At 52.9% G+C, this 115,343-nt stretch carries 104 protein-coding genes and 3 tRNA genes (1 of these 107 cut by a window edge); 32 read left to right on the forward strand and 75 right to left on the reverse strand.

Translation table 11 applies throughout. The annotated features are described in order from the left end of the window. On the reverse strand, window positions 1-666 hold the start of the coding sequence (locus tag WG31_RS08595; RefSeq protein WP_082823173.1) for a DUF445 domain-containing protein. It extends 699 nt beyond the left edge of the window; the window shows 666 of its 1,365 coding nt (coding positions 1-666); it begins with the start codon at window positions 664-666; its stop codon lies off the left edge, out of view. 104 nt (window positions 667-770) lie between these two features. Here WG31_RS08595 and WG31_RS08600 point away from each other — a divergent pair, with 104 nt between their 5' ends. Continuing rightward, the gene (locus WG31_RS08600; protein WP_063354263.1) at window positions 771-3,569 is read left to right on the forward strand and encodes a phosphoenolpyruvate carboxylase; all 2,799 of its coding nucleotides are present in this window, start codon (window positions 771-773) and stop codon (window positions 3,567-3,569) included. A 46-nt stretch (window positions 3,570-3,615) separates the two neighbouring features. Here the strand turns inward: WG31_RS08600 and WG31_RS08605 are convergent, their stop codons facing one another. The 5 genes from WG31_RS08605 to WG31_RS08625 form a co-directional block, all read right to left on the reverse strand. Continuing rightward, window positions 3,616-4,641 (reverse strand): alpha/beta fold hydrolase, encoded by a 1,026-nt coding sequence (locus tag WG31_RS08605; RefSeq protein WP_063354933.1) that lies wholly within the window; start codon window positions 4,639-4,641, stop codon window positions 3,616-3,618. Window positions 4,642-4,788: 147 nt separating this feature from the next. Further along, window positions 4,789-6,876: an elongation factor G gene (fusA, locus tag WG31_RS08610; protein ID WP_006116539.1), complete on the reverse strand. Its 2,088-nt coding sequence runs from the start codon at window positions 6,874-6,876 to the stop codon at window positions 4,789-4,791. Between the two features lie 228 nt (window positions 6,877-7,104). Continuing rightward, window positions 7,105-7,410, reverse strand: coding sequence for a 50S ribosomal protein L28 (gene rpmB / locus WG31_RS08615; RefSeq protein ID WP_003624085.1), 306 nt, complete (start codon window positions 7,408-7,410; stop codon window positions 7,105-7,107). A gap of 117 nt (window positions 7,411-7,527) precedes the next feature. Next, a complete protein-coding gene (locus tag WG31_RS08620) occupies window positions 7,528-7,821 on the reverse strand; it encodes a hypothetical protein (protein WP_035352632.1) in 294 nt (97 codons plus the stop codon). 96 nt (window positions 7,822-7,917) lie between these two features. Then, a complete protein-coding gene (locus WG31_RS08625) occupies window positions 7,918-9,669 on the reverse strand; it encodes an ABCB family ABC transporter ATP-binding protein/permease (RefSeq protein ID WP_063354935.1) in 1,752 nt (583 codons plus the stop codon). A 181-nt stretch (window positions 9,670-9,850) separates the two neighbouring features. Between WG31_RS08625 and WG31_RS08630 the strand changes: the two genes are divergently transcribed. Beyond that, the gene (locus WG31_RS08630; protein ID WP_063354934.1) at window positions 9,851-10,723 is read left to right on the forward strand and encodes an NUDIX hydrolase; all 873 of its coding nucleotides are present in this window, start codon (window positions 9,851-9,853) and stop codon (window positions 10,721-10,723) included. 4 nt (window positions 10,724-10,727) lie between these two features. Here the strand turns inward: WG31_RS08630 and WG31_RS08635 are convergent, their stop codons facing one another. The 3 genes from WG31_RS08635 to WG31_RS08645 are packed head-to-tail and all read right to left on the reverse strand — an operon-like array spanning window position 10,728 to window position 18,287. Further along, window positions 10,728-13,718, reverse strand: coding sequence for a [protein-PII] uridylyltransferase (locus tag WG31_RS08635; RefSeq protein WP_063354264.1), 2,991 nt, complete (start codon window positions 13,716-13,718; stop codon window positions 10,728-10,730). A gap of 5 nt (window positions 13,719-13,723) precedes the next feature. Beyond that, entirely contained in the window at window positions 13,724-16,372 is a 2,649-nt protein-coding gene (mutS, locus tag WG31_RS08640; protein ID WP_063354265.1) for a DNA mismatch repair protein MutS, read from the reverse strand. Between the two features lie 40 nt (window positions 16,373-16,412). Then, window positions 16,413-18,287: a tetratricopeptide repeat protein gene (locus WG31_RS08645; RefSeq protein ID WP_063354266.1), complete on the reverse strand. Its 1,875-nt coding sequence runs from the start codon at window positions 18,285-18,287 to the stop codon at window positions 16,413-16,415. Between the two features lie 84 nt (window positions 18,288-18,371). On the opposite strand from WG31_RS08645, the gene WG31_RS08650 reads away from it, so the two are divergent. The 7 genes from WG31_RS08650 (at window position 18,372) to WG31_RS08680 (ending at window position 26,591) form a co-directional block, all read left to right on the forward strand. Continuing rightward, the gene (locus WG31_RS08650) at window positions 18,372-19,877 is read left to right on the forward strand and encodes a carboxypeptidase M32 (RefSeq protein ID WP_063354267.1); all 1,506 of its coding nucleotides are present in this window, start codon (window positions 18,372-18,374) and stop codon (window positions 19,875-19,877) included. 143 nt (window positions 19,878-20,020) lie between these two features. After that, window positions 20,021-21,172, forward strand: coding sequence for an L-dopachrome tautomerase-related protein (locus WG31_RS08655; RefSeq protein WP_035352620.1), 1,152 nt, complete (start codon window positions 20,021-20,023; stop codon window positions 21,170-21,172). A gap of 67 nt (window positions 21,173-21,239) precedes the next feature. After that, the gene (gene thrC / locus WG31_RS08660) at window positions 21,240-22,640 is read left to right on the forward strand and encodes a threonine synthase (protein WP_063354268.1); all 1,401 of its coding nucleotides are present in this window, start codon (window positions 21,240-21,242) and stop codon (window positions 22,638-22,640) included. 66 nt (window positions 22,641-22,706) lie between these two features. Further along, window positions 22,707-23,972 (forward strand): M16 family metallopeptidase, encoded by a 1,266-nt coding sequence (locus WG31_RS08665; protein WP_035352617.1) that lies wholly within the window; start codon window positions 22,707-22,709, stop codon window positions 23,970-23,972. After that, the gene (locus WG31_RS08670) at window positions 23,969-25,309 is read left to right on the forward strand and encodes a TldD/PmbA family protein (protein WP_063354269.1); all 1,341 of its coding nucleotides are present in this window, start codon (window positions 23,969-23,971) and stop codon (window positions 25,307-25,309) included. The genes WG31_RS08665 and WG31_RS08670 overlap by 4 nt, the downstream gene beginning before the upstream one ends. Window positions 25,310-25,337: 28 nt before the next feature. Beyond that, window positions 25,338-26,312 (forward strand): Tim44 domain-containing protein, encoded by a 975-nt coding sequence (locus WG31_RS08675; RefSeq protein WP_063354936.1) that lies wholly within the window; start codon window positions 25,338-25,340, stop codon window positions 26,310-26,312. An 87-nt stretch (window positions 26,313-26,399) separates the two neighbouring features. Continuing rightward, window positions 26,400-26,591 carry a hypothetical protein gene (locus WG31_RS08680; RefSeq protein ID WP_063354270.1) on the forward strand — a complete coding sequence of 64 codons (192 nt, stop codon included), beginning with the start codon at window positions 26,400-26,402 and terminating at the stop codon, window positions 26,589-26,591. A gap of 55 nt (window positions 26,592-26,646) precedes the next feature. Here WG31_RS08680 and WG31_RS16180 read toward each other — a convergent pair whose 3' ends face one another. From WG31_RS16180 to WG31_RS08695, 4 genes are all read right to left on the reverse strand, one after another. Next, window positions 26,647-26,781: a hypothetical protein gene (locus tag WG31_RS16180; protein ID WP_255411703.1), complete on the reverse strand. Its 135-nt coding sequence runs from the start codon at window positions 26,779-26,781 to the stop codon at window positions 26,647-26,649. Window positions 26,782-26,786: 5 nt separating this feature from the next. Next, on the reverse strand, window positions 26,787-27,755 hold the full coding sequence (locus tag WG31_RS08685; protein ID WP_035352614.1) for a heme o synthase: 969 nt from the start codon (window positions 27,753-27,755) through the stop codon (window positions 26,787-26,789). Then, the gene (locus WG31_RS08690) at window positions 27,752-29,008 is read right to left on the reverse strand and encodes a cbb3-type cytochrome c oxidase subunit I (RefSeq protein WP_035352611.1); all 1,257 of its coding nucleotides are present in this window, start codon (window positions 29,006-29,008) and stop codon (window positions 27,752-27,754) included. The genes WG31_RS08685 and WG31_RS08690 overlap by 4 nt, the downstream gene beginning before the upstream one ends. 156 nt (window positions 29,009-29,164) lie before the next feature. Further along, entirely contained in the window at window positions 29,165-29,962 is a 798-nt protein-coding gene (locus WG31_RS08695; protein ID WP_006116522.1) for a class I SAM-dependent methyltransferase, read from the reverse strand. Between the two features lie 50 nt (window positions 29,963-30,012). On the opposite strand from WG31_RS08695, the gene WG31_RS08700 reads away from it, so the two are divergent. Then, the gene (locus tag WG31_RS08700; RefSeq protein ID WP_006116521.1) at window positions 30,013-30,195 is read left to right on the forward strand and encodes a hypothetical protein; all 183 of its coding nucleotides are present in this window, start codon (window positions 30,013-30,015) and stop codon (window positions 30,193-30,195) included. Window positions 30,196-30,198: 3 nt separating this feature from the next. Here WG31_RS08700 and gshB read toward each other — a convergent pair whose 3' ends face one another. The 4 genes from gshB to WG31_RS08720 form a co-directional block, all read right to left on the reverse strand. Continuing rightward, complete coding sequence (gshB, locus tag WG31_RS08705) at window positions 30,199-31,194, reverse strand: glutathione synthase (RefSeq protein ID WP_063354271.1); 996 nt, start codon at window positions 31,192-31,194, stop codon at window positions 30,199-30,201. 100 nt (window positions 31,195-31,294) lie between these two features. Beyond that, window positions 31,295-32,752 carry an ArnT family glycosyltransferase gene (locus tag WG31_RS08710; protein WP_063354272.1) on the reverse strand — a complete coding sequence of 486 codons (1,458 nt, stop codon included), beginning with the start codon at window positions 32,750-32,752 and terminating at the stop codon, window positions 31,295-31,297. Between the two features lie 35 nt (window positions 32,753-32,787). Then, window positions 32,788-33,909: a glycosyltransferase gene (locus tag WG31_RS08715; protein ID WP_006116519.1), complete on the reverse strand. Its 1,122-nt coding sequence runs from the start codon at window positions 33,907-33,909 to the stop codon at window positions 32,788-32,790. After that, on the reverse strand, window positions 33,906-34,421 hold the full coding sequence (locus WG31_RS08720) for an Lrp/AsnC family transcriptional regulator (protein ID WP_035352683.1): 516 nt from the start codon (window positions 34,419-34,421) through the stop codon (window positions 33,906-33,908). Before WG31_RS08720 ends, WG31_RS08715 begins: the two co-directional genes overlap by 4 nt. Window positions 34,422-34,601: 180 nt before the next feature. On the opposite strand from WG31_RS08720, the gene trxB reads away from it, so the two are divergent. The 4 genes from trxB (at window position 34,602) to WG31_RS08740 (ending at window position 37,971) form a co-directional block, all read left to right on the forward strand. Further along, window positions 34,602-35,549, forward strand: a complete 948-nt coding sequence (trxB, locus tag WG31_RS08725) for a thioredoxin-disulfide reductase (protein ID WP_063354273.1) — start codon at window positions 34,602-34,604, stop codon at window positions 35,547-35,549. A 116-nt stretch (window positions 35,550-35,665) separates the two neighbouring features. Next, window positions 35,666-36,547: a LysR family transcriptional regulator gene (locus tag WG31_RS08730; RefSeq protein WP_035352600.1), complete on the forward strand. Its 882-nt coding sequence runs from the start codon at window positions 35,666-35,668 to the stop codon at window positions 36,545-36,547. A 458-nt stretch (window positions 36,548-37,005) separates the two neighbouring features. Continuing rightward, window positions 37,006-37,509, forward strand: coding sequence for a MucR family transcriptional regulator (locus WG31_RS08735; protein WP_006116515.1), 504 nt, complete (start codon window positions 37,006-37,008; stop codon window positions 37,507-37,509). Window positions 37,510-37,656: 147 nt separating this feature from the next. Continuing rightward, window positions 37,657-37,971, forward strand: a complete 315-nt coding sequence (locus WG31_RS08740) for an integration host factor subunit beta (protein ID WP_035352595.1) — start codon at window positions 37,657-37,659, stop codon at window positions 37,969-37,971. Here the strand turns inward: WG31_RS08740 and WG31_RS08745 are convergent. Together WG31_RS08745 and murJ are read right to left on the reverse strand one after the other, a co-directional pair. Then, entirely contained in the window at window positions 37,963-39,225 is a 1,263-nt protein-coding gene (locus tag WG31_RS08745; protein ID WP_063354274.1) for a UdgX family uracil-DNA binding protein, read from the reverse strand. The two genes, WG31_RS08740 and WG31_RS08745, sit on opposite strands and share 9 nt — an antisense overlap. A gap of 28 nt (window positions 39,226-39,253) precedes the next feature. After that, a complete protein-coding gene (gene murJ / locus WG31_RS08750) occupies window positions 39,254-40,804 on the reverse strand; it encodes a murein biosynthesis integral membrane protein MurJ (protein ID WP_063354275.1) in 1,551 nt (516 codons plus the stop codon). Window positions 40,805-40,978: 174 nt separating this feature from the next. Between murJ and WG31_RS08755 the strand changes: the two genes are divergently transcribed. Further along, window positions 40,979-42,151, forward strand: coding sequence for an AI-2E family transporter (locus tag WG31_RS08755; protein ID WP_063354276.1), 1,173 nt, complete (start codon window positions 40,979-40,981; stop codon window positions 42,149-42,151). 42 nt (window positions 42,152-42,193) lie between these two features. Here WG31_RS08755 and WG31_RS08760 read toward each other — a convergent pair. From WG31_RS08760 to WG31_RS08790, 7 genes are all read right to left on the reverse strand, one after another. Further along, a tRNA-Pro gene (locus WG31_RS08760) sits at window positions 42,194-42,267 on the reverse strand. 64 nt (window positions 42,268-42,331) lie between these two features. Further along, entirely contained in the window at window positions 42,332-43,105 is a 774-nt protein-coding gene (locus WG31_RS08765; RefSeq protein WP_063354277.1) for a MerR family transcriptional regulator, read from the reverse strand. Then, entirely contained in the window at window positions 43,098-43,418 is a 321-nt protein-coding gene (locus tag WG31_RS08770) for an integration host factor subunit alpha (RefSeq protein ID WP_003623929.1), read from the reverse strand. The genes WG31_RS08765 and WG31_RS08770 overlap by 8 nt, the downstream gene beginning before the upstream one ends. 72 nt (window positions 43,419-43,490) lie before the next feature. Continuing rightward, complete coding sequence (locus WG31_RS08775; RefSeq protein WP_063354278.1) at window positions 43,491-44,471, reverse strand: beta-ketoacyl-ACP synthase III; 981 nt, start codon at window positions 44,469-44,471, stop codon at window positions 43,491-43,493. Window positions 44,472-44,535: 64 nt separating this feature from the next. Beyond that, window positions 44,536-45,642 carry a phosphate acyltransferase PlsX gene (gene plsX, locus WG31_RS08780; protein ID WP_003623933.1) on the reverse strand — a complete coding sequence of 369 codons (1,107 nt, stop codon included), beginning with the start codon at window positions 45,640-45,642 and terminating at the stop codon, window positions 44,536-44,538. An 87-nt stretch (window positions 45,643-45,729) separates the two neighbouring features. Continuing rightward, window positions 45,730-45,933, reverse strand: a complete 204-nt coding sequence (rpmF, locus tag WG31_RS08785; RefSeq protein ID WP_006116507.1) for a 50S ribosomal protein L32 — start codon at window positions 45,931-45,933, stop codon at window positions 45,730-45,732. A 165-nt stretch (window positions 45,934-46,098) separates the two neighbouring features. After that, complete coding sequence (locus WG31_RS08790) at window positions 46,099-46,653, reverse strand: DUF177 domain-containing protein (protein ID WP_035350645.1); 555 nt, start codon at window positions 46,651-46,653, stop codon at window positions 46,099-46,101. 246 nt (window positions 46,654-46,899) lie between these two features. Between WG31_RS08790 and WG31_RS08795 the strand changes: the two genes are divergently transcribed. After that, on the forward strand, window positions 46,900-47,463 hold the full coding sequence (locus WG31_RS08795; protein ID WP_019088338.1) for an outer membrane protein assembly factor BamE: 564 nt from the start codon (window positions 46,900-46,902) through the stop codon (window positions 47,461-47,463). Window positions 47,464-47,475: 12 nt separating this feature from the next. Here the strand turns inward: WG31_RS08795 and WG31_RS08800 are convergent, their stop codons facing one another. The 5 genes from WG31_RS08800 to def are packed head-to-tail and all read right to left on the reverse strand — an operon-like array spanning window position 47,476 to window position 51,307. Further along, window positions 47,476-48,858, reverse strand: coding sequence for an ATP-binding protein (locus WG31_RS08800; RefSeq protein WP_006116504.1), 1,383 nt, complete (start codon window positions 48,856-48,858; stop codon window positions 47,476-47,478). A 9-nt stretch (window positions 48,859-48,867) separates the two neighbouring features. Beyond that, window positions 48,868-49,590, reverse strand: coding sequence for a response regulator (locus tag WG31_RS08805; protein WP_003623943.1), 723 nt, complete (start codon window positions 49,588-49,590; stop codon window positions 48,868-48,870). Continuing rightward, window positions 49,580-50,101 carry a MarR family winged helix-turn-helix transcriptional regulator gene (locus WG31_RS08810; RefSeq protein ID WP_035350643.1) on the reverse strand — a complete coding sequence of 174 codons (522 nt, stop codon included), beginning with the start codon at window positions 50,099-50,101 and terminating at the stop codon, window positions 49,580-49,582. The genes WG31_RS08805 and WG31_RS08810 overlap by 11 nt, the downstream gene beginning before the upstream one ends. Window positions 50,102-50,122: 21 nt before the next feature. Then, window positions 50,123-50,779: a ubiquinone biosynthesis protein COQ9 gene (locus WG31_RS08815; protein WP_063354279.1), complete on the reverse strand. Its 657-nt coding sequence runs from the start codon at window positions 50,777-50,779 to the stop codon at window positions 50,123-50,125. A 3-nt stretch (window positions 50,780-50,782) separates the two neighbouring features. Beyond that, a complete protein-coding gene (gene def / locus WG31_RS08820) occupies window positions 50,783-51,307 on the reverse strand; it encodes a peptide deformylase (RefSeq protein ID WP_063354280.1) in 525 nt (174 codons plus the stop codon). Between the two features lie 213 nt (window positions 51,308-51,520). On the opposite strand from def, the gene rpsU reads away from it, so the two are divergent. Beyond that, entirely contained in the window at window positions 51,521-51,724 is a 204-nt protein-coding gene (gene rpsU / locus WG31_RS08825) for a 30S ribosomal protein S21 (RefSeq protein ID WP_003623949.1), read from the forward strand. Between the two features lie 151 nt (window positions 51,725-51,875). On the opposite strand, the gene leuB is transcribed toward rpsU, so the two are convergent. The 15 genes from leuB to ubiA all read right to left on the reverse strand — a co-directional run bounded on the left by leuB (window position 51,876) and on the right by ubiA (window position 66,495). Then, window positions 51,876-53,000: a 3-isopropylmalate dehydrogenase gene (leuB, locus tag WG31_RS15510; protein ID WP_006116499.1), complete on the reverse strand. Its 1,125-nt coding sequence runs from the start codon at window positions 52,998-53,000 to the stop codon at window positions 51,876-51,878. Window positions 53,001-53,015: 15 nt separating this feature from the next. After that, window positions 53,016-53,639: a 3-isopropylmalate dehydratase small subunit gene (leuD, locus tag WG31_RS15515; protein WP_006116498.1), complete on the reverse strand. Its 624-nt coding sequence runs from the start codon at window positions 53,637-53,639 to the stop codon at window positions 53,016-53,018. Next, window positions 53,639-55,042 (reverse strand): 3-isopropylmalate dehydratase large subunit, encoded by a 1,404-nt coding sequence (gene leuC / locus WG31_RS08840; RefSeq protein WP_063354281.1) that lies wholly within the window; start codon window positions 55,040-55,042, stop codon window positions 53,639-53,641. Before leuC ends, leuD begins: the two co-directional genes overlap by 1 nt. A gap of 154 nt (window positions 55,043-55,196) precedes the next feature. Continuing rightward, complete coding sequence (gene rplS, locus WG31_RS08845) at window positions 55,197-55,580, reverse strand: 50S ribosomal protein L19 (RefSeq protein ID WP_035350614.1); 384 nt, start codon at window positions 55,578-55,580, stop codon at window positions 55,197-55,199. A 14-nt stretch (window positions 55,581-55,594) separates the two neighbouring features. Next, on the reverse strand, window positions 55,595-56,347 hold the full coding sequence (trmD, locus tag WG31_RS08850; RefSeq protein WP_063354282.1) for a tRNA (guanosine(37)-N1)-methyltransferase TrmD: 753 nt from the start codon (window positions 56,345-56,347) through the stop codon (window positions 55,595-55,597). Beyond that, a complete protein-coding gene (gene rimM, locus WG31_RS08855; protein ID WP_006116495.1) occupies window positions 56,344-56,886 on the reverse strand; it encodes a ribosome maturation factor RimM in 543 nt (180 codons plus the stop codon). Before rimM ends, trmD begins: the two co-directional genes overlap by 4 nt. 14 nt (window positions 56,887-56,900) lie before the next feature. After that, window positions 56,901-57,254 (reverse strand): 30S ribosomal protein S16, encoded by a 354-nt coding sequence (rpsP, locus tag WG31_RS08860; protein WP_003623956.1) that lies wholly within the window; start codon window positions 57,252-57,254, stop codon window positions 56,901-56,903. Window positions 57,255-57,316: 62 nt separating this feature from the next. Further along, complete coding sequence (gene ffh, locus WG31_RS08865) at window positions 57,317-58,720, reverse strand: signal recognition particle protein (RefSeq protein WP_035350639.1); 1,404 nt, start codon at window positions 58,718-58,720, stop codon at window positions 57,317-57,319. Between the two features lie 116 nt (window positions 58,721-58,836). Further along, the gene (locus tag WG31_RS08870; RefSeq protein ID WP_063354283.1) at window positions 58,837-59,352 is read right to left on the reverse strand and encodes a Spy/CpxP family protein refolding chaperone; all 516 of its coding nucleotides are present in this window, start codon (window positions 59,350-59,352) and stop codon (window positions 58,837-58,839) included. A 104-nt stretch (window positions 59,353-59,456) separates the two neighbouring features. Further along, window positions 59,457-60,224, reverse strand: coding sequence for an ATP12 family chaperone protein (locus tag WG31_RS08875; protein WP_063354284.1), 768 nt, complete (start codon window positions 60,222-60,224; stop codon window positions 59,457-59,459). Beyond that, window positions 60,221-62,374 (reverse strand): AsmA family protein, encoded by a 2,154-nt coding sequence (locus WG31_RS08880; protein WP_063354285.1) that lies wholly within the window; start codon window positions 62,372-62,374, stop codon window positions 60,221-60,223. The genes WG31_RS08875 and WG31_RS08880 overlap by 4 nt, the downstream gene beginning before the upstream one ends. Window positions 62,375-62,406: 32 nt before the next feature. Next, window positions 62,407-63,393, reverse strand: coding sequence for an RluA family pseudouridine synthase (locus WG31_RS08885; protein WP_006116490.1), 987 nt, complete (start codon window positions 63,391-63,393; stop codon window positions 62,407-62,409). Between the two features lie 16 nt (window positions 63,394-63,409). Then, on the reverse strand, window positions 63,410-64,771 hold the full coding sequence (locus WG31_RS08890) for a replication-associated recombination protein A (RefSeq protein ID WP_063354286.1): 1,362 nt from the start codon (window positions 64,769-64,771) through the stop codon (window positions 63,410-63,412). 104 nt (window positions 64,772-64,875) lie between these two features. After that, entirely contained in the window at window positions 64,876-65,571 is a 696-nt protein-coding gene (locus WG31_RS08895; RefSeq protein WP_063354287.1) for a LolA family protein, read from the reverse strand. A 6-nt stretch (window positions 65,572-65,577) separates the two neighbouring features. Next, complete coding sequence (ubiA, locus tag WG31_RS08900) at window positions 65,578-66,495, reverse strand: 4-hydroxybenzoate octaprenyltransferase (protein WP_063354288.1); 918 nt, start codon at window positions 66,493-66,495, stop codon at window positions 65,578-65,580. Between the two features lie 108 nt (window positions 66,496-66,603). On the opposite strand from ubiA, the gene WG31_RS08905 reads away from it, so the two are divergent. Further along, a complete protein-coding gene (locus WG31_RS08905) occupies window positions 66,604-67,377 on the forward strand; it encodes a 16S rRNA (uracil(1498)-N(3))-methyltransferase (protein WP_063354289.1) in 774 nt (257 codons plus the stop codon). A gap of 69 nt (window positions 67,378-67,446) precedes the next feature. Continuing rightward, a complete protein-coding gene (locus WG31_RS08910; RefSeq protein WP_006116485.1) occupies window positions 67,447-68,856 on the forward strand; it encodes a glutamate--cysteine ligase in 1,410 nt (469 codons plus the stop codon). Window positions 68,857-68,891: 35 nt separating this feature from the next. On the opposite strand, the gene WG31_RS08915 is transcribed toward WG31_RS08910, so the two are convergent. The 6 genes from WG31_RS08915 to WG31_RS08935 all read right to left on the reverse strand — a co-directional run bounded on the left by WG31_RS08915 (window position 68,892) and on the right by WG31_RS08935 (window position 74,664). After that, the gene (locus WG31_RS08915) at window positions 68,892-70,283 is read right to left on the reverse strand and encodes an MFS transporter (RefSeq protein ID WP_063354290.1); all 1,392 of its coding nucleotides are present in this window, start codon (window positions 70,281-70,283) and stop codon (window positions 68,892-68,894) included. A gap of 30 nt (window positions 70,284-70,313) precedes the next feature. Further along, window positions 70,314-70,490, reverse strand: coding sequence for a hypothetical protein (locus WG31_RS15520; protein WP_157884514.1), 177 nt, complete (start codon window positions 70,488-70,490; stop codon window positions 70,314-70,316). Between the two features lie 92 nt (window positions 70,491-70,582). Next, entirely contained in the window at window positions 70,583-72,001 is a 1,419-nt protein-coding gene (gene der / locus WG31_RS08920) for a ribosome biogenesis GTPase Der (RefSeq protein ID WP_063354937.1), read from the reverse strand. Window positions 72,002-72,014: 13 nt separating this feature from the next. After that, window positions 72,015-73,412 carry a PQQ-binding-like beta-propeller repeat protein gene (locus WG31_RS08925; RefSeq protein WP_063354291.1) on the reverse strand — a complete coding sequence of 466 codons (1,398 nt, stop codon included), beginning with the start codon at window positions 73,410-73,412 and terminating at the stop codon, window positions 72,015-72,017. A gap of 4 nt (window positions 73,413-73,416) precedes the next feature. Further along, on the reverse strand, window positions 73,417-74,112 hold the full coding sequence (locus tag WG31_RS08930; protein WP_063354292.1) for a tetratricopeptide repeat protein: 696 nt from the start codon (window positions 74,110-74,112) through the stop codon (window positions 73,417-73,419). Between the two features lie 156 nt (window positions 74,113-74,268). Further along, the gene (locus WG31_RS08935; RefSeq protein ID WP_063354293.1) at window positions 74,269-74,664 is read right to left on the reverse strand and encodes a hypothetical protein; all 396 of its coding nucleotides are present in this window, start codon (window positions 74,662-74,664) and stop codon (window positions 74,269-74,271) included. Window positions 74,665-74,812: 148 nt separating this feature from the next. On the opposite strand from WG31_RS08935, the gene WG31_RS08940 reads away from it, so the two are divergent. From WG31_RS08940 to hisI, 5 genes are all read left to right on the forward strand, one after another. Next, on the forward strand, window positions 74,813-75,718 hold the full coding sequence (locus WG31_RS08940) for a glycosyltransferase family 9 protein (protein ID WP_063354938.1): 906 nt from the start codon (window positions 74,813-74,815) through the stop codon (window positions 75,716-75,718). Continuing rightward, the gene (locus tag WG31_RS08945) at window positions 75,715-76,776 is read left to right on the forward strand and encodes a glycosyltransferase (protein ID WP_063354294.1); all 1,062 of its coding nucleotides are present in this window, start codon (window positions 75,715-75,717) and stop codon (window positions 76,774-76,776) included. The genes WG31_RS08940 and WG31_RS08945 overlap by 4 nt, the downstream gene beginning before the upstream one ends. Further along, entirely contained in the window at window positions 76,777-78,537 is a 1,761-nt protein-coding gene (gene asnB, locus WG31_RS08950; RefSeq protein ID WP_063354295.1) for an asparagine synthase (glutamine-hydrolyzing), read from the forward strand. It abuts the gene before it with no gap. 82 nt (window positions 78,538-78,619) lie between these two features. Further along, window positions 78,620-79,495, forward strand: coding sequence for a CAF17-like 4Fe-4S cluster assembly/insertion protein YgfZ (gene ygfZ, locus WG31_RS08955; RefSeq protein ID WP_063354296.1), 876 nt, complete (start codon window positions 78,620-78,622; stop codon window positions 79,493-79,495). Further along, a complete protein-coding gene (hisI, locus tag WG31_RS08960) occupies window positions 79,492-79,911 on the forward strand; it encodes a phosphoribosyl-AMP cyclohydrolase (RefSeq protein WP_006116475.1) in 420 nt (139 codons plus the stop codon). The genes ygfZ and hisI overlap by 4 nt, the downstream gene beginning before the upstream one ends. A 6-nt stretch (window positions 79,912-79,917) precedes the next feature. Here hisI and lpxB read toward each other — a convergent pair whose 3' ends face one another. Further along, complete coding sequence (lpxB, locus tag WG31_RS08965; protein WP_063354297.1) at window positions 79,918-81,105, reverse strand: lipid-A-disaccharide synthase; 1,188 nt, start codon at window positions 81,103-81,105, stop codon at window positions 79,918-79,920. Window positions 81,106-81,289: 184 nt separating this feature from the next. Between lpxB and WG31_RS08970 the strand changes: the two genes are divergently transcribed. Beyond that, entirely contained in the window at window positions 81,290-82,747 is a 1,458-nt protein-coding gene (locus WG31_RS08970) for a SulP family inorganic anion transporter (protein ID WP_063354298.1), read from the forward strand. 64 nt (window positions 82,748-82,811) lie between these two features. On the opposite strand, the gene WG31_RS08975 is transcribed toward WG31_RS08970, so the two are convergent. Further along, window positions 82,812-83,432: a protein-methionine-sulfoxide reductase heme-binding subunit MsrQ gene (locus WG31_RS08975; RefSeq protein WP_063354299.1), complete on the reverse strand. Its 621-nt coding sequence runs from the start codon at window positions 83,430-83,432 to the stop codon at window positions 82,812-82,814. 224 nt (window positions 83,433-83,656) lie between these two features. On the opposite strand from WG31_RS08975, the gene WG31_RS08980 reads away from it, so the two are divergent. Then, entirely contained in the window at window positions 83,657-84,532 is an 876-nt protein-coding gene (locus WG31_RS08980; protein WP_006116471.1) for an NAD(P)-dependent oxidoreductase, read from the forward strand. On the opposite strand, the gene WG31_RS08985 is transcribed toward WG31_RS08980, so the two are convergent. Beyond that, entirely contained in the window at window positions 84,481-85,335 is an 855-nt protein-coding gene (locus WG31_RS08985) for a squalene/phytoene synthase family protein (RefSeq protein WP_063354300.1), read from the reverse strand. The genes WG31_RS08980 and WG31_RS08985 overlap by 52 nt on opposite strands. A gap of 194 nt (window positions 85,336-85,529) precedes the next feature. Between WG31_RS08985 and WG31_RS08990 the strand changes: the two genes are divergently transcribed. From WG31_RS08990 to WG31_RS09000, 3 genes are all read left to right on the forward strand, one after another. Next, window positions 85,530-86,138 carry a superoxide dismutase gene (locus tag WG31_RS08990; RefSeq protein ID WP_063354301.1) on the forward strand — a complete coding sequence of 203 codons (609 nt, stop codon included), beginning with the start codon at window positions 85,530-85,532 and terminating at the stop codon, window positions 86,136-86,138. 254 nt (window positions 86,139-86,392) lie between these two features. Beyond that, window positions 86,393-89,008, forward strand: coding sequence for an ATP-dependent chaperone ClpB (gene clpB, locus WG31_RS08995; protein WP_035350595.1), 2,616 nt, complete (start codon window positions 86,393-86,395; stop codon window positions 89,006-89,008). An 88-nt stretch (window positions 89,009-89,096) separates the two neighbouring features. Further along, window positions 89,097-89,729, forward strand: a complete 633-nt coding sequence (locus tag WG31_RS09000; RefSeq protein WP_063354302.1) for an NUDIX hydrolase — start codon at window positions 89,097-89,099, stop codon at window positions 89,727-89,729. A gap of 59 nt (window positions 89,730-89,788) precedes the next feature. Here WG31_RS09000 and hflX read toward each other — a convergent pair whose 3' ends face one another. From hflX to WG31_RS09045, 9 genes are all read right to left on the reverse strand, one after another. Then, complete coding sequence (gene hflX / locus WG31_RS09005; protein WP_035350592.1) at window positions 89,789-91,135, reverse strand: GTPase HflX; 1,347 nt, start codon at window positions 91,133-91,135, stop codon at window positions 89,789-89,791. Beyond that, the gene (hfq, locus tag WG31_RS09010; RefSeq protein WP_003624011.1) at window positions 91,089-91,373 is read right to left on the reverse strand and encodes an RNA chaperone Hfq; all 285 of its coding nucleotides are present in this window, start codon (window positions 91,371-91,373) and stop codon (window positions 91,089-91,091) included. Before hfq ends, hflX begins: the two co-directional genes overlap by 47 nt. A gap of 77 nt (window positions 91,374-91,450) precedes the next feature. Continuing rightward, window positions 91,451-92,842, reverse strand: coding sequence for a nitrogen assimilation response regulator NtrX (gene ntrX / locus WG31_RS09015; protein WP_006116465.1), 1,392 nt, complete (start codon window positions 92,840-92,842; stop codon window positions 91,451-91,453). Beyond that, the gene (locus WG31_RS09020; RefSeq protein ID WP_006116464.1) at window positions 92,832-95,096 is read right to left on the reverse strand and encodes a sensor histidine kinase NtrY-like; all 2,265 of its coding nucleotides are present in this window, start codon (window positions 95,094-95,096) and stop codon (window positions 92,832-92,834) included. The genes ntrX and WG31_RS09020 overlap by 11 nt, the downstream gene beginning before the upstream one ends. 9 nt (window positions 95,097-95,105) lie before the next feature. Next, the gene (ntrC, locus tag WG31_RS09025; RefSeq protein WP_006116463.1) at window positions 95,106-96,548 is read right to left on the reverse strand and encodes a nitrogen regulation protein NR(I); all 1,443 of its coding nucleotides are present in this window, start codon (window positions 96,546-96,548) and stop codon (window positions 95,106-95,108) included. A gap of 56 nt (window positions 96,549-96,604) precedes the next feature. Further along, window positions 96,605-97,714 (reverse strand): two-component system sensor histidine kinase NtrB, encoded by a 1,110-nt coding sequence (locus tag WG31_RS09030; protein ID WP_006116462.1) that lies wholly within the window; start codon window positions 97,712-97,714, stop codon window positions 96,605-96,607. Beyond that, on the reverse strand, window positions 97,711-98,781 hold the full coding sequence (gene dusB / locus WG31_RS09035) for a tRNA dihydrouridine synthase DusB (protein ID WP_006116461.1): 1,071 nt from the start codon (window positions 98,779-98,781) through the stop codon (window positions 97,711-97,713). Before dusB ends, WG31_RS09030 begins: the two co-directional genes overlap by 4 nt. A gap of 84 nt (window positions 98,782-98,865) precedes the next feature. Continuing rightward, window positions 98,866-100,020: a bifunctional 2-C-methyl-D-erythritol 4-phosphate cytidylyltransferase/2-C-methyl-D-erythritol 2,4-cyclodiphosphate synthase gene (locus WG31_RS09040; protein ID WP_063354303.1), complete on the reverse strand. Its 1,155-nt coding sequence runs from the start codon at window positions 100,018-100,020 to the stop codon at window positions 98,866-98,868. A gap of 61 nt (window positions 100,021-100,081) precedes the next feature. After that, complete coding sequence (locus tag WG31_RS09045; RefSeq protein WP_063354304.1) at window positions 100,082-101,056, reverse strand: glycosyltransferase family 2 protein; 975 nt, start codon at window positions 101,054-101,056, stop codon at window positions 100,082-100,084. 279 nt (window positions 101,057-101,335) lie between these two features. On the opposite strand from WG31_RS09045, the gene WG31_RS09050 reads away from it, so the two are divergent. Continuing rightward, window positions 101,336-103,162 carry a glycosyltransferase family 2 protein gene (locus WG31_RS09050; protein ID WP_006116458.1) on the forward strand — a complete coding sequence of 609 codons (1,827 nt, stop codon included), beginning with the start codon at window positions 101,336-101,338 and terminating at the stop codon, window positions 103,160-103,162. 75 nt (window positions 103,163-103,237) lie between these two features. Here the strand turns inward: WG31_RS09050 and WG31_RS09055 are convergent, their stop codons facing one another. From WG31_RS09055 to WG31_RS09095, 9 genes are all read right to left on the reverse strand, one after another. Continuing rightward, window positions 103,238-105,412 (reverse strand): hypothetical protein, encoded by a 2,175-nt coding sequence (locus tag WG31_RS09055; RefSeq protein WP_063354305.1) that lies wholly within the window; start codon window positions 105,410-105,412, stop codon window positions 103,238-103,240. 155 nt (window positions 105,413-105,567) lie between these two features. Then, window positions 105,568-106,719, reverse strand: coding sequence for a UDP-galactopyranose mutase (gene glf, locus WG31_RS09060; protein WP_063354306.1), 1,152 nt, complete (start codon window positions 106,717-106,719; stop codon window positions 105,568-105,570). A gap of 226 nt (window positions 106,720-106,945) precedes the next feature. After that, on the reverse strand, window positions 106,946-107,692 hold the full coding sequence (locus WG31_RS09065) for a DUF4422 domain-containing protein (protein WP_081461449.1): 747 nt from the start codon (window positions 107,690-107,692) through the stop codon (window positions 106,946-106,948). A 188-nt stretch (window positions 107,693-107,880) separates the two neighbouring features. Beyond that, window positions 107,881-109,629: a glycosyltransferase family 2 protein gene (locus tag WG31_RS09070; RefSeq protein ID WP_209439394.1), complete on the reverse strand. Its 1,749-nt coding sequence runs from the start codon at window positions 109,627-109,629 to the stop codon at window positions 107,881-107,883. An 87-nt stretch (window positions 109,630-109,716) separates the two neighbouring features. Continuing rightward, window positions 109,717-109,793, reverse strand: a tRNA-Arg gene (locus tag WG31_RS09075). A gap of 36 nt (window positions 109,794-109,829) precedes the next feature. Continuing rightward, entirely contained in the window at window positions 109,830-110,135 is a 306-nt protein-coding gene (locus tag WG31_RS09080) for an ETC complex I subunit (RefSeq protein WP_063354308.1), read from the reverse strand. Between the two features lie 23 nt (window positions 110,136-110,158). Then, a tRNA-Pro gene (locus WG31_RS09085) sits at window positions 110,159-110,235 on the reverse strand. A gap of 58 nt (window positions 110,236-110,293) precedes the next feature. Next, window positions 110,294-110,779 (reverse strand): xanthine phosphoribosyltransferase, encoded by a 486-nt coding sequence (gene gpt / locus WG31_RS09090; RefSeq protein ID WP_006116452.1) that lies wholly within the window; start codon window positions 110,777-110,779, stop codon window positions 110,294-110,296. 59 nt (window positions 110,780-110,838) lie between these two features. Next, the gene (locus tag WG31_RS09095) at window positions 110,839-112,224 is read right to left on the reverse strand and encodes a glycosyltransferase family 4 protein (RefSeq protein WP_063354309.1); all 1,386 of its coding nucleotides are present in this window, start codon (window positions 112,222-112,224) and stop codon (window positions 110,839-110,841) included. An 83-nt stretch (window positions 112,225-112,307) separates the two neighbouring features. Between WG31_RS09095 and upp the strand changes: the two genes are divergently transcribed. Both upp and WG31_RS09105 read left to right on the forward strand, forming a co-directional pair. Further along, complete coding sequence (upp, locus tag WG31_RS09100) at window positions 112,308-112,976, forward strand: uracil phosphoribosyltransferase (protein WP_006116450.1); 669 nt, start codon at window positions 112,308-112,310, stop codon at window positions 112,974-112,976. 39 nt (window positions 112,977-113,015) lie between these two features. After that, a complete protein-coding gene (locus tag WG31_RS09105; protein WP_035350566.1) occupies window positions 113,016-113,267 on the forward strand; it encodes a hypothetical protein in 252 nt (83 codons plus the stop codon). Between the two features lie 90 nt (window positions 113,268-113,357). Here WG31_RS09105 and WG31_RS09110 read toward each other — a convergent pair whose 3' ends face one another. Further along, on the reverse strand, window positions 113,358-113,603 hold the full coding sequence (locus WG31_RS09110) for a hypothetical protein (protein ID WP_035350564.1): 246 nt from the start codon (window positions 113,601-113,603) through the stop codon (window positions 113,358-113,360). A 137-nt stretch (window positions 113,604-113,740) separates the two neighbouring features. Then, window positions 113,741-115,081, reverse strand: coding sequence for a UDP-glucose dehydrogenase family protein (locus tag WG31_RS09115; RefSeq protein ID WP_082823178.1), 1,341 nt, complete (start codon window positions 115,079-115,081; stop codon window positions 113,741-113,743). Between the last annotated feature and the right edge of the window lie 262 nt (window positions 115,082-115,343).

Raw genomic sequence — 115,343 nt, forward strand, 5'->3', positions numbered from 1 at the left:
TACTTCCTGATGCTTGTCATCATCCACAAGGCTGCGCAGGGCACGCGCAATAATAGGTGCTAGATTACTGCCACCCAATAGCTTGGGCATAACACGGGCAACTGCATTGCTGGCGCGCCCATCTTCCAGCCTGTCCAGCATTTGGGGCAAAGAGCGTGTTATGGATTTTACCAAAGCATCCCGCGTGCCGGGATCATCCAGCATATCCGCCAAAAAAGCAGGAAGATCGACCTGCCCCAATACGCGCTCAACTTCCTTTTGGGTAAACACCTGCCCCGCAACAAACCGCCCCAGTGCGCGGCCAAGCCTATCCTTTTGTGCAGGTAAAATAGCGGTGTGCGGAATGGGCAAACCCATAGGCCGACGAAATAGCGCCACCACGGCAAACCAGTCTGCCAAGCCGCCTACAACGCCTGCCCGCGCCCCAGCCCGCAACATTTCCAGCCAGAATCCATCTCTTACCCATCCGGCGGCTGGTGCTGCATACCCCAACACCGTTACCCCAGCCATAAGGCCAACCAGCCCTGTAGCTGCATTTTTGTATCGCCGCAGTGTCTGGCGGGCAGCGAAATCCGCGTCCTGATGAGGTTGAGATATCATATCCCACTCAATAGCACTGTGCGCAAACACCCCCAAGAGTGCGTGAGCTGGTTGCATACAAAACATAGACGTGAAAAGTTGTTCATCATTCTTTTCAAGCTATTTCGTTGTTATTTCGATTCATTCCGGCTTTATAACTGTTTTACTGCAGGAACCTTCAGGACGCCCTTATGACTATGGATAACACATCTTCTCTTTCCCGTTTGGACAGTATCCTTGCGTCCGCCACTGCTCGGCCAGATGTCGGCATAGCAGCTGAAGGCACAAATCCTGTTATGGGTATCGCGCTCCGACTGGGAGAAGCTTTTGCCAACAAGGAAATCTCACAGGCAGATATTGTAAGCCTGGTGCAAAAGCTCCGTGATGAAGCCTTTCTGGCGCGTGCCCGTAAACTGCACCGATATGTAGGCGGTGCAACACTTGAAGCCACACAAGAAAAGCTTCGTAATGTTGCACGTTCGGTAGCAGACACATGCCCTACCGGTTCTTTTACAGAGTATCAGGATCGCATTTCCGCCATTCAATTTGCAGCGGTTTTTACAGCACACCCTACTTTTGCCCTCAGCAACCCAGTGTACGCGGCTTTGGCAGAAAGTGCATCCCAAGCCATCCCCCCGCAGGAAGCACCGTTTTTTGAAACGCACAGACGTTCTACGCCTCCTACGCTGGAAGAAGAGTTTACACTAGCTGCACAAGCCATCACCCGTGCGCGTGACGCCATGGATTTGTTAGCGACTGCTCTGCTGGAAGAAGCTGCCACCCGTTGGCCACAGGAATGGACAAGACTGAAGCCCTGCCCGGTTATTGCAACCAGTTGGGTTGGCTACGATACCGATGGCCGCACAGATATTGGATGGTGGGATACTCTACGCCTACGCCTACGTATGAAACTGTTCCAGTTGATGCGGTTGGAAAGCCAGATCATGCACGAAGGCTTACTGGCCCCGGAACTCACAGAAAAACTGCAACGGGCCATTGCCTGCGTAAAAGAACAAATTAGCGCTGTTCCTGCTGGCCCTGGCGATGCGCAAGCTGTGGCAAATTTTGCAAAACTTCTGGTTTCTCAGCGCAATACAGCACTAACACACACCGCAGAACTAGATAGCTTGCTTGAGGCTGCCATTAATACAGCGCCGCCTTCTGCACGCATTCCACTTGCTGTTGCCCGCGCTGGGTTTGTGGCGCATGGGCTGGGATTGGCCCATACACATGTGCGGCTCAATGCCTCCCAGATTCATAACTTTGTGCGTCAGAAGCTAAACCTGCTGGATGACCCCAACAACCCGGCCCATCGCCGAGCATTGCTGAACCAGATTAACGAGGCGCTAGAAACTGTTACGCCTGTCCCGGTGGATTTTGGCGCACTGCTAAGCGATCCTTCCAGTGCTGGGCGGTTGATGATGACCATTGCGCAAATGGTCAAATTTATCGATTCCGATACGCCTGTTCGCTTTCTGATTGCAGAAACAGAAACCGGCTACACGTTGCTCTCCGCCCTATGGGTGGCTTCCTGCTTTGGCGTGGCAGATAAAATTGAAATCTCGCCACTGTTTGAAACTGAAGATGCCCTTATGAACGGTGAGCACATTGTGGAAGAAGCCCTGCGTTCTCCCACATGGCGTGCATATATCCGTCGTATCGGCCGCATGTGCTTCCAGTTTGGATATTCCGATTCTGGGCGGTATGTCGGCCAGTTGGCCGCAACGTATCAGATAGAGCGCCTGCGCCTGCGCATCCATGATCTGCTGGTTCGATGGAATATGCAGGATATTACCGTGGTGTTTTTTGATACCCACGGTGAAAGCATAGGCCGCGGCGCGCACCCTTTCCGTATGGCAGATCGGCTGGATTACCTTTCCCCACCCCATGTGCGGGCGCGGTTTAAAGCCACAGGCATTGCCTGCCGTGAGGAAACAGCTTTTCAGGGGGGAGATGGCTATCTCCTTTTTGGTACGCCGGAACTGGCAGGCGCCACAATGGCCACCATTGCGGAAAACCTGTTTCTACCCTTACGGCAGGAAGAAGACCCTATTTATGATCAGCCCGATTTTTCGGCTGATTTCTTCTCCAGCATTAGCGAGGGCATGAAAAAACTGGTGGAAGACCCCGGTTATGCCGCGTTGCTGGGGGCTTTTGGGCCTTCCCTTATTGATAGAACCGGCTCTCGGCCACCTGCTCGCCAAAGTGCAGAAAGCGCAACCCATAAGCGTATTACTCACCCCAGCCAGCTACGCGCCATTCCCAACAACGCGATCCTTCAGCAACTCGGATGGTGCGCCAACACCTTGCAAGGCTTGGGAGCAGCCGTACGCCGCCACCCGGAAACCTTTGAAACATTCCGTACATCCAGCCCGCGTTTTCATCGTGCTCTGGATTTTGCCCAACATGGTCTTGCGTGCTCGGATGACAAGGTTCTGAAAAGCGTTGTCTGTTTGCTGGACCCTGGCTTCTGGCTCGATCGCGCTACCGAGGAAAAAACACCGGCTCGTCGGAAGGCTTTTCTTTCCCTGATGCAGGATCTGGAAAAGCTAGACCTATCAGCCGAACTTCTCACTATGTTCCGCCGCATTCAGGCCGACCATCTTGCGTTAAGAGAAGCTTGGGAGCACGCACCACGCACAGAGCCTCAAATCCGGCTTCTGCATGCCATCCGCATTATGCTTATTGAGCAAATATGGCTTTTGGCATGCCGTGTGCCCTTCTTTATGCCCCGTGGGGGCTTTAACCATGATGTCATGATGCAGCATATACTGTGTCTGGATATTTCGGTTGTGCTGGAAGAGCTTGAGCATATCTTCCCCACCAGCACTGGCCCAACCAACCTTGATTTTCATGAACCACGCGGCCCGCGCGAAGAAGGTATTTACGAGCGCGAGCACAGAGACATCTTTGTGCCAATGCAACAGATGTTTGAGCTTATTCGTGAAATCAGCGTCGCCATCATGCACAATATCGGCGCTTTTGGCTGAGGTCTTTTTATAAAATAAGGGGCTGCCTTAATGGTGGCCCCGCACTTTATCTGCCCCCTAGAAAGCTCTCCACAGCCAACGTAAAGAGCTGCGGATTCTGCAAAAATGCAAAATGGCTGGTATTAGGCAGCACCAAGAGCCCTGCCCCTTCTACCGTAGCCGCCATATGCTCGGCCTGAACACGCCCCACAATACCATCATGATCTGCGGCAGCCACCCATAACGGTGCTGTTATCCGCATAAGATCTGCATCCGTCCAATTGGGTTGCCTGCTGCGCATAGTCTGCACTGTAGATTCCAGATCTCCAAACCTATGTGGTGTGGAAGAAAGCTGCCTGTATTCCTGCCGGGTTCTTTCCATAAAAGATTTGTAAGCAGGAATATCTCCTGCGCGTGCGAGCAGACCATCTGGCGTGCTCCACGGTGCAAAAGCAAATATCCGACTGACACTGCTGGGGTGGCGCATACCAACGTCTAGCGCCTGCACTGCGCCATCCCCCCATCCCACCAAGGCCACGCGCCGCAGGTGTAAAAACGCCATAACTGTGAGCACATCATCGGCCAGCAAATCATACCCCAAGGGCAAAGCCCCCATTGTGCTGCGCCCATGCCCACGCATATCCATCACAATCACACGGCATCTGGCACGCAAAAGCGCACGGGCAAGGTCTCCCATATAATTGGAATTGGCCAAACCATCGTGCAATAGCATGACGGGCACACCCTCCCCCGCCGATGCATAATATAATTGGGCCTTACCTTGTGCTGGCACCATGCCCGTATCAACAGGTAAGCCACCACTTTCAGCTTCCAGCGCCAAGGGTGTGGGCGGTAAAGCACGCCAATCATACACCCCATTGATAGGCGGCATTTTATCTACGGAAGACGATGCAAAAGCCAACGAAGGAGCCTGAGCAAAGGCTTTATGGGCAAAAAACCCCGATGCCATGCCCCCCAGCGTAAACTGCATAAGCGCACGCCGGTTTACCCGTGTTTTCTGCGCGGTCTCATCCATTGCACATTCAAACAGCTTCGGCATCTTGCTCGTCTTTCCGTTTCTTTTCTGCGCCATCACACATACCCAGCGCATGACATATTCATGCCATACCATGCCGCTTTGTATTTAGCGCACGCAACGTAATCTGGTTTTGCACAATAAAAAAGCCGCCCCCTTTACAGGGAGCGGCCTTTATATTCCGAAACCGAAAAACGGCTGAAATTACTTGGACTGAGCCATAATTTCTTCAGCAACGTTGCGCGGCACCGGATCGTAATGATGGAACTGCATGGTGAAGGAAGCGCGGCCCTTCGTCATGGAGCGCAGGTGAGAAATGTAGCCGAACATTTCTTTCAGCGGCACATAAGCACGCACCATAACGGTGGAGCCGGAGGTTTCCTGGCTCTGGATCATGCCACGACGACGGTTCAGGTCACCCACCACGTCACCGACGTGATCGTTCGGGGTGGTGATTTCCACGTCCATAATCGGTTCCAGAATAACCGGACCAGCTTTTTTCATGCCATCACGGAAGCAAGCCTTAGCCGCGATTTCGAACGCCAGAGCGGACGAGTCAACGTCATGGTACTTACCGTCAAGCAGCGTGAACTTGAAGTCCACTGTCGGGAAGCCTGCCAGCACACCAGTAGAAGACTGAACGCGAATACCCTTTTCAACGGCCGGGATGTATTCTCTGGGAACAGAACCACCAACAACCTTGTTTTCGAACAGGATACCTTCGTTACGTTCAACCGGCTGGAACTCAATCTTCACTTCAGCGAACTGACCGGAACCACCAGACTGCTTTTTATGGGTATAGGTTTCCGTATGCGGCTGCGTGATGGTTTCACGGTATGCCACCTGCGGTGCACCCACATTTGCATCCACACCATATTCACGACGCAGACGGTCGATAATGATGTCCAGATGCAGTTCGCCCATGCCGGACAGAATAGTCTGGCCTGTTTCCTGATCGGTCTTGAGCTGCAGGGAGGGATCTTCACCAGCCAGCTTCTGCAGTGCCAGTGTCATCTTTTCCACTGCGTCCTTGGTTTTCGGTTCGACGGAGATGTCGATAACCGGAACCGGGAAGGACATACGTTCCAGAACAACCGGATCTGCCGGATCTGCCAGCGTATCACCTGTCTGGGAATCTTTCAGACCCACAAATGCAGCAATGTCACCAGCGTGCACTTCTGTCAGTTCTTCACGCTTATCAGCATGCATCTGATAGATACGGCCGATACGTTCCTTGTGGCCCTTGGTGGTGTTCAGAACCGTATCACCGGTTTTGAGCACGCCGCGATAAACGCGCACAAAGGTCAGCGTACCGTACTTATCGTTAATGATCTTAAAGGCCAGACCAGCAAACTTACCATTGGGGTCAACCGGAATGATAGGCTGGTTTTTTTCGTCGTCTTCTTCACCTTCCGGCGGAGCACAACGAATACCTTCAACATCGTCCGGCGCTGGCAGGTAGTCGATAATGGCATCAAGCAGAGGCTGCACGCCTTTGTTCTTAAACGCCGTGCCGCACAGAACCGGACGGAATTCGCCAGAAATAGCGCCCTTTTTGATGCAGCGCTTCAGGGTTTCAACAGAAACGTCACCCTTTTCGAAGTATTCTTCCATGGCTGCATCATCAACAGCCAGAGCTGTATCCAGCAGGTTCTGGCGTGCTTCTGCAGCCTTTTCCTTCAGGTCAGCCGGAATTTCTTCATCGTGGAACTTCGCGCCAAGTTCACCGCCTTCCCAGACGATAGCCTTCATTTCCACCAGATCAACAACGCCAACAAACTTGTCTTCTGCGCCAATTGGCAGCTGCAGCGGGATAGCAACGATATCCAGCTTTTCTTTCAGCGTATCAAATGCACGGTAGAAGTCTGCACCGGTACGATCCAGCTTGTTGATGAAGATGATCCGAGGCACCTTGTAACGGTCTGCCAGACGCCAGTTGGTTTCGGACTGCGGCTGCACACCAGCCACACCTTCAATAATGAACACGGCCCCATCGAGCACACGCAAGGAGCGGTTCACTTCAATGTTGAAGTCGATATGTCCGGGCGTATCAATAATGTTGATACGGTGGCCGTCCCACTCACAGGTCACGGCGGCGGACGTAATGGTAATACCACGCTCACGTTCCTGAGCCATGTAGTCTGTTGTGGTGTTACCTTCGTGCACTTCACCAATTTTATGGGAAACACCGGTGTAGTACAGCATACGTTCGGTCGTGGTCGTCTTACCTGCGTCAATATGCGCGGTAATACCGATATTACGAATCTTGGACAGATCGGATGTGGCGGACACGAAAACCTCCAGAAAACAGGTCAGGCGCGAATGGGAATCCCTTCGCGCCTGTGGCCGCCGCGCGCCGTATTGGCACCTGTGATGTTAAAATCTTCAGGAAACCCGGCTGCCGGAAACCGGCCGATAGACGACGATGTCTGGCACCTTGCCAGACATCTACACCGCAGAAACCGGCCCACTCCACCAAAAGAGCAGATCCGGCTCCACTGAATTAGGTAAACCCCTGAATCAGGCGCCTGCGGCTGCCTGTTTTTTGGCCTGAGCGCGCAGAACGCGGCGCTTGATGACCTGTGCTTCTTCAGGAAGCTTGCGGTTAGGCGTGCTCAGCAGGAATGCATCCAAGCCGCCATTGTGTTCAATGGTGCGCAGGCCACGAGCACTTACGCGCATACGCACGGCAGAACCCAGAGTTTCGGAAACCAAGGACGCATCCTGCAGGTTCGGCAGGAAGCGACGGCGGGATTTGTTGTTAGCGTGGCTGACGTTGTTTCCGGTCAGCACACCTTTGCCGGTAATCTGGCAACGACGGGACATTGTCTCATCCTTGTCTTATACAAAATAGGAACAGAGGGCCGAGACAAGCGCCCGGCGACCACATTCAGGATTGGCGCGGCTTATGGCTTAGCCACGGCTTTCAGTCAAGGGTTGTGCTCAGGCTTTCTCGTTTTCCTGCCCGGTCTGTGCCCGAACAGACGCATGCACTTCACCCGATCTAACGCTCTGAGCAGCTGAATCGAGAATGCGCAAAACGGTGTCCTTATCCATAATCTGGGCAAGAATACCTACAGAATTACCCAAAAGAGCGGATGCCACTGCCAGCGGCGGATATTTTTCACTCCGCAGATGTTCAATAGCGTGCTGAATAACCATATCGCACCGCGCCAGATCTTCGGGCACATCCATGTTCGGGCCTGCTGCGGGAGTCTGCCCTGCTGTTTCGGTCATCTCTTTTGATCCTTCATTTTTCTGCGTCCCACATTCTCTGCGGGCGCGCGATTCGTCAGACACAGCCAAGCCTTACCAGCAGGCCTCCGCCTTTTATCACGTCTCCTGCCCGCTTTCTCCCCCCTGAGCAGCCCACATGGATGCATACACCTCATTCTGGGCCAGCAGGGCTGCATGCGTGCCACGCTCAACAATATGCCCCTTGGCCATCACCAAAATTTCGTCTGCATCCACAATGGTGGACAAACGGTGGGCAATAACAAGAGTTGTGCGGCGTGCGGAAACCGTTTTAAGCGCTGCCTGTATTTCTTTTTCAGTATGTGTGTCTAACGCACTCGTGGCCTCGTCAAGCACAAGAACGCGTGGGTCTTTCAAAATCGTGCGGGCAATGGCCACTCGCTGCTTTTCTCCGCCGGACAGTTTAAGCCCGCGTTCACCCACCTGTGTTTCATACCCTTCGGGCAAGGACATGATAAAATCATGTATCTGCGCCAACTGGGCCGCATGCTGCACCTCTGCCGGTGTAGCCCCTAAGCGACCATAGGCAATGTTGTAACCAATGCTCTCGTTAAACAGCACGGTATCCTGCGGCACCACACCAATGGCGGCACGCAAGTCTGCCTGCCGATAATCGCGCACATCGTGCCCATCTACCAACACAGAACCCGACCACACATCGTAAAACCGAAACAACAACCGGCTGATGGTAGATTTCCCCGCCCCTGTCGTGCCTACAATGGCAACCTTACGGCCCGGCGCCACCTCAAAGCTGATACCGTGCAGAATTTCACGCTCTGGCCGGTATCCAAAATGCACATCCCTAAACGCCACCCGTGCAGGCGCAGAAACCTGCAAGCGTGTGGCTATAGGGAGAGGATGCGCAGGATCTGCAACTTCCACTTCCTCTTCCGTCAGCCCTAGCATGTGTTCCAGATCAACCAGTGCAGTGCGAATGGCAGAATAGACAGAACCCAGAAAATTCAGTGGCCCATAAAGTTGCAGCAGATACGTGTTGACCATAACAAACTCGCCAACCGTAATGCGCCCGGCCTCAATATCGTGCCCACCCAACAGCATAATGGCCGTAAGAGACAAAGCGATAATGGCTGCCTGCCCGAAATTGAGAAAGCCTAAGGAATACTGCGTTTTGCGCGCGGCCTGTTCGTAGCGCGCCTGTGCACTATCATACCTTTGGGCTTCGTGCGTTTCGTTGCCAAAATATTTTACGGTTTCGTAATTCAGCAGGCTATCTAGCGCCTTGCCTGTGGCCTCGCTGTTGGTTTCATTCATCTCACGCCGGATTCCCAACCGCCAAGATGTAAACCGTACGGTAAACAGAATGTAGGCCGCAATCATCAGCGCCATCAGCGCCACATACTGCCAATTAAAAACACGCCAGATAACCACCATCACCAACGCCGCCTGCAGGATGGTGGGGGAAATAGACATGATCATCCGCAGCAGCGTTTCCACGGCCTCTGTCCCGCGCTCAATAGCACGCGTGACCCCTCCGGTGCGCCTATCCAGATGAAAGCGCAAGGAGAGCGCATGCATATGCTCAAAACTGCGGTAAGCCGCCTGCCTTGCCACCCTAAACCGGACTGGCGCAAATAAAGCATCTCGCAAATTGGTAAGGGCCGCGGAAACCAGCCGCACCAATCCGTAACAGAGAATTAAAGCCGCAGGCGCCATGGCCAGCGAGTGAGGATGCGTAAACCTATCCACCACCTGGCTGTAAACTAACGGAACACCCAACGTGGCCAGTTCGCCCCCAAGCATAACCACAAGAACCAGCACAACCCGCCAACGCAGGGCACGATTTTCCTGTGGCCACAAATATGGCAGCAAACGCGAAAGTGTGATGGAAACCGGCTTTTTAAGCGGCCCGGCAGCCGCGCGACGTGGTGGCATAACTCGCATGTGCCATGCTGGGCGCATTTTGCAACCCCGCCACACCTTGCCACCGCCTTTGCCACACCCGATAACAACCTTAAACACGCTCGGCACAGTTCAACAGGATTTTGTTTCCATGTCCCCCGACACCACGCCCTTTCTTCGGCATCTCAGGCAGTGCAACACTGCTATCATTCCTGGCAAACGTGCCCCTTTTTCTCTGGCTGGCACATCTGCCGGGTGGATTACGCCAGAACTGTTCGACAGGCTGGAAAAAGCAGGCTTGGGCAACCGCACAACAGGTTTTAACCTGCCAGACCCGAGCAAGCTGGAAGCTTTGGGTGAAGCTTTGGCGCAAGAAGGTTTTTACCGCTCCCACCACGAACTGTTTGATGTGCGAACAGATGTAGGTGAACCTGCCATTGCCCGCATTGATCGTGGAGCCTTGCCTCTTTTTGGGCTGGTGGCCACGGGCGTGCACATGAACGGGCTGGTGCGCAAAGCAGACGGTCTTTATCTGTGGACAGGACGCCGGGCTGCAAACAAGCGGCTAGACCCTTCCAAGCTAGACCACTTGGTAGCAGGCGGCGTACCTACAGGCCACACCCCGCGTGAAGCCCTGATTAAGGAAGCAGCAGAAGAAGCCAGCATTCCCCACAATCTTGTAGCTCAGGCACAGGAAACGGGGCATCTGGTTTACGCCATGGAGCGGCCAGAAGGACTAAGGCGAGATATTCTTGTTTGTTATGATCTCTACCTGCCTGAAAGCTTTGAGCCAGAAGCCGCTGATGGCGAAGTGGAATCTTTCGCGCTGTTGCCGCTAGCTAAAGTGTTTCAGATTGTGCGAGATACGGATGAATTTAAGTTCAACGTCAATCTGGTACTGATTGATCTGTTCCTGCGCCATGGCCTGATAGATGCCAACACATTAGCAGGCCAACAGCTACGCACGGGGCTTAACCACGGTCTTTCCGCTGCCAGCCCCGGACACCACCCTGTTTCAGCCTGATTTTTCAGGCTGAATAGCGGGCATCTGCGCAAGCGCTGGCCTCGGCTTCAGCTTCCTTCAGCCCGGCCAGCAAGCGCTCACGGATTTCCTCCAGCCGTTTTTTATCCGTAATTTTCAGGCCAAACAGGTCTTTTACGTAAAAAACGTCCACTGCTCGCACACCATACGTGGTGATATGAGCAGAGGCAATTTGCAGGTTCTCACGGCTCATGGCGGCCGTGACATCATGCAGTAGGCCGGGACGATCGCGCCCGTTGATTTCAATAACGGTGTAAGTATTGGAAATGCCGTTATCTATCACCACACGTGGCGGAACATGAATGGCCCGCATACGCATGGGCATGTGCCCAAATCCGGCCCGCGCAATTTCTTCACTAATATCAATATGGCCGCTTAAGCCCTGCTCGATTAAAGATGCCAAACGGGCAAGCTTGTGTGTTTCTTCATAGGCCTGTCCAGAGGTATCCTGAATCCAGAACGTATCCAGCGCCATGCCGTGTGTCATGGTATGAATACGCGCATCCACAATGGAAGCCCCTGCCAAAGCCAAAGCCCCTGCTATTTTGGAAAACAGGCCCGGCACGTCCACTGTGTAAATGGTTACTTCCGTCACCCCACGCGCAGGCAGAGGCAGCACTTCTACCGTAAGTGGTGCATCCTTGGCATCTGCCGCCCGGATAAGCCGTGCATGGCGGCGATGTGTCTCATAGTCGAAGGAAAGCCAGTAACCAGCGTAACCCAGCCCTAAAAAGCGTTCGATATCCTTTTGAGGAACGCCTTCTTCAGTGAGAATATCGGCTGTAATTTCCTTGGCATGGCGCACGCGCACATCTCGTTCCGTGGTGGCCAGACCACCGGCCAGAACTTCTGCTACACGCACATATAGCTCACGCAGCAGCGTGGCCTTCCATGCGTTCCACACGCGGGAACTCACGGCGCGCATGTCCACAATAGTCAGCAGCAACAGCAGCCGCAGACGTTCTGGAGACTGCACAATGTCTGCCACATCCAAAATGGTTTTGGGGTCATCAATATCGCGCTGGAACGCTGTATGGCTCAGCAGCAGATGATGCAGCACCAACCACGAAACAGTTTCTGTTTCTTCGCCGGACATACCTAAGCGCGGGCAAAGTTCAGCCGCAATTTCTGCCCCGATTTCAGAATGGTCTCCACCCCGGCCCTTGGCAACATCATGCAATAGAACGGACATATACAACGCCCGTTTGGAATGCAGCCCTTTTACCAGTTCATAGGCAATGGGGATTTCATCCGCCATGCGGCCAGAGGCCACTTCATCCAGAATACGCACGGCTTCTATGGTGTGCTCATCCACCGTAAACACGTGGTACGTATCAAACTGCATCTGCCCGACAATGCGCGCCCAATCTGGAATCAGACGGCCAAAAATGCCGGTTTCGTTCAGAATATGCAGCCAGTGCGCATGCCCTGCTGGCGGATATTCCCCATAAGCAGCAGAATAGGACAAACCACTTTCTTCCACTACGGAAGGCACAGAAGCCGTTGTCGGACGACGGCGTGGTTTTTGCTCCACCGTGGATTCATCACCACACAGCAGATCAAGGAAAATACGCGCGGCTTCCGGGTTATCCCGCAGGCTGGTAGCCCGCCGCTCCCACCGGATGAGCTGATGCCGCGCCAACGGGTGCAGCGGACGGCGGCGCACACGCGCCCAATCCAGAATCTGCATCATTTTAATGGGTTCTTGATCGAAACTTACGCCACGATCAGGCAGAATCTGGCCATCCAGTAAGGTAAACCCGGCTTGCCGCATAGCTTCATCTGGCTTGGCGGCATTGGCCACCGGCCCTTGGGCCTGCCGAAGCACAGCGGGTTCTAAAACATGGGTTAACCGCATAACTTCCCGGGCTGTCAGGAAGTAGTGGCGCATAAAGCGCTCTACCCCATTTTGGCGCCCGTGCCGGGTATATCCCATGCGTGCGCCAATAACGGGCTGCATGTCAAAGGTCAGCCGTTCTTCTGCACGCCCTGCCACGTAGTGCAGATGCAAACGCACTGTCCACAAAAAGTCCCAAGACCGGCGGGCACGTGCGGCTTCCTGCTCTGTGAGCAGCCCCATCCAGATAAATTCCGGAGCCAGAAGATCTTTGACATGGCGCGTGCCAAAAGTGTTGCGGCACATCCAGTACAGGGTTTGCAGATCACGCAGCCCCCCGCGCCCTTCCTTTATGTTGGGCTCTACCAGATACGGGCTATCACCAAACCGCCGGTGGCGTTCCAAACGTTCACGCCGTTTATCATGAATAAAGCCAGCGGCACCTGCATCCACACAGGCTAGAATATAGCGGGCCTCAAACGTGGCAAAAAGGGCTGAATCCCCAGCCAACAAACGCGCATCAAGCAGCGCGGTGCGCACTGTGGTATCTTTTTTAGCTTCTTCAATACATTCATTGATTGTGCGGGTGGCATGCCCCACCTTCACACCCAGATCCCACAGGAAATATAGAACGTATTCAATAAGAGGATGTGCCCGTTCTGCACTTTCTTCCGCCACCAGAAACAGCAGATCAATATCGCTGAACGGGGCCAAAAGCCCGCGCCCATAACCACCCGTGGCGGCAATGGCAAAGCTGGGCAGCATGCCACTTTCTACAGTGCCCGCCCCAATGGTGGCGCGTACGGCCAGATCAACAATGGCACGCACCATAACATCGGTAAAAACAGCTATCTTTTTGGCTGCCCCAGCGCCTTTAAGTTCATGCCGTTCAAAACGGTTGCGTATATCCGCCTGATACCGCCCAAGATGACGGCGGAAAATGGCAACAGCATCATCCCGTTCAGGAATAACCGCATCTTCCGGTGTTGCATCTCTTAATTCCCGCGTCAGACACGCAGAAAGCATTTCTGGCGTTAGGGTTGCCAGCATGGTCATGTCGGACTGCTGCGCTGCGGCAGGCTCTACGGAAGGGGTGGGCATGAGAGGCGAGTTCTGCTCCTGAATGGGGTCTGGCGTCATAGTGTTTAGTCTGCCACTTGCGCATGTTCTTCCTGCGCCGCTTCCTTGCGCAATTCGTACAGAAGATCCAGCGCTGCGCGGGGTGTCAGACTATCCGGGTCGATTTCTATCAAACGTTTACTTAACGTATTTTGGGGCTCTGGGGGTAATGCCTTCTGCGTGTCAAACAACGGAAGAGGTTCGGGTATTGTATTTTCAGCACGTTCCAACTCCCGCAGCAGGCGCCCTGCCCGATCCACCACAGCGTGCGGCACACCAGCCAGCCGTGCAACGTGTACACCCCAGCTTTTTTTGGCTGATCCTGCAAGCACTTCATGCAAAAACACAATTTGCCCCCGCCATTCCCGCACCGCCATAGTATGCAAAGAAAGCCGCGGAAGTGTATCCACTAGGCGCGAAAGTTCATGAAAATGCGTTGCAAAGATTGCACGGCAGCGCACGCTTGAATGCAAAGCCTCCAGCACAGACCATGCTATTGCCAAACCATCCAATGTGGCCGTGCCGCGCCCAATCTCGTCCACCACAACAAGAGAACGCGGGCCGGCTTGGTTAAGAATGGCGGCAGTTTCCGTCATTTCCACCATAAAAGTGGAGCGCCCGCGCGCCAGATCATCCGAAGCCCCTACGCGAGAGAAAAGCTGATCCACCACTCCGATTCGAACCCGGTCTGCCGGAACGGGGAACCCTCCTTGCGCCAGAATAACTGCTAGCGCTGTCTGGCGCAGGTAGGTGGATTTACCGGCCATATTTGGCCCTGTTAGCAGCATAACCCGCTGCTGCGGTGCCAGATCACACGTATTGGGTGTAAAACGCGTGCCGGCTGGCAAGGCTGCTTCTACTACCGGGTGGCGGCATCCTTCCAACGCGAATGCGAAATCCTCCGTCACCTCTGGCCGGCACCACGTGCCACTTCCCGCAAGATCTGCACAGGATTGCAAAACATCCAGCACAGCCAAGGCCTGAGCCAAAACCGGCATACTGCGTTCTGCCAGAACCTGTTCTACCAACGCGCTGAATAACTCTTTTTCACGCTGAGATGCTTTTTCTGCAGCCTCGGTTATACGGGCATCCAGCGTTGAGAGTTCTTCTGTAGCAAAACGCGCATTGCTGGCTGTGCCTTGGCGCAAGATAAGTTCTGGCTTGTCCTTCAGCTTGGCGCTGGCCGCCACGGGCACTTCCATCACGTAGCCAAGCTGCGCATGATGGCGGATTTTAAGGCTGTTTAGCCCATAATGCGCGGCATACTTCGCCTGCAAACCTGCAATCAGACGGCGTGAATCATCTCGTAACCCTCGGTATTCATCCAGTTTGGCATCATAGCCCTGCGCGATAACGCCGCCATCATCCAACCGTGCTGGAAGGTTTTCTGCCAGCGCGCTCATGAGTTCAGCCTCTAGCGCTTGCCCTCCGCCTAACCTTGTAACCGCCTGATGTAACACCGGAGGTAATGAGGCAGCAGAGGCCGTAAGAATACGTGCGGCCTCCCGCGCTACCATAAGGCCATCGCGCATGGCGGCCAGATCTCGCGGTTGCCCACGCCCAAGGGATAAGCGACCTAATGCCCGAGCAATATCCGGTGCTTTTTTGAGTATTCCACGCAACGCCTCACGCCGCACAGAATCTTCTTTCAGCCACCACCAACCTTCCTGCCGGGCAGCAATCTGGCCTGCATGTGTAAGTGGGGCCGCCAGCCACTCTGCCAACATACGCGCACCTGCGGCACTGACCGTACGGTTTACGGCGGAAAATAGCGTGTGCTCATCCCCTCCATCCCGCGCACGCAAAATATCCAAACTGGCCCGTGTGGCCGGATCTATACCCAGAATCCCGCTTTCATTTTGCGGAACAGGATGTGCCAAACGTGGCAACTTGCCAGCCTGACTACGCTGAACGTATTCCACCGCCATGGCAGCGGCCACGCTTTCTTCATCCGTAAAAGTGCCAAAGGCTTCTATGCTGGCCACATCAAAGGCACTGGCCAAACGCTGGCGGGCCGTATCTGCGCCAGATGCCACAGTTTCCGGCGCACGGCGGGCCTCATAATCCGCCAGATTGAGAACGGCAGGTGCAAGAACTTCCGCAGGGTCCAAACGGCCTAAAAGCGCGGGAAGCCCCTTGCCTGTCAGGCTTTCAGTTTCAAATAAGCCGGTTGAAACATCAATCCACGCCGCGCCAATAACTGTATCCGCAAAGGATGCCTCAGCTTTTTTGCCTTTTCCCTGCGGCGCTGTGAGCGCCAGCGCAAGCAAAAGGTTGGAACGCCCCGGTTCCAGCAATTCATCTTCTGTTAGCGTGCCAGGGGTAATCACCCTTACAACACCACGCGCCAAAGGCCCCTTGTTTGCTGGCCTGCCTTTACGGGGTGTTTCTGTCTGCTCTGCCACCGCTACCCGGAAACCACGCCGGATCAAACGCGCAAGATAAGCTGGGGCCGCCGCCACAGGCACCCCACACATGGGAATCGGTTCCCCCGCATGTGTGCCGCGTGCTGTTAGGGCAATATCCAGCGCGGCAGCGGCAGCCGTGGCATCATCAAAAAACAGTTCGTAAAAATCGCCCATACGGAAGAACAGCAGGGCTTCAGGATTTTCGGCCTTGAGGGTGAACCACTGCGCCATTGCCGGCGTAGCGCCTTTGGAGGAAATGCGTGTCATACCGCTATCATAAAGTGCTCTCGCACAGCGGCAACAGCCTTTAGGGCACCATATCTGTGCGTTTTTCAGCCATCTTCTGCAAAACCTGCACAACAGTGGCGATACAGGGCTGCCACGGGGCATCACCCTCGCCGGCCTGAGGCTGGCGAATAACCCTAACGGAAGGATACCACAGGCTTCGCACCTCTCCATCTGGTTGCGTAATGGTGGAACCAGCCGCCCAGCGCCAGTCTCCACCAAAGCGATCCAGCAGCAACACGGGCAGCCCGAGTAAACCACCCAAATGCGCTATCATCGTATCCACGGTTATCACCACATCCAGCCCCGCCACAATACGGAATGTGTCCAGCACATCCCCTGGCGGCAATTGTGCCATTGGAAACGGAGTTTGCTGCGCTTCCGCATTTTTTTGGAGAGACTGAAACACAATATTATTCAGCCGCCCCAATGGTTCGAGCACTTGCGGATTGATCGAACGCCTGCGATCAAACTGATAAGTGGGGTTACCCGCCCAACATAGCCCGACATGCAAAGCAGATTTTTTGCCGGGTGCAGACTTTTGAACACCCACAATATCGGGCTGCCACGCAAACGGCGCTTCCATCCCCAGCACATCAGGTAGGCTCATAAGCCCGCAAGCTGCTTTAGCTTTTAAAGTGCGCTGGCTTGTACATACCGTTACATTTGGCAGGCGCGCCACATCCATCTGTTGCACAAAACTGCGTATGCTTTGCGGCACATACAGCAGCACCGGAACGCGCCGCGCCGCCGGAGCAACATAACGCAGAAATTGCAATACATCGCCCAACCCTTGCTCTGCATAGAGCAACACCGGGCTTTCCTGTGGCGTACCGTCCCATTGCGGCAAGCCAGCCGCACACGCCGGAGGGGCAACAATCTGGCGACGTGCCGCAAACAATTTCCAGCCCTGAGCAAAACGACCTTCCGCTAAATACAACACGCCGAGGTTCATCCGTGCACGAGCGGCATCCATACTTTTGCCTGCTAGGGTTTCTGCCTTGCGGAACAATGCCTCTGCCCGCTCATTCTCTCCTAAATCAGCAAGAGCCGTAGCGTAATTGAGCATCAAGCGGGCATCATTCTGCTGCAATGCACACGCAAGTTGAAGTTCTTGGGCAGCATTTTCCAACTGCCCAAGCGCCATATGCACCAGCCCCAGATTGCTGCGTGTTTCTGCCGCTTCGGGTTCTAATTGCACAGATTTTGCCAGAACGTCTCGGGCCTGCTCATAACTACGCGTGGCAAACAACGCCGCTCCATGATTAGCCAGAGCAGGCGCAGATGTTGGCAACTCTGCGGCCACAACCCGAAAATAGGGTTCGGCTTCTGCCGCCTTGCCTGCCCCATGCAGGATCATGCCATGTAGATTTTGCGCAAACAGATTTTGTGTATCCAGCCGTAAAGCTTTGCCGGAAACCTCTATCGCTTTTTCCAACTGCCCATGGCGGGACAAAAAAGCTGCCAGCGCCAGATGGCGTTCCTGCTCCAATGGCCGCAATTTTATGGTCGTGCGCAAAGCGCGTTCGGCCTCTGCAATACGATGCTGTGCTTCCAGAACCGAGGCCATAGCATCATGCGCGCGTGGGTCTCTTGGTGATGCAAGAACAGCAACATGAATGGCTGCCCGTGCAGCCTCTATTTGCCCTTCTGCCAACAAAGCCAAACCCAACGTTATATGAAAATGCGGTTCGGCCTGTAACTGCACAGCCTTGGCCGCCAAGGCCACTGCTGCGCGGTTATCTCCATCCGCACGCGCCACACAGGCCATGCCATGCAGTGCGCCCGCATGGCCCGGATTCTGCTGCAAGCAGTTTTGCAAAACACGCAAAGCCTGTTCCGCATTACCCTGCGCCAGCAATACCAGTGCAGATTCGACCTGTGTATCTATCTGCATGGTTATAGCTAACTCCTTTTTGTCATCTGAGATGCCTCAGAAAGTGCATTCCGTGCGCGGCGTGTATGCTTTACCATATAGGCCATGAATAAAGCCTATCTTTCCCTTGAACGCCACTTTGCCCGCCTTTCCTCTCTGAATGATGCCATCGGCATACTCTGCTGGGATAAAGAGGTGATCATGCCCTCCGGCGCAGCAGAACGTCGGGCAGAAAATCTGGCAATGCTGGAAGGCCTGCGCCACGAAATTCTGACTGCCCCAGTTGTTGCCGAACTACTAGAGCAGGCAGAACCGGGTGATGATGTTTGGCGCCGCGCCAATCTGGAAGAAATGCGCCGCCTGCACGCCCACGCCACGGCCTTACCCGGAGAACTGGTGGAAGCCAGCACGCAGGCCACGGCGCGCTGCGAAATGGTATGGCGCACTGCACGCGAGAATGGTGATTTTGCAGCCATTCTTCCCACGCTTTCTGAAGTGCTACGCCTCACGCGTGAAGTTGCTTTTGCTACAGGGGAAAAGCTGGGCCTCTCCCCTTACGATGCACTGCTGGATACGTTTGACCCCGGCACCCGCCAAACAGATATAGACCCGGTTTTTACACAACTTGCTGCTGGTTTGCCTGAACTGATTGGCACAGTGCTGGAAAAACAGAACAACCTACCCGCCGCTACGCCATTGTCTGGGCCATTTTCCGTGCCGCGGCAGGAAGCTCTGGGCCGCCAGCTTATGCAGCAGCTTGGGTTTGATGTAACGCGTGGGCGGCTGGATGTCAGCACACACCCCTTCTGCGGTGGGGCAACGCATGATGTGCGGCTGACCACCCGTTATGATGAAAATGATTTCATCCCCGCCATGATGGGTGTGCTGCATGAAACCGGCCACGCCCTATACGATATGGGCCTGCCGCCAGCATGGCTCTCTCAGCCCGTTGGGCAGGCCGGGGGCATGACGCTGCATGAAAGCCAATCTCTGCTGATGGAAATGCAGGTGTGCCGTTCCAACGCTTTTGCGGGGTGGCTTGCACCCAAACTTCAGGCCGCTTTTGATGTCCCCACAACCACCGCTGGCTGGGATGCACAAAATATTCACCGGCTTCTCACCCACGTGCAGCCAGGCTTTATTCGGGTTGACGCTGATGAAGTCACGTACCCGGCTCATATTCTGGTACGTTATGAACTGGAAAAAGCACTAATTTCTGGTGATTTACCGCTGGCCGACCTGCCCTCTGCGTTTAATGAGCGCATCCATGCACTTCTGGGGCTGCATGTGCCAGATGATGGGCGCGGCTGCTTGCAGGATATTCATTGGCCGGAGGGGCTGTTCGGTTACTTCCCGTGCTACACTCTTGGCGCCTTAACAGCCGCACAACTGCGAGAAGCCGCTTGCAAACAGGTGCCGCAAATTATGCCTGCCATTGCCAAAGGTGATTTTACGCCGCTGTTGGGTTGGCTGCGTGAAAACGTGCATAGCCGTGCACGCAGCGCCTCCATGCCCCAGATTGTACAGGACGCCACAGGGCGCAAGCTGGATGCCTCGGCCTATCTGGCCCATATCCAGCGCCGTTATGTGGAACGCGCGGAAGACGCATAAGCCAACGTTTCTTTCCTTCATGCCTGAATGTGGCAGCGGGGCATCCGCCCCGCACAGAACGCGTTTGCATAAACGCCTTACTGCCCCGAGACTGCCACATTCATTTTTCACCCGTTTGCAAGATTTCTGACCGGACGCCCCTGATGAAGCATTCTTTCCTGCGTTCTGTTCTGCCGCGCCGCACGGTTTGCCGTGCCATGCTGGCGGCTGCCCTGCTCTCTCCTTTTGTCGGGAACTCTGCATGGGCAGTGCATATGCCCAAAGTGCCGGAACTCCCTGCGTCTGCGTTGGTGCCTTTTATGCAGTCCAACCAACAGATATGGGATGCCATTCTGCCCTTGCCGGATGGACGGATGTTGCTGGAAGCCCCTGCGTGGGTTGGCAACACAGGCCCGCAATTATGGGTAAGGCAGACTGATGGCAGCCTTGCCCCATACCCAGATGCAGGCTGGAATACCCGTGAGGCCACAAACGATACCCATTTTGTAGCCCTTGCAGGCATGACACGCACCGCAGATGGCAGCATCTGGGTGTTGGATAGCGGCGTACCGAACCGTGAAAAACCACCTGTTGCGGCTCCGCGCCTGATCCAGATTGACCCAACTACCAACACTGTCACCCACACAGTGCCGATAGAAGCCAATCTGCTGCATCAGGGCAGTATTCTTTCTGGCATTGCTGTGCATGGTACCACGGCTTATGTGCCGGATTCTGGCGTGGCTGGGCTGTTGCTTATTGATATTCCATCTGCATCCGGTCGGCGTTTTCTGGACCATCACCCTGCCCTTACCGCCACTAAGCCGATCCAGACCCCCACAGGCCCGCTGCTAAACGCGAATGGTCAGGCCATTGCCGTAGATACCAGCATGATTGCCGTAAGCCCGGATGGCACATGGATTGTTATGCAGCCACCCGCAGGTTTTCTGTATCGTGTTTCCACCTCTTTGTTCACGGACCCGGACGTTACTCCGGCAGCGTTTGAAGAAGGCGTGACACAATGGTATAAAACCCCCGCTTTGGGCGGTCTGACCATTGATAATGATGGCACGCTTTACTGGTCTGATATCACCACAGGTAGCATCCTGAGTTACACAGTTGGGCGCATTCCGCGCCGGTTGGTGATGGATGAGCGCCTGAAATGGCCCACCACGCCCGGTTTGGATGGCCACGGCCATTTGTACGTAGCAGCCAGCCAGCTTGATCACAGCGTAGGGTTTGGTGCTGCAACGCCTTCTATTTCATGGCCGATTACGGTGTATCAGCTTACGCTGCCCACAACGCCTCCACCCCAATAAAGACTACAGGCTTTTCCCCTAAAAAGGACACTTCGCGGCGTTCGCCATTCAGGATATAAGTTTCTCCATGCGCTATATTTCCACACGCGGGAATGCTCCCGTCCTTTCCTTTGCCGATGTTCTGCTTACCGGTCTTGCCGAGGATGGCGGCCTGTATCTGCCCGAAACATGGCCCGAATTCTCGCTATCTGATTGGGAAAGCCTGCGTGGCCTGCCCTATCCGGAACTGGCAGCCCGTGTTCTGGCCCCATTTGCAGCACCGGATATAGATCTGGAAACACTGCGCGGCCTGTGCGCCAAGGCCTATGCCAATTTTGATCATCCAGCCATTGTGCCACTTACGCAGGCGGAAGATGGGCTGTTTGTACAAGAACTGTTCCACGGCCCCACGCTGGCGTTCAAGGACATGGCCATGCAGGTGCTTGGCCAGCTTTTTGAACATGTGCTGACCCAGCGGAATGACCACGTCACCATTGTAGGCGCCACCTCTGGTGATACAGGCTCTGCCGCTATTGAAGCCTGCCGTGGGCGGGACCGTCTGTCTGTTATCATCCTGCATCCCAAAGGCCGCACCTCTGAAGTGCAGCGCCGCCAGATGACAACCGTTCTGGATTCCAACGTCACCAACCTCGCTGTTGAAGGCACGTTTGATGATTGTCAGGATCTGGTCAAAGCCTTGTTTGCTGATCTGCCTTTCCGCCGGGAAATGCATCTTTCAGCCGTCAATTCCATCAACTGGGCACGTATTGCAGCTCAGATTCCCTACTATGTTTATGCGGCTTTAAACTTTGGCGCCCCAGAGCGTGAAGTTTCCTTTGCTGTGCCTACAGGCAACTTTGGCAATATTCTTGCCGCTTGGGCCGCACGCAAAATGGGGCTGCCTATCAAGCACCTGTGCGTTGGCTCCAACCGGAATGACATTCTCACCCGGTTCCTGAACGCCAATGACATGACAATCAAAGGCGTGGTACCCAGCCTTTCCCCATCCATGGACATTCAAGTGTCTTCCAACTTTGAACGTCTGCTGTTTGAACTTCTGGGCCGTGATGCCGCTGCCTGCGCACGCATCATGACGGGCTTCCGCGCCACAGGACATATGGATGTGCCTGAAGAAGTGTGGGAAAATGCCCGCACCGTTTTCTCTGGCCTTGCGCTGGATGATGAACAAACGGAAGCGGAAATTCGCAACCTGCACCAGCAGTCCAATTATCTGGCAGACCCACACAGCGCCATTGGTATTGCGGCTGGCCGCAAATTCCGGCAGGCTGGCGTGCCGATGATTGCAGAAGCCACAGCACATCCGGCCAAGTTCCCAGATGCCATGGTGGCGGCCACGGGTATTCATCCGGCATTGCCTGTGCATTTGGAAGATCTGTTTGAACGCGAAGAACGTTACCGCACTGTTCCGGCAACCGAAGGCGCAATTAAGGACGCTGTGCGCGCTGCGGTACTGGCAAACGCTCCCTAACACCCCACATCTTACTTTCCCGTGTCAGGCCGCCTTGCCCGGCGGCCTTTCTTTTTCAGGACAAGAATGACAGACCCCATCAACATTACCCGCCTGCCCTCCGGCTTAACTGTTGTGACAGAACGCATGGAACGGGTGGAAACAGTTTCTTTCGGGGCCTATGTGGCCACAGGCACACGCCACGAAACGGCAGAAGAAAACGGTGTTTCTCACTTTTTGGAACACATGGCCTTTAAAGGCACAACCAGCCGCTCCGCCCTGCGCATTGCCGAGGAAATCGAGAATGTTGGCGGGCATATCAATGCCTACACCGCGCGGGAGCAGACTGTTTATTACGTCAAGCTTCTTAAGGAAAATCTGGGACTGGGAGTTGATATCATTGGTGATATCCTCACCAACTCCACGTTTGATCCTGCGGAAATGGAGCGCGAACGTGGGGTTATTCTGCAAGAAATCGGACAGGCAAATGATACGCCTGACGATGTGATTTTTGATCATTTTCAGGAAACAGCTTTCCCTGACCAACCAATGGGCCGCCCAACATTGGGCACGGAAAGCCTGATCCGGGATATGAGCCGCGAAACCCTGATGCGCTATATGAAAGCGCATTACACCACAGACAACATGATTGTGGCAGCCGCTGGTAACTTGCACCATGAAGATGTGGTGCAGCGTGTGCAGCAGCATTTTGCCAACCTGTCCTCATCCTCTGCACCGGTAACACTCTCTGCTCGTTATGGCGGCGGGGAATTCCGACAGGTGAAGGAACTGGATCAGGCGCATGTTGTGCTGGGCTTTCCCTCCTTTGGATATGAAGACCCGGATTACTTTCCGGCTCTTCTGCTTTCCACGGTGTTGGGTGGTGGCATGTCTTCGCGCCTGTTTCAGGAAATTCGGGAAAAACGTGGACTTGTTTACTCGGTCTATTCCTTCAATGCACCGTTCACTGATGGTGGTATTTTCGGCATTTACGCAGGCACAGGCGCCAAGGAATGTGCGGAACTGGTGCCCGTAACGCTGGAAGAACTGAACAAAATTCAGCGGTATGTTACAGAAGAAGAACTGGTGCGCGCACGGGCACAGCTTAAGGCCTCGCTTTTGATGTCCTTGGAAAGCACCGGCAGCCGATGCGAACAGATTGCACGACAGTTGCAGATTTTCGGTCGGATTATTCCCACAGCCGAAACTGTCCGCAAAATTGAGGCTGTAAACGCTGGGGATATTTGCCGTGCGGCATCGCGCATCTTTACGGGCACACCCACGCTTGCGGCTCTTGGCCCGATTGAGCACATTCCTTCCTTGCAGATCATTACGGAGAAACTGGCAGCATGACGGAACAAACCCTAGACCGTATTTCTGATCTGGTTGCCCGCGCACGCAAAGCTGGGGCAGATGCGGCAGATGCCGTATTTGTCCGCAGCGTGGCGGCAGGTGCCGGTGTCCGCAATGGCGTGACAGAAGAGCTGGAACGATCTGAAACCACGGATCTGGGGCTTCGTGTTTTTGCTGGCAAAAAAAGTGCCATTCTTTCTACCACCACGCCGGAACCTTCGCGCTTTGATGCGCTGATAGAACAAGCCATGGCCATGGCCCGCGTTCTGCCGGAAGATCAATACGCCGGGCTTAACCCACTAGCCCAGCAAGGCCGCTTTACCCAAAATGATCTGGAATTGGCAGATTCGGCTGAACCTACAACCGAAGAACTGTTGGCCCGTGCACGCTCTGGAGAAGAAGCAGCTCTGGGCATAAAAGGCGTGACCAACAGCGCCGGTAGCAGTGCCTCTTGTGGGCGCACAGAAGTATATCTGGTTACATCCGCCGGGTTTGCCGGAAGCTATACCCGTACGCAGCACTCCAACTCTGTATGCGTGCTGGCTGGCGCTGGTGACAGCATGCAGCGTGATTACGATTACCACGGCACAGTATGGCTGCGTGATCTGAAAGATGCGGCAGAACTTGGCAAAAGTGCTGGTGAAAAAGCCATTGCACGCCTTAACCCCATTAAACCCCGTACTGGCCGTTACCCTGTTGTGTTTCACCCGCGGGTAGCAAATAGCTTTTTGGGGCACTTTGCAGGAGCCATTACAGGCACAGCCATTGCGCGTGGTACATCCTTTTTAAAGAACAAACTGGGGCAGACTATTTTTGCCCAAAACGTAACCATTACGGATGATCCAACCCGCAAAAAAGGCCTGCGTTCTCGCCCGTTTGATGGTGAAGGCATGCAAGTTGCACCGTTGCATCTGGTAGAAAATGGCACTTTGCAAAGCTGGATTTTGGACAGCCGAAGTGCGCGCCAACTTGGGCTGCAAAGCAATGCCCATGCCTCTCGCGGAACATCTGGCCCACCCGGCCCGTCTGCCACCAATCTGTTTTTTGAACCCGGCACACTCTCTCCCACCGAACTGATGGCGGATATCAAGGAAGGCCTCTATATTACCGAGATGATGGGATCTTCCATCAATGGCCTTACCGGTGATTACAGCCGTGGTGCTTCTGGGTTTATGATTCGCGATGGCAAGATTGCAGAAGCCGCTGCCGAGTTCACCTTGGCAGGCAACCTTCTGGACATTTTTGCGTCCATTACATTAGCTCATGATCTGGACTTCCGTTTTGGCACGGACGCCCCCACATTACGTACAGATGCCCTAAGCATTGCCGGGGCATAACCTCTCTCAGCCGGAGATTATTCTTTCTGTGAAACCCCGCATTTTTGCACCTGTTCTCACTGCCTTCCTAAGCATCAGCCTTCTTGCCGGGCCTTTGGCCCTGCATGCTGATGCCCGCCCCGGCCAAGGTGGCTCTATGGGTAGCCGTGGCAGCAGAACATGGAGCGCGCCCCCACCCACACCCACGGCACCTTATAGTGCGGCCCCAATGGAACGTTCCATTACGCCGCGCACCGCGCCTTCCCCTAACTATGGGCCGCAAACAGCACCGTTTGCACGTCCGGCGGCACCCTTTGCTCAGCCTGGTGTTCGGCACCCATTCCTAACCGGATTTGCTGGTGGGTTTTTGGGGGCTGGCTTGTTCGGCCTATTGAGTGGGCACGGCTTTTTGGGTGGTATGCACAGCTTCTTCAGCCTGATCGGGTTGATGATCCAGATTGCCTTTGTTGTTATGATTGTTATGTGGCTGGTGCGGCGTTTCACTGGCAACAAAAGCTCTGGTGGCAGCCATTTTGCCATGGGTTCAGGCGGGGTAGCCAATGCACCGGGTATAACGCCTGGGGCAATGCCTTCTGCCGGTGGTGGAAATGCCTCCTTGCAGATTAATACTGCGGATTATCAGGCTTTCCAGCAAACGCTAATGGACATCCAAACAGCGTGGAACCAGCAGAATATTCCGGCCATGCAGCAAATGGCCACACCTGAAATGGTCTCTTACTTTAACGAGCAGCTTTCTAGCCTTGCCAGCCAAGGGGCCCGTAATGTTGTTTCGGATGTGCATTTCATCCAAGGCGATCTGGCAGAAGCATGGCGTGAAAACGGCATGGATTTTGCAACTGTTGCCATGCGCTACAGCCTGATTGACCTTACAACCAATGCCACTGGGCAGGTTATTCAGGGCAGTTCGACCGAGCCGGTGAACATTACCGAGCTATGGACCTTTACCCGGCCTTCTCGTGGGGGGCGTTGGCTTCTTTCCGCCATACAGCAAACCCGTCAGTAAGCACTGGCATTTTGTAGCCCTGCCCTTTAACCTTAAAGGGCGGGGCTTTTTATTGCCTACCTGATACCTACCGGGGAATATGCTATTATGCTGCTGCTTGAAGTTCTGACTGCATGCAGTGTTACGTTAGCAATCTGCTTTGGTGTGTTTTTTCTGTTCTGGCAGAAACGTAAACTGGCAGAGCTGGAAGCGGATCTCATCCATTTGCGCACACAGGGCATAGATATCAGCAAAGATACGCTTCTAAACGCACAAAGCCCTGCACAAAAGCAAGGCTAAGAGCTTATCTATGCGCTGGGATGAGAAAGTATGGTTTGGCTTTAACAGCTAAACCTTACGGGTGAACCAAAGTTAGCCCGAACATGATACCCGCCAGCACCATCATAAACCCCAGCATAGTACGCACGCGTTCTTTTTGCCGTTTGTGCTTTTCTGTCTGCTCAAGCAGACCATCCTGCTGTGCATTCATACCACTTACACCCATGCCTGAAGGAAGTGATCTGCCAGCAGACCACAAAAAAGAAAGAACAGGTAAGCCAGAGAAAAGCGGAAGGAAATCCGGGCCGCTTTATCCCCTTTTAGGCTTACACCCTGTGCATCCTGCGGTTCCAACAACACGCGCACCGCACATGCCACAAACCCAAGGCCAAGCACCAAAGCTGTAACCGTATAAAGCCAACCGCACAGATGCATGAAGGATGGCACCAGAGAAACAGCCAGCAGTACCAGTGTGTAAATAAAGATCTGCCAACGTGTATGCCGCGCACCACGCACAACTGGCAGCATGGGAATACCTGCGCGCCCGTAGTCCTTACAGGCATACAGAGAGAGCGACCAAAAATGCGGAGGTGTCCAGAAAAAGACAATTCCGAACATTACAACAGGCAGAACGGCCATATGGCCTGTTACCGCTGCCCACCCGATCATGGGCGGAAATGCGCCAGCCGCACCGCCAATAACAATATTCTGGGGCGTGGAGCGCTTGAGCCACATTGTGTAAATAACGGCGTAAAAGAAAATAGAAAACGCCAGAATACCAGCAGCCAACGTATTGGTTGCCATCCACATCAAACACACGGAAAGGCAGGAAAGCCCTACTCCGTAAGCCAGTGCCTCGTTTTCTGGAATACGCCCGCCCGGAATGGGGCGGGTGATAGTACGCTGCATTACGGCATCAATATCGCGGTCATACCACATATTGATGGCACCGGCCGCACCCGAGGCCATGCAGATGCAAAAGATGGTCACCAACGCCACAAAGAGATTCATGTGGCCGGGCGCGACAATCATGCCTGCCGCACCTGTAAAAACAACCAGTGAGATTACGCGTGGCTTTAATAGCTGAATCCAATCTCGCGCACGGGTGCCAACCTGATCGGCCTTAAACCGCGGACGACGTTCCGCTGTTGCTTCCAAGGAAGCTGTTGCCACGCTATCACTCATGCCCGGTATCCCTTGGAAACCTGAACAGGCATTGCCGCACAATGTGCTGTTGCCTGCTGGTTACGCCGAAAGCTCACCACCACAGCTCCAATAAAGCACAGGGCTGCCAAACCAAAAAATGCACCACTTGCCATTTGTGCACCCGGCACAAATACCAAGGCCGTAGCTACAGCAGTACAGGCAAAATGCAGATACGCCATAAGCTGCGGATACCAATATCCGCACTCCTCACCACGCCACAGATAAAAACCGCCGCACACAACATACAGAGCGCCAAGCTGAAGCGCAGAATGCAGGCCATTCCCCTGCACAAGTTGTACAAGCCAACCACCAGAAACCACGCTCATAAAACCCAAGCCCCACAGCAAAGGTACACGAAGTGTGGCACGGGCATTCCATGCACCTGCCAGCCACAATACAGCCAGACAGGTGGCCGCAAAGGAACACAGAGCCAGCATGGTGCTACCCACCTGCATGGCACCAGCACTTTCCGTGCCCTGCATAAAAACGCTTTTGGTCCATGCCACAACGCCAGAAGCAGCGGCGGCAGCCATAATAAACGCAACAGGTTTTTCAGAAAACTTGCCAACGCGGGCACTAATTTCAAATACCACACCAAAGCCGGCAAGCAGCACAACTAGCCCTACTGGGCCAGCAAAGCTTTCTACATTTACCGCAGTTGCATCATGCCAATGTTTAACAATCTGCCCGGCCATAACAGGCACCGTAAGCAGCATAACAGCGGCCGCCAGCATTTCTCCCCACACAAAAGGAGAGAATGGCTTGCGTTCATCCATATCGGCGCGGCTATCAAACACAGTTGCCAACAGGGCCATGCTTGTCATCAACGTGCCTACACACCACAGCAACGTAGCGGTTTTAAGCTCAGCCCCTGTAACCGTCAGCGCGGCTCCAGCAAACACACATAGAAAACCCGCATCATTCAACCGCGGCAGCAATACACCCGAACGCTGCACGGCACGCGGCAGCCATAAGGAGCCAAATCCCCCCAGCAAAGCCGGAACAACAACATATAAAAGCATAAGAACAGGATGGGCCTGCACAACAGCATGCCATCCGGCTGTTGCTGGCATCATGCCCATTTCAGAAAGTGTAGAAGCACCTCCGCCAGCTAATGCCGCCAGAGCAGCCAGCACCACGTAAGCAGCCCCCGTGCCGTTCCCTTTTCTGGCAACACGCATGCCATCTCCAGATGTCTCATTCTGTTGGCTCTGGTTATGGGCGACCATCATGCTCCAATTTCCAATTTCTTACTGGCATCATGCAGCCCTACGCCCTTGGCGCGTGGCACGGCATAAAACTGTTCCATCGTATTTACGTTACATACGCGCAAATACCATTTTCTGCCACGCAGAAGAAACGCCCCTGCCTTGGCAGGAGCGCACAGGTTATGCAGGCAGATTTTCTAGGGTGACCAAAGTAAACAGCCCTAATGGCGGAACAGGCTGAATAAAGGCACGCCGGATATCTTCGGCTGGTAACAACGATTCCATTGCGAAATCAGGATGCCACCCCAAGGAGTGGGAGGCCCGGCCCAACGCATGTTCGACAGCACCACGGACACCACCGGGGGCCAGAAAATGATTTACAAACAGAATATAACCACCGGGACGCACAACGCGCTTGAGTTCATGCAGCAACTGGCGTGGATGCGGCACCACAGAAGCCACAAACATGGCCACGGCGATATCGAAGGAAGAATCTTCAAACTTCGTATCTTCGGCATCCATTTCCAACAGGCCGTTAACGTTTGTCAGCTTATCACGCTGCACACGCTCACGCGCCTTGGCCAGCATATCGGCAGAAAGATCAATGCCGGTAATCTGCTTTTCTGCCCGGTAATGAGGCAACGCCAAGCCGGTGCCCACCCCCACTTCCAGCACATCCGTGCCGGGCAGACCATTTACGGCTTCTACAGCACGCAAACGCCCAAACCGGGAGATGCCGCCAAAAACAACATCATACACATTTGCCCACCGACGATAGGCGGCTTTGACAGCCTCCGCATCCAGTGCCGAACGGGAAGGAGGAGGCGCGGGACTATCCCCCCCGCCGGAAGGATAATTTTGGAGAACGTCACTCATGTCCTCTCTCTGCCTGCTGGTGGACATTTCTTCAAGAGCCACAAAAGGTCTTCCTCTTCTGCACAAGGCACGCGTCACAAAAGCGCCCTTGTGTAAGGGCATATACTCCTTTTACGCTGCAACAGTGCAATAGATAGTGTTAATATAGAGCCATGTTAGAATTTCTTCTCGCCATCTTCGCCATCGCTGTCTGGATTAGTATTGGTGCCTACTATTTCCGTGAATCGATATTTCAATGGCTAGACAACCGCTTTGGAAAGGACACGCCCTTGGCTGATCTGGAAGCGGCAAGCAAACAGGACGAACCTCCTGCACAGGAAAAAAGCAAAGACTGAAGATCACGCGGCGTGCAGTTTACGCTCGATGCAGTTCCAGATTGCGCCTGCGCCATTGATTCCATCAAAACGTTCCAACTCCTGAAGGCCAGTAGGAGAAGTGACGTTAATTTCTGTTAAATACTGGCCAATCACGTCTATTCCCACAAAAATCAGGCCATGTTCTTTCAGAAATGGGCCAATAGCCATGCAGATTTCGCGGTCACGCGCACTCAGCCCGATCTGTTTAGCCACACCGCCTACATGCATGTTTGACCGGTGATCTTCCCCCGATGGCACACGGTTGATTGCGCCTACGGGCTCTCCGTCCACCAGAATAATACGCTTGTCTCCGGCTGTTACAGCGGGTTCATAACGCTGGATCATCAGCGGCTCGCGCGAGCGTGCAAAATGCATTTCAAGCAAAGCATTTAAATTCTGGTCATCTTCACGGATACGGAAAACGCCGCTCCCGCCATTCCCAAAAAGTGGCTTTACAATAATATCGTGCCATTTGGCTCGGAAAGCTCGAATCTGTTCGATATCCCATGTTACCAATGTTGGCGGCATCAGATCTGGAAAGTGGGTTACCAAAAGTTTTTCAGGGCTGTCACGCACCCAGCGCGGGTCATTCACCACCAAAGCTTTGCCCGGCCCAATACCATGCACGTGGTCCAGCATATGCGTAGCTGTAATATATGCCATATCAAAAGGCGGATCCTGCCGCATCAGCACCACATCCATATCACCTAATGACTGGCGCATTGGTGCACCAAATGTGGCGTGGTTTCCTTCTTCCCGCCGGACGGTCACAGGCCGCATCAAAGCCGTTACCCGAGTTTTGGAAGATTGCTCTGGTTCCGCCGCCCCTTCACCCAATGCCAGCGTATTCACCTCATACACATACAGGGCATGCCCGCGTTTCTGAGCTTCCAGCATAAGCGCAAAGGTTGAATCCCCATGGATGTTAATGTGCTCCAGAGGGTCCATCTGAACCGCAACCTGTAAGGATGATGCCATTGAGGTATGTTTCCTGTTATTCTTGACTATAAAAACTAGAATGCAGCGTATCCTGCCTTGCCTGCCCGGTGCAAACAACACTCAACCAGAGGCCGCGGGTCTAACGCTTATTGGCGGGCAATACCGCAGTGTCTTCCCGCACCGTAGCGCCGCCTAAGCAACGCAATCTTACACGATAAACTGCGTAACTATCGGCCACAGATCCCCGGCGGCTGCGTGAAATATCTGGATATTGAGAGAGAACATCAAAAAGTGCTGGGTCAGGTTGATCATGCCGCCTGTGGCTGCGCAGCAAATACCCCTCCGCTCCACATGTAGAATGTGGGAACGCAAAAAACTGCCATCTCGGTTCAACCGCCAGCACTTTGCGATTCTGGGCATAAAAAGAAAGTTCACCCGCAAGCCCATATTCATCTGCAATCAGCAGGGCATCAGGTGGAATCTGCTTTTCTACGGTCTGCACAAATTCAGGCCAGCCGCCCATTTGCCGTAACGTCATATCAAAATGGGGCGAAAGATGTGCAGGAGCCCACAAAGCTTGCACAACCACAACAACAAACATGGCAGCGCCAAGCGCGCAGGCTGCTTTCCACCAGCGATACGGTACACACACAACAGACAAGGCAAGCGCTGGATACAGCACAACAGGCCAGTTTGCCTGCACGCGCGCACCTATAGCGTGCTGCAAAAAAACAGCCGCAGGCAACAAAACCATGCAGAGCAGTAATTGGGCAAATTGATCACGCAGCCTGAGCAAATATTTTATGGCCACCGCGAACAGCACAAAAATAAACGGAGATGCCAAACCAACCTGACCGCCCAGCAATTCCCCCATAAAGGTGAACATACGGGTGGGCTGCCAATCCCCTGCTCGGCCTCCTTGTTTAAGAAAGCTAACCCAGTGGTGTGTCGCATTCCACTCAACCACCGGCGCCATACATCCCATTGCCACTACAGCACCAAGCCAAGGCCATGGAGTGCGTAACCATTGCCTGCCTGCACGTGTTGCCAGCAACCACATGCCTAAACCAGCTACAGGCAAAAGAGCCGTATATTTGCTATCAAACCCCAACCCGGCAGAAAGACCTACCAGCAACCAGAATGCTGGATGCCTGCCAGAAAGCAGATTGCTTACGCTCCACAGCAGCAGGGCCATAAAAAACACCAGAGGGGTATCTGGTGTCATGATCAGAGTGCCCAACCCCACAGCTAATGTGCAGTTTAATATAATTCCGGGTTTAAGAGCCGTTACAAACCCGTTGCCGACACTGACAGCAAACAGTTTCTGAGATTGCAGCCATTGCTGCGCGGCCTGCACCAACAAAACCGTGCCGATAGCCGCAGAAACTGGCCCCATAAAACGCAGGCCTTCAGCGGTATCTCCCGCAAAAAACATGCCAATGCGCATCCACAGCGCCACCATGGGGGGGTGATCAAGATACCCCGCAGCCGGAGCCAATGCCCAGAGGCGATAATAGGCTTCATCTGGGGAAAGCGGAATCCATGCGGCCAGAATCAGCCGGAACAATGTGAGCAGCCCTAGTGCTACCAGGCACATCCATACACCACGATTGTGGTTTGAAATTTTTGCAGTCACGAGCGCCAGACAACAGTTGAAGACATGGCGTAATTCCACACCACGGCAAGAATAGCACCAGCCAAGCTTGCCTCATTCGGCATATGATTCTGGCCGTAAATCATCCGGGCAATACCCACATCCGCCAATGCCCCCACCGAACACACCAGCATGAAAAGAACAAGCCCGCGCATGCACGCCCACCCACGCAAGCGCCTGTCACGATACGTGAAGTTGTTATCCAAAAAGAAATTCAGAATCATGGCGGCAACAGTGCCAATGGCCTGCGCCATAGAAAAATGCGCCCCCACAAGCCGAGCGCACTGCATAACGGCAAGATTTGTGCCAACGCCCGCCAGCCCGACCATACAAAAGGCGACAAACCGCAAAGGCACCCAGCCTTTAGCAAATTTATCTAAAAGAAGCGCACCAAACTGGAGCATAACCAATGCATCCAGCTTGCTTTCCCCCGCCACACGTGGACGGAACCCACAAGGCACCTCCTGCACGCGCAAGGGCTTGGCGGCAGAAAGCAACAAATCCAGTAAAATTTTAAAACCAGTGCCAGATAAACGCGGGGCAATTGCGGCGAATGTTTCTTGCCTTAACGCAAAAAAACCACTCATCGGGTCTGTCAGCTTTACTGGCAAAAAGCATTGCGCAAGCCAAATGCCCCCATCAGAGAGCGCATGCCGCCACGCATTAGCCAAACCCGCATTATTGCCACCCTCTACATGCCGACTCCCAACTGCAACATCACATGTATTGTTCAGAACGGCATCTATCAGCGCGCCAAGGCGTGATTCGTCATGCTGAAGATCTCCATCCATCACCGCCACCACCTGCGCGGAAGAAGATAGCGCACCTTCAATAACTGCTGATGAAAGGCCCCGCCGCCCTATGCGGCAGATACCACGCACACACGCATTATTTCGCGCCAGATCTCTCACACGCTGGCTTGTGTGATCGGGCGAATTATCATCTACAAAGATAACTTCCCACCGCCTGCCCGCCAGCGCCTGTTCCAGAGCTTTGACAAGAGGCGCCACATTTTCCGATTCGTTATAGCATGGCACAACCACGCTAATATCCGGCCCTCTTGCAACGGTTTCTGTTGAAACCGTTTGATGGTCTGTCACGGGGTCTGCCCTTCCTCCTCAACCTGCACCGGCACCCCCCAACGCTCCAGACTTGTCCGGATGGTTTGCAAAGTTTGCACACGTATCACGTGCTGTGCTTCTGTGAGTTGGCGGGTCAGCAGGTTTTCATGCGCGGCATCACGCGCAATCAAACGAACCAGAAAATCGCCTCCCCCACGAATCATGTGGCATTCGCGCACTTCTGGCCATTGGGCCAGTTGCTGCTCAAAACTGCACAGAATGGCCTCTTTCTGGCTTTCCAGCCCGATCAACGCAAAAAAGGTAATGGGCCAGCCCAAAGCGGCAGCATTAGGCTCTGCATGATAGCCACGGATAATGCGTTCTTCTTCCAAACGCCGGACACGACGCAGGCACGGAGGCGCTGAAATACCGACACGGCGGGCCAGCTCCACATTGGTCATGCGGCCATCATTCTGAAGCTCTGCCACAATGCGAAGATCAACTGCGTCCAGATCTGTCACGTTTCCTGATCCATCCTGCACAAGAGGCATGCACCCCAATTCAACTCGGGCGAGTATATGCCACGCACCACATCTGGCGGCAAACACCTAAAGAGGCACACCCTTGCCCAAAACCCATGTGGCAGCCATATGCTTCCAACAGTTATATGCAGGCTGCTTCCACAATAGCGGCCTGTATGCCTGATTTCCATATGCGGGAGCGCTGCCAATATGGCTGAAACCATTACAACTGATCTGCTCGTTATTGGCGCAGGACCGGCCGGGTATACTGCTGCTATCTATGCGGCACGCGCCAACCTTTCTCCTGTTCTGGTTGCCGGGCTGCAACCAGGTGGCCAGCTCACCATTACAACGGAAGTTGAAAACTACCCCGGTTTTGCCACAGCCATCCAAGGCCCGTGGCTGATGGAACAAATGGCTGAACAAGCGCAGAATGTGGGCACACGTATTGAATACGACATTATTACATCTGTTGATTTCAAAGCGGGCTCACCATTCCTGCTCACAGGTGATTCGGGCACCATTTACAAAGCGCGTTCAGTTATTGTTGCCACAGGTGCACAGGCCCGCTGGCTAGGCCTACCAAGCGAGAAACGCTTACAAGGTGCTGGTGTTTCTGCCTGCGCCACGTGTGATGGCTTTTTCTACCGCGGGAAAAATGTGGTGGTTGTGGGCGGCGGCAATACTGCTGTTGAAGAAGCCCTGTATCTCACCCACCATGCTGCGCATGTTACCTTGGTTCACCGGCGCGATAGCTTGCGGTCTGAAAAAATTCTGCAAGACCGGCTTTTCGCAAACCCCAAGGTTTCCGTTATCTGGAACAGTGTTGTGGAAGACATTCTGTCTGATGGCTCGCCTGAAACAGTGTGTGGTGTCCGACTGAAAAATACGCAAGGTGAAAGCAAACAGACCATCCCCACCGATGGCGTATTTATTGCAATCGGCCATGCTCCCAACACAGCTATCTTTCGTGATCAGCTTACGCTGGATGCTGAAGGGTATATTGAAACCACACCCGGCACCACACGCACTTCTGTACCCGGAGTCTTTGCCGCGGGGGATGTGCAGGACAAAACATATCGCCAAGCCGTAACAGCCGCAGGAACTGGCTGCATGGCAGCGCTGGATGCAGAACGCTATCTTGCTGGTTTAGCCTGATAACTTAACAGAAAACGGCTTCATCCCTTGACCAAGGGAGCCAATTCCTGCACGTAATACACCGCATAAAACACGGCTGTGTTTTTGTAACTTCATTCAATTTGCAGGAGGCATGCGTGGACTGGGACAAACTCCGGGTTTTCCATGCAGTGGCAGAAGCCGGTTCCTTTACCCACGCGGGGGATGTGCTCAACCTCAGCCAATCTGCCGTATCACGGCAGATTTCTGCGCTGGAAGACGTCCTTCAGGTTCCTCTCTTTCATCGGCACGCCCGCGGCCTGATCCTAACGGAACAGGGTGAAACACTTCATAAAACCGTGCGCGAAGTCTTTTCCAAACTGGAAATGACGCAAACACTGCTGACAGAAAGTAAGGAAAAGGCAGCCGGGCGGCTGCGCGTAACCACAACCACCGGCTTTGGTAACTGTTGGCTTATGCCGCGGCTTCATCGCTTTATGGCAGATAACCCGGAAATAGATATCTGCCTGATTTTGGAAGATAATGATCTTGATTTAGGCATGCGGGAGGCTGACGTGGCGGTGCGTATGCATGCACCCAGACAGCCAGACCTGATCCAACGCCACCTGGCGGATTTTAGCCTGCCAATTTTTGCTGCCCCTCTCTATATTGAGAAATACGGCATGCCAAAATCTCTGGAGGAAATCAAAGAACATCAATTGGTGTTATTTGGTGAACACCATCCTCCGGTTGCGCATGTTAACTGGCTGGCCCAAGCCTGCCGCAACGATGGCAGCACGCAAATTGCTCGGCTAGAAGTTAACAGCATGGCTGCTATGGCCTCTGCTATTGCTGCGGGCTTGGGCATTGGGTCCATTCCAACTTACGCAGCAAAAGAATTTCCAGATCTGGTTCAGATCCTGCCGGAAATTACCACTCCAACTGTAGATGCTTATTTTGTTTATCCGGAAGAACTGCGCAGCTCTAAACGCGTAGCTGTTTTCCGTGATTTTCTTATGAGTGAATTAGGTATTCGGTAAATATTCTCGCATTACCAAATATCTCACAATAAAAAGCCTGCTCCCATTTTTAGGGGCGGGCTTTTTTATTTTTATATACCACCGCCCCTCTCAACAGAAATATTCCAGTAGCTCTTATTCTTAATTTTTTCTGATAAATATGTGTAATTTTTGCTGTATCTGTCTTCCATCATAATATTTTACTTTGAACTTATGTAAAAACCAAACATTTTAGAAAATTATGGCACTGGATATTTCTTGCAACCTTAAGTGATGTTTCTGCGTTTACATAAAACGAGCACACAGCCCTAAGCAGAACAATAAACCCGAACACACGATTACAGAGAGCCGAAATATTACCGTTTGTTTATTATTTGAAATGAGCAAAACTTTCTGCATTGCTTCCAATAATGTTCTTTTATGGACAATTATGCGCTGAAATTGTGAGTTCACCATTCACAAACTACAGTTAAAGGAGTATGGAGTGCAGATATTCACACCAAATTCCTATTGGATTTATCATGAGTGAGAACCAGGACTACTCTCCCCTTCTTGATCTGGTATCAGAGATCGTTTCCGCACACGTCTCCAATAACCAGACAGACCCTGCACTTATCCCGGGCATGATCCGTGATATTTATCAGGCACTGAAAACCGCTGAACATCCGCAGAATGAGCCGGAAAAACTTCAGCCAGCAGTGCCGGTAAAGCGCTCGGTATTCCCGGATTACATTATCTGTCTGGAAGACGGGAAAAAGCTGAAGATGCTGAAGCGCCACCTACAGAGCGCTTATGGCATGACACCTGAACAATACCGTGAACGTTGGGGCCTGCCCGCAGACTACCCGATGGTAGCCCCTAACTACGCAGAGCGCCGCTCTACTCTGGCTCGTGAAATTGGCCTTGGCCGTAAAATTCATGCCGCTGGGGATGAAGAAGAACAGGGTGGCCGTGGCCGCCGCAAGAAGTCTCCTACAGCATAAATTTGTAGAAACTGACGACTAAAAAGGTCTGGCGGTATTTCTCTGGTTCATACCGTCAGACTTTTCTATCTTGACGTCTTCTTCATCATTACGGAATGTTCTGAGTATAATTATTGTACACACAACAGCCGGGTGGGAGAACTTAAGATGACCAGATCCGAGCTGATTACAGCCCTGATGCAAAAAAATCCGCATCTTCAGCTGAAAGAAGCAACACGACTTGTAAATATTGTATTTGGCACCATTACCAGCAGCCTTGCGGAAGGCAGCCGCGTAGAATTACGTGGGTTTGGTGCATTTTCTGTAAAAGAGCGTGACCCACGCGTTGGCCGCAACCCAAAAACAGGGGTGCAGGTTCAGGTTGGCAAAAAGCTCGTTCCCTTCTTTAAAACGGGCAAAGAGCTACACCAGCGCCTGAACAAGCCTGTTAGTGGTAGCAAACGCTCACGCTCCTCAGTCTGACTGCTGCGTTATAAAACTATGTGCCAGACGTAAGTCTTCTACAAAGCGTGCATATTCCCGCGCTTTGGCCTCTTCATTCGGCAAGCGCAGCAAGTAAGACGGGTGCACCGTGACCAACCCCGAGCACTGCTCATTCAACTGGAAGATGCGAGAGCGCTCGCGCGAGATGGTAACAGGCCGCTTGAGAAGACTCTGCGCTGCCGTAACACCTAACATAACAATCAGCTTGGGTTGTACTAGCCTACGCTCTGCATCCAACCAGATTCGGCAGGCCTCGACAGACTCCTGATCTGGCTTCTGATGCAGGCGCCTGTTGTTTCTCCATGTAAAGCGGAAGTGCTTTACCGCATTTGTCACGTAAATGTGATTCCGTAAAATACCTGCTTCTTCCAGCGCCTTATCAAACACCTGCCCTGCTGGCCCAACAAATGGACGGCCTGCCAGATCTTCCTGATCTCCCGGCTGTTCCCCAACAAACATCAGAGGCGTATTTTCTACGCCTTCTCCAAAAACCGTGCGCTTGGCAGGTTGCCATAAAGAACAAGCTCTACAGTCCATGGCCTCTGCAGACAAAGACGTGAGAGAAGCCGCCTGTGCAACATCCTCTAGCGTAGGCACCAGCACTGTGTTGGGATACCCCTGCCACATGCCCTGCCCGTCCGCCTGCCACATATCCGCAGAAACATGCGCGGCCTCAGCCTCACCTGCGGCAAAATGCAGTTGGTTTCCATCCCACCACATCCGCCGATAAGGTGTCATAACCTCCCATGGTTGGGCATTGCGCTCTATGCAGAAGCGTCCATTTGCTTCCACAATGTAGTTCTGCGGTGTGTATTGCAGGCTTTTACTTTGGTGTTGATTACTGAATGTCGAAAAAGCTAGGCGAAACTGCTCCGTTTCTTGCTTAACGCTCTGCACAAGCTCTCGAAGCTGCTGGATATCCGGATCTTCCCGTAAATTTTCCATATCCAGCAAGCCATGCGTGAAGCGGTAAACAACACGATATAAAAGCTCAAAACGCCCTGGATGATGCGCCTGCAATGCTTCCAACACGGCAGTTACCAACTTACGCGGAAGGTTAAGAGGCGCGTCATTATCGGCGGAATCTGGCGCTTCCAGCACCCAAGGTGTTTGCCCTTTGCCCGCTACACGCCAAGTTATGCTTTCGGGGAGCACCTGTTTTTGCACATAATGGCGTGTAGCGGCCCGCCATGTTGCCAGATCCACCTGGTGCGCCAGTACAATCTCAACCATCCCCGGCTCCCTTTATTTTTTATGCCCGTTAGGTGCGCTTACGGTTTAAGCGCCTGCGCAGCCCCGCCAGCAGATCTGCCAAGTCTATAACGCCCAGCATGTGCAACATACCGGCATAAAATATGCCCCCGGCCCCTACCATAACGGTCAGCCATATTAACCGCATAAGAAAATGCATGGGCAGCGGCAGCAAGGTTTCTATGCCAACAAGCAGCAGCGCCATAACAGCCGCCCCTAGGCCAACCCGAGCAATGCCACCCAATAGTTCTGGAGCAAGGAACAGTGCATTTTTTTGCCGAAGTAAAAAAGCCAGCACAGCCACATTTATAACAGCGGCCAAACTACTGGCCAAAGGTGGCCCCATATGAACCAGAGGCTTCATGAACAGTAGATTAAGCACAAAATTAAGCAGTAGCACGCCAATACCGATGTAAACCGGTGTGCGCGTATCCCCGCGTGCAAAAAATGCTGGAGAGAGAACTTTCACAAGCACAAAAGCGGGCAAGCCAATAGCATAAGCCCGCAAGGATTGCGCTGAAAGCAGTGCATCATGCTCGGTGAAAGATCCGTGGCCGAACAGAACAATCATGATCGGCCCTGCCAATACCAGCAAGCCAGCTACAGCCGGAAGTGTGAGCAGCAGAACATATTCAATAGACCGGTTTTGCGCTGCGTGCGCTGCATCTGTTTCTCCTGCTGCTAAATGGCGCGTGAGCACAGGCAAAAGCGTGGTACCAGCCGCCGCCCCCAAAACCCCCAAAGGCAACTGGTTAATCCGGTCCGCAAAATACATAAGGGAAACACTGCCTGCCGGAAGCAGTGTGCCAATAATGGTATCAATAGTAAGGTTAATCTGCCCAACACCACTGCCGATCAGCCCCGGCACCATACGGCGCAGCAACAGGCGGATACGGGGCGTAAGGGCTGGCCACAAAGGCATTAGGCCAAAATGCGCACGCTCACACGCCCAGAACAGCAGCCCCAGTTGTGCAACGCCCGATGCCGTTACCCCCCATGCCGCAGCGTAAGCAACATTCGGCAAAAAGGGTGAAGCTAGCAGAATGGCTGCAATACCCACTACGTTGAAAGCCAGATAAGCCGCCGAGGCCACACCGAACCGGTGCAAACCATTAAGAACACCGGCCAGCAGCGCTGCCGCGCAAATCAACACCAGATAAGGAAAGGTAATACGGCTCAGGCTGACGGCTAGAGCGTATCTATCCCCACTTTGTAAAAAGCCGGGAGCGATAACCTTAAGCACCTGCGGCATAAAAATTTCGCCCAGCACGCATAAAAATACCAGCCAGACCAGCATAACGCCCAAGGCCCTGCGTGCAAAAAGCTGTGCTTCCTCTTTGCCTTCTCGCGTCATTACAGAAGAAAACAAAGGCACAAAGGCTGCGTTAAATGCACCCTCCCCAAACAAGCGCCGAAACATGTTAGGCAGACGAAATGCCACCTGATAGGCATCCTGCAATGCCCCTGCACCCATAAAAGCTGCCAGAAGCTGATCCCGAACAAGGCCAAGAACACGGCTGAGCATTGTCCAGCCGCCAACGGTAAGGAAATTTTTAAGCATGACAGGATCAGTTCTTACTACGCCGCAGGAAACTGCGCGACACTAACGAAAGTGTCAGAAAAAGATACGGAAATATGATCCTTATGCGGCATATCTGGTTATGGCATAGGCAGCGCCGCCATACCGCGATATGGTCTGATAACAAAGCTTATGCTCGCCCCCAGCATACAAAATATGCTGAAGATAAAATGTTATTGCGGAACCCCTGGGAGAACACACCAGAATATGCCCGATTCATTGCCATCACAATTTCTTCCGGATTCACCGCGCTGCTCTTTTATCAAACCAAGCCAGCGCTCTCGTCGGGGGCAGGAAATGGCGCGTACAGTTCTGGCGCTGTTTATTGTGGGAGTAGCCGTTTACACTATCCAAGGCTTTTTGCCCGCATTGGCATGGGGAAGTGTTTTTGCCATTGCCACATGGCCTCTTTATACGCGCGCTTGTAATAAATGGCCTCATGCAGCCTCTGGCACGCTTCTGCCCTTGTTATTTACGGCAGCCATGGCATTGCTATTTGTTATTCCGCTTACTCTTGTAACGCTGGAAGCTGTGGGAGAAGCCCAGAGCGCACTGGAATGGCTATCTCATGCGCGCGAATATGGTGTGCCTGTGCCCGATGCCATTCATCGCCTACCTTTTGGAAGTGCCGCCATAAGCAAATGGTGGGAGGCGCATCTTTCAGACCCGCGTGATCTTTCTGGCATGCTGGGTAATCTGGATAGCAAGGGTGTGGCTGTTACACGCGCCGTGGGTTCGCAGGTTGCGCATCGCGCCACATTGTTTTGCTTTTCCATCCTAACCTTGTTTTTTCTGTATAAAGATGGGCTTTCCGTTATCCGCCAGTGCCGCGTGGTTTCATGCCGCGCTTTTGGTAAACGCGGAGAAAGCATCGGGCGCCAGATTGTTGCTTCCATTCACGGCTCTGTTCAAGGGCTGGTGCTGGTAGGTATTGGGGAAGGCTTGCTGCTTGGCATTATCTATGTATTTGCCCATGCCCCCCACCCTGCTTTATTTGGCGTGATTACGGCCGTGGCAGCCATGATTCCTTTTTGCGCCATGATAGCTGTCGGCTTGGTCTCTCTGCTCATTCTGGTGCAGGGTAGCTCTGTTGCCGCCATTACAACTTTTTGCATTGGCGCAGTGATTATTTTTACCGCTGACCACTTTATCCGCCCTGCCCTTATTGGCGGCAGCACCAAGCTGCCCTTCCTTTGGGTACTATTGGGTATTCTGGGCGGCGCAGAAACATGGGGGCTGATTGGCCTGTTTGTTGGGCCTGCGGCTATGGCTGCACTCAATCTGCTATGGTGCCGGTGGGCATACGGAAACAACCCAAAAGCCAGTTAGGCTTTTGGGTTGTTCTGCAACACTGATTTTTCAGAGAAAATATCGGGCAGGCGGGATTCGAACCCACGACCCCCAGTCCCCCAGACTGATGCGCTACCAGACTGCGCTACTGCCCGTTAAGTGTGGAGTGGTGTTTAGCAGGAGGTTTTCTGCAACACAACCCACCCCTGACACAATTTTTTAAGAAACCAGCTTTTTACGGAACTCTTCTAGCTCCACCAGCACATCTGCCAGATCCTGACATAGCTGACGGTTCTGTTCCACCAGTTCTGTCATATGCGGATGCGGCTCAATAGATGCAAATGTCACCACTGCATCTTCCATTTCTGGTGATAGATCTGCAGCACCCTCAACATTCTCAGCAACCACTTCTGGCTCTGGCTCTGGCTCTGGCTCTGGCTCTGGCTCTGGCCCTGGCCCTGGCCCTGGCCCTGGCCCTGGCCCTGGCCCTGGCCCTGGCCCTGGCTGGATTGTGGATGCATTATCATCCACAGCAACTGCTTTTTCGGCAGAATCTTCTACAATTTCAGATTTTTCTACCACAGCTTCAGATGGTTCAGTTACCTCTGTTGCAGTTTCTGGTTGCTTTTCAGCCTCATCTTGTGGGGCTGTTTCAGATGCAGGCACATCACCGCTTTGCAGAATCCGCTGCACACCTTTGATGGTATAACCCTGAGTGTAAAGCAAATCTGCAATATGGCGTAAAAGCTCTATATCGGCTGGCCGATAATACCGGCGGCCACCACCGCGCTTTAACGGACGCACCTGATGGAACTGCGTTTCCCACAAGCGAAGGGTATGCTGCGGCACATGAAGTTCATCTGCCACTTCGCTGATTGTCCGAAAAGCAAAGGGCCCTTTATCGGAAGGCGCTGAATTCGTGCTTACATTTTCCGTTGCCGGAGGAGACTGCTCTCCCCCTGTTTCGGAAAAAGTCTGCGCCTCATCAGTCATGATCATGCTCCGCTTCTGCATCTAGCGTTTCGTGGTTTACTTCAGCGCGCAGAAGCTGACTCGGACGAAAGACCAAGACCGAGCGCGGCAAAATCGGAACTTCCTCACCCGTTTTCGGATTACGACCGCTCCGTTGGCCTTTTTTCCTAACCGAAAAAGTGCCAAACCCGCTGATTTTAACACTTTCGCCGCGTTCAAGAGCGTCCATCACCGTCTCCAGAACATCTTCCAGAAGAACGGAGGATTCTTTACGAGACAGGCCAACCTGCTGATAGATCTGCTCTATCAAGGATGCACGTGTGACAGTTTCCATAAAAATTAAAGTAACACGCTTACACGCCGCGTCAATTCATTCACGCAGTTGTGCTTACAATATGTTCTAAAATTATAGCCTTACCAAAGCGGAACCCCATGTCAGACCACCACCCAAGGCTTCCATCAAAACCAGGTCACCTTTCTGGATACGTCCATCACGCACAGCCTCATCCAATGCCAAAGGCACAGATGCCGCTGAGGTATTGGCATGCCGATCAACCGTTATCACCACCCGCTCAGCAGGCAGGTTCAGCTTTTTGGCAACGCCTTCAATAATGCGGATATTCGCCTGATGCGGCACCAGCCAATCTACATCTGCGTAAGAAAGGCCTTCAGCTTCCAGCGCTTCATCTACAGAAGAAGAAAGTTTGCCAACGGCATGGCGGAACACGTCACGCCCGCTCATTTTCAGATGTCCGCTTTTATCTGGCTGTCCCACGGCACCATCCACATACAATAGATCGCCCGCTGTACCATCGGAATGTAAATGCGTGGAAAGAATACCGCGCTCACCCGGCTCATCCGAGGCAGAAAGCACGACTGCACCAGCACCATCTCCAAACAGCACACAGGTTGTACGGTCTTCCCAATCCATGATGCGGGAATACACTTCAGAACCGATAACCAGCGCGTTCCGAATCTGGCCGGAACGGATAAACGCATCTGCGGTGGAAAGTGCAAAAATAAAGCCAGAGCACGCGGCAGTAATATCAAAGCCAAAGCCCTGCTTTATGCCCAATGCGGCCTGAACACGTACAGCCGTTGCAGGAAAAGCCTGATCTGGCGTGGCTGTCGCCACAAAAACTGCATCAATATCTTCAGCCGTTAGCCCCGCATAGTCTAAGGCGCGCCGTGCGGCCTCTGCCCCCATGCTGGCTGCCGTATCATTCGGCCCAACAAGATGGCGGCGGGTGATACCTGTGCGGGTTTTGATCCATTCATCTGATGTTTCAAGACGTTCTGCCAGCTCTGCATTGCTAACAACCCGATCTGGCAGGAAACCGCCAAACCCTACCAGAAGCGAACGTTTCGCCATAAACCGTTCTTTCATTATCAGCCAACAGCATGCGGTAGCGACCCAACATGCCGCTACTGATCAGACAGTCTTGTACCAATCAGGAAACGGGAACCGCTGGCTCGCGCTCCTCCGCATTTTGCTGGGGAGAGAGAAGTGCACTCATATGGGAGAGACGATCACGGATACTGTCATTAAATCCGTGCGTCACCATATCCATCGCCACATCAACCGCTGCGGCAAAACCTTCTGCATCCGTGCCGCCGTGAGACTTAACAACCACACCGTTCAGGCCTACAAAAACGGCCCCATTGTAACGGCGCGGATCAAGCCATTCCTTCATGCGTTCCAAACCCGGACGCACAAGCAGATATCCAATTTTGGAAACAATACCACGCTTAAATACGCGCCGCAGGAGAGTGGTTGCCATTTTAAGCACCCCTTCCCCGGTTTTAAGCGCGACATTTCCGGTAAACCCATCAGTTACAACCACATCGGTTGTGCCTGCGGTAATATCATGCCCTTCCACAAAACCATGGAACTGCGAAGCCAGTGGGCTTTCTCGCAGGGCTTCTGCTGCTACACGCAGCTTTTCATCACCCTTCAGCTCTTCCGAACCGATATTGAGCAACCCGATAGAGGGCGCAGGCAGCCCCAACACAGCCTTGGCAAAAGCTTCACCCATTACGGCAAACTCTACAAGGTTGCGCCAGTCACACGCCACATTCGCACCCAAATCCAGCATGACCACATCACCCTTGATGGTAGGGCTGATGGCCGCCATGGCCGGACGGGAAATACCCGGAAGGGTTTTAACAACAATCTTGGCCAAAGCCAGCATGGCACCGCTGTTACCAGCAGAAACCACACCACGGGCACGGCCACTTGCCACGGCATCCATGGCAAGGCGCATGGACGATCGCCGCATCCGCAAAGCAGATGTTGGCTTCATATCCATTGGGATAGACTGATCCGTATGCGAGATAGTGCATATGGATGCAGCCTTGGGGTACTTTGCCAGCAAAGGCCGCAACTGGGATTCATCCCCCAGCAGCAGCACCTTGATGCCTCGGTGCCGTTCAGCGGCGGCGGCGAGCCCGGCGACAACAACTTCCGGAGCCCCATCACCTCCCATTCCATCCACGGCAAGGCTGAACACCTCGTCCTGTTCAGAAAGGGAATTATCTGGAATCTCGGTCTTGTTCATGCCTGCTTCTCTGCCATACCGCAGATGCCTTGCTCCCACAGAACGCGCATCACGCTGCAATGCGCGTTTTACCGCAAACCCACGCTATTAAGCGCGGACAGCAACCTTAAGTGCCTTACCAGAAGCAACCACTTCACGACCATCGTAATGGCCACAATGGCTGCACACATGGTGCGGGCGCTTCAGTTCGCCACAGTTAGAGCATTCAGCAAAAGCTTCCACGTTCAGAGCTTCATGGCTGCGACGCATGCCACGACGTGAAGGCGAGGTTTTCTTCTTGGGTACAGCCATGAGCCCGAGCCCCCTCTTGAAAAACGGTTTAAAAACGCCCGGCAGCGTGTTTTTTCACCCCACCGAACAACAACACAGGTTTATCACCAGACTGAGCCGGGGCCTCTAGCAGACAGCAAGCATTTTCGCAAGCAATCCGGAAAGAAAACCCGTACCGCGCCTAGATCAGGCCTTCCCCGGTTTTAGCCGAGACAGGGCCGCAAAGGGGTTCTGCTTTTCATCCTGCTCCCCTTCTTCCAGAAGTTTTTCTGCCTCTTCCTCGCTCAGAACAAGGCCTTCTGGCAGATCAATTTCCGGCGCATGTGGGTATGGGTCCAAATCAAGCGCAAACTGCTCTACCGCAGCTTCACCCAAGTCAATATCCTGCCCTTCATACGGAATTTCATCAATTGCATCCAAATCAGGCTCTTCGGGTTCTACAAACCGTTCAGAAGGCACAAACCGAATGTTGAATGCTCCTGCCAGAACATCCTCAAAATTTTCAAGACTGACAACGCAGGTCTGCGTATAATGAACAGCCAGCGCACCTTCTGCCTCCACCACGCTGTGCCTATCGGCCTTAAGCAGATACCGACAGCGAAAAAGTGTAATTTTTGGCAAACCAAGGCGGCGAGCAATCGCTGCACATTCCTGTTCTGTTGCTTCCACCGTCACTGCAGTTTCCTGCCCTCCGATTCGGCGCAATGCCATTGGGCGGGAAAATTCTGGTTTTTCAGACATGGCAGCCTCCTGAGCTGGCAGAGGAAGATCGTTTACAGGGGCGCATACACTTACGGGCACATCCCCATCTGCAACGCTTTTTCTAATTGGGGCTTTTTGAAGGAAAGCTAAAGGGGGTAAAGTGTAAAAACGAATGGAAAAAACCATTCTGTAATTGACGCTTCGTATCAGTTTGAGGCATCCGACTGTTACATGGCCGCGATGTGCGGATGCCTTAAATGTTATACTTAGGGAAGCCTCAACCGAATGAAGCAGCCACGCCAGAACAAAATATCACGCCTGCGGAATACCTGCGGCGCGTTGGCGGCAGTAATAGCGCTTTCTGGCTGCGCCGTGTTTGGGCCAACCCCCACGCCCCGTGGCTCTTTGATTGAGGCAGATGATTACAACCAGCTTATTCCCGGCGCCAGCACACGGGCCGATGCGTTAGATCTGCTAGGCTCCCCCACCACCAAGGGAGCGTTTGATGACAACACATGGATCTATATTTCCATGAGCACATATCTGATTCCCATGGATTTTCCGGGAATCGGCAAGCAGCAGGTTGTGGTGCTGAAGTTTGATGATGCAGGCAACCTTCAGAGCTTACGCACACTGAACAAAAAAGATTCCCGCTCTGTCGCCATGATCAACAGCATCACCCCCACGCCGGGCACAAAAATCAACATCCTACAGCAGATTCTGGGGAACGTGGGCCGCTACAACCCCATGCAGAATATGATGGGCGCGGGCTCCGCAGGCGGTGGCGCAGGGGGTATGGGCATGAACAATCAGGGGCCAGGCCACTTTGGTTCTGGCAACTCTCTGTAACTGCCAGCAGGTCTAGCGCGGCAGGAACAGCCTGACGCGCAGGCCACCCATTGGGGAATCCAGCAATTCCATCTCGCCGCCATGTGCGCGCACGATATCGCGTGAGATTGTTAACCCCAGCCCGGTTCCACCCCCACGCCCGCTCTCAAAAGCCCGTAGAACGCCGTCTCGACGTTCTGGAGGGATACCCGGCCCATCATCATCTACCATCACCACAACGCCATCTGATCGGCTCTGAGCGCTTAAATTGATATGCTTTGCATAGCGCCGCGCATTATCCACCAAATTGGTTAATGCGCGGCGCATGGCATCTGGGCGCATGTGCACGCGCAACCCCTGTGCCACACGCACAGAAAAAACATGCGCGCCAGCCCGCCGGGCCGCAGCAGCCACGTCTTCCAAAAAGGGTTCTATTTCGGTTTCTGCAACGTTTTCGGCCCCTTCCCCCCGTGCAAAGGCCAAATAACTGGCAATCATGTGCTCCATTTCAGCCACATCACCAATCATGTCTTCCACGTCGGGTTGAATATCCTCTGCACGTACCATGCCGGTACGGGGCATCATGTCCAAAGAAAGCCGCAAACGGGTGAGTGGTGTGCGCAAATCATGCGATACACCCGCCAGAACCCCCGTGCGTTGCGATACAAAACGGTAAATCCGATCTTGCATGCGGTTAAAGGCCACAGCAGCTTTACGCACTTCCTGCGCCCCTGCCGGACGAATAGGGCCAATATCACGCCCAAGCCCAAACTGTTCGGCCGCATGAGCCAACCGCCGGATAGCCCGCACTTGGTTACGCATGAACAGGCTGGCAATCACAAACAGCAGCAAGGAACTACCAACAGCCCATGCCACAAACAGCCAGATCTGCCCCATATCCAACCGTTTACGCGGTGCTTCTACATCCAGCACACCATCTGGCAACTGAATGGAAATTTTGACTGTATGGGGGTCTGCCCGCCAGTTTACAAAAAACGGATAGCTAATGGAGGCACGTAAGGCGCGAGCCAGATCTTCATCCATAGGCCCCAGCACATGGGTAGAGCCAAAACGCCTAAGCCGCGCATTGGAATGCCACGATTCCACCAACTGCAAATGTTGCTGGGCTTGCTCTACAAACCACTGCCGGTCTGCCGGTTTTTTCAAATGCTCCAAGGCGTTCAATGAGAGCACAATTTCCGATGTAACGGAATCTGAAAGACGCCGCGAGGCAACCTGTAGAAAATTACCGTAAAACACTTCCAGCGCGATGCCCTGCGTGATCAGCAAGGGAATGAACACAATCAGCAAAGATCTCGCCAGAAGCGAACGTGGAAGCACGCGCCGCATGGATTTTTCCACCCTGCGTGATTTCCAGAATGAGGATGGAAAAAGCTTTAGCCCGCTGCGCTGCATGATCTAGTCTTACAGCCCGGGTTTGAGCACATACCCACGCCCACGAATGGTATGCAGGTATCGTGGTTCCTTGGGGTCGGGCTCAATACGTCGCCTAAGACGCGTAACCTGCACATCTACGGCGCGTTCTCCAATTTCCGCCATATCCAGCGCCTTGGCAATTTCCTCCCGCGAGAACACATCATTGGGCCTGCGCGCCAATACGGAAAGCAGAGCGGCCTCCCCTCCCGTAAGATGGATGGTGCCATTGGGGCCACTAAGAATAAGCCGAACCGGATCAAACTCCTTATCCCCTAACCGCACGATGCGCAGATTATCCGTGGCCGGAGCAGGCTGATGCCGGCGCAAATGTGCTTTCAAGCGCAAAAGCAGCTCACGCGGCTCAAAAGGTTTACCCAGATAATCATCTGCCCCAGCTTCCAGCCCCGTAATGCGGTCTGCTGGCTCTCCTCGTGCTGTAAGAAGCAGAATGGGAAGTTCCTGCCCCTCATCACGCAGTGCGCGTGTTAGCTCCAAACCGTTTTCACCCGGCATGGTCACATCCAGCACCATGGCATCGGGCTGAATACCTTCCAGCGTTTGCCGTGCTTCTGCCGCACTCGCCGCCACGCTTACCCGAAAACCGTGCTCAAACAGGTAACGCTGCAACAGCCGCCGCAACCGTGGATCATCATCCACCACGATAACATGCGGGGCGACATCTTCTTCCACACTCTCGCGCTCATGCTCCATGCCGCCCTCCTTTTTTGCCTGCTGCATCTTCATTCAGCACAGACCGACTCTGCTCGGATAACATTCCACGCATCACGCGCCGAAACCCTTCTACGGCGGCACCTCCTGCCTCCCGGTACGCTGCCACAAGGCGCTGGCGCACAACAGCAAACAATCTGGCTTCTGCCGCCTTACCTTCTGGGCTTAAAAAAAGCAGACGCTGCCGCCTATCCTGGCGGCCCGGTTGGCTTTCCAGATACCGCCTTGCGTCCAGTTCATGCATGGTGCGGCCAAGGCTTTGTTTTGTCACCCCCAACACAGCTTGAAGGCGGCTAACTGGAATACCGGGGCTAAATGCCAGAACCTGCAAGACCCGGTAATGCGCGTGCCCCAAACCATCTTCTTCTAAAACGGGCTCAACAGCCTGCGCCATATCGCGCGATGCCAGAAACATGAGGGTTTGCGCCAGCCTCAACTGTTCTTCCCGCAGAAAGAGCAGGTCTGCCCCTGCTGTTTCATGAGGTAGGGACATATGCATTCAGGCTCCCTGCTTTTAAGCGCGCGCCATAAAGGGAAAACCACCCATACGGGCCTTGATACGCCCAAAACGCAGAACATCTGCCAGACGCCTGTCCACAAACGCAGCCAAAGCGGCTTCGTTATCGCCACGGGCCAGCCAGTACAGCAGCACAGAGGCATATATGCCACCCAAGCTCAGGCGCTTGGTCATGTAAGTTAGCCCAGAAGAGTCATCCTGCGCGGCCTGCCAGATGGCATTAACGGTGCGCATCATGCTTCGGCGCAGCGCTTTTCCCTCACACGGTGCCAGCAAAACAGAAAGACCTTTACGCGAGGCTGCACGGACAGACCCATCTGCTGGGAGCCGATACAGCAGCGCCTGCCTTACACGCTGGCTTAGTCGAGCTTCTTCCGTATCCCACATAGCTTCCAGCATATCTCTGTCACACAGATCAAACCACGCTTCCACAAGTTCCGCACTCCCACCCGGAAACAGCAGGTCAGCATCTGGGCCTGCCACTTGCAGCAGAACATCCATGCCCCATCCGCGCTCTCCGGCCACCGCAGCCATTTTACGCAAGATCTCATCCCGCGCTGGGTCACGTTCCAAAGGCGCAGGCATAATGCCAGCAGCCAAAGTTGCCACTGCCAATGAGATAGCCTGACTTATCTTACCTGCACCCGTGCTCATGCTTTATGCCCCATACCGTGTGATTTCTTTTGCAAATCCAAATTTGCTCATATCCGTCATCCGCATGGGATAGAGGATTCCATCCAGATGATCCATTTCGTGCTGCATGACATGCGCCCGAAAGCCTGTGGCCATGCCTTCCACCTTCTGACCATGCTGATCAAACCCAGCATACCATATGCGCTTATAACGCGGCACTTCCCCACGCAGATCAGGCAGAGAAAGGCAGCCTTCTGCCCGTAGCTGCGTTTCATCATCAACAGGCGTTAAAATCGGGTTGATCAAAGCCTGCACAGGCAAAGGCGGATCATCTTCTCCTTCACTGCGGGCCAACGGCACGCTGTAAATAAAAAGCCTTTGAGACATAAAAACCTGTGGGGCCGCCAAGCCTACGCCACCGCTTTCTTCCAGAGTTTCACGCATATCGGCTATCAAGCGCTGAATATCTGGGGCTGTGGGGTCTGGCACCTCCTGCGCGGACTGCCTTAAAACCGGGTGCCCCATGCGGGCTATTGCAAGAACTGCCATTTTTCACCCCATTTCTATGGAGGTTGCACAATAAAAGCACTCAGAAGTGCATTTTAAACACGAAAGAACAAATTGTATCTTGTCTAAAGGCCGTGTTATAGAGGCCGCCAACAAAGGAATCGGCGCCCCGCAAGGCCGCGACGGTTCCGGTTCCGTATAATCTACAAAAAGCCGGGTTACCCGGATTTTTCTGAAACAGGGGTTAGAGACCAAGTGCACGTTCTCGTCCGTGACAACAATGTCGATCAGGCTCTTAAAGCGCTCAAGAAGAAAATGCAGCGTGAAGGAATCTTCCGTGAAATGAAGCTGCGTCGGCACTTCGAAAAGCCGTCTGAGCGTAAGGCCCGTGAAGCGGCAGAAGCCGTGCGCCGTGCTCGTAAGATGGAACGTAAGCGTCTGGAACGCGAAGGCTTCTAAGCCTTTCCATCCTTCTATCCAAAAAAGGTCGGCATCCTATGGATGTTCCGGCCTTTTTTGTGCCTGCTATGTTTGATAGCTTCGCGCACATAAAAAAAGCCGCCCCACCTAAAGTGGAGCGGCTTTTTAAACTGGTAGCTTGCTAAAAGCGTTACTTCTGGAGCTTATCCAGCTCCCGCACAATGGCTTCACCCATAACGGATGTGCCAACGCGCGCCATGCCTTCGCTCATGATATCTGCCGTGCGCAGACCGCTTTCCAACACGTTGGAAACTGCCTGCTCAATCATGTTTGCTTCTTCCTGCTTATTCAGGGAGTAACGCAGCAGCATGGCAAAAGATAGAATCTGCGCAATTGGGTTTGCAATGCCCTGCCCGGCAATATCCGGCGCACTACCATGAATAGGCTCATACAGCGCGGGGAATTTGCCATTTTCACGCACAGCACCAAGCGTTGCAGAAGGCAGCATACCCAAGCTGCCTGTTAGCATAGATGCAAGGTCAGACAGCAGATCACCAAACAGGTTGCCTGTTACAATCACATCAAACTGGCGCGGGTTACGCACCATCTGCATGGCGCAGTTATCGGCCAGCATGTGAGAAAGTTCTACATCCGAGAATTCTTTGGCGTGCACATCTGTCACCACTTCCTTCCATAGAAGGCCACTTTCCATGACATTGCATTTTTCAACAGAGCACACACGGTTGGACCGCTTGCGTGCCAGATCAAACGCCACACGTGCCACACGTTCAATTTCGGATGTGGTGTAAACTTCTGTGTTCACACCGCGCTTGCTGCCATCTGGCAGGGTTTCAATACCACGTGGGTTGCCAAAATAGATACCACCCACCGTTTCACGCACGATCATAATATCCAGACCGCGCACCACATCCGGCTTAAGCGTGCTGGCATCAACCAGTGCATCAAACACTTTGGCAGGGCGCAAGTTGGCAAACAGCCCCAGTTCCTGTCGCAGCTTGAGAATGGCTACTTCCGGGCGCTTTTCAAACCCCACATGTGCCCATTTCGGATCCCCCACCGAGCCAAACAGCACAGCATCCGCAGCCCATGCCTTCTCGATTACTTCATCACGGATAGGCACACCGTATTCTGCCAGAGAAGCACCACCAACCAGATCTTCCGTAATATCAAAGGACAGGCCACGACGGCTTTCCAGCCAATCAATAACGTGCCGGACTTCCCGCATGATTTCGGGGCCAATACCGTCACCCGGCAGAACAAGAAGTTTTATGGCTGTGTTCTGTGCAGTCATCATGCAGCTCCAGAATAATCAATCAATATGAATGGAAGGCATCCAAGGTTTTTCCCGGTTTTCCCGGTTTTCATACCCTTCGATATTTGTTTCGTGCTGAAGTGTCTGGCCAATATCATCCAGCCCTTCCAACAGCATATGCTTACGGAACGGATCGATTTCAAAAGGCACTTCCTGCCCATCTGGCCGCACAATCACCTGCCGGGGCAGATCAACCGTAAGGCGGGCATTGCTGCCCATGCTGGCATCCTCCATCAGCTCATCGCAAATTTCGCGCGGCAGACGGATCGGTAAAATACCGTTTTTGAAGCAGTTATTGAAAAAGATATCTGCAAAAGAAGGGGCAATCACGCACCGAATGCCGAAATCCAACAATGCCCAAGGCGCATGCTCGCGCGATGAACCGCAACCCAGATTATCATAGGTAATCAGGATTTCGGCTTTGCGCCATGGCTCTTTATTCAGCACAAAATCCGGGTTTTCTTTACCATCTGGCAGATAGCGCATAGCATCAAAGGCATTTTTGCCCAAACCAGTGCGCTGCGTGGTTTTAAGAAACCGTGCCGGAATAATTTTATCGGTATCAATGTTAGCTTCTGGCAGAGCTGCTGCAATGGCCGACAGAGTTGTAAACTTTTCCATTATGCCAGCTCCCTTACATCAGTCAGGCGCCCGGTAACAGCAGCAGCAGCAGCCATAGCTGGAGACAGCAGATGTGTGCGACCACCCGGCCCCTGACGCCCTTCAAAATTACGGTTGGATGTAGAAGCGCAACGCTGGCCCGGTGTCAGCCGATCCGGGTTCATGCCGAGGCACATAGAGCATCCGGCCTCACGCCATTCAAAACCGGCATCCAGAAAAATCTGATCCAGACCTTCTTCTTCCGCCTGCCGCTTTACGTTGCCCGAACCCGGAACAATCATGGCGCGCACGCCTTCAGCTACCTTGCGGCCAGCCGCTATCTGCGCAGCGGCACGCAGGTCTTCAATGCGGCTGTTGGTGCAAGACCCAATAAAAACCACATCAATGGGTGTGCCTGCAATTTTCTGCCCGGCTTCCAGCCCCATGTAGTCCAGCATGCGCTGCATTTGGGTGCGCTTGGCTTCATCTGCTTCATCAGCAGGATTAGGCACGGCAGCCGTAATGGGCAGCACTGTTTCTGGGCTGGTGCCCCATGTCAGGCTAGGGCTGATATCTTCTGCCCGAAGCGTCACTTCCTTATCGAAATGCGCGCCTTCATCAGAAGCCAGTGTTTTCCAGTAGACAACGGCCTTATCAAACTCTTCGCCTTTGGGGGCAAAGGGGCGGCCACGCACATATTCAAATGTGGTTTCATCTGGCGCAACCATGCCTGCACGTGCACCGGCCTCAATCGCCATGTTGCACAGCGTCATGCGGCCAGCCATGTCCAGACCACGAATGGCGGAGCCAGCAAATTCAATAACATGCCCTGTGCCACCAGCCGTGCCAATGTGCCCGATAATAGCCAGCATGATATCTTTGGCAGAAACGCCAGCACCCAGCGCGCCATCTACCGTAACGCGCATGTTTTTGGCTGGCCGCTGCAGAATGGTCTGCGTAGCCATAACATGCTCGACTTCCGATGTACCGATACCGAAAGCCAGCGAACCCAGAGCACCATGCGTAGACGTATGGGAATCACCGCACACAATGGTCATGCCTGGCAGAGATATCCCCTGCTCTGGCCCGACAACGTGCACAATACCCTGATTGGCAGATAGCAGCGGGAAATACGGAACCCCGAATTCCTTAACGTTACGTTCCAGCGTTTCAATCTGATTACGGCTATCAGCTTCTTCAATCGGCTGGGTACGGTCAGACGTGGGCACATTGTGGTCAACCACCGCCACCGTTTTTTCCGGATGGCGCAGTTTACGCCCTGCCAGACGCAAGCCTTCAAAAGCCTGCGGGCTGGTGACTTCGTGCACAAGGTGCCGGTCAATATAAAGAATGGAGGTGCCGTCCGGCAGAGTTTCAACGACGTGATCATCCCAGATCTTGTCGAACAACGTACGCGGGCCCATGCCCTCCTCCTTTATATTTCTTACACTACATGCGCCAGCACACCTACTTGGGCCAGTGCTGTTGCGGTATGCCTATATATCAAAAAGACCCGACTGACATAGGCCAGCCGGGTTTTAAAAACCATATCAGACCGCAGTAAACGATTATATGGTTTTAGTTGGCTGCCGGGGCAACCACTTCACGCGGGCGTTCTGCAATACGTGCAGACTTACCGCTACGGCCACGCAGGTAGTACAGTTTTGCACGACGCACTTTACCACGACGCACAACCTTGATTTCTGCCACCGTAGGTGCGTACAGCGGGAACACACGTTCCACACCTTCACCATTGGAAATTTTGCGCACGGTGAAGTTGCTGTTCAGGCCCTTGTTGGAACGGGCAATCACAACGCCTTCAAAAGCCTGCAGACGGGTACGTTCACCTTCCTGCACCTTAACGGAAACACGCACCGTATCACCGGCTTCGAATTCCGGAACAGCGCGCTCTGCTGTCAGACGCTTAATTTCTGCAGCTTCATACTGCTGAATGATGTTCATGTCGGTATCCTTCCTCAAACCCCAAAATGGTCTGTCTGTGCGGCCCCGCCCACAGCTTCAGCCATGTTTCTTTCCTTGCGAGCCAGCCAGGCAGACCACAGATCCGGCCTTCTTTCCCGCGTTATTTCTTCTGCCTGCTTCTGCCTCCAGGCCGCGATGGCGGCATGATTGCCCGAAAGCAGGATTTCCGGCACAGCGCGCCCTTCCCATTCAGCAGGACGGGTATAGTGCGGATATTCAAGCAGCCCTTCGGAAAAACTTTCCTCTACGCCACTTTCTCCACACCCCATCACGCCGGGCAGCAGGCGCACACACGCATCCAGCAACACCAGTGCAGCAGTTTCCCCACCAGAGAGAATGTAATCTCCGATAGATACCTGCTCGACGTCATGCGCTTGCAGCACACGCTCGTCCACACCTTCAAACCGACCACACAGCAACAACACCCCAGAACCAGCCGCATAACGCCGCACATCCTGCTGCGTTAAAGGCCGCCCACGTGGCGTAAGATACACACGCGGCACATCCGCTGGCGCTTGAGAAGCTGCAAAAGCAGCATCCACCACATCTGGGCGGATAACCATGCCTGCACCACCACCAAACGGTGTATCATCCACTGCACGATGCCGGCCCAGACCATGCTGCCGCAGATCTTCCGTCCGACATGTCCACAAGCCTTTTTCCAGTGCTCGCCCTGCAAGGGAAAGCCCCAGTGGGCCCGGAAACATTTCAGGAAACAGCGTGAGCACAGTGGCCTGCCAGTTCATGGCTGCACCTCTGTTTTCTGCCGTTTACCAACGCCACGTCCTTCTTCGCCCGAAACTTCTTCAGGTCGCACCACCGTAATTGTCCGTTGTTCCAGATGCACCTGCGGCACACAGGCCTGAGTAAACGGAACAAGGGAACCATCACTTAGTTCCAGACTGGCGCCAGCTCCATAATCATGCACCATCACAACACGACCAAGAGAAAGACCGTTTTCGAATGCTTCCATACCAATCAGATCAGCATGATAGAATTCTTCTTCCTCAGGTTCAGGCAAAGCTGTGCGCGGCACATACAGGCGGGTGTTTACCAATGCCTGCGCAGCATCACGATCGGCCAACGGCGTGCCATTGGCATCCCGCAATTCGGCCACGCTATCCGCCCCACGCCAACTAAGGAACCATTTACGGCCTTGATCATCCTGCAATGCCCCAGACTGCTCCAGCGTTTGTGGGTTTTCCGCATAAGCGCGCACACGCACAAGGCCGCGCACACCATGCGGTTTACCAACAACGCCCATCAGAATGAGGTTTGAGCACATGATGGTTTCAGGCTTTAGGCAGCAGCGGCTTCGGCAGCTTTAGCAGCTTCAGCAGCGCGTGCCTGTGCCTTCTTCTTCGGAGCAGACTTTTTCGGCTGTTCACGATAAGCGGGCTTAGGCGCCAGACCAGCGTTACCAAGGAAGCGTGCAACGCGATCTGTCGGCTGGGCACCTTCAGACAGCCAATGCTTGATGCGTTCTTCTGTCAGGCGCACGCGTTCAGCGTGGTCAGACGGCAGCATTGGATTGTAAGCACCAACCTTTTCAATGAAACGACCATCACGCGGGGAACGGCTATCTGCCACAACGATGTGGTAGTAAGGACGCTTCTTGGCACCTGCGCGGGCAAGACGAATTTTAAGACTCATTCGGAGTTACTCCAGACCCAAAAATAAAAAACCCGAAAAACTGCTTCTAGAAACAGACCGCCTTAGCGGAAAGGATTGCCACCAGGCCCACCCGGCGGCCCTCCTCCTCCCATTCCTTTCGGCATGAGCGCGGACATTCCCTGGCGCATGAGACCTTTCAAGCCCAGTTTGTTGAAGCGCTTCATCATGGAGGACATCATATCAAACTGCTTAAGCAGCTTGTTAACATCCTGAACTGTAGATCCAGACCCGGCAGCAATACGCTTTTTGCGCGATGCCTTGATAATGGCAGGCTTTTTGCGCTCTGCCTTGGTCATGGAAGAAATAATGGCAAGGTGCTTTTTCAGGATCGAGGTATCAAGATCCTTGTCCCCCAAAGCTTCCTTAACTTTACCCATGCCCGGCAACATGCCCAGAATACCGGAAATGGACCCCAACTTGTTGATCTGGCGGATCTGGGATGCGTAGTCATCCAGATCGAACTTGCCCGCCATCATCTTCTGGGCGAGGCGTTCACCTTCTTCCTGATCAAGCGTATCGGCGGCTTTTTCAACAAGCCCGGCAATATCACCCAAGCCAAGAATACGGCCTGCCACACGTTCTGGATAAAACTCATCCAGCCCGTCCAGCTTTTCACCCGTACCAATCAGCTTGATGGGGGCACCGGTAATGGCACGCATAGAAAGCGCTGCACCACCGCGGGAATCACCATCCATCCGGGTCATGACAACGCCGGTTACGCCCACAGCCTCATTAAAGGCCTTAGCGGTATTCACGGCATCCTGCCCGGTCATGGCATCCACAACCAGCAGAGTTTCTGCCGGATGTGTGACATCACGAATCTGCCGCACCTCATCCATCAACGCTTCGTCTATGGAAAGACGACCGGCGGTATCGAGGATAACGACATCGTAACCTTCAAGCCGCCCCGTATCGAGGGCACGCTTGGCAATTTCTACTGGTGTCTGTCCAGCGATAATCGGCAGGGACGTGACACCAACCTGCTCTGCCAACTGCGCAAGCTGCAACTGTGCTGCAGGGCGCTGTGTATCCAGAGAAGCGAGCAGAACCTTTTTACGTTCACGCGTTTTAAGGCGCAGGGCCAGCTTACCAGAGGTAGTGGTTTTACCAGACCCCTGCAAACCAACCATAAGAACAGGAACAGGCGGAGTGGAATTGAGATTAAGAGGAACAGCACCCGCACCACCAAGAGCATCAATAAGTGCATCATTGACGATTTTGGCGACAGCCTGACCGGGAGAAATGCTTTCCAGCACCTCATGCCCAACGGCACGTTCTTTAACTTTATTAACGAAGTCTTTAACAACAGGCAGCGCAACGTCGGCATCCAGCATAGCCAGACGGACTTCCCGCATTGCCTCCAGAACATCGGCTTCAGACAGCGCTCCCTGTTTAGCGAGGCCATCAAAAACGCCGGAAAGCTTGCCTGAAAGAGCTTCGAACAAAAGTATCACACCCCATAACAAGACGCGCCACTGCGCGAACACTCGCGGAGTGGCGGGCCTGATTTGTTGCAGGGGTTACGGGATACCCCTGCGAGAGTCAAGAACCTTCTGGCGGTTTACTTGCCAGATTTGTCTGCATCAACCGCTGGGGCCGGATGTTCTACCGCATGCAGTTGATCCAGCAGATCATGAATTTTTACCTGACGTGCATGGATTTGTGCCAGCTGATCGGTTGTCAGCACATCATGAATGCGGGAAGCCGTTTCCAGATGCTGAGATTCACGCTGGGCGCGCAGGGTAGCCATTTCCTGCTGCAAAGTTGCAACCTTATCTTTATCCACCGGGCCGGGAGATGTTAGGGCATCTTCAATCTGGCGATGAATTTTGTCGAAATCACCACGGAGATCCTGCGCCTGATCCTGACGGTGTGCTTCCTGCAGGATGGTCTGGATCTGCTTGCGCTGCTTTTTTGTAAGATCAATGCCATCCAGAGCATTCAGCCCTGCACCCGGAATACCGGGACCAAAGCCGTTTCCATTAAATCCGTTACCCGGTTCTGCATGTGCGCTTACGCCTGCAACAGAAACACCTGCAGCCACAATTGCTGCCAGAAGGGTCTTTTTGATTTTCATAATGTCTATGCTCCTTAAAAGCTTGAACTGCTCCATACTTGGGGAAGATTACAAACTTGCCAAGGGTTACGCCGAATATAAATCCTTAGACATTCGGGTTGGCATCAATCCGCAGACTTGCGCGCTAACTCTAGAAAACGGGCGGCATCGGCCACTTCCCGCTGTATACCGGCAATACGGTCTGTTATTTCCGTATCCTCACCCCATACAGCCATCTGCATACGTTCATCCAGCGTTGCACTGGCCACCAGCTCATCTACAGAACCTGCACCATTCACCAGCGCCAAACCCAGCACAAGGCTCCCCAATGCAGGCACGGAAACAGCAAGCACAGCCAATTCCGCTGGGTTCAGCTTTTCCATGGCATCATAGAGCTTTTGCAACGACTCTTCAGGCTGCACAATTGGCATCACGCCAGAGGATGTGTGCAGGGTGACACCATATTGCTTACGCAGCCACTCCAGCCACGGGTTCCATTCCTTACGCTGGGCTTGTGCCAGCTTACCTTCTCCCGGTTCCCGGTAGCACAGCAGATCACTTCCCGCATAAGCCAGAAGGCTGCGTAAAACCCCTTCCCGCTCAGCAGGAATACGCTCGATCATGGAGCCTGCAATGCCGGTAAGAGGCAAATCTGCAGGTGAAAAACGACCATCTGCATTTTGCCCGGCAGCTTGCCATTCCGCCGCCAGTGCATCTGCCAACGCGCGAGACTTTACGCATAGCGGAGTCTTGCGTGGCAGACGAATGCTGCGCCCATCAAGTTGCACCACAAAGCCCTGCTCTTCCGGCGTGACATTGGCCTGCTTCCAGAACCGCTTACGGCCAGCAGGCGCATTGCCAGAAACATTATGTTCAGTAGATGCCATTTTCATTGGAACAGCCCCAAGCCACGCAACATGTTCATGACCTTTCCTTCCTTGCCCGCTTTTTTCTGCGGAGCATCTGGCCCAGCCACACCCTCACGCGCAGCGGAAAGCATAGAGGGGCAACTATCTCCCTCTCCATCATTTCCACCAATACTTATGCCGTATCGGCCCTCGTAAGCCGGGTCCATACGCGGTTTGGGGTCTGACAATGTACCTGTAACTGCAACATCGGAAGAAGCCGAAGCCCCACCCAGCAACACGCGAGGAGACAGATGCATATCTAGCGCCTGAGAGCCCAGCCCCACTGTGCCGTGCCCATGCAGAACCAGAAACGGCGTTTCCAGCCCTAACATATCAATGTTGGCGTTACCCTGCGCAAACTGCATATGGCTGCCAAAGCACCTGACTGGCATTTTGCCTTTAACAGGCACCTGTGGCCCTAAAAGGGTACGAATAGCGGCCCCACTTACGCTGCCATCCACAACCGAAACCCCAAGGTGACCATCCAGATTGTTGCGCCGATCTTCCGGCGTTTCCCCTTGTGTGGAAACTGCTCCTACAAGCTGCACCGTGCCAGAAAGAGATGCAGAAAGGCCAAGCCAGCGCTCAACAACAGGCAATGGTAAAAATACAGGATGCGCCGCCAATTCAATCTGAGGCACGGCACCTGCGACATCATACACCAAGCGGCCGACTTGTTGGAAACCATTGCCCTCTGCCTGCACGGGCTCAAGCGTTAGCCTGCTATTTTGCAACGTAGCATGCGTGCTGACATGCGCCCATGTAACACCTTGCCAATTTACACTTTGCGCCTGCACATCCACCGCACCATGCGCGCCACGCAGCACATCCGGCACAGCATGGTGCCGTATCAACGCAGCCGTATCGGCAACATCTATGCGGCCATCTACCTTAAGATCATTGGCGGCTGGCAGATCACCACCGGGCGCCACATGCGCAAGCTGGCCATGCACATCCAACGCAGAAGCTCCAGCACTTAGGGTACCTGTGCCGTGTATGCTGGATTCACCCTGTGTGAGCGTTAAATCCACTGGCACAACCTGCTGCGCAACGTGCTCAGGCTGAGCCAACTGCTGTATTGTACCAACCGTGCCGCGCAGGCTTAATACCTGCGCCCCAACCTGACCATCAATCTGGGTCGTCACCGGGTCTGTTGGCCGGGCTGTGTCTATCACCACACGTGTTAACGCGGCCTGTGGCAACCATGCGCCCACATCCACATTTTCTGCCCGCACATGCAGGCTTTGTGGTGCAGGCTGCGCCCCCTGCCCACCAACAGCCATATCTATAGATACGTTACGGCCATCTGGCAGATTTGCATGCGGAAAAAAGACATTCAGGTCACGTAGTTGCGCAACAGAGCCACCAATCTGCAACGCATAAACCTTTTGGCCCTGTGGATCTGTGATGGACCCATCTATATGGGCCAACCCAGCAGGATGACCATTAACGGTAAGGGAAATTCTGAGCTGCATTGGCAACTGGGCAGACATTGGCAACAAAGGCCCAGTTTGCCCGGTAAGCGCTAACTGACCAGCCCCTTTACGCAGCTTTACGTCAAAATCAGGCGCGTTACCTGAAAGCCCTTTAACCTTGCCTTCGGCAACCTGAAACGCACCGGAGCGATGATGCACTGCATCAAGCCAAGCTACCTGCGCCTGCGTGAGTGAAAGGTCTGAGACCGTTAGATTCCAGTGCATCTTACCGGAACTGGAAGAAGTCCCTCCACCACTGCTCTGACGCTCCTGCGGTGTGAAATGCCAGTCTGCCCGCCCATCCGCCAAACGCCGCAATTGCACTTGTGGGCTGATCAGGCTGACATCTTCAAACGCAATGCGGTGCGAAAACAGCGGCAACAATGCCAGCCGGGCACGGACTTGCCCGATATCCAGCATATTTACGCCATCTTCCGCCACGCTGGAAAGTTTGACGCCCTTTGCTTCCACCCATGGAAAAGGCAGAATCCACACATGCAACTGGCCGATTGCGAGGTGACGGCCTGTGCTACTTTCCACGGCATCGGCCAACCGTGTTTTAAGCCAATCTGCATCCTGTGTAGCAGATACAATCGTGGCACCGCCCAGCGCCAGAACAGCGGCCCCCGCCAACAGGCCGATTTTCCATTTCAGACGCATGTGCGTTTCTCCTGTTTCAACTTAAACCGTCCTTATCCTTGGCCACCACGGCGTGACGGTGGTGGTGTAGTGCCCGGCACAAACCCAAGGGTTCGGAAGGTTTCACGCATATGCGGCGGCAATTCGGCACTTACGGTTAAGCGCCCACCAGCCGGATGAGGCATATCCAGCATACGGGCATGCAGATGCAGTCTATCTGTAAAACCGGAAGGATGTGCAGCCGCCCCACCATATTTGGGATCACCCAAAATAGGCGTACCTAAAGACTCGCAATGCACACGTAACTGATGCGTACGCCCGGTAAGCGGTGAAAGCTCCAGCCAAGAAAACTTGCGCGCAGCCGAATCCAGCACTTCGTAAACAGAACGTGCAAATTGCGCATCGGCATCTTTGCGGTCTGCCGCCACGGTTATGGAACCGGGACCTGCACCCAAACGCGCCAATGGCTGGTCTATTTCTCCCGAAAGTGGGTCAGGCCGCCCAACCACAACAGCCCAGTAGATTTTTTTTACATCCCGGCCACGGAAAGATGCGGCCAGCTTGGCAGCCACACCGGGTGTGCGAGCTAACAGCAGCAAGCCGGAAGTATCTTTATCAATCCGGTGCACCAGCCGTGGGCGCGGGTCATCTTCTTCCCGCAGGCCATCCAGCATCATATCAATATGTTTGGTAATGCCGGGGCCACCCTGCACGGCAAGCCCTGCGGGTTTGTTAAGAACAATAACGTGCTTGTCCTGATACACCACCATCTTGCGGATTTCGCGCGCCAGTTTTTCATCCAGCGGGCGCGGCACATCTCGCGCGGGTTTAGCGGCCATGGGTATAGGGGGCACACGCACCGTTTGCCCTGGCTCCAGCCGAGTAGAAGCTTCTACCCTTTTGCCCTCAACACGAATCTGGCCTGTGCGGCACAGTTTTTGAAGCGCCCCCTGCGTAAGATGCGGGTAATGGCGGCGAAAATAGCGATCCAGACGAATACCATCTTCGTCTTCGCTTACGGTACGATTGACAACACTCATGCGCCGATATTCACGACTAACGCCGATCCCGCAAGCGGGACCACGTTTCTAGCCTGTGACGAACCTCCCGTTCATAGCCTCTGCCCGTTGGATTATAGAAGTTCTGCCGCCTCATACCGTCGGGAAAATAATTCTGACCAGAAAAGCCTTCTTCCGCATCATGATCATACTGATAGCCCTTACCGTAGCCGATATCCTGCATCAGCTTTGTGGGGGCATTTAGAATATGTGCAGGCGGCATGAGGCTGCCTGTAGCCTTGGCGGCACGGCGCGCAGCACCATAGGCTTTATAAACTGCATTGGATTTGGGGGCTGTGGCCAGATGTACCACAAGCTGTGCCAAAGCCAGCTCCCCCTCTGGTGAGCCTAGGCGCTCATATGTTTCCCACGCAGCCACAGCCAATGGCAGGGCGTGTGGGTCTGCCATGCCTATATCTTCTGCGGCAAAGCGTGTCATACGGCGGGCTAGATAACGTGGGTCTTCCCCCCCTTCCAGCATGCGGGCAAACCAGTAGAGGGCCGCATCCGGATCTGATCCGCGCATGGATTTATGCAGCGCGGAAATAAGATTGTAATGCTCTTCCCTATCCCGATCATACAAAATGGCGCGTTTTGCCAACAGGCGGGAAAGTGCCTGCGCATCCAGCGGCTTTTCTGTTTTCAGGCTTAAAAGCTGCTCCACCATGTTCAGCAGATAACGACCATCACCGTCCGCCATGGCGCGGAGGGTTACGCGTCCATCTTCCGTAAGCGGCAAGGGTCGGCCTGTTTCTTCTTCCGCCCTTACCAGAAGGGCTTCACAAGCAGGATCATCCAGCCGGTTCAGCACCATGACCTGACAGCGAGAAAGCAAAGCCGAGTTAAGCGCGAAGGAAGGATTCTCGGTTGTAGCGCCTACCAGCACAACGGTGCCGTCTTCCACAACAGGCAAAAAGCCATCCTGCTGCGCACGATTGAAGTGATGAATTTCATCTACAAACAGCAGTGTGCCACCACCAGCTTCTGCTTGCCTGCGTGCGTTCTCGAACGCTTTTTTCAGATCCGCCACACCAGAAAACACAGCGGAAAGCTGCACAAATTTCAGCCCCGCAGCTTGGGCCAACAGGCGCGCGATAGTGGTTTTACCTACACCCGGCCCACCCCACAAAATCAGACTGGCAAGAGAACCACGTTCAAGCATACGCGTTAGCGCACCCTCTGGCCCCAACAGGTGCGCTTGCCCTACCACATCTTCCAGCCGCTGCGGGCGCAAACGGTCGGCCAATGGCTGTGTGGGCGCTGGCTTTTTACGTGCGTCCGCGCTTCCCCCCTGCGATGGCTCAGGAGAAAGCCCAAAAAGATCATCACCCATTATCGGGGGTTCACGCTCTGCGGCCATGGCCTGCGTGCCTCACTTTAATCTGTCTCAATCTGTATGAATATATCGGCCCGCACGGCAGCTTTTTCCAGAAGAGAGGAGGAAAAAGCTGCTTTCAACACAGTTTAATCGTTCTCTGCTGGCAGTACGAAGGTGCTGGCTGGAATATCTGCGCCTGCATGCACATCAAACAAGGTTACACGGGTTTCCCGCCCCTGCGCATCCAGCACACTCCATGATCGCAGAGCAACTGGTGTTTCATAAAAAACCAATGTCAGACTGCCATCACCGGGAGAAGACGTGCGCACAAGCGTTACCTGCACCAACCCGTTATCATGCTGAAAGCCCGTAACTGTTACATCATCTGTCAGGCTCACATGGGGGCGCAGCAAAAGGCCCAATGGTGTACGCTCAATGGGAATAACCGTGGTTTGATCCAGTTGGTTATCCCGGAACACAACCTTCCCGCCATTTGCCACCAGAAGCAGTGGGGATGGTGGATCATACGCCAAGCGCATCTGGCCGGGACGCTTCATCCATACGGTGCCGGTGGTGCGCTTTCCCTCTGCATCCAGTTGCTGAATACGGGCCTGAAAGGTTTTGGATTGGTTGAGCGCCTGCTCAATCCTCTTCAGCCATGCTTTATCTGATGCAGAAAGCGCCACTGCAGCCGGTGCGGAAGAAGATGCCACGGGAATAGCCGTTTCACCGGTATCGTCCTGTGCGTAAGCTTGGCTGCCAGCCAGAACCAACCCCATAGCCGCTGGCAGAACAGCCCGGAAAATGGATTTCATGAACGTGGTTTCTTTCATATGAAACATGCAGGCTTATACAGCTATCAACCCAGCAACGAGCGCCAGCGCTACGGCCAGACCAATTTCTCGATTAGCCCGAAACTGAGCCAAGCACAAAGCGGGGCTTGTGGGGTCTACCTTAAGGGCCTGTTGCCACAACAATATGGCAGGCACCACCAAAGCCACCCAAAACAACGGGCCAACCCCCGCCAAAACAGCCGCCACAGCCAACAAAACAAGCATCAGCCCGTAACAGGCGCCAATAAACCCACGTGCCCGACCCACCATAAGGCGAGAGGTGGATTTTACACCAATACGGGCATCGTCTTCCATATCCTGAAAGCCGTAGATGGTATCAAACCCCAGTTGCCAAACGATGGTTGCCGCATACAAAGCTGCCTGCGCCCAAGATAAATGCCCTGCGGCTGCCGCATACCCCATGGGGGCGCCAAACCCAAAGGTAAAGCCCATGACAAGCTGTGGCCACCACGTAAACCGCTTGGCCAATGGGTAAAGCGCTACCAACAGCAGGGATGACACACCCAACACCCACGAAAGGGTGTTCAACTGCACCAGAACAGCCAAGCCTGCCAGTAAAAGCAGCACCAAAAACAGTGTCGCCTGCTTCATGCTCAACGCGCCAGATGCCAGTGGCCGCCCCGCTGTGCGCGCCACCTGCCGATCTATGTCCCTATCCCACATATCGTTTACAACGCAGCCTGCGGCCCGCATAACAAGGCTGCCAATACCAAACAGCACAATCAGCCGGATACGCTCGAAAGTAGCAACACCCTGAGGCAGCAGAATGCCCCACATGCCCGGCAGCCATAAAAGCCACGTACCTATGGGCCTATCCAGCCGTGCAAGCAAAGCATAGGCCTGCAATGCTGGTGGTAGATGGGCAATCCACCCTGTAATGCGGATATCTGTATGGCTGGAAGAAACTGACACGGCTGCTCACGTATCCTGTTCAGAAAGGCATATGGTGTTAAGGGCTGGTGTTCTATGCCACAAAGCGGGAATCACTTACACCTTTCAGCTTAGACAGACCCGGTAACCATGGTTGTAACAGATGCCACAGCGCACCTTCCGCGCCTTTACAATGCTCCAGAAACGTTGGGAGACGCCCAAACAGGCCTAACTCTGCCCATCGCGCCAGATCAGGCCCGCTACCTGGGCACCGTGCTGCGCAAAAAAGCCGGAGACCATGTGCGCATCTTCAACGCAAAAAGTGGAGAATGGCTGGCCCGCATTACGGAAATCCGGAAGGATAAAGGTTTTTTTGCGCTAGAACACCAATTGCGCTCCCCCACGCCACAACCTGCTTTGGTTCTGGCTTTTGCCCTATTAAAGCGTGATGCCACCGACTTGGCCTTGCGCATGGGCACGGAACTGGGTGTCACGCACTTTGTGCCCCTTATAACCGAACGCACCAATACTCACCGCATCAACCCAGACCGCCTGCACGCCATCGCCACCGAAGCCACGGAGCAATGTGAGCGCTTTGATGTGCCACATATAGAGTCCCCACAGTCATTCACAGATTTTCTGGCAAGCTGGCCACAGGAACACCGCCTGTTTGCAGCCATAGAACGTGGAGAGAACCGGGCAATACATACCCCCGCGCTGTTACCCGATGCACATGCAGGTGATGGTTTTTTAGTTGGCCCTGAAGGTGGCCTAAGTGATAGAGAATGTCAGATGATGCTGAAATATTCCTGCATCACCCCAATATCCCTAGGCCCGTTGGTGTTGCGGGCTGATACAGCCGTTGCTGCTGGGCTTGCTCTTATAGGCTGTGGCTTGCGTTCGGCTGCGGTTTTGTCACAATAACGCTTCCATATCTTCGCTTTGCTGGCGCAGAGTGCGATTTCTCTGTTTTTCAAGGATCTGTGATACCCCATGTCCAACCCCGGCGCATCAGATGAAACCCCTGCCCGCACCGTTGCACAGCTGGCCGAAGTGCTTGCGCAGGGATGCAAGCCGCGTGACGCATGGCGGATTGGCACGGAACACGAAAAATTCGGCTTTCTGCGTCCAGAATCCGTAAAAGAAGGGCAAAAAGCTTATTCTGCCCCGCCTTATGCCCCCAATGGTATTGAAGCGCTGCTCAAAGGTCTGCAAAAGTTTGAGCCGGATGATTGGACATCTGTTCTCGATAACAACAACATCATCGGCCTGAAAGGGCGTGGTGAAGCCGCAGGGGCTGCTATTTCCCTTGAACCTGCTGGGCAGTTTGAACTTTCTGGCGCGCCTTTGCGCACGTTGCACGAAACAGCAGAAGAACTGACAGCCCATTTTGATGCAGTACGCCCTATTGCACGTGAACTTGGGCTGGGGTTTGCCCCTTTGGGGTTCCACCCCACTGCCACACGGGCAGAACTGCCGTGGATGCCAAAATCCCGCTACGCCATTATGCGTGAATACATGCCCAAAGTTGGCTCAATGGGTTTGGACATGATGCAGCGTACCTGCACCGTGCAGGTTAATCTGGATTTTGGGTCTGAGCAGGACATGGTGCGCAAAATGCGTGTTTCCATGGCGCTACAACCTGTAGCTACAGCCCTGTTTGCCAATTCTCCTTTTGTAGAAGGCAAGCCCAACAACATTCTTTCCAACCGCGCGCAGGTCTGGACAGATACAGACAACGCCCGCTCCGGCATGCTGGCATGTGTGTTTGAAGATGACTTCAGTTTTGAACGCTATGTGGAATGGGTGCTGGATGTGCCCATGTATTTCATTATGCGTGATGGCAAGATGCGCAACGTGGCGGGCCGCTCCTTCCGCGCATGGATGAATGGTGAACGGCAAGATGGTCTGGAAGATGTAACCCCCACCATTGGGGATTTTGAAGACCACATTACAACAGCCTTCCCCGATGTGCGGCTTAAGCAGTTTTTGGAAATGCGTGGGGCAGATGCTGGCTCACCTGAAATGATGCTGGCTCTTTCCACTTTGTGGACAGGCCTGCTGTATGATGATGCAGCCTTAGAATCCGCTTGGGAACTCGTTAAGTCTCACCCGTGGGAAGACTACGTGAAACTGCGGGATATTGTGCCACTTATGGGGCTGGATACGCCTTGGGGCGAAGGCACAGTGCGCGATCTGGCCGCACAAATGATTGCCATTGCCATGGACGGCCTACAGGGACGAGACATGACGGATGAAAGCGGACAAACGGAATGGGTTTACCTTGCCCCCCTCACCTCTTTGGTGGCTGGTGCCCCCACACAGGCCGAACGTTGGTTGGAACGTTATTACGGCGCATGGATGGGTGATGTAAACCGCATCTTCCTAGAAGCTGAAGTCTGAACGACCGCATATAATACGACCAATAAAAAGCAGCGTCAGGCTGCTTTTTTTGTATTCAGAAACAAACGGCTTGCACTTAACGTGGCGGCAAATAACGCAACACATCCGGCCATAAGCAGGCATTTTTGCGTGGCCCCATGCACAAACCACGTAAAAAAGGCCGCAACCCCCATAGCCCCCAAGGTCTGCCCAGCTTGGCGCGCAACCTGCACCATACCACTGGCCCCGCCCGCGCGGTTATGAGGTGCAGCCACCATCATGGCCCGATTATTGGGGGGCTGAAAAAAACCAAACCCCCAGCCTGCTACACCGGTACGCCATGCAATATCCCACACAGAAGGATGAGCAGGCAGCAGCCACAACAAAAAGAACCCCAATGCCGTTGTACTCAGCCCGATGGAAGACAACACACCAGCAGAAACCTTATCCGCCACCCGCCGGATAAGCGGAGCAGCGCACATAATGCCTAACGGCCAAGGGGTAATCAGCAAACCCGTTGCAGCCGAACTAAGGCCAAGAGTGTTGTGCAACGTAAACGGCATGGAAACGATATAGAAATTAGAGGCCACAAAACCACAGAACCCGGTGATAAAAGCCACTGCGAATTCTGGATTTTCAAGCAGATCAACCGGCAAAATTGGTTGCGGAGCTTCTGCCTCACGCCGCACCAGCAGCACTCCGGCGGCAAGCCCAGCCAGAAGCAATGCACAGGAAATGGCTGTGTTTTGAGAATGCGCCAGCCCATCTCCTCCCATTACGGAGGCACCAAAAGCCAGCATACACAATATGCTGCCTGTAATATCCAACTTGCCAGAAGTGCGCGGTACTGTAGGCAGTGCATAAAAAGCCATGCCCAAGGCCAAAGCCCCAAACGGCAAATTAATCCAGAACAGCCATGGCCAAGACCCAATAGTGAGAATAGCCGCAGCAGCCGTAGGGCCTAATGCCACACCAAGCGCTACCACAACGCCATTAAGGGCAATGCCGCGCCCTATTTCTGCATGCGGGTAAATAAAACGCACCAGCGCGATATTCACACTCATAATACAGGCGCCGCCAATGCCCTGCAACACGCGCGCACCCGCCAAAATAGGCAAGCTGGTGGCCGTAGCACAGAACAGGGATGACACCATGAAAATGATAATCCCAACCTGACAAAGCCGGGCAAACCCTACCCTGCTCCCCAATGCTGCCAACGGCAGAAGAGAAACCAGACTGGCCATCTGATAGGCATTTACAACCCAGATGGATGAAGATGAGGATGCGTTTAAATCTCGCGCAATATCGGGCAGCGCAACATTGGCAATGGCGTAATCCAGCAATGCCAGAAAAACAGAAAGCGCCACAGCCAGCATGGCCATATTGCGGGCAGCTCCATGCAGCCCATCCACCACGGGTGCTGACTGAGAAGTGGGGAGCTGTGTCATGGAACAAAACGTCCTTCTGCCTGCAAGGCGTTACTTACCTGCTTTTTCTGGGAAACCAGAACGCACGCAGGCATGTTTCTCCCACCCACCTTGCACAGCCAATGTATGAGCCGCAGCCTCGCACGCCAGTTCAGACGCCATAGGCAAAACAATATGGGCACTACCTGATGCAGTGCCCCATGCAACAAGAAACCATGCAGCAATCATGGAGCCTATGCTTTCATCCTCATCTTGTCAGAACAGTATTATAGTGGCTGCCAATACTGCTCTGACGAGAAGGCGAGACGACACTTATCAGATCAAGAATCTGCGTAAGGGTTTTTGGTGCCGCGCGTTTGCAGGCGGATAGGCACACCCGGCAGGTCAAACGTTTCACGCAAGCCATTTACGAGATAGCGCTTATAATCATCCGGCAGTTGCTCTGCCCGCGTACCAAATATGACAAACGTTGGCGGACGAGATTTAACCTGCGTAATATACCGCAGCTTCAACCGACGCCCCTGCACCAATGGCGGCTGATGGCGTTCCAGCATTTCCTCAAACCAGCGATTGAGGGCGCCTGTTGGCACACGTGCGTTCCATACTGTCCATGCATCACGCACTGCGGGCAGCAGCTTGTGAATGGAAGCCCCGGTGAGTGCAGAAAAAGTAACAACTGGCACGCCCCGCATCTGCGCCAGAGAAATGCTCAGGCGGTCCAGAATAGCATTGCGCGTGGCTACCCGATCCTGCACGGCATCCCATTTATTCAGAGCCAATACACAGGCACGGCCTTCACGCTCAATTAAGCGGGCAATCTGCAAATCCTGCTCATGCACACCCAATGTAGCATCCAGAACCAGTACGGCGACTTCTGCCATTTTCAGCGCTTCGATAGCAGCCGAAACGGACATTTTTTCCAGAGATTCATCAATGCGCGCTTTTTTGCGCAAACCCGCCGTATCTACAATTTCAAACGTATCATCGCCATCTCGCAGCGTTACGGCAATGGAATCTCGGGTTAGCCCTGCTTCCGGGCCGGTAATCATACGTTCTTCACCCAAAAGGGCGTTCATGAGGGTAGATTTACCCGCATTGGGCCGCCCCACAATAGCCACACGCAGCGGGCCTGTAGGGCGCGGAGGTTCTTCCCCTTCTTCTACAGCAAAATCATCTTCTGCTTCGATTTCAGGTTCTGCCTTATGCTCCGGCCCTGCGGGCAGCCTATCGGCAATTTCCCACATCAAATCGGTCACACCTTCACCGTGTTCGGCAGAAAGCGCCAAAGGCTCACCCAAACCCAGCGCATAGGCTTCCATTGCAGAAGCCGTGCCAAGCCGCCCTTCGGTTTTATTGGCAACCAACAGCACAGGCCGGTTCTGGCGCCGTATCCACTGCGCAAAATGCTCATCCGCTGGCGTAATACCGGCGCGCGCATCTACACAAAACAGCACCAAATCTGCTTCACGCACAGCGCTTTCAGAAGAAAAGCGCATCCGTCCAAACAGGCTTTCGGGGGCAGCTTCTTCCAAGCCGGCTGTATCAATCAACCGCACATAGCGCCCACGAATAAGGGCTACACCTTCCTTGCGGTCTCGGGTTACGCCGGGCGTATCCGCCACAAGCGCCTGCCTACGCCCGACAAGGCGGTTGAACAGCGTGGATTTACCAACATTTGGCCGACCTGCAATAACAACAACAGGCATATCCCCCGTAGGAAGCGGCGGAGGTGGGCGCATAGATTTGCGGCGATCAGCCATAAGAGCAAAGGTTCCCGTCGTTTGTCACGATCAGCATCTGGTTATCTACGATAATTGGCGGCACGAAAGAAACGGCATCCATGCTGTCTACTGATATAATTGCACCTGTTGTCGGGTTAATCCGCACCATACCATTTTCTGGCAAAGAGCTTAGACAAACCAGTTCGCCGCCCACCAGCATGGGGCCAAACCAGGTTACGATATCTTTGTGCACATCCACGCGCCGGAAGCGCCGCAGTTGCGTAATCCAACGCACATGGCCAGAAAGGCGGTCAATACATGCAATCTGCTGATCTAGCGAGACCACAAAAAGCCAATCCCCCACGCAAAGCAGGCTGTTCTGGCTGGCAACCGAGCGTTCCCACACACGGCGGCCTGTGCGGATATCAATAGCAGCCAACACCTGCGCCATACTAACGGCATACACAATGCTATCAACAATAACAGGCAAGCCACGCACGCAGGAAAGATCCAACGTACTGGCCTGACTGTTGACGTTGCCCATCATGTCACTCCAGACAACCTCACCACTTTCCACTCGGAAAGCAACAAGATCACCCCCACCAAATCCGGCCACCACAATGCCGTTATCTACAGCAGGAGCTGGCTGGCCAAATACGGTGGTTTCCACAGATGTAGCGGTATATGCCCACAACTGGCGGCCTGTGGCAGAATCCAGCGCAAAAAACCGCTCATCAATCGTGCCAAAGAAAACACGCCCGCCAGCAACTGTTGGGGCAGAACGGCCCGGTGCGCCGTTGGTGGTTTTCCACTTTACTTTGCCGGTTGCCGCATCCACCGCCATAGTTTGGGAAATGCCATCTACAATGTAAACAACACCGCCATCTACGGCCAAACCGCCGCCCATATTGGCAGAGTAAGACTTTTTGGGCCGTGGGTTATACGCCCAAATATGGCGCATACCGGGCCAAGAAAAAGCCCGCACAACGCCTTGGGCATCCATAACAAACAGGCGGCCATCCTGCACAACGGGTGGCGCAGGAATAAGCCCGCGGCCCAAAGTGCCAAGTGCAGCCCATGCCATGAAATCTGGCTGAGAGATACCGGCCCCGATATCCTTGCTCCACCTTTTATGCAGGCCGCCCCACGCATAATTGCTGCCGGTATGGGCTGAAACACGCCCACAAATAGGCCATTCTGAAACACTCATAGGGGCAGGTATTGTAATGGGCGTATGATCGTCCGGATCAACCATCAGCCCAGAGCCGGAAGATAGAATATCCGTGCGGTGCCCAGCCAGAATGGGCTTTCTATCACTCTCAAACATAGTGCACCCAGCTAGCGCGGGGGCCAAAGCGGCCCCTCCCAACAGGGCACGGCGTGAAAGTCCGGAACGTCTGGTTGCGCTGGATTTCTTGTTGCTGCTCATTCTACTAGCCTGCTGTCGGATCAAGGGCCTGCATCATATCCTGCGCCCGGTTGCGTACGCCCTGAGGAACATCCTGCGCAGCCTGTAGCGCTGCAAATTTCTGCCGCGCCTCTGCCACATGTCCTTCGCGCACATCCAGAACTGCCAAGGCTTCCATGGCCAAACCATTCCATGGCTTACCTTTGCCAGTAAGCAGCGCAAGGCGAGAACGCAGCGTAGCGGGCTCTCCCGTATCCAGCTGTTTTTGGCACCACAGCAAGGTTGCCAGATCACGCAGTGCAGAATCCGCATTGGGGTCCTTCTGCACGGCATCCCACGCGGCTAGCGCCCCTTTTACATCACCCCGCGCTGCCTGCACGCCCCCTTCCTGCAAACGGGCCAGAACAGCCACACCTTTTGCATCGGAAGATGCTAATTTCTGCAACGAGGCCAAGCCCGCCTGCGCGGTAGTGGTAAGATCTACCGTGCCTGATGAAGGAGTTGAGGGCAGATGGTCTGTCTGCCGCAAGGCCGTAAGATACGTTCCTGTGGCTTCCAACGCCTGAGATTTCTGGTTGGAAACATGCCAAGACCACGCACCAATGCCTGCAAGCACGGCCACAACCAGCCCAAGGCCAGCACCGGCATAGCGCTTTGCTGCCATACGCAGGCGCTCGGCCTGCATTTCCTCATCAACTTCCTTGAAAAGATCCTCTGCCACGGTCTGGCCTGTTCCTGTCTGCTGGCGTTCTGCCTGACGGCTTTGTGTTACCGTCTATCTGCCTCAGCCGGGGGTATCATACAAGTCATACAGGCAATCAGCCTGATGGCGGCTCTTTTACTGCTGTACCAGAAAACAGCCGCCCTGCCGAAAACTTTAGTGCTCTGCCTTCTGTAATTTGCTGCCACCAGCCTTGAGAGCCGTGGTTAACTTGGTGAAATTACCAGCAATACGTTTTTGCACGGTGCTGCTGCCCTCATGGATATGGGCAATTTTTTCACGCGCTTCGTTGCTAATAGCTGTTTCTTCCTTAACGGCAGCCTTGGCTACACAGCTATTATAGGTGCGTGCTGCTTTTTCGTACGCACTTACCTTATCAACACTGGCGTTATATTTATCAACGGAAGACACTTCTACAGAAGGTGCAACAGGTTCTGCGCCACAGGCGCTGGCTGTCCACATCTTGTCTGCTGCCTGAGCAGGCAGGGCAAGTATGCCGCACAACTGCGCCGCTGCAAGCCCGGCGATAAGATAAAAACCTTTCCTAATCATTCCTGTATCCCCGATTCAGAGCAGAGATATTTTTCTGCCCAGTTTATAACTCTACCATCAGCAAACGCTTCTTGCACAGGCAGCGCAAATGTCCACACCTGCGCGCACTGGGTTGGAAAAAAAACCGGAAGACAGTATAGGCGCGATAATGCGCATTCTTTTCATCACGGCTACACGTCTGGGCGATGCCGTGCTTTCTACAGGCCTGCTGGCATATCTGCACCAACGCTGGCCAGATGCGCGGTTCACCATAGCATGTGGGCCTGTTGCTGCCGGGCTGTTTAGTGCGTTTCCCGGACTCGAACGCACCATTGTAATGGAAAAACGTCCCTATGATCTGCACTGGTTTGATCTGTGGAAAGCCTGCGCACCTTTGAAATGGGACATCACGGTGGATCTGCGCGGTTCTGCCGTTACTTTTCTTTTACGCTCTGGCCGACGGTTTATTATGCGCGGAGGCCGCCGTGCAGGCGCACGCATTACACATTTGGGAAGCACCCTAAACCTTTCCCCCCCTCCGCTCCCTACTATTTGGGTCAGCCCGGCTGATCGCGCAAAAGCACAGCACATTATTCCTGATACCGCGCCCATTATTGCCTTAGGCCCTACGGCAAACTGGACAGGAAAAATCTGGCCAACAGAGCGTTACCTGCCCTTGTGGCAACGCCTTTGCGCTGCATACCCACAGATTCGGCCTGCCATTTTCTATGGCCCGGGTGAGCAGGAAGCTGCGCTGGCGCGCCCTGTTCTGGAAGCTTTGCCCCATGCCATTGATGCTGGAGGCCATTTTTCCCTTACGGAAGTTGCTGCCATGCTGGCTCGTTGCCGCCTGTATATTGGCAATGATTCGGGTTTGATGCACCTGGCTGCCGCAGCGGGCACACTCACTTTGGGACTTTTTGGACCATCTCGTGCATCAGAATACGCACCTTCTGGCAAAAATGCGCGCTGGATTGCCGCCCCCGGCCCAGAGGGTGAAGCCCCCATAGCCGGGTTGGATGTTGCAGATGTGGCCACAGCAGCGCTCTCCCTTCTTAAGGAAACCGGCATATGATGAATGGTACTGCCAACAGGCTGAACTCGCAGCCCTTGAAAGTTGCGCATATTATGGCCGGTGCCCCCACAGGCGGGGCAGAACTGTTTTTTGAGCGCCTATGTATTGCACAGGCTGCCGCCGGGCTTTCTGTTCTGCCTGTTATCCGCACCAATCCGGAACGTAGCCAACGTTTACGTGCAGGCAACCTTGCGCCGGTGGAACTGCCTTTTGGCAACATGCTGGATATACGCACCCGCATGGGCCTGCGCTCTGCCCTTAAAGAGTTTTCCCCTCGCGTTGCCGTTGCATGGATGAACCGTGCCGCACGGTTTGCCCCCCAAGGCAATTGGGTGCTGGCCGGGCGGTTGGGGGGATTTTATGATCTTTCCAATTATCGCCGTTGTTCTCATCTTATCGGCAATACGCATGGCCTGGTACGCTGGATGCGTGAGCAAGGCTGGCCCACCAACGCCACGCATTACCTGCCTAATTTTGCCACGGACCTTGCTGCCACACCGCCTGTATGGCCCACATTTTTACCGCAGGGTACGCCCTTCCTATTGGCATTAGGGCGGCTACATAAGAACAAGGCTTTTGACGTTCTGATCCGTGCCATGAAGCATGTGCCTCATATTCCACTTGTTATTGCCGGAGAAGGGCCAGAGCGCGCAGCGCTGGAAGCGCTTGCCCAGCAGGAAGGTGTGGCTGAACGCGTATTTATGCCCGGTTGGGCCAACCAACCCGGAGGCCTGTTGCGCGCCTGCTCTGCCATGATCTGCCCTTCCCGGCACGAGCCATTGGGCAATGTTGTAATTGAAGGATTTTCGGCCTGCAAACCGGTTATTGCGGCTGCCTCTCAAGGGCCAAGCGAACTCATCCGTAATGGTGAAAACGGCCTCCTAGCTCCGGTAGAAGATGCAAATGCTCTGGCAGCACAGATCTGCACTGCACTGGAAACACCAGACCTAGCAACCCGTATGGCGCAGGTCGGCCGCAGGGATTATGAAACAACATATGCTGTCACACCCGTTTTGGATGCGTGGCATAAGTTCTTGTCCACGGTGGAGGCTGGGTAAATGTGTGGCATTGGGGGGCTGATTTATACGCCCGGCACGCAGCCATGTTCCGAATCGGTTCTGGAACGTATGGCGCAGGCCTTAGGCCATCGTGGCCCCAATGGGATACATATTGCCCGGTTGGGCCGTGCAGATATGGTGCATACACGTTTAGCCATTATTGATCTGGAAGGTGGAGACCAACCCTTAACCAGCGGTGATGGTACGCTTGTTGCCAATGGTGAAATCTATAACGACCCACAAATTCGCCAGCAGATCGGGCCAGAGCATTTTCAAACCGGGAGTGATTGCGAATCTCCCTTGCTTTTATGGGAGCGTAACGGATGCACCTATACACGCGGGCTGCGTGGCATGTATGCCATTGGGCTGTACGATAAAGCCCAGCAGGAGCTTTTACTCTCGCGCGATCCATTTGGAATCAAACCACTTTATTTTACCGAATTTTCAGGCGGTATTGCCTTTGCATCCGAGCCTGCCCCTTTAATCGCCTCTGGCCTTGCCCCGCGCGCTATTGCTCCTGCTGTGCGCGATGAGCTGCTGCAACTTCAGTTCACCACTGGGTGGGAAACAATCTTTCCCGGTATTCAGCGCGTTATGCCGGGAGAAACCCTGCGCATTAACCAAGGGCGCATTCTGGACAGGCAACGGCAATCACCCATTCCGGCCCACGCGCCTTTATTTACCTCTGAGGCCGAGGCTCTGAACCATCTTGATACAGCCTTGATGGACAGCGTGTATGCGCATGAGCGTGCAGATGTGCCATTTGGGCTGTTTCTTTCTGGCGGAATAGATAGCGCCTGTCTGTTAACGGCCATGAGCCGTCTCCCCCGCACCACGCCTTTACGCACATGGACAGCTATTTTTGATGCGCCGGGTGCAGCGGATGAAGCGGATGCCGCCAGCGCATTGGCCAAACACGCCCGCACAGAGCACGAAACTTTGCGCATTACAGCAGATATGGTGTGGCAGCACCTGCCTGCCATTGTGGCCAGCATGGATGATCCGGTTGCGGATTACGCCATTATTCCAACATGGTTTTTAGCTCAAAAAGCTGCACAGGACGTTACCGTTATCCTTTCGGGTGAAGGGGGGGATGAACTGTTCTGTGGTTATGGACGTTATCGCTCTGCCAGCCGCCCTTGGTGGAAAGGCAAACGGCGCATGTGGCGGCGTGGTATTTTTGATAACATGAATATTCTGCGCCACCACCCAGCCCATTGGCGTGATGGTATAGCGGCTGCAGAAATGGCCGCCGCAGATGCCTCAACACCTCTTTCCCGCCTGCAAGCTGTGGATATTGCAGAATGGCTGCCAAATGACCTGCTTATCAAGCTGGATCGGTGCCTTATGGCGCATGGGTTAGAGGGGCGCACACCGTTGCTGGACCCCATTGTGGCCCAAACAGCATGGCGCCTGCCCGATTCCATGCGCCTACGTGATGGCAAAGGGAAATGGCTTTTGCGCAAATGGTTACAACGACATAATTCTGCTGCACGCCCCTTTGCCCCCAAGCAAGGCTTTACTGTGCCGATTGGCACATGGATCCGGCAAAAAGGTACGCACCTCGGAGACCTGATGGCGCGGCAGGAATGTATTGCAGAAATTGCCCGACCAGACCGAGTAAAAGCCCTATTTCGCGCAGCAGATAACCGCAGAACGGGTGCAGCCGCATGGACACTTTTGTTCTACGCTTTGTGGCATCGGACACATATTCGCAATCTTCCGCCAGAAGGCGATGTGTTTTCCGCCCTAAGTCAGTAAGGTTTGAACAGTTTCTGTTCCTTATCTCAAAAGTCCCCTCTCTTCCTTCGGGAAGCCTTTGTTCTTTTATGGGAGAATGTAAATGCCTTCCCCAACACATATAACCCGGCTTGAAAACCGCACTGTTCTCAAACTTTCTGGTGCTGACCGCGTGCGTTTTCTGCAAGGTCTGGTTACGGCGGATATTGCTGCGCTGGAACCGGGTGATGCCACATGGAGTGCTTGCCTGACCCCCCAGGGCCGCTGGCAAGCAGACTTTTTTGTGGTTTCAGATCCTGATGATACCTGCCTGCTGTTAGATTGCGCCACAGAACAGGCCGAAAACCTAAAGACCACTCTTCGGCGCTTTCGCCTGCGTTCAGATGTTCAGCTAGAACTCACCGCCCTGCCCGTACATGTAGCGTGGGGAAACCCACCGCCAGACAGTGTGTTGGAAAACGCCATTAGCTTTCGGGACCCTCGGTTAGAAGACGCAGGATGGCGGCTTATTGATGCCGCGCCGGATACTCCAATAACAGCTACAGAACAGGACTATAATCTGCACCGCATCATATTGGGACTGCCGGATGGTGTGCAGGATTGCGAAGTAGGCCGCACTTTGGCAGCCGAAGCCAATCTGGATCTTCTGGGCGGCGTATCGTGGAAAAAAGGCTGTTATATGGGGCAGGAAGTTACGGCCCGCATGCATTACCGCACACTGGTAAAGCGCCGCCTGATGCCTGTTGCAGCCACATCCCCCCTGCTCGCACCCGGAACATCCGTGCTGTGCAATGGTGTAGAGGTGGGCACATTGCGCTCATCCCAAGATCATGTTGGGCTGGCATTACTAAAAACAGAAGCCGCCAATAACCAACTCACCTGTGCCGAGCATCCGCTTGTCGTTCGCCTACCTACGTGGCTAGAAACAGCACTTAAACCTCAAACATCTTCTGATTCTAATCCTACGGAAAAACCATGACTTATATTGCCCCACCAGCAGCAGAACTGGATGCCATGCTGGATGTTGTAAAATTTGATGCCTCTGGTCTGGTTGCCGCCATTGCTCAGCAGCACGACAGCGGCGAAGTGCTGATGATTGCATGGATGACGCGTGAAGCCCTACGTGAAACATTGGAAAATGGGCGCGTCTGCTATTATTCCCGTAGTCGCCAGAAACTCTGGCGTAAGGGTGAAACATCTGGCCAAATCCAGCACCTTATTGAAGCCCGGCTGGATTGTGATGCAGATGCCGTGCTGCTGCTTGTGAACCAGATTGGCGTAGCATGCCACACCGGCCGCCGTAGCTGCTTTTACCGGGCGTTTACACCAGACGGCCTAAAAGAGCTGACAAAGCCGGAAATTGACCCCAACCAGCTTTATCACAAACACAATTAAACACGTTTAACCGAGCGTCTTAGCCGTATTTTTACGGTTAAGAACCTCCAAAACAGCTTCTGCTGCGGCATCGGCTGGCAGTTGGCCCTGTGGCCCTTCCAGCCCACGCAGAACCGTAGCAAAAGCCTGTTTCTGAGCGTGTGCCACATCTGTATTTTCAAACAGAATTTGCACTTCACGCGCCAATACATCTGCGCGGCATTGCTCCTGTAAAAGTTCGGGCACCACAGCACGGCCTGCTAACAAATTCACCATAGCGACAAATGGTACTTTAATAAGCCGACGGGCAAAAAAGGCTGTTATGGGGTTAACCCGATACGTCACAGCCATTGGCACACCAGCCAGAGCCAGTTCCAAGGTAGATGTGCCTGATTTGGTTAACGCGGCCCCGGCTGCGGCAAAGGCATCGTGCTTGTCATGAATATCCGTAACGATAATCGGCTTTACGGGCCAATCCTGCGTGGCACGTTCCACTACATTTGCCACAACTGGAGAAACTGGCACTACAGGCACCACGTCTGGCATGGATGTTTTAAGCAGACGCAACATCTGCCCAAAAACTGGCAGCAAACGCGGCGCTTCTGAACGGCGGCTACCGGGCATAAGCACCAGTATTTTGGCGCTCTGTGGCAATCCATGCTGGATACGAAAACGCGCCGCATCTCCATCCTTTGCGCCGGATTGTAAAACCGGGTGGCCTACAAAGCGGGTTTTCAGACCATGCTTGCTAAAAAACTTTTCCTCAAACGGTAAAAGGCACAACAACTCTTCCCATAAACCGGGAAATTCCTTCACCCTTTTTTGCCGCCATGCCCAAACCTGCGGTGCAACATAATGCACGCGCGCAATGCCTAAACCGCTTATTTTTTTAAGAAGCCTAAGGGCAAAGCCGGGGCTATCTATGGTAATCACTAAATCCGGCTTTTGGACTGCAATATCCTGCGCAGCTTCATCCAGCCGAGCAGAAAGCTGACGCACGCGGGGCAAAACTTCCACCAGCCCCATAACAGCCAGATCCCGCATGGGAAACAAGCTTGCCAGCCCTTCCTCTTGCATACGCACGCCCCCTACGCCTGCAAAGCGCATCTTGGGCATACGGGTGCGCAAAGCATGCATAAGGCGTGCGCCCAATACATCGCCACTGGCCTCACCAGCCAGAATCCAGACAAGAGGGGAAGAAGAAGGAGAAACCATGCATCACGCATAAAACGCCGCAACACAGAGCACAATCATCTTGTCTGTGCATTACGGTAGGATATCGCTAACAAGGCATTTATATCTTACTAATAATGCCTCAAAAGTCTTTCTTGCCCCGAAACACTTTTGATGCCCGATTAATACGCCACTCCACACTCAACCAAGGGACAACTTGTTTCTCGTGACAGTTAAAACCTATATTCATGAATGGACAGACCAACCCGTCCGCAATGTTCTGGCTGGCATGGTGGGCACTTTTGCACTTATTCCAGAAGTTATTGCTTTTTCTTATGTGGCTGGGGTTGCGCCCTCTGTGGGACTATTCGCCTCGTTCGTTATCAGTATTGCCATTGCCATTACGGGTGGCAGGCCGGGCATGATTTCCGGGGCTGCGGGGTCTGTTGCCCTTGTGGCAGCCGAGCTCGTGCATAGCCACGGCCTGCAATATCTGCTTTTGGCCACACTGCTGGCTGGTGCATTCCAGATTATTTTCGGTTTGCTGCGTTTGCAAAGCATGATGCGCTTTGTCTCGCGCGAAGTGGAAACTGGATTTGTAAACGCACTGGGTATTCTTATCTTTTCCGCGCAGGTGCCGCAGATGCTGCACGTTACGTGGCATACTTATGCACTTATCGCACTTGGGCTGGCTATTGTTTACCTTTTGCCGCGCATCACCACGGCTGTACCTTCCCCTTTAATCTGTATTCTTGTGCTAACAGGCATTACTTTTGCGGTACCTATGCCTGTGCATGTGGTGTCTGATTTGGGAGAACTCCCCTCCGGCCTGCCGCATCTTACTTTGCCAAATGTGCCTTTTTCGGCAGAAACTTTTAAAATTGTGCTGCCTTATGCGTTTGCCATGGCCATGGTAGGCCTTTTGGAATCCCTCATGACAGCCACTGTGGTGGACGAATTAACAGACACGCACAGCAACAAACGCATGGAATGCACCGGGCTTGGTTTTTCCAACATCATGGTGGGCCTATTCGGCGGCATGGCTGGTTGCGGTATGATTGGGCAGACAGTTGGCAACTTGCGGTATGGCGGACGTGGCCGACTTTCTACCTTTACGGCTGGGGCATTTTTACTGCTGTTGCTGGTTGTGTTGCACCGCTTTGTAGCCCAAGTGCCTGTTGCTGCGCTGGTGGCCATTATGATTATGGTGTCTGTCAGCACATTTTCATGGTCTTCCCTACGAGATCTGGTAAAGCATCCACGCCTTTCTTCTACCGTCATGCTGGCCACTGTTTTGGTGGTGGTGTTAACGCATGATCTGGCAGCAGGCGTAGCCTGCGGTGTGCTATTGAACGGGCTGTTTTTCTCTTTTCAGGTTATGAAACTTGTTCAGGTAAGCAGTACGTTTTCAGAAAGCCACAACACGCGCACCTACTACGTGCATGGGCAAATGTTCTTTGCCTCAGCCAGTGTTCTTGCCGATGCCGTGGATTTTCAGGACACAGCTTCAACCATCGTAATTGATCTTGAAGATGCTCATATCTGGGATATCAGCGCAGCAGATGCCTTGGAAAAAATTGCATCTCGCCTAAAAACACGCGGGAAAACAGTTTCCATTATCCATGCTGATCAACGGGCAGAAAAACTTCTAGCTTCTTTGGGTCATGATACCTTGCTGGCCTAGGCCATTTATACAACAGAACAACTTTCAAAAAGGAGGCATGAAAAATTCATGCCTCCTTTTTATTTCAGGATTTTTTAAGCCCAGGTTTTGGCAAAAGCCGTAAACCCAACACACATGCCGCTACGGCTGCATATATAAAAGGTTCAATATACCACTGCTTAAATGCAATGGCGTAATGGATGCACGCCAAAACCATGGCGACATATACCAGACGATGCAAACGCGCCCATTTTTTACCCAACCGTATGATGGATTTGCGTGTGGATGTTGCTGCCAACACAATCAATATAGAAAATGCAAGGAGCCCGAATATCAGGAATGGACGTGTTAAAAAGTCTTTCCATATCCGCTGGACATCAAACCCGCGTGCCCACCAGAAATAAAGCGTAACGTGCAAAGCCGCGTAACTGAAAGCCAACAGCCCAAGCGGGCGGCGATAAACCATTAAATCAATTTTCAAAAACCGCTTGAGCGGCGAAATCATAAGAGAAACAAGCAAGAACCGAAATGCATAACGTCCAAATTCATGCAAACAGGTCTTAAATGGATTTGGCCCCAGATCCCCCGAAAAAGCACCAGCCAGATAAGATACTGCTGGCAGCATGAACAGCACATACAGCAATACCTGCCGCGTAAGGGGAGAAAGGCGAAACCGCCGGCTTCGGTCTGGGGTGGACAATGGCATGGGGTTTTCTGTTCTCCACTGTTTGAGGCACCGCAGCCACTTACGCTGAGTGCATGATTACCCTTACAAAATCAGCCTTATTGCGCAAGAATACTGTGCAATCGTAACAAATTACATCACGCCCAGACACGTAAACGCGAACAGTGTTTCCCAAACCTATCCAAGACATATCTTGCTATTCAGGTTTATAATTCTGCTCATACAAACAAGAAGGTTCATTCAGCATGACAACTCAGCAGACAATCGGTTTTATTGGGTTTGGTGCCATGGCCAGCCGTATGGCTGCTCATCTGGAAAAAGCCGGATATGCAACCCTTGCCTATACTCCCTCTGGCAAGGGGGGAGATGGCGTAACCCGTTTTCTGCCCACTCCGGCAGAAGTAGCCAGCAAGGCAGATATTGTTCTGGCCTGCGTACCGGATGATGAAGCCCTTGCCGCCAGTATGTACGGGCCACAAGGCGTTCTGGCAGGCATAAAGGCAAATGGTTTGCTGCTGAATGCCAGTTCCGTTTCCCCAGAAGCCGCAGATGCCCTGCAAAAAGCCGGACAGGAAAAAAAGATCTGCGTTATAGATTGTCCGGTATCTGGCAGCACACCAGAAGCAGAATCTGCCAATCTGGTTATTCTGGCCGGTGGAGATGATGCCGCTATTGCGCGTGCTCAGCCCATTTTTGATAAAATTGGCCGCATTACCATTCATGCTGGGCCATCTGGCAGCGGTGCGCGCCTTAAACTGGTGATCAATGGCATTATGGGTGCCGGGTTGGCCGCTGTGGCAGAAGGTATTGCCTACGGGCTGGCCGCTGGGTTGGATCGTTCCATGCTGTTTGATGCGCTGGATGAAATGGCTGTTATTTCTCCGCACCACAAGCGCAAGATCAAAATGGCCAAAGCAGGAGATTTCTCCCCGCAGTTCCCTGCTCGCCTCATGCAAAAAGACATGCGCCTGCTCATGGATGCCGCAGCTCGTCTGGCAGTGCCCGCACCTACGTTGGCAGCCGTTACGCAGCAACTTTCCCTTGCCCGCCGCGCGGCAGAAAATGCTGATTATTCGGTTCTGATTGGCGTGATGGAAAAAATTGTCGCCAACGACGCCTGAATACCAGCGCAACATACAGCAAGCCTGTCCCCTATTCCACGGGGCAGGCCTGCCTGCTCGCTTCCACGCGCCAGATCACGCTTTGCCAACACCGCAGGTAAAGCGGTTTTACGACATTGTGGCTCCAAAGCTGCAAAATCACATTCTTGCAAAAATGTCTTTCCAGCCTGCCTGAGTTGTTCCTGCGTGCCGGGAAACAAAAAACGGCCACTCCCTGCAAGCAACGGCCAATGTCTTAACATGGAGCCTGCCCCGTAAGCCGCCCCTCCGGCTGCCAAGCGTTGTAGCTCATCAGAATCCTGCACACCCAGAAGTTCACCTATCGCCTGTTGGAAAGCACCAGCGCCATCGCGCATCATAAGCACCCAGCGCTCTACATCTTGCGTGGTCTCCAGTTCCATTTCTCGCGCAGCAATCATTCTCAGGCACGTTTCACGCTGCACTTGTCCGGATTCCACAAGCCTCATAAGGGCGGGGGCCAAAATATGTTCTGGCTTGCGTTGCTGCTCCAGCACCTCTCGCCACCATTGCAGGCGAATATACCCAGCCATTGGCCCTGCCACAGATGCAGAACGTGCGGGAGTCAAAGCGCGAATCAACTCATTATGGAAAGCCAGAAGAACATAAGCGGCATCACGCACAGAAGTCGGCAGAAACCATAAACACAACGCCCGGTCTGGGTCTGCCTGCACAGCTTTTTGCACTTCCATTGCGAGAAGCTGATGTTCCTGCTGCGCCATTGGCTCTGATATCTCCCTTACCCAAACGTAGCTTGATATGCGGGAAACCTGTGCATGGCCCATGCGTTTGAATAATCCCGCTTTCCTAACGGAAGGCCCTTATTGTAAGCCCTGCTGGCAAGGCAAGTTTCCGTGAGTATGGCTGCGCAAGGCACATGTCATGCGCCTTTCCCTTGACGCATCTGCCCTGCGCCCATAGCTCTGGAACTCAGGTGTGTTCCCTCACACGCCCCGCCTTTAGAATACGGAGTATTAAAATGGCTTTTGAACTGCCTGCCCTCCCCTTTGCACCCACCGCACTTGGCCCACGTGGCATGTGCCCAGAAACGCTTGAATACCATCATGGCAAGCATCATCTGGCCTACGTCAACACCCTGAACAAGCTGCTGGAAGACAAGCCCGAATTTCAGGGTAAGTCTTTGGAAGAAATCATTCTGGCTGCCCACGGCAAAGCAGACCTTACCGGCCTGTTCAACAACGCTGGCCAGCATTGGAACCATTCCTTCTTCTGGAACTGCCTCTCCCCCAATGGCGGTGTGATTCCAGAAAAGCTGGCTGCAAAAATTGCCGCCGATTTTGGCAGCATTGACACCTTCAAGGAAGAATTCCGCAAGGCTGCTGTTTCTCAGTTCGGTTCTGGCTGGGCATGGCTGGTTCTGGGTAAGGATGGCAAGCTGGCCATCACCAAAACGCCTAACGGCACCAACCCGTTGGCCGAAGGTCAGGGCAAGGCCCTGCTGACAGTGGACGTGTGGGAACATTCCTACTACCTGGACTTCCGCAACCGTCGTCCAGACTACGTCACCAACTTCCTGGACAAACTGGCGAATTATGAATTCGCTGAAGCCCAGCTGAACGCGGCGTAAGTTTCCCTTATCAGGAAAACACTAAAGGCAGCACCTTACTGGGTGCTGCCTTTTTTATTGGAAACTCTGCTTCCTCAAGGTGTTCTGCTCGCACCATCTATCACCCATGCACGAAAACGCATCACGCCCCCTTGATTGTCTCTCTCAACGTTCCAATCTCAATTTATGAAGAATGAGACCACGCTGACATTGCCTACATGGGGTGCCAGCAGGGCCTTCAGTCGCCTGATGTAAAAGGGACAAGAGGGATTATAATGGATATTGCAAAATTTACAGATCGTTCACGCGGCTTTTTGCAGGCTGCGCAAACAATAGCTTTACGTGATTTTAACCAGCAGCTTACACCAGAGCATCTGCTCAAGGCTATGCTGGATGATAATGAAGGAGCTGCTTCCTCACTTATTCGCAGTGCGGGTGGCAATCCGGAAGCTGTAAAAGCCGCAACCGAACAGGCTTTGGCAAAACTGCCAAAAGTTCAGGGCAGCGGTGCAGGGCAGCCAGCAGCAACACCGGAACTGGTGCGTATTCTGGACAATGCAGAACAAACCGCCCAGAAAGCTGGTGATAGCTTTGTTGCACAGGATAGACTGCTTGTAGCTATTGCCGCATCTGATACGCCAGCAGGCCGTGCATTAAAAGAAAACGGTGCCTCTGCTGATACACTTGAAAAAGCCATTACGACTATTCGCAAAGGACGCACAGTGACCAGCGAAAACGCTGAAGCCAATTTTGATGCACTTAAAAAATATGCCCGTGATGTCACGGAAGTTGCTCTTAAAGGCAAGCTAGACCCCGTTATTGGGCGTGATGAAGAAATCCGCCGTGCCATTCAGGTTCTGGCCCGCCGCAGCAAAAACAACCCGGTTCTGATTGGGGAACCCGGTGTGGGTAAAACCGCTATTGTGGAAGGCTTGGCCCAACGTATTGTTAATGGCGATGTGCCCGAAGCGCTGAAAAACAAAAAACTGCTTTCCCTTGATATGGGCGCGCTGGTTGCTGGCGCCAAATATCGCGGTGAATTTGAAGAACGCCTAAAAGCTGTTCTGAAAGAAATTGAATCCGCCGAAGGCCAGATCATCCTGTTTATTGATGAAATGCACACGCTGGTTGGCGCTGGCCGCACCGATGGGGCGATGGATGCCTCTAACCTCATCAAGCCGGAACTAGCCCGCGGCACACTGCACTGCATTGGCGCCACCACGCTGGATGAATACCGCAAGTATATTGAAAAAGATGCAGCCCTTGCCCGCCGCTTCCAGCCGGTATTTGTGGGTGAGCCTTCTGTTGCGGATACAATCTCTATTCTGCGTGGTATTAAGGAAAAATACGAACTCCATCATGGTGTGCGTATTACCGATGGTGCGTTGGTGGCAGCAGCCACACTTTCCAACCGCTACATCACAGACCGCTTCCTGCCCGATAAAGCGATTGATCTGATTGATGAAGCCGCAAGCCGCCTGCGTATGCAGATTGACAGCAAGCCCGAAGAACTGGACGAGCTGGACCGCCGCATCATTCAGCTAAAAATCGAACGTGAAGCCTTGAAGAAGGAAGATGATACGGCCAGCAAGGATCGTCTGGAAGCCGTAGAATCTGAACTGGCTGATCTGGAAGAAAAGTCCAACACGCTTAGTGCCGCATGGCATGCGGAAAAAAACCGCGTAAACACCATTCAGAAACTGCAGGAACAGCTTGATCAAGCACGTTCTGATGTAGAAGTGGCACAGCGTAAAGGTGACTTGGGGCGCGCATCTGAACTGATGTATGGCGTTATCCCCAACTTGCAGGGCCAGATCGCAGAAGCTCAGAAAACAGAAGAAGAAACCGCTAAGAAAGATGATCTGGTTTCCGAAGCTGTTACGGATCAGGGCGTGGCTTCTGTTGTATCTCGCTGGACTGGCGTGCCGGTTGATCGGATGCTGGAAGGTGAACGCGCCAAGCTGCTGCGTATGGAAGACGAACTGCGTAAATCCGTGGTTGGTCAGGAACAAGCTCTTAAAGCTGTTTCCAACGCGGTGCGTCGTGCCCGTGCTGGCTTGCAGGACCCCAACCGCCCGATTGGTTCCTTCCTGTTTCTCGGCCCGACAGGTGTTGGTAAAACAGAGCTGACCAAAGCACTGGCCCGCTTCCTGTTTGATGATGATAAAGCCCTGCTGCGTATCGACATGAGTGAGTTCATGGAAAAGCACGCAGTGGCCCGCCTGATTGGTGCCCCTCCGGGTTATGTGGGGTATGAAGAAGGTGGCGTGCTCACAGAAGCTGTGCGCCGTCGCCCTTATCAGGTCATCCTGTTTGATGAAGTAGAAAAAGCACATGAAGATGTGTTCAACATTCTGCTTCAGGTGCTGGATGATGGCCGCCTAACGGATGGGCAGGGCCGCACGGTAGACTTCCGCAACACCCTTATCATTCTCACCAGCAATCTGGGTTCTGAATATCTGGCCAACTTGCCGGATGGGGAATCTCCCGACATGGTGCAGGCACAGGTGATGAAGGTTGTGCGTGAGCACTTCCGCCCTGAGTTCCTGAACCGTCTGGATGAAATCATCCTGTTCTCGCGGTTACAGAAAGCGGATATGACCAAGATTGTGGATATCCAGATTGCTCGCTTGCAGCAGTTGCTGGATGATCGCAAAATCAGTCTGCACTTGGATAAACTGGCCGAAGCATGGCTGGCGAATGAAGGGTATGACCCCATTTACGGTGCCCGCCCGCTTAAAAGGGTTATTCAGCGCACGCTGCAAAACCCGCTGGCAGAACAGCTTCTGGAAGGTAATATCCTTGATGGAGAAACGGTTAATATCTCCGCCAATGGTGATGGCCTGCTGATCAACGGTAAAACCGCAGCACAAACAGAAGCAGCCATGTAATTTCTGCCTTGGCAGAGTGTGTTACACAGAACGGGAAGGCTTAGGCCTTCCCGTTTTTTATGAAACTTGCTGATCAAAGGAATGTAGAATGTCGGAACCTGTCTGGCTGGTATGGGCCAGAGAAATTCAGGCCATTGCCCAGACAGGGCTTACCTATGTGCAAGACCCGTTTGATAAAGAACGCTATGAAATGCTGCGCAATCTGGCCGCGCAAATGATGGCCGAAGGCAGCCATGTAGATGTGCAAAAAATAGAAAACCTGTTCAGCCAGCAATCAGGTTACGCCACGCCCAAGCTGGAAGTGCGCGTTGGTGTGTTTGATGCCCAGAACCGCCTGTTAATGGTGCGCGAAGTGCTAGACAGCAACCGCTGGACCGTGCCCGGTGGCTGGACAGATGTAAACCTGACCGCATCTGAATGTGCGGCCAAAGAGGTGTGGGAAGAAACTGGCTATACAGTGCGGATTACCAAGTTAGCCATGGCGCTGGATCGCGCGCGCCAAGGGCATATGCCGCCAGAACCTTTTTCTGTCACCAAGCTATTTTTTCTGGGCGAAATAAGTGGGGGGGAAGCTACCACCAGTATTGAAACAAGCGAAGTTGGCTTTTTTGCACAGAACAATATCCCGCAGGATATTTCAACCGGGCGCATTACACCGCACGAAATTACCCGGCTTTTTGCACATCAAGCAGACCCCGAATTGCCTACAGATTTTGACTGAATAAAAAATCTGACATCAGGATTTTAAAAATATTTATCCTGATGTCAGAGCTTTTCTTTTTAAGCGAGCATCGGTTGGATGTGGGAAAACTGGCGCTCAAACCGGGCGCGATCCTCTGTTGAAAGGCGAACAGTAATATCTGTCTGTTCATCCTTGTCTTCCCGCGCAACAACTTCACCGTGCTGATAAAGCCAAGCCGAGGCTGCTCCATCTGCCAACGGCAAACGGTAACGCACCGTTTCCATACCTTGTGTAATACGCGCATCAATACGCGCCAGAAGTGTTTCCAAGCCATCCCCTGTAATGGCGGAAATAGCAATGGTATCTTCTGTTTGCGGAATAGCTTCTGGGCCACCCAGAAGATCAACCTTGTTCAGCACTTCAATGATGCGTTCCGGCCAATCCTGTTCCAGCATATCATCCTTCGCCATACCTTCCAGAACACCCAGCACATCTTTTTTCTGGGCTGCGCTATCTGGATGCGCCACATCGCGCACATGCAGGATAATGTCTGCCTCTGCCACTTCTTCCAACGTAGCCCGGAAGGCCGCAATCAGCTCCGTTGGCAGATCACTGATAAATCCTACCGTGTCAGACAGAATAACCCTCCGGCCAGAAGGCAGGTCAATCGCGCGCATAGTAGGGTCTAGCGTCGCAAAAAGCTGATCCTGCGCATACACAGTGGCACCCGTAAGCGCATTAAACAGCGTGGATTTACCTGCGTTGGTATACCCCACCAAAGCCACTACCGGGAAAGGTACGCGCTTACGTGCCTGCCTATGCAACCCGCGTGTGCGCCGCACCTGTTCCAGATCTTTTTTAAGCCGCACAATACGATCACCGATCATACGCCGGTCGGCTTCAATCTGGGTTTCACCGGGGCCACCAAGAAAGCCAAAGCCACCGCGCTGGCGTTCAAGATGGGTCCACAAGCGTACAAGGCGGGAACGCTGATATTCCAGATGCGCAAGTTCAACCTGCAAGGTGCCTTCCTTTGTGGCGGCACGGGCACCAAAAATATCCAGAATAAGGCCGGTACGATCTATAACCTTACAACCGCATTCTGTTTCCAGATTACGCTGTTGGGCGGGGCTAAGCTTTGCATCCACCACCACCACATCAACCTGATCTGCCTTAACAGCAATACGCAGGGAATCTACCTGCCCCTTACCTAAAAGGGTGGCGGAACGCCTGCTGCGCAGAAGCAATACATCCTTGCGCACAATAACCAGCCCAATAGAGGCTGTTAGTCCCACGGCTTCTTCTAACCGTGCCTCTGCGGCCCGCACATCCTGCCCGTGGGCAGAACGCTCCCACGGCAGGATAACTGCCGCACGGGTTGCTACTTTCTTTTTCTTTTCAGAGAAACTCGTCGCCAAGAGAAAGGTCCCTGTCTGCCTGCGCATCGGCAGTGTTGGAATCGGAAATATTGACAGGAATGCTGGGCATTACCGTGCTGATGGCATGCTTGTAGATAAGCTGGGTTTGTTCATCACGCCGTAAAAGAACAACCTCATCATCAAACCATGTAATAAATCCCTGTAACTTAACGCCGTTAACCAGAAACACCGTAACAGCCGCGCGTGAGCGCCGGATCTGGTTCAGGAACGCATCCTGCACGTTATATGCACTCTCTTTTTCCACAGTGTGAGGCCCTATTCCGTTCTCATTATTATATTTTAGCCGGACTGCCTGCCTAAAGCCTGCAACCTTGAAACATGTCAGCCCACGCCTCGTTCCTCAGATGTTACACCAAGCTGCTTAAGTTTGCGATGCAAAGCGCTGCGCTCCATGCCCACAAACAGCGCTGTACGGCTGATATTTCCGCCAAAACGCAAAAGCTGAGCTTGCAGATACTGGGTTTCAAACAGATCACGCGCTTCTCTTAAGGGCAATGCCATAACATCTGTTGAGGCATCAAACTTCAGCAATGCGGGCGCACTTTCCCCCACAGTAGAGGGCAGCATATCTGCGCGAATGGGCTCTTGGCTGCTCCCCGGCTGCATAATCAGCACACGTTCCATGAGGTTGCGCAATTCTCGCACATTACCCGGCCAATCATAGGCCTGAAGGGCGGCAACGGCATCGGGCGAGAGTTCACGCGTAGGCAAACCAGCCATTTCTGCTGCGCGGCGCAAAAACATGGCTGCAAGCCCGGGAATATCATCCCTTCTTTCTCGTAGCGCGGGCATACGCAGCGGCACAACTGCTAACCGATAATACAGGTCTTCCCGAAAACGCCCGGCCATAATTTCAGCCTGCAAATCACGGTTTGTGGTAGCCAGCACACGCACATCCACTTTAACGCGGGCATCACCACCCAGACGTTCGAATGTCTGATCCTGCAAGGCCCTTACAATCTTGCCCTGTGTTTCCAGCGGCATATCTGCCACTTCATCCAGCAAAAGCGTGCCACCATGTGCGCGTTCCAACACCCCGGTACGGCGACCTACGCCTTCTGTGCCGCCTTCAAGCCCGAACAGTTCTTCTTCAAACCGTCCCGGTGCCAGCGTGGCGCAGTTGAGCGCAACAAAAGGGCCGTCCTCCCGCTTGGAGCGAGCATGGATCATACGGGCAGCCACTTCCTTGCCTGCCCCCGGCCCGCCGCTGATAAGTACGCGTGAGCCTGTGGGAGCTACTTTTTCTATCTGGTTTCTAACGGCTGCAATCTGGGCGCTGTTACCAAACAGTTCCGTATCCTGCCCGGCTTTTATGCGCAGTTCTTCGTTCTCACGCGCCAGCCGCGAAGCCTCCAGCGCACGCCGTACAATAACCAGCAGTCTATCTGCCTGAAATGGCTTTTCTATAAAATCGTAAGCACCATGCTGAAGCGCCGCCACGGCTGTTTCAATTGTGCCATGGCCAGAAATCATGACAACAGGAACAGAAGATTCCTCGGCTTTCATGGCCTGAAGAATGGCCAGACCATCCATGTCTGACCCTTGTAGCCAAACATCCAGAATAACAAGTGATGGCCTACGAGCCCGAAAAGCGGCCAATGCGGTATCTGCACTGGCGGCTACGCGTGTTTCATAACCTTCATCACTCAGAATGCCCTCAATCAGCATTCTGATATCGGGTTCATCATCAACAATCAGGATTTCATGCGCCATGGTTGTCTTTCACCGACAAAATCAGAGTAGCCACAGTTCCTCTTTCTCCCGCTTTGTCTTCCAGACGCACTGTTCCACCATGATCTTCCATGATCTTTTTCACAATAGCCAAACCTAAACCAGTACCCTTGGCTTTGTGCGTCACATAAGGTTCCGTCAGACGATTTCTATCGTCCGATGGAAGCCCAACTCCGTTATCTGCCACTTCTATGGCGATATCTTCTGCACCTTCTATAATCCGAACCGACACTTCACCCTTTGTAGCGGATGCTTGATCTGTAGCTTCGCCCTGTCTGGCTGTCATGGCAATGGCATCCGCCGCATTCTGCAAAAGATTAATAAGTGCCTGACTTATCAATCTTCTATCACATCGTGCTTTGGGGCCTCTGTCTGGAATATCCAGATGGTAGGCAATTTCTGGGTGTGCGTTTCTTTGCAGAATCAGCACCTCACGCACAATACGCGAAATATCCTCGTCTTTCATGACAGGCTGCGGCATACGCGCAAAGGCCGAAAACTCATCCACCATGCGCCCGATATCCCCCACCTGCCGCACAATTGTATCTGCACACTGCGAAAATGTATCGGGATCGGAAGTAATTTCTTTTAAAAAACGTCGCTTTAACCGTTCAGCCGCCAGTTGGATAGGCGTAAGCGGATTCTTGATTTCATGCGCAATACGCCGTGCCACATCGGCCCATGCAGCTTTACGTTGCGCCTGTTGCAGGGCCGTAATGTCATCAAATGTCATCACGTACCCTTCGGTAATCGTGCCCCGTAGCTCGGCCCCCAAACGCACCAACAAGGTACGCTGGCTAGCTTGCTGACCTATCTGAATTTCCCGCGTGAGCACAGCATCTGGCGTTGTGCGTGCTTCTTGCAAAAACTCGGAAAATTCCGGCACACGTTGGGCCAAGGGCTCACCAATGGCATCCATTAAATCTGTTTGCAGCAAAACACAGGCAGCACGATTTGGCAGTTCGATATTCTGCTTAACGTCCAGCCCAATCACACCGGCTGAAACGCCAGAAAGCACGGCCTCGGTAAACCGCCGACGTTCATTGATCTGCCCATATGCAGCCATCAACTCCGAACGCTGGCTAGCCAGTTCTTCTGTCATGCGGTTAAAAGCGCGGGAAAGACTGGCAACTTCATCATCCCTGTCATTTTCAGGCACATGAACACCCAAATCCCCCTCACTTACCCGGCGCGCAGCTACGCTTAACAAACCCAGCGGGCGCGCAATCTGGTTTGCAAGCGCCAGCCCGATCAAGGCTGCTGCAGCAAGCACTAACAACGCCACCAACGCAAAGATCATGACAAATGTTAGCTGGATCTTGGCGCGGTTGTTGCTCAGCCGCTTGTAATCCGCCACCACCTTTTCCGTGCGATGCATGTGCTCCAGAATAGTTGGATCAACCAGCCGGGTAATGACCAGCATAAGCGCTGGCGTTTGAGAAAGTTCCACCACAGCCCGCACTGTGCGTTCATCTGGAGAATCCAGAATAGCCACATCGTTTGAGCGCGCCATAACCGTAGCCGCAGGAGGGGGCAGTTCCTGCAAATACCCCGTGCGGCTCATCAACCCGCCCGCGGCCACAACCTTGTTGGTAATGGGGTCATACACCAAGGCTTCTGTCAGCCCGCGCATGGTGGCCTGACTATCCAGCATTTGCGCCAAGGCATCGTGATCCTGAAACAGATCCATGCCACTGGCCGCCAGTTCGTTCTGGGCGCTCATGATGTAATTGGCCATCGAGAACGCATCTGTGCGGATATTGGCGTTATGTTCCACCAGATACCCGCGAGAAGCCTGCAAAGCTTCATTCAACGCTGTGTTAACCCGGTCTGAAAACCAGATCTGAATGCCATAATGGAAAAACAACGTTGCAAATGCGCCCACAACCAGCGTGGGGGCCACAGCCACAATGCCAAACAGCGTAACCAGCCGCACATGCAGCCGCGCCCCAGCCAACCCCTTCCGATGCTCGCGCACCATTGGGCCGATACGGATAGCCAAGGCCACCACAAGCAGCGCCAGCACCATACCATTCAGGAACAGCAGCAAGGGTTCAATCAGGGAATAATGCCCAAAGGACATCCCCCCTGAAAGCACTACAAACGTGGCAAACCCCAAACACAACGCCAACGCAGCAAGCGTAATGGCAACCGTTTTACGCTCCAGAGAACGCAAAAGCCAATGCAGGCGTGTGCGGGAAAGAAGGTGCCTTAGGGAGAACAGAAGCTGCTTCATACCTAAGGATCAGACTACGCCACGAACGACAGGAATCTCAAGGTCTCGAATTTTTTTCCGCAATGTATTTCGGTTCAGGCCTAACATGGCAGCAGCTTTGATCTGGTTGCCGCGTGTTTCGGCCAGTGTCATCTGGATAAGCGGACGTTCAACTTCTGCAATAATCCGGGCATGCAGATCATGCAGCGGCACGCCATCCCGCCCGGCTTCCAGATAACGGGCGATATGGCGAGAAACAGATTCCGACAAAGGCTCCGCCGCCATAACGCTGTTGGGAATCGGATCATACGCCAGAGGTTCGGCCAGTTCTGCATCAATTACATCGCCGGTGATGGTTTCCTGAGAATACAGGGCCACAATACGGCGGATGAGGTTTTCCAATTCTCGCACATTACCCGGCCAGCGCCAGGCCTGAAGCCTTGTAATGGCACTTTCATCCAGGATTCTGTACGTTCCGCCATCATCCCGACACTGAGAGAGAAAATGCCGCGCCAGCAGCGGAATATCTTCCAACCTTTCCCGCAGTGGTGGCAGGCGCAACGGCACCACATTCAGGCGGTAATACAGATCCTCACGGAACGTACCTGCCTGAATAGCCTGCCGCAGATCTCTATGCGTAGCAGCTATAATGCGCACATCTGCACGCAAGGGCGTTGTGCCCCCTACTGTGGTAAATTCACCTTCCTGCAAAACACGTAGTAAACGGGTTTGTGCCTCCTGCGGCATGTCTCCAATTTCATCCAGAAATAGCGTGCCGCCTGTGGCCTGCTCAAACCGTCCGGGCATGCGGCCTAACGTGCCGCCACGTTCATACCCAAACAATTCGCTTTCAATCTGCTTGCGCGGAATAGCCGCCATATTGACGGCCACAAAAGGCCCACTTCTGCGCCGGCCATATTCGTGCAATGCGTGAGCTACCAGTTCCTTACCCGTACCGCTTTCCCCAGAAATCATGACTGTGAGATCAGAAGTGGTCAGGCGGGCAATGCTGCGATAGATCCCCTGCATAACAACGGACTGCCCAATTAAAGGCAAGCGTTCTTCTGGCGGTTGATCGGCCGCTGGTTTTTCGGCTTCCTGCACTGGGGTTGTAAGCGCTCTTGCCACAACCGCCAGCAGTTCCTTTAAATCAAACGGCTTGGCCAGATATTCAAACGCGCCACGTTGCGTGGCTTTTACCGCTGTTGTGAGAGTTGATTGCGCGCTCATGACAATAACGCGCAGATCAGGCCGAAATTGGCGAATGCGCGTAACCAGATCCAGCCCACTGCCATCTGGCATGATCACATCCGTAATCACCAAATCCCCCTCACCTTCCTGCACCCATTGCCAGAGTGTGTTTACGGATGGTGTGGTTTGCACCTGATAGCCTGCCCGACCCAATGCCTGCCCCAGCACAGTGCGAATAGAACGATCATCATCAGCAACAAGAATAGTGGGCAGCGGTGTCATAACGTCTCAAACCAGATAAAAAGCTGAAAAACAGAACTGTTGCACAAAAGGGTATCTCACCCGGAATGCCCCATATGGTCGACAATCGGCAGAAACAAGCTGATTTCCGTACAGCCGCGGCGGCTTTCTACCTCAATAACGCCACCGTGGTCGTCCATCACCTTACCGACCAAAGCAAGCCCCAGCCCGCTTCCGTTTACCTTGGTGGATACAAAGGGCTCGAACAAATGAGGGCGCACTGTTTCGGAAATACCCGGCCCTGTATCTCGCACAGTAACAACCAGCGGAAGGTGCCGCCATTGGGCCGTACCCGGCACAGCCACCCGAATACCGGGGCGATAGCTGGTAAGCAGCGTGATCTCCCCGCCTTTATCGGTATTGCGTATGGCTTCGGCTGCGTTTTTCACTAAGTTAAGCAAAACCTGCACCAACCTGTCCCGATCCCCCCATACATGCGGGAGGGAGGGATCATAACGCTCTATAATTTTGATACCCTTGGCAAAACCGTTGCTGGCCAGCAGGCGCACATGTTCCAATATTCTGTGAATATTGAGTGCCCGGAAATCCAGATTGGCTTCACCAAACATGCCCATGCGGTCAACCAGCGCATCAATACGGTCAACCTCATCACAAATCAGGGTGGCCAGATCACGGTCTGCATCTGTTACGGCCTGTTCCAGCAACTGCGCAGCCCCTTTAATGCCAGATAGCGGGTTGCGCACCTCATGCGCCAGCATGGCGGCCAGCCCGGAAACGCTGCGGGCCGCAGAACGGTAGGCAAGTTGCTGATCCAACATACGGGCTGCGGAAGGCTCATGAAATGTCAGTAAAATGATGTCCGGGTAATCTGGCACATCAGCGGCCTGCACACTGACACTTTCATGATGAAAGCGTGGGGAACTAAACAGCAGTTCATGCTCTGTTACACTTCCACCACGGGTGCGCACATGCTGAAGCAGCAGGTAAACCGGATGGTCCTGCGGAACAACTTCTGCCAAACCACCGTGCCGTAACTGATGGCGAGACATGCCAAAAAACTCTTCTGCCGCCATATTGGCAGCAAGAATTGTATTTTGTGGCCCTATTTCCAAAACCGGAACGGGCAGACTGTCCAGAACAAGCGCCGCATCGGGCTGAGCAACCCCATGCGCTGCTTTTACCTTCACGCCGCCTGAACCTGATCTTGCTGCTGCGCCATGGCATGACGGGAAACGCGCGGCTCTCGCACCGCACCAGCCGCAATTTGCTGATCGTAAAAATCAGCAATCATGGCAATGGCTTCTTCTGGCGTTTCCACTCGATTAAACGCCGCGCGGAATGATGCCGAGCCATGCAGTCCTGCCGAATACCAAGAGACATGCTTGCGTGCCAGACGCAGGCCGGGGCGCTGGCCAAAGTGCTCCAGCATCATATTATAATGTTCTAGCACAATGGCTTTTTCTTCCGGCAAAGCAGGATCGGGAATTTCCTGCCCCGTACGCAAAGCGTGTGCCACCTGCGCCAAAAACCACGGACGCCCGTAACAGCCACGTCCGATCATTACCCCATCTGCGCCAGATTGCGCCAATGCCTCCCGCGCATCCCCAACCGTAAGAATGTCACCATTCACGATAACGGGTAGATCCACCGCGTCCTTTACATTTTTCACAAAGGCCCAGTTGGCCGTGCCATTATAAAACTGCTGGCGCGTGCGGCCATGCACCGTAATCATGCGGATACCCACATCCTGCGCAATACGCGCCAGCACAGGGGCATTTAGGTGTTCATGGTCCCAGCCCATGCGCATTTTAAGGGTAACGGGTACCGGCACGGCTTTAACCACGGCAGCCAGCAAACGCTCGGCAGCCCCTTCATCCCGCATAAGGGCAGAACCGGCCATCTGGCCAACGGCCACTTTTTTAACCGGGCAACCAAAATTGATATCAATAAGATCTGCCCCGCGGCCTACGGCAATACGCGCGGCCTCTGCCATGGCATCCGGGTCGCACCCTGCAAGCTGCACGGCATTTGGGCCACCCGCATCCGCCACCTCCGCCATACGCAGGGTGGTATCGTTTTCACGCACCATCGCCCAAGAGGCGATCATTTCAGAAACAACAAGACCGGCCCCCAACTTGCGTGCCAGACGCCGAAACGGCAGATCTGTCACACCAGACATGGGGGCCAGAATGACAGGCGTATCCAAAACGATACTGCCCAGAGTAATGGGACGCAGGGTGGGTTGCGTATGCACTGTTATTTCCGTTTGCCTATGATTTAGGCAGAAATACAGCCACCCTGCGCCTTACGCAACATAAGAAACCGTAATGGCGCCAGCTTAGGGCACCAGAACAGAAACTGTAGCCGTGCAGGCAATACCTTCTTCACGCCCGGTAAAGCCCAGACGTTCGGATGTGGTGGCCTTAACGGAAATCCGATCCACATCCACTTCCAGCAAATCTGCCAGACGTTTGCGCATGGCTTCAGAATGCGGGCCAATTTTAGGGCGCTCGCAAATCAGTGTCAGATCCGCATTTACCAGCATGCCGCCGCGTTCACGGATACGCTGGCCTGCGTGCACCAGAAAGCGGGCGCTATCTGCGTTTTTCCACTCATTCTGGCTGGGTGGAAAATGGCGGCCAATATCACCTTCAGCCAATGCACCATAAATGGCATCACACAACGCATGGATACCCACATCGGCATCTGAATGCCCGGCCAAGCCTTTGGTATGGGGCACCGTAATACCGCACAGGATGAGCGGACGCCCTTCCTCAAACGCATGCACATCGTAACCCAGCCCTACGCGCGGCAGAAGCGTGGGGCCGATCAGTCGTTCCAGACGCACCAGATCACCCTCATATGTCAGCTTGATATTATCTTCATCACCCGCCACCAACGCGACGCTGAACCCGGCATCTTCCAGCAGTTTGGCATCATCCGTTGCACTCACGGATGCAGCGCCACGATGGAGATCTAAAAACAGGCCAAAGCGGAAGCCCTGTGGCGTTTGGGCACGATAAAGATGATCCCGCGGGACGGTGCCATCAATCACACCATCTTTTTCCCGCTTGAGTGTATCCGCCACTGGCACAGCCGGAATGGCCCCAGGATGCTGCTCCAATGCAGAAACAACATTGCCAATCACCTGCGCGGTCACATACGGGCGGGCCCCATCATGCACCAGCACGATATGCGGCTTTTCGGCTTCTGGCAGTTTATCCAGTGCCTCCAGCCCTGCGCGCACACTGGCTTGCCGGGTTTCACCCCCAGCTACTGGCGGCAGAATCTTCAATCCTTCCAGCGCCTCGTTCAAGGAGGCAGGATCTCCGACTGGCTGAATAGAGGTGACATGAGGCAATAAAGCTTGCGCTGCATGACGGATTACGGGTTGTCCAGCCAGCAGCACGTACTGCTTGGGAATGGAAGAACCCGTAGTGGCGGCATAACGACTGCCCGTACCGGCAGCCAAAAGAATGGCGGCTACTCGCATGTACGAAGCAATGGGGCGGCCTGCCTTGTCCGTCAAGCCTCAAAATAGACAGAACACGGCTTTAGGGTTGGGCCGTATGCTCTTTTTCCTGCGCCGGGCGATAGGCTTCTACCAGATAAAGCGGGCGTTTTTTGGTTTCGTTAAAAATACGGCCCACATATTCGCCTATCAAGCCAACTGTCATAAGCTGGATACCGCCTAAAAACAGGATAACCGCCATAAGGCTGGGGTAACCCGCCACCCGGTTACCAAATAACAGGGTGCACCCAACAATCCAGATACCGTAGCACACAGCCAGTATGGAAATACCAAGCCCCATATATGTGCTTAACTGAAGCGGCAGCACAGAAAACGAGGTGATTCCCTCCAGCGCGAAGTTCCACAAAGACCAGTAATTAAAACTGCTCTTACCCGCAGAACGTGGGGCACGATCATACAGAACGGCGCGGGATGGAAAGCCAACCCAAGCAAACAGCCCTTTCATAAACCTGTGCCGTTCACGCAGTAGCAACAGACTATCCACCAGCCTGCGGCTCATCAGCCGGAAATCCCCTGTATCTGGCGGAATAACCACTTTGTTGCCTAGCCGCTTCATGACACGGTAGAACATCCATGCTGTCAGCCGTTTGGGAATAGTCTCCCCTTCCCGCGTGTTGCGGCGGGCGTAAACGGTATCTACATCATCTGTCCATGCGGCTACCAGATCGGCAATAACTTCTGGTGGATCCTGTAAATCGGCATCAATTACAATAATGCCGCGCGTACCCCGTGCATGATCCAACCCTGCTGTTAGAGCAATTTCCTTACCAAAATTGCGGGAAAGGTTCACAACACTTACGCGCCCATCCTGCTCTGCCAGAGCATACATGCCAGCCAACGTTTGATCCCGCGAGCCATCGTTTACGTAAACAACCTCCCACGGCGCACCAATCCCTTCCATAACGGCAGATAGCCGCTGGTGAAAAATTGGCAGAACTTCCTGTTCATTATAACAGGGCACAACCACGCTAAACGCTGGCGAAAAACCAGATGGCAAAATTTTTTCCTCTCATTCAGCATCGAACAAGACTATCTCAATCAAGCAAGCCATCAGATGTTGGAGCTTGCTCCATGCTGCCAGTTTATACAGATACCAAAGCACAAAAAGCTTAAATAATAAGTGCTACAGATTTTGCCTAAAGGCTGTTGTCAAATCCGCAACAGGGTGCGGCAAATTCTCTCCAATACGGCATTCTCAGGCTTGCATCCCGCCTGTGGCAAACTAAAAGAGCCCCATATGGCGCTTTATATCTTCTTTCAGGGATAATATTACCTCATGGCCACGCAAGAAATATTAAAAGAAAATGTAAAGGATGCGCCTATGGTGCTCCAGAACATTATTTTTCCGGCTCTTCAGTCCGTTATCCCTGAAGATCTGTATTTTCGGGCTCTGAATGAAAAGGTTGAGCTTTTTCGTGCTGCGCCAGAAACACTTTCATTTCATGCGGGCGGGCGGGCTGCCTTTGATACATACTTTAATGGCATTACCGTTGAACGGTGGCGTGAACTCTGTGCCATTGAGAACCTGAGCCTGACGCTGGAAGGCAAAGGCAAGTTTATTGTCCGCTTTGGGCTGCATCAGCTAGGCCTGCCCCACCGGTGGTTGTTTGAACACACAGTGGAACTGGAAGAAGGCGCACCGGTCTCTCTGGATCTGCCATTCTGGGCTGGTCTGGAACGCGGCCTGCTTTATATGTGGGTGGAAGCGCTGGAAGATGGTTACCTGCGCGGCGGCAATGTTTCCACCACACAGCAGCCAGTGCGAGATGCCCGCATGGCTATTGTTATCACACACTTTAACCGTAAACCGCACCTGCTCCCTGCCCTGCAAAAGCTTGAAGCTGGCCTGAAGAATGCACCACAGTGGAAAGACCGGGTGCAGGTTATTGTGGTCGATAACTCTCAAAACGTCACACCTGATGAAGCCGGAAGCGCGCTGGTTATACCTAACCGGAATCTGGGTGGCGCTGGCGGCTTTACCCGCGGGTTGCTGTACGCAAAAGACCACGGCTTTACGCACTGCCTGTTCATGGATGATGATGCTAGCTGTGACTTTGAGGCCGTTTGCCGTGCCTACATGCTGCTGAGCTACAGCACGGAAGATCGCGCTGCCATTGTAGGCAGCCAGCTTCGTGAAACTGTGCCTTGGCAGCTGCACGAAGCCGGAGCGCGTTTTGTAAAAGGCCGGTGGATTGCCCGTAAACACATGCTGGACATGCGCAATATCCACCACCTTTTGCTTTCAGAAATGGATGATTCCGCCGCCAACTACGGCGGCTGGTGGTTCTTTGCCTTTCCCATTTCTGCCGTGCGCCACTTCCCCTACCCCTTCTTTGTGCGCGGGGATGACGCGGAATTCTCGCTCCAGAACAAATTCCCGCTGGTAACGATGAACGGCATCTGCTCCATGGCAGAAGACTTCAGCGTCAAGGAAAGCCCGATGACGCGGTATCTGGGCCTGCGCGCGACCATGGTACTGATGATGCTGAATGGAGAAGAAAAGTCCAAACCATATCTGGATGTTTTTCTGGTCTGGTTCCGTGGTGTTCTGTTCTCCTACAATTACGCCAGCGCCAAAGCGTTAATCATGGCCATGAAGCACGTGATGGAGGGGCCTGAATTCTTTGTGCGCAACATGGATATGGCTAACGTACGTGCCCAGATTGGCGCCCTGACACCCAGTGAAAAAATGGTGCCTTATGATCTGAAAGATATTGAGGTTCTGCACCATCATCATCACGATGGACGTATCCGACGCCTGGCACGGCTTGTCACTCTCAACGGTACACTTCTGCCAGCCGTATTGATGCGGGATGATGTGCGCTTCCAGTTCAAAGACTTTAACGCGGCTTTCCGTGATATCTTCCGTTTTAAACACGTGCTTTACTATCACGAAGCCACGCGCACGGGTTATGTCGCCACTCAGAACAGAAAACTGTTTTTCGAGCTCTGGAAAGAAGGGTTGGCAGTGTGTGCAAAATTTGCGCGCGCCATGCCTGCCCTGCAACAAGCTTATGTCAAAGCGCTGCCAAATATGACAACTGAAGATTTCTGGCGCCATGTTTACAAAAATGAACTGACAACAGAAGAAAAAAAGAGCTGAGTTTATCAAAGTCTTTTTCTTAATCTGACGTATCAGAAAAAAGCCCGGCAAAAATATTGCCGGGCTTTTTGAGTATCAGCGCATTTGCAAAATAAGCTGCAATTTTCGCTCTCTGCTGAGTTGCCACAGAAAGACTACCAACCCTAACACCCCCATCAGTAGGCAAACCAAAGCCAGCGGCCATGTGTGCGGGAAATAGGAAACTGTCAGCTTACCAGAACATCCTGCTGGTACATCAACCTGCACCAAAACATCCTGAAAACCACTTACGTTTACTTTACAATTCAAACCTTGCGCGGTGTAACCCGGCCACCACTGGCGAGACAAAACCATCCGCACGGGCGCTGTATGCGCTGGCACAGAAAACGTCATGCTATTTGCTGTCTCACGCTCCACTGTCACGCCTGTTTGCGTGGAATACGCCAGATTGAATGGATACGTTTTGGGCGTAGAAAGATACAGCATTCCAGACTGTGCTGTAGCAACCTTATGGTATCCGCAGGCCAGAAAATCATGATGATATTTCTGATAGGTATCGGAAGACACCACCATGCTGCTAACGGCAAACAGATCAAACAAACAGGGATTACCGGGCAGCATAACAGCAGATGCCAGTTTGGGAATAATATCATCCGGTTTGAAAATGGTATGAGACGTATCGTGCGTTAAAACGGCATCGGTATAATCCTGCCCATTGGGAGAATAACCATTGAGCGCACGGATATTGTAATACCCAAACAAGCTTGATTGCAGATCTGCCGCTTCCTTTGGATGCTCCCTACTCCAAGGCACAAATGAAAGCAGATTACCCTGCATATTCACTGAGGCAGGAACAGAAACATGAGAAGGCAGTACATTCACCGGCAAATAAATCCTCCCCAGAGAAGGCATGCTGGCGAGCATCAGCAACAGGGAAAATACTGGTATAGCCGCTGGAATAATAAGCCCAATATCTTTGCCGGTTATTTTCTTGCTTCTGGCATATAAAAACCACACCGCTACCAACGCAATGCTTGTTAAAAGCTCCAAAGCAACAACTTTGGGACGCTCAAATACATTTTTGGAAGCCGAAACAACAAACAGCAAAGCGGTAATTCCAAAAAATACATTCCGTCTCGCAGAACTTTCAACAATGTCCTTTTTTGAAAAAACATAGAATGTCGTAATTGCTGCAAATACAGAAACATACGGCACAAAACGCAAAGGCCAACGTAAAATACCCATTTGCGAAGGCATAAGAGCCAAAGCCGTTGTTATACCCAAAATAACCAAACAGGCTGCCAGAACACGATCACGCACAGAAGTACGGAAGAAAATTGCAACCGGCAACGCAAACAGTGTGGAAAACCCAACAGGTATAAAAACAGACTTATACCCACCAAAATAATTCATGAATTCATAATAAGTTGGAGAGAACGTTACCAGTAACTGAGAAAGGCTGGGCACCATAAAATTATCTGCATTCTCCCACCCTGTTGCGCGGTTAAGCAGCGGATGCAGATACACGTATTCTGAATACACAGGAATGGCGGCTATGCCTGCCAATAACAAAGGCACACACCGCCGGAACAGAAGCTTTATGGGATCTCCATATGCCAGATCCACACAACTAAAGCCTGCCACAACAGCCAGATAACCAATAAACCCATGCGGCCAACCAGAAGCCAGAAGCACAAGTGTTGCAGCAAAATTAGCTATAACTGCCCCTGTGGTCATACGTTGGCGCAATTGGCAGTACGTCGCAATGGCCAGCAAAGACCACGCATGCCCATTAGCAGCGTTCCACCATGGCCCGGCATATTGATATAAAAATACTGGGTTGATTGCGATTGAAAACCCAAGCAACAAAGAAATATCGCGCGATATTTCCAAGCTGCGACCTATAATATAACCGGAAATGCAGCAGATAAAAACGTTACACAAAGCATAAAACCACCCCGTAATAAGCGGATTGGTTGTAAGGCACGTTACCAAAGATGCCAGAATATTCTGCGGCGCAAAAATACCACGCTGCAATTCTACCATTGCGTTATCACCAATAAAAATATTCTTGGTGATGAACGGAATTTCTCCAGATAACCATGTCTGCCCATACTGGCGCAGAAACCCCAGATACTCGTTCTGGGCATCATCTATGGTAAAAAAGGACGGAAAGCGAACCTCGCATATCTCCACCACAAAGCACGACACCAGCAAAGCGTAAAAAACAGCTAAAAAACCGTTTTTTACGAAACTATTGTTTCTTGACATATCAGACCAAAAAAAATGGAATACCTTTCTCTTTTTCAACAGAAAGCGCCAAAATTATCAATAAAAACTAAATAAATTTTACGAAACCGCATAAAAAAAACACCCATACAAATATATTGCATGGGTGTTTCATAAAATATTACAGAAAATTACTATCAGGTAGGATCAACAAAAAACGCAGGAAGTGAAAGTTCCGAAGCCTGCAATGCCGTGTCGATCACATCGCACGCAGCCAGCGCTTCCTTGATGGTAACATCCATATCCAGATAACGGTACGTGCCCAAACGCCCCATAAAGGACACGCCTTTTTCTGCACGTGCCAGCTCGATATAGCTTTCGAGCATCTTCTTTTCGTTTACCAACCGGATCGGGTAGTAAGGAATATCGTTTTCACCCGCCAGACGACTGTATTCACGGAAACAAACCGTTTTGGAGAACTTGTCCTGTTCCCACGGGGCAAAGTGTTTGTGTTCAGAAATACGCGTATAAGGCACTTCTTCATTACAGTAGTTGATAACCGCGGTGCCCTGATGATCGCCATCATCTACAAAGCGTTCAAAATCCAGCGTTCTGTACCCTAGGCGGCCCAGACGGAAACCAAAATACCGATCAATCGGCCCCGTATAGAATACGTGCTGAAAATCTTCTTTCAGGCTTTCAAAAGAACTGCCCAACCGGACATCAATGCCTTCAACGTTCAGGATATTCTGCACAATGGCAGTATAACCTTCTTCTGGCATGCCCTGATACGGATGGTTGAAATAGTTATCATCATAATTGAAGCGCAAAGGCAGGCGCTTGAGAATGGAAGCCGGAAGCTGCGTAGGCTCTAGCCCCCACTGCTTGCGCGTATATCCATAAAAGAATGCCCGATACAGATCCGGGCCAATCATGCTCAGTGCCTGTTCTTCAAAGGACTGAGGGTTAGTAATGCTTTTATCCGCTTTGCTTTCAATAAAAGTACGCGCTTCCTTCGGCCCCATTGTAGTACCGAAGAACTGGTTAATGGTCAGCAGGTTAACAGGCAGCGTATAGACGTGCTCGTTAGAAATGGCTTTCACACGGTTTACATAAGGCTTGAACGTGCCAAATTTCTGCACGTAAGCCCATGTACGCTCATCTGCGGTGTGGAAAATATGAGGCCCATATTTATGCACCATAACACCGGTTTCAGCATCACGCTCCGTGTAACAATTCCCACCAATATGGGAGCGTTCATCCACGACCACCACTTTATGACCGCGCTCTGCCAGATGACGGGCAATAACGGCACCACTAAATCCAGCGCCCACAACACAAAATGTCATACGTTTTTCAACCCTTCAGCCCTAACTTTAACAACAAACAATACCAGTTTAATCTTTGAAGAATGTATATCCCTTTACCACACTTTGGCCAACAACTTGCCTAAGCTGATCAGGCGTTAAAGTTTTTCGTACATGAAGCCTATAATATAACCAAAGCAAGTGGCACGTCATAGGAAAGGAGGCCCCATAAATATGGAGCCTCCTTTTCCTGCAGAACTACATAAACTTAAAGAAATTCAACAACAGGACGTTCCTCAATTAAGAGCTTGTCCCTATTATGCAGCAACCAGACGCCCATAATTCTTTCCGAAATAAAGCCAAAAATTCTTTTCTGATAATCAGTATAATTATTGAAAAATTTCAAATCAGCCAAAGGAAGAAGTATTGAGAAAAGCCATTCACAGTATCTATCAACAACAGCTTTCTTACCAACAAACATGTTGTATCGGTAAATAGCACACTCCTCTCTCATGAAAAATCTATACGCATCCATATATTCTGGGTGCAATCTTTGTATCATTCTTTCAACAAGGAACATGTCATCAATATTATGGTACAATCTATAGTTATGTAAAACGTTCCCTACATCCTGCTTCAAAGAAACCACAAGATCGACATCACCCATAAGGTAGTCAAAATCATTCCCTGCGGCTATTTCTTCTCTTTCAATCTTTTCATCTGGATTAGACGGGGTCTTATAAAACAGATTATTTCCATACGTTTTTTTTGCAAAAAAACGTCGATAATGACTCAATCCAACAATGTCGGACGTTTTGTCATTTTTCCACATCCAATATAAGGCTGTTAATTCACAGAAGCAGTAATTGAGATCAGATATATTTTGCCCTGTATCATCACCCATGAAATTTGTTACTATATTCTTATTCTTTTTCCCACATAACATTGGAGTATAAATATTATCAATAGGATTTTGAAAGTTATCATGGCAAGCGGTGTATATTGTTACTTTCATAATTACCTCGATGAGCAAAATCTTATCTTATAATAGAAAAATGCAAATATTAAAAGACTCAATCCATCAACAGTAAAGTACATTGATTTCCAAAAACATCCCTCTCAAAAACCTTTTTAAAAAACCCATACATAATAAAAAATAATTCATTAATATGAAAACAACATTAAATACAAATATTAATTATTTTATTTATAAACAGATATCCAAAAATTTCGACTGCATAATGTAGATAGTTTACTTCTATACGACTTTCTCAAAAACGGTGTCTTCAAAATAAATATAATACTTGTTTTGAAAAAAGCCCATGTAAGAGCCAACAATCGGAACCTGTTAAGTTCCACCTCAAAAATATCTGAACTTTCATATTTACGATAAACAATGCGCTGATGTCTGAATGTCAGCCCCAGTAACCCGCTCGTGTATTCTCCTACATATACCGGTTTTTTATATAAAGCCCATCCTGGCAGAAGATGCCCATTTAAACTCATGAGCCTCACACATCTCCTCAATTTTGTTTCTAATTGTCCTTCATAATGAAACGGATGTGATTGAAAATATGCAGGTTCTTTACATTGCACAGCTTCTTTTTGGATACGCTTGGCAAGGGGCATAAAATCCAGATTGTGCCGCCAGAAATCAGCCCCTTGGCTTACATCTTGAAATGCCAGCAAAATAGCCTGCGCACTTTGATACCTGCATGACAACGCACACCATAAAAAAGCGAGCCCCATCATTTTTACAGCCGGTAATGCGCGCCCTTGCCCCACCATAAGGTAGATAGCCAAGGATGCCCGCATACCCAAGTAACGGGTAAAAGCACTTTCCTTGCTCAAAAAGTGTTCAGAAAAACAGGCAACGCCATTTACCGTAACAATATTAAAACGGTTCATCAGGCCAAAAAGCGCATCATCTCCTCTCACAAAAAAGGGAAATGGATAGGCTGATACGGCATCTAGCCTGAACGCAAAAAACCACCATCCACCATAAACGGGCTTGCCTGTATCCTGCTCCAGATTCAGCAGATTTTCTATAGGCCTAACGTCTTCGCCTTTATGTAAAGGACGAAACACCCCCTCAGAGAATTCAGCACCTTTTTCCTGCACACTCCATGGCCTTTGATCGTCCAGCAATGTACCTGCCAAACCGATGTGCCTATCTACACTGTAAGCCAACATAGCGTAGCAACGCCGTATAGCTTCAACCTCGCAGGAAATATCATCATCCATGAACAGACAGTGGGTAAAGGTGCCTTGCTCATGCAGATATAAAAGGCCGCGCGCAAAACCACCGCTGCCGCCGTAATTATGATTTTTGATAACCTTGGCCCCCGGCACCTCCGCCGGATCAAGGTTGGCTGAATTATCTATAACAATAAAATGAATCACATCCTGATAGGCAGTGTCTTGCAAAAGCGCTTTTTGCACCCGCTGGATGGAATTACGCACATATTGCTGCCGGTTAAAATGCGTGATGACAACACCCAACTGCGGCACCTGCACCATGGGCGAGGATGTTGCAAAATATACGGCCTCTACCGTGCACTCTGACTGAGCCGTTACACTACAATACAGCAGGCCTTCAGATAATGTAGGCCACGCTGATATTTCCTCTGCGCATCGTATTTCGCCCTCAATTTCTTTGCTCCAAAGAGGTGTGACAACATCTGCCTTGGAACGATGAAAAAGCGTTACCTCACCTTGCCCGCGTATATGCAAGCTCAACAGCAGGCGACTTACACCACCAGCCTGTTTCCACTTTTTTACGGAAAACGCATTGTAAAATGTATCAAAAGTAAATGCCTGCCCCATCTTTAGCCGAAAGGCTGAGGAAGATGTATCAGCCACACGCTCTGGCAGCGCAGGACGTGCGTACATTGCATCGCATTGCTCCAGCCCTTCAGTTGGCAAGATAAGACGATGCAAAACCGTAAGCATGGCAGCACTTTCAAACGGAGCGTGAAAAGACACATCCGGCTTTAGCGCACACAAACGCCTACTGCACCCTGTATTTTAGGAAAAAATTGGCGCGCCCTGCTGGATTCGAACCAGCGACCCACAGCTTAGAAGGCTGTTGCTCTATCCAACTGAGCTAAGGGCGCTTTACGCCCTACGCATAATAGGGAAAAGCAAGAAAATCAATGCGTCCAGTTTTGGATGCGATCATAACGGAAGTTATCTGCATATACTTTGGGGCGACGCATACGCGGTGCTGTTTCTTCCACCACATACGCAATGTGTTCGCGTTGCGCATAAGCTTCCGCAGCCTCACGGCTATCAAAATACAAATGTATTTGAGATTGTGGGTCTGCGCTACCAGTCCACCCCATAAGGGCGCTCTGCTTACGTGGAGCAGATTGACCGTATTCAAAAACCCACTCTCTAGTGCCAGCAAAACCTGACTGACCAGCAGGCTTTGACTGCCTATAAATACGCGCTGGCATGATGTTGCCTCCCGCTTTATTTATGGTCGGGGCGCCCGGACTCGAACCGGGGGCCTCGTGTACCCAAAACACGCGCGCTACCAGGCTGCGCCACGCCCCGAACTGAGGGCTTGTTTAAGCGCCTATTCGGAGTATGGCAACCCTCTGATGATAAAAAATCAGTCAACCATGCTTTTTTTGCTTTTTGCCAGCGGTGGCACAAACAAAGGCGCCGTATCCCACGGGAACAAAACCCAGGTATCCTGCGGCACTTCTGTAATAAACAGATCTGTCAGTTCCTTGCCTGCAGGCTTGGCATACAGGCATGCAAAATAAGCTTTGGGCAGTTTTTCACGCACCACACGCGCCGTCACACCAGAATCAACCAGATCATCAATAATCAGGAAACCTTCTCCATCACCGGCGGCAACAGGTTCCTTAATAATCTGGGGCTTGCCCATATTTTCTTCATCATACGTCACGACAGAAATGGTTTCTATCAGACGGCACCCTAGTTCACGCGCGGCAATAGCTGCGGGAATCAACCCTCCGCGTGTTACCGCCACAATGCCTTTAATGGGCATTTTAGGCATCAGCGCCTCTGCTAACGCACGTGCATCACGATGCAACTGATCCCATGTTACCGTGGCATAATTCACAGCCATTCAAGCGTTCCCTTTTCCATTCATTCTGCAAACAATGCTTCTGTCGTGCCGTCGGGTCATTACATGACTGTTTGCCACAAAGTCTCGGCGGCTCGGCTCCAACCTATGGGCCGAAAACGTGTCTTTATCTGTTGCTCCATAGCTGCCAGGCGCTGCGGCTGATCCAGAACGTTACGTACAAGCTCCAATGCCTGCGATGCGTTATCAGGGTCAAACATTTCTGTCAGCCCCATCCCTGCTTCTGGCAGGGAAGACGCAGCAGACGTCAGGCAGGGCTTTCCCCAATGTAGGCTTTCTGTCACTGGCAGGCCCCAGCCTTCATAAAATGAAGGAAAAATTGTAAACCGCGCCTGCTTATAAAGCTGCGCCATACAGCTATCAGATGGTCGATCTACCCACACAACGTGCCCATTCAGCCACGCGCTATTTTCAAGCTGCTGCAACAGATCGTCCACCAGCCATCCCCGCCCGCCAGCAATCACCAGCTTCGGTACGGTATTGGCTGGCCGTTCCTGCAACAACCGCCGCCATACTCTTACTAAAAGCGCGTGATTTTTACGCACTTCCAACGTGCCAGCACATAAAACATAAGGCCCCAACTGCTTTATGTGCTCTTGAACAGAAGGAGGGGCGCTTGCCGGATCTGCCTTAGAAAACCCGCACCCCATAGGCACTACAATAACGGGAACAGAAAGCGGCTTGCCGCTGCGTTGTGCATAAGACAACACATCTTTTTGGGTAGATTCGGAATTCGCAAAAATAACATCGCATTCCGGCACAACCTGCTCATACCAACGCCGAAATACAGCAGGCAAACCGGGCTGGCACCATTCTGGCCACAAAAGCGGCACCAGATCATGCACCAAAACCCCAATACGCATGCCGTATTGCTGCCGACACTGTCGCAACAGTTTTTGATACATGGCATGAGACCATGATGCCCCCAGCGAAAGCAGGATATCCCCCTTTTGAGGAGAAAAAGCCTGTTCCTGTGCACTAAAATCATCTTTTTTGTGCAAATTATGAGAAGCCAGTTCCCATAAGCCGCGCACAAGCATTCCTCCTGCCTGCATCGCACTCTGGGTATTTCTGATCAGCTTACCAGCAGGAACGCGTACAGAAACTGGCACATGCTGCCCACATTTTTGAAGCAAACTTTGGTTTGTAAGGTGTGAAGTAGAAAGGCTGCGTATCTGCATGCGTTCTGGTTGCCCAGCCCCCTGCCCACTCAGGGCTTGCCAAACCGCCTGCACCTGCGCCCAAGACACCACCACAAAGCCTGTACCCTGAATAGTGTGCTGCACAAAACCAATGTGGCCAGCCATACGCGGATCAACCATAAAAGCTGCACAAATTTCCAGCACAACGCGTTGAATACCCGTAAGCCGTGCACCTGCTTGTGCAAAGGCAAACAGATCTTCCACATCCATCCAGATACGCTTCATGATGGCCTTCCTTTTTTCTAACCGCACGATCTGGATAAAACATATTCTGCATCTGCAAGAAAACGTGGCAGACGCGCTTTTCCATGATTATAGAGGGTTGCATGACAAGTCATGCTGTTACTCCCCTCCCTCCTCTTGTGCTGGATCATCCGCTTATCAAGCACAAATTGACCCATTTGCGGCGCGCAGAAACCTCTACTGCCGGTTTTCGTCGGCTTGTGCGCGAACTAAGCTTGCTGATGTGCTACGAAGCCACTCGCGAGTTGCCACTAGAGCCAGTAGAAATCCAAACGCCTCTGGAACCCATGATGGGTGAACAACTGGCTGGGCCAGATGTGTGCTTTATTTCCATCCTGCGTGCTGGCAATGGGCTTTTAGATGGCATGCTGGACTTGGTGCCATTTGCACCGGTTGGCCATATTGGTTTGTACCGTGACCCCGAAACACTGGAAGCTGTAGAATATTATCTTAAGCTTCCCTCTCAGGTTTCTTCCCGCCGCTGTATTGTTGTTGATCCCATGTTGGCTACAGGGCACAGCGCGGCAGCCGCCATTACGCGGTTGAAGGAAAAAGGAGCACGCAAGCTACTGTTTACCTGCCTGCTTTCTACCCCAGAAGGCATTGCCTGCTTGCAAAAAGCGCATCCAGACGTGCAGATTATGACATGTTCTATTGATCGCGGTTTGGATGAACACAGTTACATCGTTCCCGGCTTGGGTGATGCTGGTGATCGCCTTTTTGGCACACGTTAAGCGCTTGCCCCTTGGCATGCATTTCTGTGGATACGTGATATGAAATTGAAATCCGCTACCGTTCTTGCTGGCCTTCTGCTTGCTCTTACTGCCTGCCATGAACAGCCAGCATCAGACAGCAGCCCCTTGTTCCATGACAAGGCGCACCAGAAGGCCCCTCCGCCCATTATTGAAGATGAAGATGAAAACCCCCATGGTGGCCCTGCCTTAGATGAAAATGATGGCTACCGCCCAGACTCATCTAAAGCAAGCGGGCCTTACATGGGAACGGGGGCTGGCGGCTCACCGTAATATCTCAACGGTTACATTACACTTTTCATAAAGCCCTATTCCTGCAACTTCTGTGTCTTACTGGAATAGGGCTTTCATTTAGTCCCAAACTTACTCATCAATTTCTGGAACACTGCCAATACGTTCCAAAAATTCTGGTTCTCCATAATCACCGGCTTCTTCATCCACCTGCATACGCACCACCAGTGCTCCGGCCACAGAAAGAACGCCTGCTCGCACCTTTTCTATCCGGCGATGCGCATCTTCCAGATTACGGCACAGAATGGCAGATCCACCTTCTAACTTCGTGCCCCGCCAAACAAATGGCTGAAAAACGATATGTTCAGACAAAGACATGAGATCCTCCTCAGCTTTTTCTGTTCTATATTTGTTCACATAAAAATTGCAAGCGCAATTAAAATAGGTTCCATAAAAAAAAGCCGTGGCCCTTACCCTAGGCCACGGCTTTCTAAGCATTGCGCTGCTGTATGGCGTTACGGACGCCCAACAGACAGATACGAAAAACCAGATTCACGCATAACAGCAGGATCAAAAATATTGCGCAAATCTACAATAATTTTATTTCGCATACGTTGCGCCAAAGCATCTGGTGAAATGGATCGGAACTGCTCCCACTCTGTTAAAACCACCAAAACGTCAGCATCCTGTGCGGTTGCCAACGCATTTTCACAGTATGTTGTTTCTGGTGGCAAAAGAGATTTGGCGGCATCCATGCCAACCGGATCATAAGCCTGCAAGCGTGCCCCGCCCTCAGCCAAACGGTGCAAAATGGGAATGGAAGCTGATTCCCGCATATCATCTGTTTCAGGCTTGAAGGTCAGGCCCAGTACAGCCACGGTCTTATTGTTTACCGAACCACCACACGCCGCAATAATGCGGCCCGCCATGGCAGCTTTACGAGCCTCATTCACCTGCACTGTGGTTTCTACTAAACGACACCCGCTTTGGGCTTCCTGCGCGATGCGGGAAAGAGCCAGCGTATCTTTGGGGAAGCAGGAACCACCATAACCGGGGCCAGCATTTAAAAAGCGGCTGCCAATACGATCATCCAGCCCCATTCCGTAAGCCAGCTCCTGCACGTTGGCCCCTAATTTTTCACACAGATCGGCCATTTCATTAATGAAAGAAATCTTCATGGCCAAAAAGGAGTTGGACGCATATTTGGTCAGCTCTGCCGTTTCCAGACCGGTAAAGACCAATGGTGCATCAATTTTCTTCAGCGGCTTATAAACCCGCTGCATAACAGCTTCGGCACGGCGTGCGCGTTCTGGCTGTTTTTGATCCAACCCGATGATAACCCGATCTGGGCGCATACAATCATCAATAGCGCTGCCCTCACGCAGGAACTCAGGATTGGAGGCTACATCAAAATCCAGATCCGGGCGGGTGGCGCGAATAATTTCAGCTATTCTACGGCTACTGCCCACTGGCACTGTGGATTTGGTGACAATAACGGCATAGCCGGTAAGAGCTTGTGCAATCTGCCGGGCCGCTGCGTGTACATATTGCAGATCTGCTGCACCATCCCCATTCCGTGGCGGCGTGCCCACGGCAATAAAAACAGCCTCTGCGCCAGCAACAGCCTGTGCAATATCATCCCCAAAAGTCAGGCGTCCGGCACGTGCATTGGTTTCAACCAACACATCCAAGCCCGGTTCATAAATAGGGATACGACCTTCGCGCAAAGCAGAAAGGCGGTCTGGATTTGTTTCCACCACAGCAACATGCAGCCCAAATTCAGCAAAACATGCGCCGGAAACCAGTCCAACATATCCGCCACCAATCATGGCTATACGCACGAGCAACTCTCCCATCCTGCCATAAGGTCACACCCTGCTTTATGTACAAATATCAGGGGAACTCAACAGCGGCATCAATGCCCTGTGCAGCGAACATACGCAATGTGAAAAGGTAAATATTGGTTTTTGTCTGTTACTTTCCCCCGTTTACACCCCGAAAAATGAAAGGCATGCGCCTATACGCCAAGCTGAGCCTTCACATTTACGCTCACCAAATATTCGCCTAGCGCAAGTCAATTTAATATGTCACTATCGAAACGGAATAGACGGACATTTA

This window comes from Acetobacter oryzifermentans, from assembly GCF_001628715.1.
Lineage (GTDB): Bacteria > Pseudomonadota > Alphaproteobacteria > Acetobacterales > Acetobacteraceae > Acetobacter > Acetobacter oryzifermentans.

Excerpts from the sequence above, each read along its gene's own strand:
- WG31_RS08600 (WP_063354263.1), top strand. The coding sequence starts at position 771 with ATGACTATGGATAACACATCTTCTCTTTCCCGTTTGGACAGTATCCTT.
- WG31_RS08605 (WP_063354933.1), bottom strand. The coding sequence starts at position 4,641 with ATGGCGCAGAAAAGAAACGGAAAGACGAGCAAGATGCCGAAGCTGTTT.
- rpmB (WP_003624085.1), bottom strand. The coding sequence starts at position 7,410 with ATGTCCCGTCGTTGCCAGATTACCGGCAAAGGTGTGCTGACCGGAAAC.
- WG31_RS08620 (WP_035352632.1), bottom strand. The coding sequence starts at position 7,821 with ATGACCGAAACAGCAGGGCAGACTCCCGCAGCAGGCCCGAACATGGAT.
- WG31_RS08630 (WP_063354934.1), top strand. The coding sequence starts at position 9,851 with ATGTCCCCCGACACCACGCCCTTTCTTCGGCATCTCAGGCAGTGCAAC.
- WG31_RS08635 (WP_063354264.1), bottom strand. The coding sequence starts at position 13,718 with ATGACGCCAGACCCCATTCAGGAGCAGAACTCGCCTCTCATGCCCACC.
- mutS (WP_063354265.1), bottom strand. The coding sequence starts at position 16,372 with ATGACACGCATTTCCTCCAAAGGCGCTACGCCGGCAATGGCGCAGTGG.
- WG31_RS08645 (WP_063354266.1), bottom strand. The coding sequence starts at position 18,287 with ATGCAGATAGATACACAGGTCGAATCTGCACTGGTATTGCTGGCGCAG.
- WG31_RS08650 (WP_063354267.1), top strand. The coding sequence starts at position 18,372 with ATGAATAAAGCCTATCTTTCCCTTGAACGCCACTTTGCCCGCCTTTCC.
- WG31_RS08655 (WP_035352620.1), top strand. The coding sequence starts at position 20,021 with ATGAAGCATTCTTTCCTGCGTTCTGTTCTGCCGCGCCGCACGGTTTGC.
- thrC (WP_063354268.1), top strand. The coding sequence starts at position 21,240 with ATGCGCTATATTTCCACACGCGGGAATGCTCCCGTCCTTTCCTTTGCC.
- WG31_RS08665 (WP_035352617.1), top strand. The coding sequence starts at position 22,707 with ATGACAGACCCCATCAACATTACCCGCCTGCCCTCCGGCTTAACTGTT.
- WG31_RS08670 (WP_063354269.1), top strand. The coding sequence starts at position 23,969 with ATGACGGAACAAACCCTAGACCGTATTTCTGATCTGGTTGCCCGCGCA.
- WG31_RS08680 (WP_063354270.1), top strand. The coding sequence starts at position 26,400 with ATGCTGCTGCTTGAAGTTCTGACTGCATGCAGTGTTACGTTAGCAATC.
- WG31_RS16180 (WP_255411703.1), bottom strand. The coding sequence starts at position 26,781 with ATGAATGCACAGCAGGATGGTCTGCTTGAGCAGACAGAAAAGCACAAA.
- WG31_RS08685 (WP_035352614.1), bottom strand. The coding sequence starts at position 27,755 with ATGAGTGATAGCGTGGCAACAGCTTCCTTGGAAGCAACAGCGGAACGT.
- WG31_RS08690 (WP_035352611.1), bottom strand. The coding sequence starts at position 29,008 with ATGATGGTCGCCCATAACCAGAGCCAACAGAATGAGACATCTGGAGAT.
- WG31_RS08695 (WP_006116522.1), bottom strand. The coding sequence starts at position 29,962 with ATGCCCTTACACAAGGGCGCTTTTGTGACGCGTGCCTTGTGCAGAAGA.
- WG31_RS08700 (WP_006116521.1), top strand. The coding sequence starts at position 30,013 with ATGTTAGAATTTCTTCTCGCCATCTTCGCCATCGCTGTCTGGATTAGT.
- gshB (WP_063354271.1), bottom strand. The coding sequence starts at position 31,194 with ATGGCATCATCCTTACAGGTTGCGGTTCAGATGGACCCTCTGGAGCAC.
- WG31_RS08710 (WP_063354272.1), bottom strand. The coding sequence starts at position 32,752 with ATGTGCCTGGTAGCACTAGGGCTGCTCACATTGTTCCGGCTGATTCTG.
- WG31_RS08720 (WP_035352683.1), bottom strand. The coding sequence starts at position 34,421 with ATGCCTCTTGTGCAGGATGGATCAGGAAACGTGACAGATCTGGACGCA.
- trxB (WP_063354273.1), top strand. The coding sequence starts at position 34,602 with ATGGCTGAAACCATTACAACTGATCTGCTCGTTATTGGCGCAGGACCG.
- WG31_RS08735 (WP_006116515.1), top strand. The coding sequence starts at position 37,006 with ATGGAGTGCAGATATTCACACCAAATTCCTATTGGATTTATCATGAGT.
- WG31_RS08740 (WP_035352595.1), top strand. The coding sequence starts at position 37,657 with ATGACCAGATCCGAGCTGATTACAGCCCTGATGCAAAAAAATCCGCAT.
- WG31_RS08745 (WP_063354274.1), bottom strand. The coding sequence starts at position 39,225 with ATGGTTGAGATTGTACTGGCGCACCAGGTGGATCTGGCAACATGGCGG.
- murJ (WP_063354275.1), bottom strand. The coding sequence starts at position 40,804 with ATGCTTAAAAATTTCCTTACCGTTGGCGGCTGGACAATGCTCAGCCGT.
- WG31_RS08755 (WP_063354276.1), top strand. The coding sequence starts at position 40,979 with ATGCTGAAGATAAAATGTTATTGCGGAACCCCTGGGAGAACACACCAG.
- WG31_RS08765 (WP_063354277.1), bottom strand. The coding sequence starts at position 43,105 with ATGACTGATGAGGCGCAGACTTTTTCCGAAACAGGGGGAGAGCAGTCT.
- WG31_RS08770 (WP_003623929.1), bottom strand. The coding sequence starts at position 43,418 with ATGGAAACTGTCACACGTGCATCCTTGATAGAGCAGATCTATCAGCAG.
- WG31_RS08775 (WP_063354278.1), bottom strand. The coding sequence starts at position 44,471 with ATGAAAGAACGGTTTATGGCGAAACGTTCGCTTCTGGTAGGGTTTGGC.
- plsX (WP_003623933.1), bottom strand. The coding sequence starts at position 45,642 with ATGAACAAGACCGAGATTCCAGATAATTCCCTTTCTGAACAGGACGAG.
- rpmF (WP_006116507.1), bottom strand. The coding sequence starts at position 45,933 with ATGGCTGTACCCAAGAAGAAAACCTCGCCTTCACGTCGTGGCATGCGT.
- WG31_RS08790 (WP_035350645.1), bottom strand. The coding sequence starts at position 46,653 with ATGTCTGAAAAACCAGAATTTTCCCGCCCAATGGCATTGCGCCGAATC.
- WG31_RS08795 (WP_019088338.1), top strand. The coding sequence starts at position 46,900 with ATGAAGCAGCCACGCCAGAACAAAATATCACGCCTGCGGAATACCTGC.
- WG31_RS08800 (WP_006116504.1), bottom strand. The coding sequence starts at position 48,858 with ATGCAGCGCAGCGGGCTAAAGCTTTTTCCATCCTCATTCTGGAAATCA.
- WG31_RS08805 (WP_003623943.1), bottom strand. The coding sequence starts at position 49,590 with ATGGAGCATGAGCGCGAGAGTGTGGAAGAAGATGTCGCCCCGCATGTT.
- WG31_RS08810 (WP_035350643.1), bottom strand. The coding sequence starts at position 50,101 with ATGTCCCTACCTCATGAAACAGCAGGGGCAGACCTGCTCTTTCTGCGG.
- WG31_RS08815 (WP_063354279.1), bottom strand. The coding sequence starts at position 50,779 with ATGAGCACGGGTGCAGGTAAGATAAGTCAGGCTATCTCATTGGCAGTG.
- def (WP_063354280.1), bottom strand. The coding sequence starts at position 51,307 with ATGGCAGTTCTTGCAATAGCCCGCATGGGGCACCCGGTTTTAAGGCAG.
- leuB (WP_006116499.1), bottom strand. The coding sequence starts at position 53,000 with ATGATGACTGCACAGAACACAGCCATAAAACTTCTTGTTCTGCCGGGT.
- leuD (WP_006116498.1), bottom strand. The coding sequence starts at position 53,639 with ATGGAAAAGTTTACAACTCTGTCGGCCATTGCAGCAGCTCTGCCAGAA.
- leuC (WP_063354281.1), bottom strand. The coding sequence starts at position 55,042 with ATGGGCCCGCGTACGTTGTTCGACAAGATCTGGGATGATCACGTCGTT.
- rplS (WP_035350614.1), bottom strand. The coding sequence starts at position 55,580 with ATGAACATCATTCAGCAGTATGAAGCTGCAGAAATTAAGCGTCTGACA.
- trmD (WP_063354282.1), bottom strand. The coding sequence starts at position 56,347 with ATGAACTGGCAGGCCACTGTGCTCACGCTGTTTCCTGAAATGTTTCCG.
- rimM (WP_006116495.1), bottom strand. The coding sequence starts at position 56,886 with ATGTGCTCAAACCTCATTCTGATGGGCGTTGTTGGTAAACCGCATGGT.
- rpsP (WP_003623956.1), bottom strand. The coding sequence starts at position 57,254 with ATGAGTCTTAAAATTCGTCTTGCCCGCGCAGGTGCCAAGAAGCGTCCT.
- WG31_RS08870 (WP_063354283.1), bottom strand. The coding sequence starts at position 59,352 with ATGAAAATCAAAAAGACCCTTCTGGCAGCAATTGTGGCTGCAGGTGTT.
- WG31_RS08875 (WP_063354284.1), bottom strand. The coding sequence starts at position 60,224 with ATGAAAATGGCATCTACTGAACATAATGTTTCTGGCAATGCGCCTGCT.
- WG31_RS08880 (WP_063354285.1), bottom strand. The coding sequence starts at position 62,374 with ATGCGTCTGAAATGGAAAATCGGCCTGTTGGCGGGGGCCGCTGTTCTG.
- WG31_RS08885 (WP_006116490.1), bottom strand. The coding sequence starts at position 63,393 with ATGAGTGTTGTCAATCGTACCGTAAGCGAAGACGAAGATGGTATTCGT.
- WG31_RS08890 (WP_063354286.1), bottom strand. The coding sequence starts at position 64,771 with ATGGCCGCAGAGCGTGAACCCCCGATAATGGGTGATGATCTTTTTGGG.
- WG31_RS08895 (WP_063354287.1), bottom strand. The coding sequence starts at position 65,571 with ATGTTTCATATGAAAGAAACCACGTTCATGAAATCCATTTTCCGGGCT.
- WG31_RS08905 (WP_063354289.1), top strand. The coding sequence starts at position 66,604 with ATGGTTGTAACAGATGCCACAGCGCACCTTCCGCGCCTTTACAATGCT.
- WG31_RS08910 (WP_006116485.1), top strand. The coding sequence starts at position 67,447 with ATGTCCAACCCCGGCGCATCAGATGAAACCCCTGCCCGCACCGTTGCA.
- WG31_RS08915 (WP_063354290.1), bottom strand. The coding sequence starts at position 70,283 with ATGACACAGCTCCCCACTTCTCAGTCAGCACCCGTGGTGGATGGGCTG.
- WG31_RS15520 (WP_157884514.1), bottom strand. The coding sequence starts at position 70,490 with ATGATTGCTGCATGGTTTCTTGTTGCATGGGGCACTGCATCAGGTAGT.
- der (WP_063354937.1), bottom strand. The coding sequence starts at position 72,001 with ATGCGCCCACCTCCGCCGCTTCCTACGGGGGATATGCCTGTTGTTGTT.
- WG31_RS08925 (WP_063354291.1), bottom strand. The coding sequence starts at position 73,412 with ATGAGCAGCAACAAGAAATCCAGCGCAACCAGACGTTCCGGACTTTCA.
- WG31_RS08935 (WP_063354293.1), bottom strand. The coding sequence starts at position 74,664 with ATGATTAGGAAAGGTTTTTATCTTATCGCCGGGCTTGCAGCGGCGCAG.
- WG31_RS08940 (WP_063354938.1), top strand. The coding sequence starts at position 74,813 with ATGCGCATTCTTTTCATCACGGCTACACGTCTGGGCGATGCCGTGCTT.
- WG31_RS08945 (WP_063354294.1), top strand. The coding sequence starts at position 75,715 with ATGATGAATGGTACTGCCAACAGGCTGAACTCGCAGCCCTTGAAAGTT.
- asnB (WP_063354295.1), top strand. The coding sequence starts at position 76,777 with ATGTGTGGCATTGGGGGGCTGATTTATACGCCCGGCACGCAGCCATGT.
- ygfZ (WP_063354296.1), top strand. The coding sequence starts at position 78,620 with ATGCCTTCCCCAACACATATAACCCGGCTTGAAAACCGCACTGTTCTC.
- hisI (WP_006116475.1), top strand. The coding sequence starts at position 79,492 with ATGACTTATATTGCCCCACCAGCAGCAGAACTGGATGCCATGCTGGAT.
- lpxB (WP_063354297.1), bottom strand. The coding sequence starts at position 81,105 with ATGGTTTCTCCTTCTTCTTCCCCTCTTGTCTGGATTCTGGCTGGTGAG.
- WG31_RS08975 (WP_063354299.1), bottom strand. The coding sequence starts at position 83,432 with ATGCCATTGTCCACCCCAGACCGAAGCCGGCGGTTTCGCCTTTCTCCC.
- WG31_RS08980 (WP_006116471.1), top strand. The coding sequence starts at position 83,657 with ATGACAACTCAGCAGACAATCGGTTTTATTGGGTTTGGTGCCATGGCC.
- WG31_RS08985 (WP_063354300.1), bottom strand. The coding sequence starts at position 85,335 with ATGGGCCATGCACAGGTTTCCCGCATATCAAGCTACGTTTGGGTAAGG.
- WG31_RS08990 (WP_063354301.1), top strand. The coding sequence starts at position 85,530 with ATGGCTTTTGAACTGCCTGCCCTCCCCTTTGCACCCACCGCACTTGGC.
- clpB (WP_035350595.1), top strand. The coding sequence starts at position 86,393 with ATGGATATTGCAAAATTTACAGATCGTTCACGCGGCTTTTTGCAGGCT.
- WG31_RS09000 (WP_063354302.1), top strand. The coding sequence starts at position 89,097 with ATGTCGGAACCTGTCTGGCTGGTATGGGCCAGAGAAATTCAGGCCATT.
- hflX (WP_035350592.1), bottom strand. The coding sequence starts at position 91,135 with ATGCGCAGGCAGACAGGGACCTTTCTCTTGGCGACGAGTTTCTCTGAA.
- ntrX (WP_006116465.1), bottom strand. The coding sequence starts at position 92,842 with ATGGCGCATGAAATCCTGATTGTTGATGATGAACCCGATATCAGAATG.
- WG31_RS09020 (WP_006116464.1), bottom strand. The coding sequence starts at position 95,096 with ATGAAGCAGCTTCTGTTCTCCCTAAGGCACCTTCTTTCCCGCACACGC.
- ntrC (WP_006116463.1), bottom strand. The coding sequence starts at position 96,548 with ATGACACCGCTGCCCACTATTCTTGTTGCTGATGATGATCGTTCTATT.
- WG31_RS09040 (WP_063354303.1), bottom strand. The coding sequence starts at position 100,020 with ATGCGAGTAGCCGCCATTCTTTTGGCTGCCGGTACGGGCAGTCGTTAT.
- WG31_RS09050 (WP_006116458.1), top strand. The coding sequence starts at position 101,336 with ATGGCCACGCAAGAAATATTAAAAGAAAATGTAAAGGATGCGCCTATG.
- WG31_RS09055 (WP_063354305.1), bottom strand. The coding sequence starts at position 105,412 with ATGTCAAGAAACAATAGTTTCGTAAAAAACGGTTTTTTAGCTGTTTTT.
- glf (WP_063354306.1), bottom strand. The coding sequence starts at position 106,719 with ATGACATTTTGTGTTGTGGGCGCTGGATTTAGTGGTGCCGTTATTGCC.
- WG31_RS09065 (WP_081461449.1), bottom strand. The coding sequence starts at position 107,692 with ATGAAAGTAACAATATACACCGCTTGCCATGATAACTTTCAAAATCCT.
- WG31_RS09070 (WP_209439394.1), bottom strand. The coding sequence starts at position 109,629 with ATGCTTACGGTTTTGCATCGTCTTATCTTGCCAACTGAAGGGCTGGAG.
- WG31_RS09080 (WP_063354308.1), bottom strand. The coding sequence starts at position 110,135 with ATGCCAGCGCGTATTTATAGGCAGTCAAAGCCTGCTGGTCAGTCAGGT.
- gpt (WP_006116452.1), bottom strand. The coding sequence starts at position 110,779 with ATGGCTGTGAATTATGCCACGGTAACATGGGATCAGTTGCATCGTGAT.
- WG31_RS09095 (WP_063354309.1), bottom strand. The coding sequence starts at position 112,224 with ATGAAGCGTATCTGGATGGATGTGGAAGATCTGTTTGCCTTTGCACAA.
- upp (WP_006116450.1), top strand. The coding sequence starts at position 112,308 with ATGATTATAGAGGGTTGCATGACAAGTCATGCTGTTACTCCCCTCCCT.
- WG31_RS09105 (WP_035350566.1), top strand. The coding sequence starts at position 113,016 with ATGAAATTGAAATCCGCTACCGTTCTTGCTGGCCTTCTGCTTGCTCTT.
- WG31_RS09110 (WP_035350564.1), bottom strand. The coding sequence starts at position 113,603 with ATGTCTTTGTCTGAACATATCGTTTTTCAGCCATTTGTTTGGCGGGGC.
- WG31_RS09115 (WP_082823178.1), bottom strand. The coding sequence starts at position 115,081 with ATGGGAGAGTTGCTCGTGCGTATAGCCATGATTGGTGGCGGATATGTT.